96 protein-coding genes and 1 pseudogene (1 of these 97 cut by a window edge) are annotated in these 113,128 nt (G+C 66.3%); 49 read left to right on the top strand and 48 right to left on the bottom strand.

Annotated features, from left to right (window positions below; translation table 11 throughout):
- The first annotated feature begins 25 nt into the window (after positions 1-25).
- Positions 26-433, top strand: coding sequence for a hypothetical protein (locus AC5P8Y_RS01035; RefSeq protein ID WP_033832942.1), 408 nt, complete (start codon positions 26-28; stop codon positions 431-433).
- 68 nt (positions 434-501) lie between these two features.
- Here AC5P8Y_RS01035 and AC5P8Y_RS01030 read toward each other — a convergent pair.
- A pseudogene (locus AC5P8Y_RS01030) lies at positions 502-1,654 on the bottom strand (MFS transporter).
- Positions 1,655-1,744: 90 nt separating this feature from the next.
- Here AC5P8Y_RS01030 and AC5P8Y_RS01025 point away from each other — a divergent pair.
- Positions 1,745-2,533 carry an AraC family transcriptional regulator gene (locus tag AC5P8Y_RS01025; RefSeq protein ID WP_049402655.1) on the top strand — a complete coding sequence of 263 codons (789 nt, stop codon included), beginning with the start codon at positions 1,745-1,747 and terminating at the stop codon, positions 2,531-2,533.
- A 116-nt stretch (positions 2,534-2,649) separates the two neighbouring features.
- On the opposite strand, the gene AC5P8Y_RS01020 is transcribed toward AC5P8Y_RS01025, so the two are convergent.
- From AC5P8Y_RS01020 to AC5P8Y_RS01010, 3 genes are read right to left on the bottom strand one after another with little or no spacing between them, the layout of a single operon-like run.
- On the bottom strand, positions 2,650-4,278 hold the full coding sequence (locus tag AC5P8Y_RS01020; RefSeq protein ID WP_049402656.1) for a pseudouridine synthase: 1,629 nt from the start codon (positions 4,276-4,278) through the stop codon (positions 2,650-2,652).
- The gene (scpB, locus tag AC5P8Y_RS01015; RefSeq protein WP_005410331.1) at positions 4,271-5,146 is read right to left on the bottom strand and encodes an SMC-Scp complex subunit ScpB; all 876 of its coding nucleotides are present in this window, start codon (positions 5,144-5,146) and stop codon (positions 4,271-4,273) included. Before scpB ends, AC5P8Y_RS01020 begins: the two co-directional genes overlap by 8 nt.
- A gap of 13 nt (positions 5,147-5,159) precedes the next feature.
- The gene (locus tag AC5P8Y_RS01010; RefSeq protein WP_005410330.1) at positions 5,160-6,065 is read right to left on the bottom strand and encodes a segregation and condensation protein A; all 906 of its coding nucleotides are present in this window, start codon (positions 6,063-6,065) and stop codon (positions 5,160-5,162) included.
- A gap of 374 nt (positions 6,066-6,439) precedes the next feature.
- Here AC5P8Y_RS01010 and AC5P8Y_RS01005 point away from each other — a divergent pair, with 374 nt between their 5' ends.
- The 10 genes from AC5P8Y_RS01005 (at position 6,440) to AC5P8Y_RS00960 (ending at position 20,314) form a co-directional block, all read left to right on the top strand.
- Entirely contained in the window at positions 6,440-6,739 is a 300-nt protein-coding gene (locus AC5P8Y_RS01005; RefSeq protein ID WP_005410329.1) for a YciI family protein, read from the top strand.
- A 20-nt stretch (positions 6,740-6,759) separates the two neighbouring features.
- Positions 6,760-7,011: a BolA family protein gene (locus AC5P8Y_RS01000; protein WP_032963317.1), complete on the top strand. Its 252-nt coding sequence runs from the start codon at positions 6,760-6,762 to the stop codon at positions 7,009-7,011.
- A gap of 149 nt (positions 7,012-7,160) precedes the next feature.
- A complete protein-coding gene (locus AC5P8Y_RS00995; protein ID WP_012480808.1) occupies positions 7,161-8,198 on the top strand; it encodes a LacI family DNA-binding transcriptional regulator in 1,038 nt (345 codons plus the stop codon).
- 76 nt (positions 8,199-8,274) lie between these two features.
- Positions 8,275-11,355, top strand: a complete 3,081-nt coding sequence (locus tag AC5P8Y_RS00990; protein WP_024956628.1) for a TonB-dependent receptor — start codon at positions 8,275-8,277, stop codon at positions 11,353-11,355.
- Between the two features lie 292 nt (positions 11,356-11,647).
- Positions 11,648-13,207 (top strand): glucoamylase family protein, encoded by a 1,560-nt coding sequence (locus AC5P8Y_RS00985; protein WP_395760191.1) that lies wholly within the window; start codon positions 11,648-11,650, stop codon positions 13,205-13,207.
- 4 nt (positions 13,208-13,211) lie between these two features.
- Entirely contained in the window at positions 13,212-14,552 is a 1,341-nt protein-coding gene (locus AC5P8Y_RS00980) for a sugar ABC transporter substrate-binding protein (protein ID WP_111108408.1), read from the top strand.
- Positions 14,549-15,430, top strand: coding sequence for a carbohydrate ABC transporter permease (locus tag AC5P8Y_RS00975; protein ID WP_005410323.1), 882 nt, complete (start codon positions 14,549-14,551; stop codon positions 15,428-15,430). Before AC5P8Y_RS00980 ends, AC5P8Y_RS00975 begins: the two co-directional genes overlap by 4 nt.
- A complete protein-coding gene (locus AC5P8Y_RS00970; protein ID WP_005410322.1) occupies positions 15,427-16,263 on the top strand; it encodes a carbohydrate ABC transporter permease in 837 nt (278 codons plus the stop codon). The genes AC5P8Y_RS00975 and AC5P8Y_RS00970 overlap by 4 nt, the downstream gene beginning before the upstream one ends.
- Positions 16,260-19,427 carry a discoidin domain-containing protein gene (locus tag AC5P8Y_RS00965; RefSeq protein WP_111108409.1) on the top strand — a complete coding sequence of 1,056 codons (3,168 nt, stop codon included), beginning with the start codon at positions 16,260-16,262 and terminating at the stop codon, positions 19,425-19,427. Before AC5P8Y_RS00970 ends, AC5P8Y_RS00965 begins: the two co-directional genes overlap by 4 nt.
- A gap of 2 nt (positions 19,428-19,429) precedes the next feature.
- Complete coding sequence (locus AC5P8Y_RS00960; RefSeq protein ID WP_049397928.1) at positions 19,430-20,314, top strand: endonuclease/exonuclease/phosphatase family protein; 885 nt, start codon at positions 19,430-19,432, stop codon at positions 20,312-20,314.
- A gap of 224 nt (positions 20,315-20,538) precedes the next feature.
- On the opposite strand, the gene AC5P8Y_RS00955 is transcribed toward AC5P8Y_RS00960, so the two are convergent.
- Entirely contained in the window at positions 20,539-23,814 is a 3,276-nt protein-coding gene (locus AC5P8Y_RS00955) for an Rne/Rng family ribonuclease (protein ID WP_049402660.1), read from the bottom strand.
- A gap of 407 nt (positions 23,815-24,221) precedes the next feature.
- Here AC5P8Y_RS00955 and AC5P8Y_RS00950 point away from each other — a divergent pair, with 407 nt between their 5' ends.
- Positions 24,222-25,196 (top strand): RluA family pseudouridine synthase, encoded by a 975-nt coding sequence (locus AC5P8Y_RS00950; RefSeq protein ID WP_012480803.1) that lies wholly within the window; start codon positions 24,222-24,224, stop codon positions 25,194-25,196.
- Between the two features lie 87 nt (positions 25,197-25,283).
- Here AC5P8Y_RS00950 and zupT read toward each other — a convergent pair whose 3' ends face one another.
- The 3 genes from zupT to AC5P8Y_RS00935 form a co-directional block, all read right to left on the bottom strand.
- Positions 25,284-26,093 (bottom strand): zinc transporter ZupT, encoded by an 810-nt coding sequence (gene zupT / locus AC5P8Y_RS00945; protein WP_033832930.1) that lies wholly within the window; start codon positions 26,091-26,093, stop codon positions 25,284-25,286.
- Between the two features lie 98 nt (positions 26,094-26,191).
- Positions 26,192-26,608 (bottom strand): energy transducer TonB, encoded by a 417-nt coding sequence (locus tag AC5P8Y_RS00940; RefSeq protein ID WP_005410316.1) that lies wholly within the window; start codon positions 26,606-26,608, stop codon positions 26,192-26,194.
- The gene (locus AC5P8Y_RS00935) at positions 26,605-26,955 is read right to left on the bottom strand and encodes a 4a-hydroxytetrahydrobiopterin dehydratase (RefSeq protein WP_005410315.1); all 351 of its coding nucleotides are present in this window, start codon (positions 26,953-26,955) and stop codon (positions 26,605-26,607) included. Before AC5P8Y_RS00935 ends, AC5P8Y_RS00940 begins: the two co-directional genes overlap by 4 nt.
- A gap of 90 nt (positions 26,956-27,045) precedes the next feature.
- Here AC5P8Y_RS00935 and AC5P8Y_RS00930 point away from each other — a divergent pair, with 90 nt between their 5' ends.
- Positions 27,046-27,645, top strand: a complete 600-nt coding sequence (locus AC5P8Y_RS00930; protein WP_005410314.1) for an NfuA family Fe-S biogenesis protein — start codon at positions 27,046-27,048, stop codon at positions 27,643-27,645.
- Positions 27,646-27,655: 10 nt separating this feature from the next.
- Positions 27,656-29,422 (top strand): hypothetical protein, encoded by a 1,767-nt coding sequence (locus tag AC5P8Y_RS00925; RefSeq protein ID WP_111108410.1) that lies wholly within the window; start codon positions 27,656-27,658, stop codon positions 29,420-29,422.
- Between the two features lie 178 nt (positions 29,423-29,600).
- Here AC5P8Y_RS00925 and AC5P8Y_RS00920 read toward each other — a convergent pair whose 3' ends face one another.
- Positions 29,601-30,014: a barstar family protein gene (locus tag AC5P8Y_RS00920; RefSeq protein ID WP_495201828.1), complete on the bottom strand. Its 414-nt coding sequence runs from the start codon at positions 30,012-30,014 to the stop codon at positions 29,601-29,603.
- Entirely contained in the window at positions 30,014-30,466 is a 453-nt protein-coding gene (locus AC5P8Y_RS00915) for a guanyl-specific ribonuclease (RefSeq protein WP_033832926.1), read from the bottom strand. Before AC5P8Y_RS00915 ends, AC5P8Y_RS00920 begins: the two co-directional genes overlap by 1 nt.
- 221 nt (positions 30,467-30,687) lie before the next feature.
- On the opposite strand from AC5P8Y_RS00915, the gene AC5P8Y_RS00910 reads away from it, so the two are divergent.
- The gene (locus AC5P8Y_RS00910) at positions 30,688-31,299 is read left to right on the top strand and encodes a superoxide dismutase (RefSeq protein WP_005410310.1); all 612 of its coding nucleotides are present in this window, start codon (positions 30,688-30,690) and stop codon (positions 31,297-31,299) included.
- Positions 31,300-31,417: 118 nt separating this feature from the next.
- Here the strand turns inward: AC5P8Y_RS00910 and AC5P8Y_RS00905 are convergent, their stop codons facing one another.
- Entirely contained in the window at positions 31,418-32,266 is an 849-nt protein-coding gene (locus AC5P8Y_RS00905; protein WP_032965923.1) for an endonuclease/exonuclease/phosphatase family protein, read from the bottom strand.
- Between the two features lie 163 nt (positions 32,267-32,429).
- On the opposite strand from AC5P8Y_RS00905, the gene AC5P8Y_RS00900 reads away from it, so the two are divergent.
- Together AC5P8Y_RS00900 and AC5P8Y_RS00895 are read left to right on the top strand one after the other, a co-directional pair.
- The gene (locus tag AC5P8Y_RS00900; RefSeq protein ID WP_033832923.1) at positions 32,430-33,995 is read left to right on the top strand and encodes a POT-type proton-dependent oligopeptide transporter; all 1,566 of its coding nucleotides are present in this window, start codon (positions 32,430-32,432) and stop codon (positions 33,993-33,995) included.
- 7 nt (positions 33,996-34,002) lie between these two features.
- Positions 34,003-34,629 (top strand): rhomboid family intramembrane serine protease, encoded by a 627-nt coding sequence (locus AC5P8Y_RS00895; RefSeq protein WP_005410307.1) that lies wholly within the window; start codon positions 34,003-34,005, stop codon positions 34,627-34,629.
- Between the two features lie 55 nt (positions 34,630-34,684).
- On the opposite strand, the gene AC5P8Y_RS00890 is transcribed toward AC5P8Y_RS00895, so the two are convergent.
- A complete protein-coding gene (locus AC5P8Y_RS00890; RefSeq protein ID WP_005413966.1) occupies positions 34,685-34,846 on the bottom strand; it encodes a hypothetical protein in 162 nt (53 codons plus the stop codon).
- Positions 34,847-35,055: 209 nt separating this feature from the next.
- On the opposite strand from AC5P8Y_RS00890, the gene AC5P8Y_RS00885 reads away from it, so the two are divergent.
- Genes AC5P8Y_RS00885 through cfa form a run of 3 tightly spaced genes read left to right on the top strand, consistent with a single transcriptional unit; the run spans position 35,056 to position 37,412 of the window.
- On the top strand, positions 35,056-35,358 hold the full coding sequence (locus AC5P8Y_RS00885; protein ID WP_005410305.1) for a GNAT family N-acetyltransferase: 303 nt from the start codon (positions 35,056-35,058) through the stop codon (positions 35,356-35,358).
- Positions 35,359-35,395: 37 nt separating this feature from the next.
- Positions 35,396-36,277 carry a DUF3298 and DUF4163 domain-containing protein gene (locus AC5P8Y_RS00880; protein ID WP_005410304.1) on the top strand — a complete coding sequence of 294 codons (882 nt, stop codon included), beginning with the start codon at positions 35,396-35,398 and terminating at the stop codon, positions 36,275-36,277.
- A gap of 19 nt (positions 36,278-36,296) precedes the next feature.
- On the top strand, positions 36,297-37,412 hold the full coding sequence (cfa, locus tag AC5P8Y_RS00875; RefSeq protein ID WP_005413964.1) for a cyclopropane fatty acyl phospholipid synthase: 1,116 nt from the start codon (positions 36,297-36,299) through the stop codon (positions 37,410-37,412).
- A 127-nt stretch (positions 37,413-37,539) separates the two neighbouring features.
- Here the strand turns inward: cfa and AC5P8Y_RS00870 are convergent, their stop codons facing one another.
- The gene (locus tag AC5P8Y_RS00870; RefSeq protein WP_111108411.1) at positions 37,540-39,708 is read right to left on the bottom strand and encodes a M3 family metallopeptidase; all 2,169 of its coding nucleotides are present in this window, start codon (positions 39,706-39,708) and stop codon (positions 37,540-37,542) included.
- Between the two features lie 130 nt (positions 39,709-39,838).
- Here AC5P8Y_RS00870 and AC5P8Y_RS00865 point away from each other — a divergent pair, with 130 nt between their 5' ends.
- Positions 39,839-40,318, top strand: a complete 480-nt coding sequence (locus tag AC5P8Y_RS00865) for a glutathione peroxidase (RefSeq protein ID WP_111108412.1) — start codon at positions 39,839-39,841, stop codon at positions 40,316-40,318.
- Between the two features lie 76 nt (positions 40,319-40,394).
- On the opposite strand, the gene AC5P8Y_RS00860 is transcribed toward AC5P8Y_RS00865, so the two are convergent.
- From AC5P8Y_RS00860 to AC5P8Y_RS00845, 4 genes are all read right to left on the bottom strand, one after another.
- Complete coding sequence (locus AC5P8Y_RS00860) at positions 40,395-41,174, bottom strand: ferredoxin--NADP reductase (protein ID WP_005410300.1); 780 nt, start codon at positions 41,172-41,174, stop codon at positions 40,395-40,397.
- Between the two features lie 80 nt (positions 41,175-41,254).
- Positions 41,255-43,126 (bottom strand): ABC transporter ATP-binding protein, encoded by a 1,872-nt coding sequence (locus AC5P8Y_RS00855; protein WP_005410299.1) that lies wholly within the window; start codon positions 43,124-43,126, stop codon positions 41,255-41,257.
- Between the two features lie 239 nt (positions 43,127-43,365).
- Complete coding sequence (locus AC5P8Y_RS00850) at positions 43,366-43,818, bottom strand: carboxymuconolactone decarboxylase family protein (RefSeq protein ID WP_005413960.1); 453 nt, start codon at positions 43,816-43,818, stop codon at positions 43,366-43,368.
- Between the two features lie 36 nt (positions 43,819-43,854).
- Positions 43,855-44,751 (bottom strand): RNA polymerase sigma-70 factor, encoded by an 897-nt coding sequence (locus tag AC5P8Y_RS00845; protein WP_033832917.1) that lies wholly within the window; start codon positions 44,749-44,751, stop codon positions 43,855-43,857.
- Between the two features lie 146 nt (positions 44,752-44,897).
- Here AC5P8Y_RS00845 and AC5P8Y_RS00840 point away from each other — a divergent pair, with 146 nt between their 5' ends.
- From AC5P8Y_RS00840 to AC5P8Y_RS00830, 3 genes are all read left to right on the top strand, one after another.
- Entirely contained in the window at positions 44,898-46,415 is a 1,518-nt protein-coding gene (locus AC5P8Y_RS00840) for a fumarate hydratase (protein ID WP_033832916.1), read from the top strand.
- Positions 46,416-46,542: 127 nt separating this feature from the next.
- Positions 46,543-46,881, top strand: a complete 339-nt coding sequence (locus AC5P8Y_RS00835) for a hypothetical protein (protein ID WP_005410295.1) — start codon at positions 46,543-46,545, stop codon at positions 46,879-46,881.
- A gap of 58 nt (positions 46,882-46,939) precedes the next feature.
- The gene (locus tag AC5P8Y_RS00830; RefSeq protein WP_049402267.1) at positions 46,940-47,575 is read left to right on the top strand and encodes a glutathione S-transferase family protein; all 636 of its coding nucleotides are present in this window, start codon (positions 46,940-46,942) and stop codon (positions 47,573-47,575) included.
- 171 nt (positions 47,576-47,746) lie between these two features.
- On the opposite strand, the gene arsC is transcribed toward AC5P8Y_RS00830, so the two are convergent.
- From arsC to AC5P8Y_RS00815, 3 genes are all read right to left on the bottom strand, one after another.
- The gene (gene arsC / locus AC5P8Y_RS00825; protein ID WP_049402266.1) at positions 47,747-48,088 is read right to left on the bottom strand and encodes an arsenate reductase (glutaredoxin); all 342 of its coding nucleotides are present in this window, start codon (positions 48,086-48,088) and stop codon (positions 47,747-47,749) included.
- Positions 48,088-49,242 carry a phospholipase A gene (locus tag AC5P8Y_RS00820; RefSeq protein WP_005413953.1) on the bottom strand — a complete coding sequence of 385 codons (1,155 nt, stop codon included), beginning with the start codon at positions 49,240-49,242 and terminating at the stop codon, positions 48,088-48,090. The genes arsC and AC5P8Y_RS00820 overlap by 1 nt, the downstream gene beginning before the upstream one ends.
- A 119-nt stretch (positions 49,243-49,361) precedes the next feature.
- Positions 49,362-49,847 (bottom strand): DUF456 domain-containing protein, encoded by a 486-nt coding sequence (locus tag AC5P8Y_RS00815; RefSeq protein ID WP_043034719.1) that lies wholly within the window; start codon positions 49,845-49,847, stop codon positions 49,362-49,364.
- A 236-nt stretch (positions 49,848-50,083) separates the two neighbouring features.
- Between AC5P8Y_RS00815 and AC5P8Y_RS00810 the strand changes: the two genes are divergently transcribed.
- Positions 50,084-50,293: a cold-shock protein gene (locus AC5P8Y_RS00810; protein ID WP_005410290.1), complete on the top strand. Its 210-nt coding sequence runs from the start codon at positions 50,084-50,086 to the stop codon at positions 50,291-50,293.
- Between the two features lie 73 nt (positions 50,294-50,366).
- Here AC5P8Y_RS00810 and AC5P8Y_RS00805 read toward each other — a convergent pair whose 3' ends face one another.
- Together AC5P8Y_RS00805 and AC5P8Y_RS00800 are read right to left on the bottom strand one after the other, a co-directional pair.
- Positions 50,367-50,861 carry a glycine zipper 2TM domain-containing protein gene (locus AC5P8Y_RS00805; RefSeq protein WP_049402264.1) on the bottom strand — a complete coding sequence of 165 codons (495 nt, stop codon included), beginning with the start codon at positions 50,859-50,861 and terminating at the stop codon, positions 50,367-50,369.
- Between the two features lie 136 nt (positions 50,862-50,997).
- Positions 50,998-51,432: a cytochrome c gene (locus AC5P8Y_RS00800; RefSeq protein WP_005413950.1), complete on the bottom strand. Its 435-nt coding sequence runs from the start codon at positions 51,430-51,432 to the stop codon at positions 50,998-51,000.
- Between the two features lie 80 nt (positions 51,433-51,512).
- Between AC5P8Y_RS00800 and AC5P8Y_RS00795 the strand changes: the two genes are divergently transcribed.
- Positions 51,513-52,337, top strand: a complete 825-nt coding sequence (locus AC5P8Y_RS00795) for a tRNA threonylcarbamoyladenosine dehydratase (RefSeq protein WP_111108413.1) — start codon at positions 51,513-51,515, stop codon at positions 52,335-52,337.
- Positions 52,338-52,371: 34 nt separating this feature from the next.
- Here the strand turns inward: AC5P8Y_RS00795 and AC5P8Y_RS00790 are convergent, their stop codons facing one another.
- Both AC5P8Y_RS00790 and AC5P8Y_RS00785 read right to left on the bottom strand, forming a co-directional pair.
- Positions 52,372-53,145 carry a TatD family hydrolase gene (locus AC5P8Y_RS00790; RefSeq protein WP_080240788.1) on the bottom strand — a complete coding sequence of 258 codons (774 nt, stop codon included), beginning with the start codon at positions 53,143-53,145 and terminating at the stop codon, positions 52,372-52,374.
- Entirely contained in the window at positions 53,142-53,360 is a 219-nt protein-coding gene (locus AC5P8Y_RS00785) for a DUF6116 family protein (protein ID WP_005410285.1), read from the bottom strand. The genes AC5P8Y_RS00790 and AC5P8Y_RS00785 overlap by 4 nt, the downstream gene beginning before the upstream one ends.
- Positions 53,361-53,523: 163 nt before the next feature.
- Between AC5P8Y_RS00785 and AC5P8Y_RS00780 the strand changes: the two genes are divergently transcribed.
- The 11 genes from AC5P8Y_RS00780 (at position 53,524) to AC5P8Y_RS00730 (ending at position 67,178) form a co-directional block, all read left to right on the top strand.
- On the top strand, positions 53,524-54,366 hold the full coding sequence (locus tag AC5P8Y_RS00780) for a glycine zipper 2TM domain-containing protein (protein WP_005410284.1): 843 nt from the start codon (positions 53,524-53,526) through the stop codon (positions 54,364-54,366).
- Between the two features lie 123 nt (positions 54,367-54,489).
- Positions 54,490-55,032, top strand: coding sequence for a GNAT family N-acetyltransferase (locus AC5P8Y_RS00775; RefSeq protein WP_005410283.1), 543 nt, complete (start codon positions 54,490-54,492; stop codon positions 55,030-55,032).
- 176 nt (positions 55,033-55,208) lie between these two features.
- Positions 55,209-55,865: a glutathione S-transferase family protein gene (locus AC5P8Y_RS00770; RefSeq protein WP_005410282.1), complete on the top strand. Its 657-nt coding sequence runs from the start codon at positions 55,209-55,211 to the stop codon at positions 55,863-55,865.
- Between the two features lie 62 nt (positions 55,866-55,927).
- On the top strand, positions 55,928-58,207 hold the full coding sequence (locus tag AC5P8Y_RS00765) for a transketolase C-terminal domain-containing protein (protein WP_111187904.1): 2,280 nt from the start codon (positions 55,928-55,930) through the stop codon (positions 58,205-58,207).
- Between the two features lie 3 nt (positions 58,208-58,210).
- Positions 58,211-60,154 (top strand): asparagine synthase (glutamine-hydrolyzing), encoded by a 1,944-nt coding sequence (gene asnB, locus AC5P8Y_RS00760; RefSeq protein ID WP_032966919.1) that lies wholly within the window; start codon positions 58,211-58,213, stop codon positions 60,152-60,154.
- A 66-nt stretch (positions 60,155-60,220) separates the two neighbouring features.
- Positions 60,221-60,781, top strand: a complete 561-nt coding sequence (locus AC5P8Y_RS00755; protein ID WP_005410279.1) for an NADPH-dependent FMN reductase — start codon at positions 60,221-60,223, stop codon at positions 60,779-60,781.
- Positions 60,782-61,115: 334 nt separating this feature from the next.
- Complete coding sequence (locus AC5P8Y_RS00750) at positions 61,116-62,546, top strand: replicative DNA helicase (protein WP_005410278.1); 1,431 nt, start codon at positions 61,116-61,118, stop codon at positions 62,544-62,546.
- A gap of 173 nt (positions 62,547-62,719) precedes the next feature.
- Complete coding sequence (locus tag AC5P8Y_RS00745; RefSeq protein ID WP_111187903.1) at positions 62,720-64,963, top strand: TonB-dependent receptor family protein; 2,244 nt, start codon at positions 62,720-62,722, stop codon at positions 64,961-64,963.
- A complete protein-coding gene (locus AC5P8Y_RS00740; RefSeq protein WP_111187902.1) occupies positions 64,963-66,552 on the top strand; it encodes an alkaline phosphatase D family protein in 1,590 nt (529 codons plus the stop codon). The genes AC5P8Y_RS00745 and AC5P8Y_RS00740 overlap by 1 nt, the downstream gene beginning before the upstream one ends.
- A 168-nt stretch (positions 66,553-66,720) precedes the next feature.
- The gene (locus tag AC5P8Y_RS00735) at positions 66,721-66,933 is read left to right on the top strand and encodes a hypothetical protein (protein WP_111187901.1); all 213 of its coding nucleotides are present in this window, start codon (positions 66,721-66,723) and stop codon (positions 66,931-66,933) included.
- On the top strand, positions 66,930-67,178 hold the full coding sequence (locus tag AC5P8Y_RS00730) for a hypothetical protein (protein WP_111187900.1): 249 nt from the start codon (positions 66,930-66,932) through the stop codon (positions 67,176-67,178). The genes AC5P8Y_RS00735 and AC5P8Y_RS00730 overlap by 4 nt, the downstream gene beginning before the upstream one ends.
- A 113-nt stretch (positions 67,179-67,291) precedes the next feature.
- Here AC5P8Y_RS00730 and lpdA read toward each other — a convergent pair whose 3' ends face one another.
- The 7 genes from lpdA to purB all read right to left on the bottom strand — a co-directional run bounded on the left by lpdA (position 67,292) and on the right by purB (position 78,393).
- Entirely contained in the window at positions 67,292-68,728 is a 1,437-nt protein-coding gene (gene lpdA, locus AC5P8Y_RS00725) for a dihydrolipoyl dehydrogenase (RefSeq protein ID WP_111187899.1), read from the bottom strand.
- A gap of 63 nt (positions 68,729-68,791) precedes the next feature.
- On the bottom strand, positions 68,792-69,994 hold the full coding sequence (sucB, locus tag AC5P8Y_RS00720; RefSeq protein ID WP_111187898.1) for a dihydrolipoyllysine-residue succinyltransferase: 1,203 nt from the start codon (positions 69,992-69,994) through the stop codon (positions 68,792-68,794).
- Positions 69,995-70,034: 40 nt separating this feature from the next.
- Positions 70,035-72,866, bottom strand: a complete 2,832-nt coding sequence (locus tag AC5P8Y_RS00715; RefSeq protein WP_005413939.1) for a 2-oxoglutarate dehydrogenase E1 component — start codon at positions 72,864-72,866, stop codon at positions 70,035-70,037.
- A gap of 186 nt (positions 72,867-73,052) precedes the next feature.
- Complete coding sequence (locus AC5P8Y_RS00710) at positions 73,053-73,949, bottom strand: GNAT family N-acetyltransferase (protein WP_111187897.1); 897 nt, start codon at positions 73,947-73,949, stop codon at positions 73,053-73,055.
- Positions 73,950-73,958: 9 nt separating this feature from the next.
- Entirely contained in the window at positions 73,959-75,371 is a 1,413-nt protein-coding gene (locus AC5P8Y_RS00705) for a ribosomal protein uL16 3-hydroxylase (protein ID WP_072168348.1), read from the bottom strand.
- Between the two features lie 530 nt (positions 75,372-75,901).
- Positions 75,902-76,567, bottom strand: a complete 666-nt coding sequence (locus AC5P8Y_RS00700) for a T6SS immunity protein Tdi1 domain-containing protein (RefSeq protein WP_080354650.1) — start codon at positions 76,565-76,567, stop codon at positions 75,902-75,904.
- A gap of 458 nt (positions 76,568-77,025) precedes the next feature.
- Positions 77,026-78,393: an adenylosuccinate lyase gene (gene purB / locus AC5P8Y_RS00695; protein ID WP_049403132.1), complete on the bottom strand. Its 1,368-nt coding sequence runs from the start codon at positions 78,391-78,393 to the stop codon at positions 77,026-77,028.
- A gap of 293 nt (positions 78,394-78,686) precedes the next feature.
- Here purB and AC5P8Y_RS00690 point away from each other — a divergent pair, with 293 nt between their 5' ends.
- The gene (locus tag AC5P8Y_RS00690; protein WP_049403131.1) at positions 78,687-80,114 is read left to right on the top strand and encodes a class II fumarate hydratase; all 1,428 of its coding nucleotides are present in this window, start codon (positions 78,687-78,689) and stop codon (positions 80,112-80,114) included.
- Positions 80,115-80,217: 103 nt separating this feature from the next.
- Here AC5P8Y_RS00690 and AC5P8Y_RS00685 read toward each other — a convergent pair whose 3' ends face one another.
- The 6 genes from AC5P8Y_RS00685 to AC5P8Y_RS00660 all read right to left on the bottom strand — a co-directional run bounded on the left by AC5P8Y_RS00685 (position 80,218) and on the right by AC5P8Y_RS00660 (position 84,558).
- Complete coding sequence (locus tag AC5P8Y_RS00685) at positions 80,218-80,643, bottom strand: hypothetical protein (protein WP_033833950.1); 426 nt, start codon at positions 80,641-80,643, stop codon at positions 80,218-80,220.
- Positions 80,644-80,743: 100 nt separating this feature from the next.
- On the bottom strand, positions 80,744-81,355 hold the full coding sequence (locus AC5P8Y_RS00680; RefSeq protein ID WP_049431360.1) for a YggN family protein: 612 nt from the start codon (positions 81,353-81,355) through the stop codon (positions 80,744-80,746).
- Positions 81,356-81,385: 30 nt separating this feature from the next.
- Positions 81,386-82,273, bottom strand: coding sequence for a GIN domain-containing protein (locus tag AC5P8Y_RS00675; protein ID WP_005410264.1), 888 nt, complete (start codon positions 82,271-82,273; stop codon positions 81,386-81,388).
- A 25-nt stretch (positions 82,274-82,298) separates the two neighbouring features.
- A complete protein-coding gene (locus AC5P8Y_RS00670; RefSeq protein ID WP_049403129.1) occupies positions 82,299-83,327 on the bottom strand; it encodes an ABC-2 transporter permease in 1,029 nt (342 codons plus the stop codon).
- The gene (locus AC5P8Y_RS00665) at positions 83,324-84,199 is read right to left on the bottom strand and encodes an ABC transporter ATP-binding protein (RefSeq protein ID WP_005410262.1); all 876 of its coding nucleotides are present in this window, start codon (positions 84,197-84,199) and stop codon (positions 83,324-83,326) included. Before AC5P8Y_RS00665 ends, AC5P8Y_RS00670 begins: the two co-directional genes overlap by 4 nt.
- On the bottom strand, positions 84,199-84,558 hold the full coding sequence (locus AC5P8Y_RS00660) for a GntR family transcriptional regulator (protein WP_005410261.1): 360 nt from the start codon (positions 84,556-84,558) through the stop codon (positions 84,199-84,201). Before AC5P8Y_RS00660 ends, AC5P8Y_RS00665 begins: the two co-directional genes overlap by 1 nt.
- Before the next feature lie 604 nt (positions 84,559-85,162).
- Here AC5P8Y_RS00660 and AC5P8Y_RS00655 point away from each other — a divergent pair.
- The 5 genes from AC5P8Y_RS00655 to AC5P8Y_RS00635 all read left to right on the top strand — a co-directional run bounded on the left by AC5P8Y_RS00655 (position 85,163) and on the right by AC5P8Y_RS00635 (position 89,123).
- Positions 85,163-85,750, top strand: coding sequence for a glutathione peroxidase (locus AC5P8Y_RS00655; protein WP_049453780.1), 588 nt, complete (start codon positions 85,163-85,165; stop codon positions 85,748-85,750).
- A 96-nt stretch (positions 85,751-85,846) separates the two neighbouring features.
- On the top strand, positions 85,847-86,824 hold the full coding sequence (locus AC5P8Y_RS00650) for an FKBP-type peptidyl-prolyl cis-trans isomerase (protein WP_005410258.1): 978 nt from the start codon (positions 85,847-85,849) through the stop codon (positions 86,822-86,824).
- Between the two features lie 23 nt (positions 86,825-86,847).
- A complete protein-coding gene (locus tag AC5P8Y_RS00645) occupies positions 86,848-88,197 on the top strand; it encodes a UDP-glucose dehydrogenase family protein (protein ID WP_005410257.1) in 1,350 nt (449 codons plus the stop codon).
- Entirely contained in the window at positions 88,190-88,432 is a 243-nt protein-coding gene (locus AC5P8Y_RS00640; RefSeq protein WP_005410256.1) for a SlyX family protein, read from the top strand. Before AC5P8Y_RS00645 ends, AC5P8Y_RS00640 begins: the two co-directional genes overlap by 8 nt.
- A gap of 10 nt (positions 88,433-88,442) precedes the next feature.
- A complete protein-coding gene (locus tag AC5P8Y_RS00635; protein ID WP_049403128.1) occupies positions 88,443-89,123 on the top strand; it encodes a DUF2058 domain-containing protein in 681 nt (226 codons plus the stop codon).
- 48 nt (positions 89,124-89,171) lie between these two features.
- Here the strand turns inward: AC5P8Y_RS00635 and AC5P8Y_RS00630 are convergent, their stop codons facing one another.
- The 4 genes from AC5P8Y_RS00630 to AC5P8Y_RS00615 all read right to left on the bottom strand — a co-directional run bounded on the left by AC5P8Y_RS00630 (position 89,172) and on the right by AC5P8Y_RS00615 (position 95,222).
- The gene (locus tag AC5P8Y_RS00630; RefSeq protein WP_049453782.1) at positions 89,172-90,359 is read right to left on the bottom strand and encodes an MFS transporter; all 1,188 of its coding nucleotides are present in this window, start codon (positions 90,357-90,359) and stop codon (positions 89,172-89,174) included.
- 86 nt (positions 90,360-90,445) lie between these two features.
- A complete protein-coding gene (metH, locus tag AC5P8Y_RS00625; RefSeq protein ID WP_111188248.1) occupies positions 90,446-93,130 on the bottom strand; it encodes a methionine synthase in 2,685 nt (894 codons plus the stop codon).
- Positions 93,131-93,187: 57 nt separating this feature from the next.
- Complete coding sequence (locus tag AC5P8Y_RS00620) at positions 93,188-94,279, bottom strand: homocysteine S-methyltransferase family protein (RefSeq protein WP_049403125.1); 1,092 nt, start codon at positions 94,277-94,279, stop codon at positions 93,188-93,190.
- A gap of 13 nt (positions 94,280-94,292) precedes the next feature.
- Positions 94,293-95,222, bottom strand: coding sequence for an ArsR/SmtB family transcription factor (locus AC5P8Y_RS00615; protein WP_005410251.1), 930 nt, complete (start codon positions 95,220-95,222; stop codon positions 94,293-94,295).
- A 153-nt stretch (positions 95,223-95,375) separates the two neighbouring features.
- Here AC5P8Y_RS00615 and AC5P8Y_RS00610 point away from each other — a divergent pair, with 153 nt between their 5' ends.
- Positions 95,376-96,524: an acyl-CoA dehydrogenase family protein gene (locus AC5P8Y_RS00610; protein WP_049403123.1), complete on the top strand. Its 1,149-nt coding sequence runs from the start codon at positions 95,376-95,378 to the stop codon at positions 96,522-96,524.
- A gap of 45 nt (positions 96,525-96,569) precedes the next feature.
- On the opposite strand, the gene AC5P8Y_RS00605 is transcribed toward AC5P8Y_RS00610, so the two are convergent.
- The gene (locus AC5P8Y_RS00605) at positions 96,570-97,487 is read right to left on the bottom strand and encodes a hypothetical protein (protein WP_049403122.1); all 918 of its coding nucleotides are present in this window, start codon (positions 97,485-97,487) and stop codon (positions 96,570-96,572) included.
- 208 nt (positions 97,488-97,695) lie between these two features.
- Between AC5P8Y_RS00605 and AC5P8Y_RS00600 the strand changes: the two genes are divergently transcribed.
- Positions 97,696-98,058 carry a hypothetical protein gene (locus AC5P8Y_RS00600; RefSeq protein WP_495201827.1) on the top strand — a complete coding sequence of 121 codons (363 nt, stop codon included), beginning with the start codon at positions 97,696-97,698 and terminating at the stop codon, positions 98,056-98,058.
- 153 nt (positions 98,059-98,211) lie between these two features.
- Here AC5P8Y_RS00600 and AC5P8Y_RS00595 read toward each other — a convergent pair whose 3' ends face one another.
- Genes AC5P8Y_RS00595 through AC5P8Y_RS00585 form a run of 3 tightly spaced genes read right to left on the bottom strand, consistent with a single transcriptional unit; the run spans position 98,212 to position 103,325 of the window.
- Positions 98,212-101,385 (bottom strand): multidrug efflux RND transporter permease subunit, encoded by a 3,174-nt coding sequence (locus tag AC5P8Y_RS00595; RefSeq protein ID WP_049403121.1) that lies wholly within the window; start codon positions 101,383-101,385, stop codon positions 98,212-98,214.
- 15 nt (positions 101,386-101,400) lie between these two features.
- A complete protein-coding gene (locus AC5P8Y_RS00590; protein ID WP_005413920.1) occupies positions 101,401-102,669 on the bottom strand; it encodes an efflux RND transporter periplasmic adaptor subunit in 1,269 nt (422 codons plus the stop codon).
- Positions 102,669-103,325, bottom strand: a complete 657-nt coding sequence (locus AC5P8Y_RS00585; RefSeq protein WP_005410245.1) for a TetR/AcrR family transcriptional regulator — start codon at positions 103,323-103,325, stop codon at positions 102,669-102,671. The genes AC5P8Y_RS00590 and AC5P8Y_RS00585 overlap by 1 nt, the downstream gene beginning before the upstream one ends.
- A gap of 250 nt (positions 103,326-103,575) precedes the next feature.
- Here AC5P8Y_RS00585 and AC5P8Y_RS00580 point away from each other — a divergent pair, with 250 nt between their 5' ends.
- The 3 genes from AC5P8Y_RS00580 (at position 103,576) to AC5P8Y_RS00570 (ending at position 110,508) form a co-directional block, all read left to right on the top strand.
- Positions 103,576-108,552: an NAD-glutamate dehydrogenase gene (locus AC5P8Y_RS00580; RefSeq protein ID WP_049403120.1), complete on the top strand. Its 4,977-nt coding sequence runs from the start codon at positions 103,576-103,578 to the stop codon at positions 108,550-108,552.
- A 190-nt stretch (positions 108,553-108,742) separates the two neighbouring features.
- Positions 108,743-109,516, top strand: a complete 774-nt coding sequence (locus AC5P8Y_RS00575; protein ID WP_005410243.1) for an NAD kinase — start codon at positions 108,743-108,745, stop codon at positions 109,514-109,516.
- Between the two features lie 47 nt (positions 109,517-109,563).
- Positions 109,564-110,508: a 5'-nucleotidase gene (locus AC5P8Y_RS00570; RefSeq protein ID WP_005410242.1), complete on the top strand. Its 945-nt coding sequence runs from the start codon at positions 109,564-109,566 to the stop codon at positions 110,506-110,508.
- Between the two features lie 180 nt (positions 110,509-110,688).
- On the opposite strand, the gene AC5P8Y_RS00565 is transcribed toward AC5P8Y_RS00570, so the two are convergent.
- The 3 genes in view from AC5P8Y_RS00565 to sbcB are tightly spaced (at most 55 nt apart) and all read right to left on the bottom strand, a layout consistent with a single transcriptional unit that may run on beyond the window.
- Positions 110,689-111,240, bottom strand: a complete 552-nt coding sequence (locus tag AC5P8Y_RS00565) for a DUF2939 domain-containing protein (RefSeq protein ID WP_111188246.1) — start codon at positions 111,238-111,240, stop codon at positions 110,689-110,691.
- A 55-nt stretch (positions 111,241-111,295) separates the two neighbouring features.
- A complete protein-coding gene (locus AC5P8Y_RS00560; protein WP_005410240.1) occupies positions 111,296-111,982 on the bottom strand; it encodes a DUF2461 domain-containing protein in 687 nt (228 codons plus the stop codon).
- On the bottom strand, positions 111,979-113,128 hold the 3' portion of the coding sequence (gene sbcB / locus AC5P8Y_RS00555) for an exodeoxyribonuclease I (protein WP_111108336.1). It continues 290 nt past the right edge of the window; 1,150 of the gene's 1,440 nt are visible here — the last part of the coding sequence; its start codon lies beyond the right edge, outside the window; it ends in the stop codon at positions 111,979-111,981. The genes AC5P8Y_RS00560 and sbcB overlap by 4 nt, the downstream gene beginning before the upstream one ends.

Below are 113,128 nucleotides of genomic sequence, written 5' to 3'. Positions count from 1 at the left end.
CTGCTGGGATCATAGGAGACGCTGAATGGAGCTCAGAACGTCCGTGCTGCTCGTGGCCCTCATCGCCGCGCCCGCCATCGCCCACGCCGAAGTCTGCCTGTCCGACAGCGGAATCGTCGTGTCCTGTCCAAGGCTGTTGCCGCATCCCGTGACGTCCCGGTTCGAGATTGGGACCTTGCCGCGTGTGGCGGGCTCGCCCTCGGAAATCTACATCACAGGGGGCGGCCAGGTGGATGGAACGAGTAATTTCTCGGTGTATGCCAATGGCCAGTTCCTGTGCCGTACCAATGACAATCTCGACGGTGGCAACACCACGCCGATCCGACATTGCACCGCGACCATCGCAACGCCTGGAACCTACGTGATCTCGGCGTCGCGCAACAATGCCGGCAACTTCCTGGCGCCGATGGACGAAGTGATCAACGTCCAGTAGTCGGTTGCCCGCTGATCCTGGCCCCGGGGCAGGGACCCGGGGTCCCCATGGCCGCAGGAGCGGTTTCTTCACCGAGGCGCTGCACGTCCCGGGCTTTCGCCGTCAATTGACCGACCCCGCTTCAGCCAGAGCGCCAGCAGGCCACACGCGATAACGGTCGGTGCCAGCATCTGCACTGCACCGACCAGCGCCATCGCCGCACCGATCAACAGGTAGTAGAGCAGGCCGAACAGCGCGCCTGCGCTGCCGAGACAGTGTGGATAGCCGCGCAGGGCCTGGCCGAGCACATTGGGAATGGCAAGGCCGAAGCCCGTCACCACCGGCACCATCGCCGCGATCAGGGCAGGGTGATCATGCAGCAGCGCGGCCAGCAGGCCTCCCGTCAGGACCAGTCCCGCGGCGATGCGGATGCGCGTGGTTGCGGCAACGCCTGCACGCAGCAGGCGGCCATTGCCCCACGCGCCCAGTGCCGAGCCCAGTGCCAGCACCGCGCCGCTGGCGCCGAACCAGGTGGCTGGCCAGTGCAGGCGCGCAAACACGAAGGGGCCGAGCACATACCAGCTGTACATCGCCACGTTGAAGGCCATCACCAGCAACGCGTGTGACCAGATCCAGATCGCGCAGCAGTTCCCGCAGCAGCGGCAGCATGGGCGCGTGCGGGATCTGTGCAGGGCGGCTTTCGCGCAGGCCCGTCAGGCATGCGACTGCCAGCAGGGCAGCGATCAGCAGCAGGCCGGACTGTACGCCGACATAGCCATGGGCGGCGACCAGCAGCGTGCCCAGTGCAAGGCCGATGGCCGGACTCAGGGCCAGGGCCATGCCGATCCAGGAGAACGCCTGCGCCAACGCGGGTCCCTGCAGGTGGTCGCGTAGTACGGTCTGGGTTACCACCGAGGCTGCCGCCGCACCCAGTGCGGCCAGTGCCTGCGCCAGCAGGACCTGGCCGAAGGTGCTGGCCAGCAGGCCGCCGCAGGCGGCCAGTGCGAACACGGCCAGGCCGCATAGCAGGGCAGGGCGACGACCGATACGATCGGCCAGGCGCCCCCACAGCAGCACGCCTGCAGCGAAGCCGAACAGGTACAGGCTCATGGCCTGGCTGGCGGCACTCGGTGGCAGGGCGAAGCGTTCGGCCAGATCGGCCAGGGCCGGGCTGTACAGGGTCTGTGCCAACTGCGGGAACATCAGCAGTGCAATGGTGAGCAACAACAGGCGGCGCGACATGCGGGCGCTCCAGGAACAGGGCCGCGCATTGTGGTCGCGTCCGCAATGGCGCACTCTGTCTATCCTGTCATCGAATGTATGAAATCAGACATGGCCTGGTTGCAGCCGCACGCGCACTTCGACGCCGATGCCTGGAGTGCTCCGGTGCTGGGGATTGCAGCCTCACTGGCGGATCACGACTCGGGTTGGCACCAGCATGCACGCGCGCAGCTGCTGTACACCCGGCAGGGCTGCACGCGCCTGACCTACGGTGATCGCATCAGCCTGCTGCCGCCCGCGCGTGCCGCGTGGATTCCGGGCGGGCTGCTCCATCGCGCGCAGATGCGCCAGGCGGTCGACTACCGTTCGTTGTACTTCGACGCCGCGCTGTCGGCCCAGCTGCCCCGGCAGCCTGCGATCATCGGCGTGGGGCCGCTGCTGCAGGCCTTGCTGGAGCCGATCGCGCAGGCGCCGTTCGACCATGACTGGCAGTCGCCGCGCGCGCACCACCAACTGGCGTTGTGCGTGCTGGAAATCGCTGCTGCACCGGTGGCGCCGATGGACCTGCCTCTGCCTCGTGATCCGCGGATCGCACGGTGCCTCCCGGTGGCCGAACAGCTGCCGCCCGAACTGGGGGAGCTGGCCGCGCGCACGGGCCTGAGCGCGCGTACCGTCGGCCGGTTGATGCAGCGTGATACCGGCATGAGCTACCAGGCCTGGCGCCAGCAATGGCGCCTGATGCGGGCCATGGAGTTGCTGCTGCTTGGCCAACGCGTGGCGCACGTGGCGCAGGACACCGGCTTCTCCGCCGAGAGCCCGTTCATCGCCTTCTTCCGCGGCATGACCGGCACCACACCCGCCGCGTTCCAGCGCCACGCAAAAGGGGACGGAGGGGATTAAGTCGCTCTCGCCCCTTTGACACAGGCCGTGGCAAAAACGACTTAATCCCCTCCGTCCCCTTTTCAACGAAAAACCCCGGCCTGCGCCGGGGTTTTTCATTTCAGGCGTGCCGGTGATCAGCCGCCGCGCGGGCCGCTGCGGCGCGGGCCGCCCGGACCGCGGTTGCCGCCGGGGCCACCTGGGCCACGGTTGCCACCCGGACCGCCGGGGCCGCGATTGCCGCCCGGACCACGGTTGCCACCACCCGGCCCACGACCGCCCGGACGGGCGCCCTGCGCCGGCTTGGGGCTGCCATACGGGTTGAAGCCCGGCGTGGCGTGGTCGGACGGGAAGCTCGGGGCATTGCCCGGATGGCCATACGGGTGCTTGTTGCCCTGGCCCTGCGAGCGGTTGCCGGCACCGGCCGGACGACCCTGGCCGCCTGCGCCGCCACGGCCTTCACCGCCGAAACCGCCACGGCCCTGTCCGCCACCGGCGCCCGGACCCTTCGGCTTGCCGTACGGACGGCCCTGGCCGCCTGCGCCCGGACCACGGGTACCCGGGCCGCGCGCGCCCGGACCGGCATTGCGATGGCCGCTCGGGCCCGTGCTCACGCCATCCGGCACGTACCAGGTGCGGAACGCGGCCGGGTTGCCTTCCGGCAGCGAACGGTCGTTCTTCTGGGTGCGCTGCTTGAACGGCCTCTGCGACTGCTTGGCTGCTGCTTCACCGCTGACCGTCAGGCCACCCTTGAAACCGCCGCCCTTGCCGCCGCGGCCACGGCCGCGGTCTTCGCGGACGTTGTCGAAACGGCGCAGCTCGCGACCTTCGTCAGCGGTGTTGTGGCCATTGACGTAGGCATTGCCGCGGCCACCTTCGCGCACGCGCACGGTGGTCTTGGCGGCGCGGCGCTGGCCGATCACCGGCTGCAGGGTCAGAGCCGACGGTGCGCCTTCTTCCAGCTTCAGCTGCGCACGCAGCGCTTCCACCTGGGCGGTACCCAGTTCCACCGAATGGCCACGGGCCAGTTCGCGCGGCAGGCTAACCTTGCCGTAGCGGGTGCGCTTCAGGCGGCTGACCTGGCAACCCTGCGATTCCCACAGGCGGCGCACTTCGCGGTTGCGGCCTTCCTTCACCACGACGCGGAACCAGTCGTGCGAATCGGTGCCGCCGATGCGTTCGATCTCATCGAACTTGGCCGGACCGTCCTCCAGCGCGACGCCACGGCTGAGGCGGTCGACGATGGCGTCGGAGACCTTTTCCTCGCCTTCCGGCGCACGCACGCGCACCACGTACTCGCGCTCGACCTCGAACGACGGGTGCATCATGGCGTTGGCCAGTTCACCGTCGGTGGTGGCCAGCAGCAGGCCGGTGGTGTTGATGTCCAGGCGGCCGATGGCGATCCAGCGCGCGCCCTTCAGCGGCGGCAGCGATTCGAACACGGTCGGGCGGCCTTCGGGGTCTTCGCGGGTGGTCACTTCGCCTTCCGGCTTGTTGTAGACCAGCACGCGCGACGGTTCGGCCAGGGCGGTGGCGACGAAGCCGCGGCCATCCAGCTCGATCTTGTCGCCGCTCTTGACCGACATGCCGGTCTGCGCGACTTCACCGTTGACCTTGACCAGGCCTTCGGCGATGCGCTGTTCCAGCGCGCGGCGCGAACCCAGGCCGGCCTGGGCCAGCACCTTGTGCAGGCGCTCTTCCAGCTTGAACTGTTCGGAGGTGGCTTCGCGCTTGAGCGAGAGCTTGTTACGGGGGGTGTCACTCATCAGTTTTGCTCCGGCCGACGGTTTCGGGGTCGGCCTCTGGTTCGGAATCGGCTTGGTCAACAGCCACGGTCGTCATCGCGACGGCGTTGTCTTCGCGTTCGTTCAGGGGCACCGCGCGCTCGCCCGGCGCGGAATCGGGGTGCCCATCATCAAGGGGCGAAGGTGCTTGCTCATCGGAAGCCGACGCAGACGCTGCGTCGGCGGAATCGGGGGTGTCGCTGCCGGCCAGACCGGCGTCATCGTTGGCAGCAGCGCCATCGGCGCCAGCTGAAATGTCAGGACCCTCGGCACTGGCGGCGGCCGGTGCGTCGCGGTCCAGGGCCAGCTGGGGTTCCAGCTCGCCCAGGTCCTTCAGTTCCGACAGCGGCGGCAACTCGTCCAGGCGCTTCAGGCCGAAGTAGTCCAGGAAGCCCTTGGTGGTGCCGAACAGGGCAGGCTTGCCGGGCACGTCGCGGTGGCCGACCACGCGGATCCACTCGCGTTCCTCCAGCGCCTGGATGATGTTGCTGCTGACCGCCACGCCGCGCACCTGCTCGATCTCGCCACGAGTGATCGGCTGCCGGTAGGCGATCAGCGCCAGGGTTTCCAGGGTGGCACGGGTATAGCGGGTCTTGCGTTCGGTCCACAGCCGGCTGATCCAGCCATGCACTTCGCCGGTCACCTGGTAGCGGAAGCCGGAGGCGACCTCGACCAGTTCCACGCCACGGCCTTCGCAGGCTTCGCGCAGGCGCTCAAGCGCACGTTCGATGCTGCCCGGCGGTGCCGGCTCCTCTTCCGGGAACAGGTCTTTCAGCTGGGCCAGGGTGAGCGGCTGGCTGGAGGCCAGCAGGGCACCCTCGACAATGCGGTTGATCAGCGTTTGGTCCATCGGCAGTCAGCGCTCACTCGTTCTCGTTGGCGGCGTCGTTGTCGTCGAACTCGCTGCTGAACTGCAGCGGGGCATTGGTGTTGCCGGCGGCCAGGGACTTCACGTAGATCGGCGCCAGCGGCTCTTCCTGGACGATGTCCAGCAGCTGTTCCTTGGCCAGTTCCAGCACCGCCAGGAACGTGACCAGCACGCCCAGCTTGCCTTCTTCTGCGGTGAACAGCCCTTCAAAACGGTAGAACTTGCCATCTTCAAGCCGGCCCAGCACTTCGCCCATGCGTTGCCGCACGCTCAGCGCCTCGCGCTTGATGGCGTGGCCACTGAACAGCTCGGCGCGCTTGAGCACGTCGTGCAGGGCCAGCAGCATTTCCTTCAGGTCCACCGGCGGCGGCAGCTTCACCGCAGCACGTTCGGGCATGAAGGCGTGTGCCACCGTGGTGTCGCGGTCCTGGCGGGGCAGGGCGTCGATGTCCTCGGCGGCCTGCTTGAAGCGTTCGTACTCCTGCAGGCGGCGCACCAGTTCGGCGCGCGGGTCGGCCTCATCGCCTTCCTCGCTGACCGGGCGCGGCAGTAGCATGCGCGACTTCACCTCGGCCAGGATCGCGGCCATGACCAGGTACTCGGCGGCCAGCTCGAAGCGCAGCTCGCGCATCACGGTGATGTATTCCACGTACTGCCGGGTGATCTCGGCCACGGGAATGTCCAGTACGTCCAGGTTCTGGCGGCGGATCAGGTACAACAGCAGGTCCAGCGGGCCTTCGAAGGCATCCAGGATGACTTCCAGCGCGTCCGGCGGGATGTACAGGTCCTGCGGAATCTGCAGGACCGGTTGCCCATGCACCACGGCCAGCGGCATTTCCTGCTGCTGGGGGGCGGGCGGCCGGGTTGGCGGGTTCGCGTCGAGCGCGAGTTCGGAAGTCATCTAATGGACATCAGGATTGCATCGGACCAGTCGCGGCAGCGGGTTCACCGGGCCAACGCCACGGCGCCCCACGGCACCAGACACGCCGGGATCGGCGCGATTCCACACATATCAAACAGCAGGACGCGCCGCAGGAAACGGCGGCGACGGAACTACAGGGAGGTCGTCTACGTGGCCCGGCCAGGTGGTCCGGTTCGAAGCAGCGGGACCGTCGTCGGGGGCTGCATTGGCCGCAGAAACCGACGGGCTGCTGCATCCAGCCACGTGCAATGGTGTCTAGGGTAAGCCTTTGTCGCGCCAGTGTCCAGCCGGGCTGGGGCGAGGGCGGCATTGGCTAGAATCTGCGCACCCGACAACGCAAGCGAGGAAATGCCGTGTGGTATGTGATTGAAGGCTATGACGGCCAGGACGTGCTGGCACAGCGACTGCAGGCACGTCCGGAACACCTGGCGCGCCTGCACGCGCTGCGCGACGAAGGCCGCCTGCTGCTGGCCGGACCGTGCCCGGCAGTAGACAGCGAGGACCCGGGCCCGGCCGGCTTCAGTGGTTCGGTGGTGATCGCGCAGTTCGAGTCGCTCGTGCAGGCCCAGGCCTGGGCTGATGCCGACCCTTACGTAGCCGCGGGCGTCTACACCCATGTACAGGTGCGTCCGTTCCGCAAGGTCCTGCCGTGAACGCGGAGCGGATCGAGCGGATGCGTGACGCACTGCAGCAGGCGCTGGCCCCCAGCGTGCTGGAAATCGAAGACGACAGTCATCGTCATGCCGGCCACGCCGGTGCGCGCGATGGCCGCGGCCATTTCAACGTGCATGTGGTCAGTGAACGCTTCGCCGGACTGGGTCCACTGGCCCGGCATCGCGCGGTCTATGCCGCGCTGGGCGCGATGATGGAGACCGACATCCACGCGCTGTCCATTCGTGCATTGACCCCGTCAGAACAGGGCTGAGCCCTTGTCCCACACTGTCCTGGCGGGTCCGTCAGCGGGCCCGCCACAGACAGATTTCCATGTCCATTTCAGGACATTCGCCTAACGGACTGTTTACAAGCCCAGATGGAAACGCTTACATTCCGCGCCAATGCTGGTAGGTCCAAGCCGTGGAGGGCGGCTTCGTGAACAAGGCAGCTATCACAATCAAAGACGTCGCTCGCGAAGCCCGGGTCTCCGTGGCTACGGTTTCCCGCGCGCTCAACGGGCATGAGAATGTCGCCGAACCGGTCCGCCAGCTTGTGCTGGAGGTGGCCGCACGGCTGCGTTATACCCCGCACGCCGCCGCCCGCAGCCTCAGCAGCCGTCGCACCAATACGGTGGGCGTGGTACTGCCTGACCTGTACGGCGAATTCTTCTCCGAGCTGATGCGCGGCATCGACAACGTCGCCCGCAACCGCCGCCAGCACCTGCTGGTGTCCAGTTACCACGGTGACCAGGAGCAGCAGGGCGCGGCCCTGCGCGCCATGCGCGGCCGCGTCGACGGCCTGCTGGTGCTCTCGCCCTATGCGGAGAGCCCGGGATTCCTTACCGACAACCTGCCGCAGTCGTTGCCAACGGTGTTGATCAACACCTATCTGCCCGGGCAGGACCACCCGGTGCTGAGCATCGATGACCATGCCGGTGCGATGGCGATGACCCGCCATCTGCTTGACGCGGGTCACCGCCGTATCGCTTTCATTTCTGGCCCGGACCTCAACTTCGACGCGCGCGAGCGCCTGCGTGGCTTCCGTGACGCGTTGGCGGCTTTCGGCAGTGACGCCGAAGGCATCGAGCTGCCCGGTGATTTCGACGAAGCTTCCGGCCATCGCGCCGGTCAGGAGTTGTTGGCAGCCGGAGCGCTGCCTGATGCCGTGTTCGCCGCCAACGACATGATGGCGCTGGGTTGCCTGTATGCGTTCACGCAGGCAGGTGTCCACGTTCCGTCCGACGTCGCCCTGGCCGGTTTCGATGACATTCCACTGGCGCGTTTCGTCCACCCGTCGCTGACCACCATGCAGGTCAGCATCGCCGAACTCGGCGATCGGGCCATGACGCGCCTGATGCAGTTGATGGACGGCACCTCCACGGATGGGACAGGGGACAAGCAGACCCTGGTTCCCCGCTTGATAGTTCGCGATTCCACCACTCCGCCATCCGGCCGTTGAAGCCGGAGGCGTTCCTTCTTTTTTGATTGATCGCAGGGACCGCGCAAGCGGTTACCGCCACCCGGAGATTGAGTTGATGATGCACACCACCTTCCGCACGCCGGCACGCCGGCTGCTGAGCACCGCACTGGTCAGCTGCCTGATGCTGGCTGCTGCTCCGAACGTCATGGCGCAGTCGGCCAATGCCAGCCTGCGCGGCCAGGTTTCCGGCGCGCAGGCCGGCGCCGAGGTGACCGCCACCAACGTGGCCACCGGCACCGTCCGTCGCGGTACCGTCCGTGCCGATGGAAGCTACTCGCTGATGGGCCTGGACCCGGGCACCTATGACGTGGTCGCCAACGGCCAGTCGCAGAAGGTCACCGTCACCGTGGCCTCGACCGCTACCCTGAACTTTGCCGGCGCTGCCAGCAGCACCCCGGGTACGACCGCAGCCACCAACCTGGACACTGTCAACGTCGTCGCGCCGACCCTGCTGCAGGAAGTGCGCACGTCCGAAGTCGGCAAGACCGTCAGCCTGCAGCAGATCCAGACCACCCCGCAGGTCTCGCGCAACTTCCTGGAGTTCGCCGACGCAGTGCCGGGCATGATCTTCACCCGCGACGCCAAGGGCAACACCTCGCTGCGCGGCGGCGCTACCAACGCTGACGGCACCAACGTCTACATCGACGGCGTGGGCCAGAAGAGCTACGTCAAGGGCGGCGGCGTGGCCGGTCAGTCCGGCAGTGCCGGTAACCCGTTCCCGCAGCTGGCCATCGGCGAGTACAAGGTCATCACCGGCAACTACAAGGCCGAGTACGGCCAGGTGTCCAGCGCCGCGATCACCGCCGCGACCAAGTCGGGTACCAACGAGTTCAAGGGCGAGACCTTCTATCGTTACACCAACGACAATATGCGTGCGATGACCCCGGCCGAACGCCAGCCGGGAAAGAGCAAGGAAGAATCGGCGGAGAAGGAATACGGCTTCGCGCTGGGCGGCCCGATCATCAAGGACAAGGCCCACTTCTTCGTGACCTACGAAGCCAAGCGTTTCGATCTGCCAGTGACCATTGCCCCGAATGGCGCGGTCACCAGCGCTGCCTCGCAGCTGCCGGCGGCGGCCGCCGCCGGCCTGGGCCCGGCCAGCCAGCCGTTCAAGCAGGACCTGATCTTCGCCAAGATCGACGTCGAGCCGACCGACAACGACCGCATCGAGTTCACAGTCCAGGATCGTGACGAGAACCAGCAGCAGTTCAGTGACCAGACCTCCAAGGAACATGGCAAGGTCACTGACAACACAGACCGTCGTTTCGCGCTGCGCTGGAATCACAGCGGTGAGCGCTTCTACAACGAGCTGATGGTCACCCACGAGAAGTCGTTCAACAACCCGCTGCCGCTGACTCTGGGCAACGGCTACGTGTACACCGCGCCGGACGGCCGTGACATCGACGGCAACACTCCGCAGGAACGCACCATTGTGGAAATCGGTGGTGCCAGCGCCTTCGCCTCGCAGGTGAAGGGCCAGAAGGGCTGGTCGATCGAAGACAACCTGACCCTGGACGGCTTGGAGTGGGCTGGCGACCACACCATCAAGATGGGCGCCAAGTACAAGAAGATCAATCTGTACGCCTCCGACGCGCAGCAGATCAACCCGCAGTTCTACTACACCGTGGGCAACCCGGAATTCGGCATTGATACGCCGTACAAGGCGCAATTCACCAAGCCGATTACTGGGGTCAGTGGCGTGTTGCCGGAAGTGCGCTCGAAGACCACGCAGATCGGCTTGTTCATTCAGGACGACTGGCAGGTCAACGACCACCTGCAGTTGAACCTGGGCCTGCGTTGGGACTACGAGAAGAACCCGACCTACCTGGACTTCGTGACTCCGCCGGAAGTGGTCAGCGCGCTCAATGCGCAGGATCCGCATGGCCCGGCCGGGCAGAGCTACGCGCAGACGCTCGCGTTGAGCGGCCTGAACATCAACGACTACATCAGTAACGGCCACAACCGCAAGGCATTCAAGGATGCCTGGCAGCCGCGGCTGGGCTTCTCGTATGACATCAATGCCGACGAGCAGCATGTGATCCATGGTGGCGCCGGTCGTTCCTACGACCGTGATCTTTTCGATTACCTGGCGTTGGAAACCACCAAGCTGGCCCTGCCGCAGCCGACCGTGTACTTCCGCGACCCGCGCAGCGGAGCCTGCCTGTACGGGCAGAACCCGTGCTTCGACTGGAACCCGAACCTGCTTAATGGCATTGGCAACGTGCAGGCCCTGCTGGGCAGTACCAGCAACGAAGGCCTGGAAGTGGACCTGCTCAACAACAACTTGAAGGTGCCCTACGCGGACCAGTTCAGTCTGGGCATGAGCAACCAGATCGGGGAGTGGCTGACCGACGCCACCATCTCGCGCACGCTGACCTATGATGGCTTCGCCTACACTTTGGGCAATCGCTTCCGCAACGGCAACTTCTTCGACAACCAGATGCTGTGTGGTGCCGAAAAGCCAACCTACGGCCAACCGTGGGGTTGCAACATCCCGGGCTTCGGCAGCCTGATCATTGGCCAGCAGGGCATCAAGACCCGCGCTACCCAGATCCTGCTGTCGGCGCAGAAGCCGTACACCAAGGAAAGCGGCTGGGGTACCTCGATTGCCTATACCTGGACCACTGCGCGCCACAACCGCAACATTGACGAGCACTACTCGTTCGATCGCGGCACCATCGGCGAATACCCATACATCAAGTCCAACGGCGCGCCGCGCCACCGCCTGGTGGTCACGGGCTCCTACGATGGCTTCTGGGGCATCACCTTCGGTGGCAAGCTGACCTTGGCCACCCCGGTGGCGGGCAACGACTGGTCCTGCGTGGCACAGGCCGGCAACCCGAACTGCCTGCCGACCCCGGCCGCCGGCTACCCGGGGGGCAATGGCCGCTTCCTGCTCGGCGGCAAGATCTTCGGCTACCGGTCGCTTGACCTGCAGGCGACCAAGACCTTCAAGCTGGCCGGCGATACCGAGTTGTATGCGCGTATCGACATCATCAACGTGCTCAACTTTGACAACTTCTCCAACCTGAACTACGTGAAGAGCGACGGCAAGCTGCTGGTGAGCTACAACGAGACCGGCGACATCGTCGGTACGCCGCGCCAGGTCAAGGCCGAAGTGGGCTTCCGCTTCTAAGCCCGGATGGATGCATGACCCCGATGCCGCCGCTCCGCCGGCGGCATCGGTCGCGTGAAAACGGCAATGGCCGGCCCTGCGCCGGTCCATTGCCCATGCCGCTGCCGGTCAGGGGGCATCGGCATGGGCAATGATCGCGGTGTCGAACCACGTTTTTCGTGGTTTTTTAAGAACGCACCTTGTAAACGATTTCAGATCATTGGACGGTATGCTTTCCCATCGATCAGACCACCGGAGAAATCGCGCCATGCAGGCACGTCATCTGTTGTCCGCCGCAGCGTTGAGCCTGGCCATGGCCGCCTGCCAGCCGGCCCAGCAGGAGCCTGCCAAGCCGCGGCCGCCGGTGATCCTGATCGAGGCCGATGCACCGCCGCGGCCGATGAAACCTGAGCTGCCGCCGCTGTTCGATGACATCGAGCGCCGCACCTTCCAGTTCTTCTGGGATACCACCAACGAGATCAATGGCCTGACCCCGGACCGCTATCCGTCGCGGCCGTTCGCCAGCATCGCCTCGGTCGGCTTCGCACTGACCGCGTATCCGATCGGCATCGAGAACGGCTGGGTCAGCCGCAACCAGGCGATCGACCGCACCCTGACTACCCTGAAATTCTTCCGCGACGTGCCGATGGGCCCGCAGCGTACCGGCAAGGCGGGTTACAAGGGCTTCTATTACCACTTCCTGGACATGCAGGAAGGCCGTCGCTACGACAGCTGGGTCGAACTGTCCTCGGTGGATACCGCGCTGCTGATGATGGGGGTGCTGTTCGCGCAGTCGTACTACGACGGTGACGATCCGCGCGAGAAGGAAATCCGCCAGATCGCCGACACGTTGTACAAGAAGGTCGACTGGCCCTGGCTGCAGCAGCGTGCGCCGCTGATCTCGATGGGCTGGTTCCCCGAGAGCGGTTTCATCGACCACGACTGGATGGGCTACAACGAGGCGATGATGGTCTACATCCTTGCCCTGGGTTCGCCGACGCACCCGGTCAGCCCGGATGCGTGGACGGTGTGGACGCGCACCTATGACAACGACTGGGGGGTCTACCAGGGCCAGGAATACCTGTCCTTCGGCCCGCTGTTCGGCCACCAGTACAGCCACGTCTGGATCGACTTCCGCGACATCCAGGACGCCTACATGCGCGAGCGCGGCAGTACCTACTTCCTCAACAGCCGCTCGGCCGCACTTGCCCAGCGTGAGTACGCCATCGCCAACCCGATGCAGTGGAAGGATTACGGCGAGAACGTCTGGGGCCTGACCGCCAGCGATGGCCCGCAGAACACCACGCAGGAATACCGTGGCGAGCAGCGCCAGTTCCGCCATTACTCTTCGCGCGGCGCTGGCCTGCGCGAGAACTTCGATGACGGCACCATCGCTCCGACCGCCGCGATCGCGTCGGTGGTGTTCGCGCCGGAACAGGTGATCCCGGCCACGCTGGAGATGCACAAGCGCTACGGCGATTACATCTATTCCAGCTACGGCTTCCTGGATTCGTTCAATCCCAGCTTCAACTACGACATCCCGATCAAGACCGGTCGCGTGGTGCCGGATCGTGGCTGGGTCGCCAGCGACTACATTGCCATCGACCAGGGGCCGATCCTGACCATGATCGCCAACTACCGCAATGATTTCGTCTGGGAAGTGATGAAGAAGAACCCGTACATCCGCAAGGGCCTGGAGCGGGCGGGGTTCAGTGGTGGCTGGCTGGCGCCGGAAGGTTCGTTCCAGCCGCTGGAACTGCAGAAAGACGAAAAGGCCGCGGCGGCACGCGCGGTGGGTATCGCCGAATCACGCGCGGCTGCCGCGCAGGAACAGAAGAACAATGCCAACCGCAACACAGGCCAGGGCAAGTAACCCGATGCCGAACTGGATCGACCGTCTGCGCCGCTGGACACTGCCAGCCCTGGCCGCACTGGCCGTGGCCGGCTGCGCCCGCACCGAACCGGGCACCACCACTGTGCGCTTCTGGGCAATGGGCCGGGAAGCCGAGGTGGTCAGCGAACTGATCCATGAGTTCGAAGCCGAGAACCCGGGCATCAAGGTGGACGTGCAGAACATCCCGTGGACCGCTGCGCACGAAAAGCTGCTGACCGCGTTCGCCGCCGACGGCCTGCCGGACGTGTGCCAGCTCGGCAACACCTGGGTGCCGGAGTTCGCCGAGCTCGATGCGCTTACCCCGTTGCAGCCGTTCGTCGATCGCTCTGCCGTGGTCGATGAGAATGATTATTTCCAGGGCATCTGGGACACCAACGTGATCCACGGCGAGCTGGTGGGCGTGCCGTGGTATGTCGATACACGCCTGATCTACTACCGCAAGGACCTGCTGGCCAAGGCCGGCTACGACCACCCGCCGCGCACGTGGCAGGAGTGGGATGAGCAGATGGCAGCGATCAAGCGCATGCAGGGCCCGAACCGCTATGCGGTGCTGATGCCGATCAACGAGTTCGAGCAGCAGCTGTCGCTGGCACTGCAGCAGCCCGATCCGCTGCTGCGCGATGATGACACCCGCGGCAACTTCAGCAGCCCCGGCTTCCGCCGCACGCTGGCGTTCTACGCCAACATGTTCGAGCAGGGCTGGGCGCCGAAGATGTCCGAGACGCAGATCTCAAACGTCTGGGATGAGTTCTTCCGCGGCTTCAACGTCTTCTACATTTCCGGCCCATGGAACATCCGCGAGTTCAAGAAGCTGCAGCCGAAGGAACTGGAAGGGCAGTGGGGCACCGCAGCGCTGCCGGGGCCGGAGGGTCCGGGCGCGGGCATCGCCGGTGGCACCAGCCTGGTGATCTTCCGCAAGTCGCAGCAGAAGGAGGCGTCGTGGAAGCTGATCGAGTTCCTGTCGCGCCCGCAGATCCAGGCACGTTTCCATTCGATCATCGGCGACCTGCCGCCGCGCCGCAGCACGTGGAGTGCGCCGTCGCTGGCCAACGATCCGCTGGCCGCATCGTTCCGTGACCAGCTGGAGCGGGTCAAGCCGACGCCGAAGGTGCTCGAATGGGAGCGCATCGTGCAGGAAATGCGCATCGTCACCGAGAAGGTGGTGCGCGGTGGCCTGCCGCAGGACAAGGCCGTCGAAGAACTCGACCAGCGCGTGGACAAGGTGCTGGCAAAGCGCCGCTGGATGCATGAACAACAACGCCTGCAGCAGCGCGTTCCGTCGCCGCAATCGAGCAGTGCCGTGGCCGCCGGGAGCGCGCAATGAAACGTACTTCACTCGCCGGCTGGATTTTCGCCGGTCCCTCGCTGATCGTGCTGGGCGTGTTCTTCGGCCTGCCGGTGGCTTCGGCGCTGGCGCTGAGCGTGACCGACTTCGACCTGTATGCCCTGGCTGACAGCAGCAACCTGCGCTTTGTCGGCCTCGGCAACTACATCGATCTGCTGCAGACACCGATGTTCTGGAAGTCGCTGTGGAATACCACCTACTTCGTGTTGATCGGCGTGCCCTTGTCGATCGGCGTGTCGCTGGGCGCGGCAATGCTGCTGAATGCGCCGGCCGCACGCTTCAAGGCGTTGTTCCGCACCGCGCTGTTCGCGCCGGTGGTGACCACGCTGGTGGCGGTGGCGGTGATCTGGCGCTACCTGTTCCATACCAGCTACGGTCTGGTGAACTACGGCCTGGGCCATCTGGGCATCAGCCCGATCGACTGGCTGGGTGATCCCAACTGGGCGATGCCGACCATCATGCTGTTCGCGGTGTGGAAGAACTTCGGCTACAACATGGTGATCTTCCTGGCCGGCCTGCAGGCGATCCCGCATGACCTGTACGAGGCCGCGCGCATCGACGGTGCCTCGCGCTGGAAGCAGTTCCTGCACATCACCCTGCCGATGCTCGGCCCGGTGCTGCTGGTGGTCGGCGTGATTACCGTGTCCGGCTACTTCCAGCTGTTCGCCGAACCCTACGTGATGACCCGCGGCGACCCACTGCAGAGCACCGTCAGCGTGCTGTATTTCATGTTCGAGGAAGGCTTCAAGTGGTGGAACCTGGGACGCGCCTCCGCCGTGGCGTTCCTGCTGTTCCTGATCATCCTGGCGGTGACCACCGTGATGCTGCGTTTCGGCCGCAAGAGGCAGTTGGTATGAGTCGTGAAATCGGCCAGTCGCGCTGGTACCCGTGGTTGATCAATGGTGCGTTGCTGGTGCTGGCCCTGGTCAGCCTGGCACCGCTGCTGTGGATGCTCTCGGTCTCGTTCATGCCGCAGGGCGAGGCCAGCCATTTCCCGCCGCCGCTGCTGCCTTCCAGCATCACCACGCACAACTACCATGAGCTGTTCGCGCGCACTGGCATGGGCGGCAACTTCGCCAACAGCCTGCTGGTGTCGCTCGGCATCACGGTCGGTTCGCTGCTACTCAACACCATGGCCGGCTACGCCTTCGCCAAGCTCAACTTCGTCGGCCGCGAGCGCCTGTTCCAGGTACTGATGGCGGCGCTGGTGATTCCGGCGCAGGTGGCGATGCTGCCGCTGTTCCTGCTGATGAAGCAGCTGGGCCTGGTCAACAGCTTCGGTGGCGTGATCGTGCCAGCGCTGGCCAGCGTGTTCGGCATCTTCCTGGTACGCCAGTACGCGCGTTCCATCCCGGACGAACTGCTGGAAGCGGCGCGCATCGACGGGGCAGGGGAGCTGCGCATCTTCTTCCAGATTGTGCTGCCGATGCTCAAGCCGGTGCTGGTGACCCTGGCGATCTTCACCTTCATGGGCGCATGGAACGATTTCATGTGGCCATTGATCGTGCTGACCGACCAGGAGCACTACACTTTGCCGGTGGCGCTGGCCACCCTCTCGCGCGAGCACATCATGGACGTGGAAATGATGATGGCTGGCGCGGTGGTCACCGTGGTCCCGGTGCTGGCGCTGTTCCTGGTGCTGCAGCGGTACTACATCCAAGGTCTGTTGCTGGGGAGCGTCAAGGGATGAAGCGAGCGATCGCCGTTGGACTGGGCCTGTTGTGGACTTCCCTGGCGATCGCCGCACCTCCGGCGCTGCCGGCACCGAAGGTGCTGGACGACTTCGACGACATCGCAGCCTGGACGCTTGTGCTGTCCGATCAGGTCAGCGGTTCGCTGCGCCCGGTCAGTGGCGCCGGTGGTGGCCGCGCGCTGTGCCTGGACTATGACTTCCACGATGTCTCCGGCTACGTCGGCATCCGCCGCGCGCTGAACATCGAATACCCGGTCAATTACCGCTTCGGATTCCAGCTGCGTGGCGAATCGCCGGGCAACGACCTGCAGTTCAAGCTGATCGATGCCAGCGGCGACAACGTCTGGTGGGTCAACCGGCCCGGCTACAGCTTCCCCAAGGCGTGGACGCCGGTCGAGTACCGCCGCCGCCAGATCGACAAGGCGTGGGGTCCCTCGCCCGAGAAGGAGATGGCACGAAGCGCCGCCGTCGAGTTCACGATCTACAGCAAGGTCGGTGGCCGCGGCACGGTGTGCTTCGACAAGCTGACCCTGCAGGGCCTGCCGCCGCAGGATGATTCGGCGTTGGTGCCATCGGTGATTGCCGATACGGCCACCGCGCTGCAGGACCGTATGATCGACGGCAAGAGCGACACGTTCTGGATCAGCGGTGGCGTCAAGCAGCAGACCATCAGCCTGGACCTGCACAAGAGCCGCGAGATCGGCGGTGTAGTGATCGATTGGCTGCCGAACCTGGAAGCCAATCGCTACACCGTGCGGACGTCCGAGGATGGCCGGGACTGGCGCACTGTGCGCGAGGTGACCGGCGGTGCGGGGGGGCGCGATTGGCTGGCGCTGCCGGATACCGACGCGCGCTACGTGCGTTTCGATCTGCGCGATGGCCCGAACTGGCGCTATGGCATCCGTGACATCGCACTCAAGCCGCTGGCGTTCGCCGCCACGCCCAATGCCTTCCTGTCCTCGGTGGCCGCCGATCTGCCGCGTGGCTCGTTGCCGCGTGCCTATGTGGGCGAACAGCCGTACTGGACCCTGCTCGGCCTCGATGGTGGCCAGGAGCAGGCGCTGATCAGCGAAGATGGCGCGCTGGAGCCGGCCAAGGGCAGCTTCAGCATCGAGCCGTTCATCCGCCTGGACGGCAAGCTGCTGGACTGGTCGAAGGTCGCCATCACCCAGTCGCTGCAGGAACACTACCTGCCGATCGCCACCGTCGACTGGGTGCATGAGAAGGCCGGGCTTTCGGTGACCAGTTTCGTGCAGGGCACGCCCGAGCGCGCGCAGCTGATCGGCCGCTACCGGCTGAGCAATCCAGACAAGGTCGCCCACGAGTACACCCTGGCGCTGGCAATCCGTCCGTGGCAGGTCAACCCGCCCACCCAGTTCCTCAACACCGTCGGTGGTTTCAGCCGCATCGATGCACTGGATGTGGGCGAACAGCTGGTTCGGGTCAACGGTGAGCCGCGCATCTATCCGCTGCAGGTGCCGGATGCGCGCTTTGCCAGTACGTTCGATGGCAAGCTCGATGCGATGCATCTGGAAAGCGGCAAGTACCCGGCCACGACCGCAGTGAAGGACAGCACCGGCATGGCGTCGGGTGCGCTGATGTACACGATCAAGCTCGAGCCCGGCCAGAGCCGCGAAGTGGCGGTGGTGCTGCCGCAGACCGGTGGCTGGGCGCCGCAGGCGCTGGACGTGGCCAGGGCGCAGGCGCAGGTGGCCGATCAATGGCGGCAGAAGCTGGGCGTGGTCTCGCTGCAGGTGCCGGCTGCGGGCCAGGCACTGGTCGATACCCTGCGCACGGCCGTCGCGCACATGCTGATCTCGCGGGTTGGCCCACGCCTGCAGCCGGGCACGCGCTCGTACGCGCGCAGCTGGATCCGCGATGGCGCGATGATTTCCGAGGGCCTGCTGCGCATGGGGCGCAGCGATGCCGTGCGTGACTACATCAACTGGTATGCGCCGTACCAGTTCGAGAACGGCAAGGTGCCGTGCTGCGTCGACGCGCGCGGCAGCGACCCGGTACCGGAGAACGACAGCCATGGCGAACTGATCTACAGCATTGCCGAGTATGGACGCTACACCGGCGACAGCACGTTCACCGAGCTGATGTGGCCGCACGTGCAGGGCGCCTACAACTACATGGAGCAGCTGCGCGCCAGCGAGCGCACCGAGGAGAACCGCGCGCGCAATCCTGCCTTTTACGGCATGATGCCGGCCTCGATCAGCCACGAAGGCTATTCGGCCAAGCCGATGCATTCGTACTGGGATAATTTCTGGGCGTTGCGCGGCTACAAGGACGCGGCATCGCTGGCGGCCCAACTGGGCAAGGTCGAGGCGATGCAGATCGCCGGATCGCGTGACCAGTTCCGTGATGACCTGCAGGCCTCGCTGCTGTCGGCGATCCAGCAGCACGACATCGACTACCTGCCGGGCTCGGCCGAGCTGGGCGATTTCGATGCGACCTCGACCACCATCGCGCTGGCGCCGGGCGGCGAGCAGGGCCGACTGCCCCAACAGGCGCTGGAGGCGACCTTCGAGCGCTACTGGAAGGAGTTCGTGGCCCGCCGCGACGGCAAGCGTGAGTGGAAGGACTACACCCCGTACGAGTGGCGCAACGTGGCGGCGTTCGTACGCCTGGGCTGGCGTGACCGCGCCTGGCAGGCCACCGAGTTCTTCTTCAGGGACCGTGCGCCGCAGGCCTGGAACCAGTGGGCCGAGGTGGTCTCGCGCACGCCGCGCAAGCCGTTCTTCGTCGGTGACCTGCCGCACGCCTGGGTAGCCTCGGACTTCGTGCGCTCGGCCTTGGACATGTTCGCGTACAGCCGTGACATGGACGATGCGCTGGTGCTGGCCGCCGGCATTCCGAGCGCCTGGCTGCAGGGCGAGGGCATCGCCGTGCAGGGCCTGCGCACGCCGCAGGGCCAGCTCAACTACCGCCTGCAGCGCAGCGACAAGCAGCTGGTGCTGGAGGTGCAGCCCGGCCTGGTGCCACCGCTCGGTGGCGTGGTGTTGCCATGGCCGTACGCCGGTGATCCGGGTGAGGCGACCATCAACGGCGAAGCGGCCGAATGGGTCAACAAGGAACTGCACGTGCACCAGCTGCCGGCGCGGGTCGAGATCGATGTACCGAGCGCGGTGCGCCGCGCCGAGCGCAAGGGGCAGTAACGATGAAGCAGCAGGGGGCAAGAGTGCGCACGATCGTGCGCGCCCTGGGGCTGGCCATTGCATTGGCACTGCCGGGCGCCGCGATGGCGGCCGATCCAGCCGCCGGGGCAGCGGCTGATGTCGCCACCGCGCCAGGCATGAGCATGGTCACCTTCAATCTGCATCATGACCGCGAGGACTGGCCACGCCGGCGCCGCACCATCCTGGCCGAACTCAAGCGCCTGCAGCCGGATGCGGTTGCCCTGCAGGAGGTGATCCAACGCCGCAACGTGCGAAACCAGGCGCAATGGCTGGCCAGCCAACTTGGTTACAGGTACGTGTTCGTGTCCACCGATGCGGTCGGCGCGCCCAAGCGCTACGGCAATGCGCTTCTGACCCGGCGGCCGATCCTTGCCCAGGGGGATCATCTGCTGCAGCCCCTGGACGACTACCGCACCGTGGCCCACCTGCGCATCGACGTCGATGGCACGCCGGTAAACGTCTACGCCACGCATCTGAACGAGCGCAGTGATGAGAGCGGACAACGCATCCGTCGCAGCCAGGTCGAGGACCTGCTGCGCTTCATCAGCGCGACGTCGGCGGGCGCGCCGGTGGTGATCGCAGGTGACTTCAATGCACTGGTGGATGCCGGCGATCTGAGCGAGCTGCGCAGCCACTACGGCGACAGTTACGGCAGCGTGCACGTCAACACCGATCTGTCCGGGGTCAGTACGCTCAACCGCCACTATTACCAGGCGCCGTCGCGGATCGACCACATCTTCTTCCAGCAGGACGAGATGGTCGCGCGCGAGGCGAAGATCCTGTTCGACCAGCCCGACGACAGCGGTCGCTGGGCCTCGGACCACTACGGCGTGTGGACCCGCCTGCAGTTCGCGCCGAAACCCTGACGGGACACGCTTGGGTAGGTGCCAACCTTGGTTGGCACGGGCGTGTCCGCGTGCACTCGATCAACGGCGCCAACCAAGGTTGACCTCTACCAAAGCGGTGGCCGTGCGCGGGTTGTGCCCTGGTGGGTGCCAACCTTGGTTGGCACGGTTCGGCCCGAAGCACAAACAAAAACGGCGGGGATCATTGATCCCCGCCGTTTCGCTTTCACGCTATCAAGGAGCGATCAGTTCGCCGGCGGCGTGCGCTTGGCGGCCTCGTCGTCTTCTTCATCAGCCTTGGCTTCTGCAGCCTGGGCTGCAGCGTCGGCATGGCCATCGGCGACCGGATCGATCGACGGCGTCACCACCGCATCAGCGCTCGGGGAGGCGGCTTCGATCGGTGCGGCTTCGACCGCTACCGGAGCGACCGGCTGTTCCACGATCGGCGCAGTCTCGACGACCGGCGTGGCTTCAACGGCCGGGGCGGCCTCCACCACCGGGGCACTCTCACTGGCCACCGGCTTGGTTTCAACCACCGGGGTTGCTTCAACCACCTGCGGCTTCGATTCCACGACCGGCGCGGCCTCGACTGCGACCGGCTTCGCTTCGATCACCGGAGCGGCTTCAACCACCGCGGCCGTTTCAACCACAACCGGCTTTGCTTCGATGGCCGGCGCAGCAGCGTCCACCACCGGAGTGGCGTTGGCGACCGGTGCGGCAGCGGCGACCGGCTGGACCGGGGTCGCGGCGTCGATGGCATCGAGCATGCTGGTCTGCACCGGCGAGGACACCGCTTCGGTCTTCGCAGCTTCGACCGGTGCCTGCACTTCAGCCACGACCGGGGCGGCGGCTTCGACCACGGCGCTGCTCACCACCGCGACCGGCGCGGCGACAACGGCGGCGGAAGCACGGGCCGGCTTCTCGGCGTCGACAGCGGCGGGTTCGACTTCGTCATCGAAGTCGAACTCCGGCTGCGAACGCGTGGGCTGCACAGCCGCGACCGGCGCAATGCCGGCAGTGCTGTCGATGTTCGGCTCGGCGCTGTCGGCGTCATCACCGTCATCACCCTCGTCCTGGTCATCACCCAGGGCGTCGCTGCCGGCGGCGTTCTCGGCGCCACCGCGGCGACGACGACGGCCACCACGACGGCCACGGCGACGGCGGGTTGCGCCTTCGCCAGCCTGCTCGCCATTGGCGTCGGTTGCAGCCTCTTCACCGGCAACTGCAACCACGTCGGTCGCACTGGCCGCATTGGCAGCGGTGTCGACCGGTGCGGCCGCTTCCACCGGGGCGACCGGGGCGGTGGCTTCCTGCGCGTTCACCCCATTGGCGGCGACGGCCGTAGCGGCTACGGCTGCAGCTGCGGTCACGGCTTCGGCAGGTGCTTCGGCGGCATTGCGCTGCGGCTTCTCGGCCGGCTTGTCACCGTCCTGCTGCTGCGGGCGCGGCTGCTTGGGCTGCTTCAGCTTCGGCTGCTGCTGGTTCTGGCCCTGCTGCTCGTTGCGCGGCTTGTTCTGCTGCTGCGGCGGCTGCTGGCCATCCTTGTGCTGCGGCTCCTTCTGCTTGCCCTGCTGCGGCTGCTGCTGCGCATTGCCATTGTTGCCGTTGCGGCCGTCCTTGCGCTGCTCGCCGCGGTCCTTGCGGTTGCCGCCATCCTTCTGCTGCTGCGCGTTGCCATTGCCACGATTGTCGTCGCGACGGTCCTTGCGGTCCTTGTTGCGATCCTTGTTGCGGTCCTTGCGACCGCCGTCCTGCTGCTGGCGTGCAGCCGGGGCGGCCGGTGCCGGCGCGGGCGCCGGTTCGCCACCGAACACGCGCTTGAGCCAACCGATCACGCCGCCCGCCGGGGCCGGCGCAACAGGCGCTGCAGCGACCGGGGCCGGAGCGGCCGCGGCCGGCTCCACTTCCTCGCGCACCGGGGCCGGGGAAGTGTGCTTGACCTGGGTCACCGCCGGCGGCGGGATGTTCAGCTGGCCCTTGGTCAGCGCGTGCACCGGCAGCTTGCGCGGGGTGCCGCGCTGGTAGCTGGGCTTGCTGCTTTCTTCACCCAGCTCGTTCTCGCGCAGGCGGGTCACGGTGTAGTGCGGGGTGTGCAGCTGCTCGTCGGCGACGATCACGATCGGCGCCTCGTGGCGCTGTTCGATCTCGCGCAGGGCGCTGCGCTTCTCGTTCAGCAGGTAATTGGCGATCTCCACCGGGGCCTGCACCAGCACCTGCCCGGTGTTCTCCTTCATCGCATGCTCTTCAGCCACGCGGATGATCGACAGCGACAGCGACTCGACGCTGCGCATGCGGCCGTGGCCGTCACAACGCGGGCAGACGATCTGGCTGGACTCGCCCAGGCTCGGGCGCAGGCGCTGGCGGCTCATTTCCAGCAGGCCGAAGCGCGAGATGCGGCCGACCTGCACGCGCGCGCGGTCGTACTTCAGCGCGTTGGCGAGGCGGTTCTCGACTTCGCGCTGGTGCTTGTTGGAGGCCATGTCGATGAAGTCGATCACCACCAGGCCGCCCAGGTCACGCAGGCGCAGCTGGCGGGCCACTTCCTCGGCCGCTTCCAGGTTGGTCTGGAACGCGGTGTCCTCGATATCGCTGCCCTTGGTGGCACGCGAGGAGTTCACGTCGACCGCGGTCAGCGCTTCAGTCTGGTCGACCACGATCGAGCCGCCCGACGGCAGGCGCACGTTGCGCTCGTAGGCGCCTTCGATCTGCGATTCGATCTGGAAGCGGTTGAACAGCGGAATGTCGTCCTTGTAGTGCTTGAGCTTGCGCAGGGTCTGCGGCATCACCTGCTGCATGAATTCGCGGGCGTGCTCGTACATCTCCTCGGTGTCCACCAGGATCTCGCCGATGTCGGCGCGCAGGTAGTCACGCAGGGCGCGCACGATCAGGCGCGATTCCTGGTAGATCAGGAACGGGGCGGGCTTGCTCAGTGCCGCTTCGGCAATGGCGCGCCAGACATTGAGCAGGTAGTCCAGGTCCCACTGCAGCTCTTCCGCATCGCGGCCGACGCCGGCGGTACGGATGATCACGCCCATGTCGTCGGGGATGTTCAGCTTGTCCAGGGCGTCCTTCAGCGCGGCCCGGTCTTCGCCTTCGATGCGGCGCGACACGCCGCCGGCGCTGGGCGAGTTCGGCATCAGCACCATGTAGCGGCCGGCCAGCGAAATGAACGTGGTCAGGGCGGCGCCCTTGTTGCCACGCTCTTCCTTGTCGACCTGGACGACGATCTCCTGGCCTTCCTTCAGCAGCTCGCGGATGCCGGCCTTGTTGTGGTCGACACCGGCCTGGAAGTAGTCGCGGGAGATTTCCTTCAGCGGCAGGAAGCCATGGCGGCCACCGCCGTACTCGACGAAGGCCGCTTCCAGCGAGGGCTCGATGCGGAAGATCCGGCCCTTGTAGATGTTGGACTTCTTCTGTTCCTTCGACGGCTGTTCGATGTCGATGTCATACAACGACTGGCCATCCACGATGGCAACACGCAGCTCTTCAGCCTGCGTGGCGTTGATCAGCATTCGCTTCATTGTTGCGTTCCTCGCAAGCGGCTACCGCGCGGAACGCCATGGGGTTTCGCCTCTGGACACGGCTCGCCGCCCATTCGCGCAAGCGCGGGGAGGGCGGCTTGGGTTTCCAGCGCTACGACACCACGGCAGGCCGCGGGAGCGCTTCACTCTTATGGTTTTTGGGTGTTGCAGGGCCGCAGGCAGCTGTCAGCCAGGCTGGAGCGCCACGCGGGACATGTTCAGCACGGTTGCGTGTCAGGCATCCGGCGATGGCCGGGAAGGCCGGTGAGCCGCTAACATGGCCGCCCCGCGGGCGGTGGTCGCGCACTGTGCCGGATTCGTCGGAAGCTGGGCTTCTGGCCCTGAGTAACTTCCAACGAAATCAATCCCTTATCTCGCCCCCCGAGTGTAACAGAATAAACAGCCTGATGACCGCCCAAGACCCCACCAAGCCCGCTGGCGACAAGCCTTCCGTGCGCATGATCACCGTTCCCGCCGACCGCGCCGGCCAGCGCCTGGACAACTTCCTGCTCGGCCAGCTGAAGGGGGCCCCGCGCAGCCTGGTCTACAAGCTGGTGCGCAGTGGCCAGGTGCGGGTCAACGGTGGCCGCGCCAAGGCCGAGCGCAAGCTGGAGGCGGGCGACGAAGTGCGCGTGCCGCCGGTTCGTCTCACTGAAGAGGGAGACAAGGTGGGTCCCCCGGAGGCATTCATGCGCCGGCTGGAGCAGGCCATCGTCTTCGAGGACGCGCGCCTGCTGGCCCTGAACAAGCCCACCGGCGTGGCCAGCCACGGCGGCAGCGGCATCAGCTTCGGCGCCATCGAGACCCTGCGCGCGCTGCGCCCGGGGCAGACCCTGGAGCTGGTCCACCGGCTGGATCGCGACACCTCGGGCCTGCTGATCGTGGCCAAGAAGCGCTCGGCGCTGAGCGAACTGCAGGCGCTGCTGCGTGAAGACCACGGCGCCGGCATCCGCAAGCGCTACCTGACCCTGCTGGCCGGGCGCATGCCCGACGGGGTGATGACGGTCGATGCGCCGCTGCATGTCGGCCTGCGCCAGGGCGGCGAGCGCCATGTGCAGGTCAACGCGATCGGCAAGGAATCGATCAGCCACTTCCGGGTGCTGGAGCGCCGCGGCGGCCATTCCTATTGCGAGGTGCGCATCGAGACCGGCCGTACCCACCAGATCCGCGTGCATGCCCAGCACCTGGGTCATCCGGTGGCCGGCGACGACAAATACGGCGATCCGGCGGTCAACAAGCGGCTTCGTGAGCAGATCGGGCTGAAGCGTCTGTTCCTGCACGCGGCCTCGCTGGAGTTCGCGCTGGACGACGGCAAGAGCCCGTATGTGCTGAACGCGCCGCTGGCCGATGAGCTGGTCGAGGCGCTGGATCGCCTCCGCTGACAATGGCCGGGTAGCGCCGGGGCATGCCCGGCCGCTACCTTGTTCGGGTAGATCCACGCCATGCGTGGATGCGCCCTTCTGGGCCGTTCACCACTTGAACAGCACCAGGCTGATCGCCAAGGTGCCCATGCCGGCCACCAGGCCATATACCGTCTCGTGGCCCTTGGCATAGCGCTTGGCTGCCGGCAGCAGCTCGTCCAGCGCCAGGAACACCATCACGCCGGCGATCAGTCCGAACACCCAGCCAAACGTGGCGTGCGACAGCGATCCTGACAACAGCCAGTAGCCCAGCGCCGCGCCCACCGGCTCAGCCAGGCCGGACAGCAGGCTGGCACTGAACGCGTAGAGCTTGTTCTGGGTGGCGAAGTACACCGGCACCGCGATCGCGATGCCCTCGGGAATGTTGTGTATGGCGATGGCGAACGCCAGCGGCATGCCCACCGACGGGCTTTCCAGCGTAGCGAAGAAGGTCGCCAGGCCTTCCGGGAAATTGTGCGCGGTGATCGCCACCGAGGTCAGCAGCGCGACCCGCTTCAGGTACTCGCGACTGTTTTCGCGGAATGCAGGGTCCTGTTTGTCCAGGCTGTCATGCGGATTGGGAATGAAGTGATCGATCAGCACGATCACGATCACGCCGGCCAGGAAGGCCAAGGTGCCGTAGGTGAAGCCGGTCCGCTCGCCATAGGCCAGGGCGAACGATGCGATGGACTTGTTGAGGATTTCCGATAGCGACACGTAGACCATCGCGCCGCCGGCGAAGGCCAGGCCGAACGCCAGCAGGCGCGGATTGGGGCGGCGCGAGAACAGCACCAGCAGGCTGCCGATGGCAGTGGCCAGACCGGCCGCGAGGGTGACCGCCAGTGCGATCCAGACATTTTCGGGGGGAATCTGCAGCATGTACCGACGCGGTCCTGGTCAACAGACAGCCGCCCCGGATGAGCCCGGGGCGGGGAGGGCGAGGCGGGCGTCGGCTGGCCTCGTCGGGGCGCGCGCGATCAGCCGCCGCGGCGCAGGCGTTCTTCGATGGCGAAGCACTGATCGGGCTTCGGCTGCGGCGGGTTGAAGCTGACCGGTACCTGGATGGTGGCCGGCACGGCAGCGCCGTTGCGGGTGGCAGCCTTGAACTGCCAGCCCTGAACGGCCGTTTTGGCCAGTTCGTCCAGCTGCGGGTTGCCGGCGCCGGTCAACAGGGCGACCTCGCTTGGCTTGCCGTCGGTGCCGATGGTCACCTTGAAGGTGCTGGTGCCGCCTACGCCCATGCAGGCCAGTTCAAGCGGGTACTGCGGTGGCGGCGTCTTCACCGCGGCTACTTCGGTCGGCGGCGGCGGCGGTGGTGCCGGCGGTTCCGACGGGCCACAGCCGGCCAGGCCGGTCGCAGCAATCAGGGACAGGCTCAGCAAGCGTACGTTCATGGCAGTTGCTCCGTCAGGGCCGAAGTCTTCGCAGCGCAGATGAAGTCGTTCTCGCTCAGGCCGCCCACGTCGTGGGTGGAAAAGCGCACCACAGCGCGGTCGTAGTGCACGCCCAGGTCCGGATGGTGGTCCTCGCGGTGGGCAATCCAGGCCAGCGCGTTCACGAAGGCCATGGTGGCGTAGTAATCCTTGAAGCGGAAGGTGCGCGTCAGGGCCTGTCCGCCCTCGCTCAGCTCCCAGCCGGGAATCTGCGGCAGCAGTTCGGCCAGGCGGGCTTCGCCGAGCTTGTGGTCGCTGCCTTTGCGCGGCACGCAACGGGCCTGGGCCAGTGGAATCAGGTCGGCCATGGGAATCTCCACCTCGTGTTGACTGAACAATGCGCCGGACGGTGTATAAATCGAATGAGCGGCTGACGCTTACTTGGCTAGAATAGCCTGATGATCCAGATCTCCGACACTGCCCAGACCCATTTCCGCAAGCTGATCGAACGCGAGGGCGTGCCCGGCATGGGTGTGCGCTTGAGCGCGGTCGATCCCGGCACTCCGCGCGCCGACGCCCGGCTGGAGTTCGCCGAACCGACCGACCTGCTCGGCGACGAGTGGGCGGTGGACTGCGATGGTTTCACGCTCTACGTTGATGCCGGCAGCGTCGGTTGGCTCGATGGCGCCGAGATCGACATCGTCGCCGGCAGTGCCGGTACCCAGCAGCTGACCATCAAGGCACCGCGCATCAAGGGCGAAGCGCCCGGCGATGCCGCCTCGCTGGTCGAGCGCGTGCACTGGGTGGTGGAAAACGAAATCAATCCGCAGCTGGCCTCGCATGGCGGCAAGGTGGCCGTGCAGGAAGTTTCGGCCGAAGGCGTGGTGCTGCTGCGCTTCGGTGGCGGTTGCCAGGGCTGCGGCATGGCCGACGTGACCCTCAAGCAGGGCATTGAAAAGACACTGATGGGCCGCGTGCCGGGCGTGACCGCCGTGCGCGACGCGACCGACCACGACAGTGGCCACGCGCCGTATATCCCTCGCGGCAACGCCGCCTGATCGCTGACGCGTGCCTCTGACCCGGGCCGAGCAGTTCATCGACCTGCTGCTGGCCCGCCAGCAGCCCAGGGCCGTCCTGGAGAAAACCACGCGCCTGCCGTACGGCTGGGCGCTGTGGCTGCGCTCGCTCGGTCCGTTGCCGCGGCCGCTGCACGCCAGCGAGTTGATCGCGGTGCTGCTGCCGCGTCCGCTGCCGGGGCCACCCGGGCAGTTGCGCCGGTTGTCACCCTGGCAAGCGTTGCGCCGTCTGTTCTGGCAGGACTGGGATGCTGCGCCGCGCGACCAGCGCTGGATGCGCTGGGTCTCGGCCTTGGCCAGTGCGCTGCTGCATCTGCTGTTCTTCATGCTGCTGCTATGGGTGGCAGTGATCCGCACCTCGGCGCCGGAAGAACAAGGCGCCGAGGGCGAGCGCGTGCAGGTGGAGTTCGTCGGTCGCGCTACCCAGGAGGGCGGTGGCGATCAGCCAGGTGCGGAAGCGGCGGCCGCTGCACCGCCGCGCCAGGTTGCAGCTGGCCAGAACGCATGGGCCGCAACGGCGCCTGAGCCGCGTCCGGCGTCCGCGTCGGCAGCTGCGTCCGCACCCGCTCCGGCTGCAGTGGCCAGCGTGCCACCGCCGCCCGCCGAATCCGAGCCGGCGCCGGTCGCGGCACCGCCGCCGTCTCCGGTGCAGGCCACCGAAGTAGCCGAGGCCAGTGCGGATTTCGTGGTGCCACCGGTCAGCGTGCCGCGCACGGAGATCAGCATCGTGCCGCGCGACACGGTACCGACGGTGCGCGAGCGCAGCGTGCAGCCGCTGCAGGCGCCGCCGGCCCCTGCCGCACTGCGTGCGCCGGAGATCGCGGTGCGGACGCCGCAGCTGCGTGACATCCCGGTGCAGGAGCGTGAAATCAGTACGGTCGATGCACCGGCGATATCGCAGCCGCTGCGCACGGCCGATGTACAGGTCCGTGTGCCGCAGCGCGATGTGCAGGTGCGCGAGCGCGAAGTGCAGGCCGTGGTCGATCCGCAGGTACGGATGGCTGCTGTGGCCGGGCGCGAGCCGACCGTGCGTGCGCCGGCAGGCCGTGACCTGCAGGTGCGCGAGCGCGAAGTTGCGTCGGCACCCGCGGCGGCGCCTTCAACGTCCAGTGGCAGCGCGCCAGCGGCAACGCCGGCGTCTGCGGCCAGTAGCACTGCAACCCAGGCCAACAGCAGCACGCCACGGCCATCCGCCTCCAGCACGACACCGGCCCAGGCCGGCGCGCGTCCGGCTTCCAACCCGGGCAACTGGGCTACGCCTGCCAAGGGCGACGACTGGGGCGCGTCGAGCCGCAACCACGACGGCGCCAGCAGGGGCGCAAGCCAGGCCAGTGCCGCCGGCAAGGGCAATGGCCTGTTCAATGCCGACGGCAGCGTGCGCGTGCCGGGGCAGGAAGGTGGCGGTCACGCCGAACGTGGTGCCCCCGGGGGCGCCAACGATGGCTGGAGCAAGGAGCGCATCGCGCAGTCTGGCACCTGGTTGAAGCGACCGCCGTACGACTACACGCCGACCTCATTCGACAAGTACTGGGTGCCGCAGGAATCACTGCTGGCCGAATGGGTGCGCAAGGGCATCAAGTCGATGGAGATTCCGTTGCCGGGCACCGGTACGAAGATCTCCTGCGTGATCTCGATCCTGCAGGCGGGTGGCGGCTGCGGCCTCACCAATCCGAACATGCAGGACCAGCCGGCGGTGGCACGGCCGCCGCCGGACGTTCCGTTCAAGAAAGAGCTGCAGGAAGATAACGGGAGCCGGTAGGCAAGGGGCGCGCCACGCCCTGGCCGGCGCGCGCTTTGGTAGGTGCCGACGTTGATTGGCACAGAAGCGCCGACCAAGGTCGGCCTCTACCAAGGCACCAGCGCATGCCGACCAAGGTCGGCCTCTACCAAGGCACCAGCGCATGCCGACCAAGGTCGGCCTCTACCAGGGCATTGCCCTACGCGCTCTGCGACAGGAACACCCAGAACGGCACGTCGCGGCCGACCCAGTCGCGGCTGGCTTCGTCGATCACGTCCAGCAACGTGTCGAAATCCTTCTGTGTGGAGGCGCGCAACGTATCCACGTCGGCCAGGAACAGCGCGTAACCGTCGGCCGGCAGCCATTGCAGATCACGCAGGTTGTCCGACAGTGCATCCCAGTTGCCGCCGAAGCCAGCCGGGAAATCCAGCTGCGCCGCCAGCCGGGCGAGCAGGGTGCGCTTGTCGGCCACGCCTTCCAGATCGATGCGGATCACCTTCAGTCCGGCATCGCGCATCGCTGCGGCCAGTGCGTCGATGTCGTCGCTGTCGATGGCGTAGACGCCGGCATTGTCGATGTCATGCAGGCCGAGGCCGAAATCATCGTGGCTCATCACTGCGCTCCCTGGGCTGGTACGGTGAAGCTGCGGAACGATGCGTAGTGGTCGTCGGTGTAGTACCACGCCTCCGGCGGATCGCCGCCGGTGACGATGCGGCGCGTGCCACGGGTGCGCGCGCCGGGGGTGTCCACGGTGTATTCGCGGTAGTAACCGCGCGGACGCTGCGGCAGCTGCTGTTCGCGGTTGCCGAAGGTGCTGCCATCCTGGCGGTGCGGGAACGGCCCGCCGCGCTGGATCAGCGCGATCGTCTGCAGGGCTTCGGCGGGCAGGAAGGCGGGCAGACCGTTGCCCTTGCCGGGCGTGGCCGTGGCCGGTGCGCGCGCGGCAGGCGCCCCCTGCAGGTCCGGCGCGAACTGCGGCGCCGGCGGGCGCTGCATGAAATGGTTGACGACCAGGCCGAGCAGCAGCAGGGCGATGGCGGTGATCAGCAGCCGGGGGTTGCGCATGGGCAAGGAAACGGGCGAGGGTGGTGCTCGCACTGTAGCGCCTGCGCGCTGCACGGTGCATGAGGACGGCGCTGCGTCACCGCTGCGTAACAATTGCCGTCGTGCTCACCGGCAGGACGCAATTTCCTTTACATCCCCCTTGGTAATCTGGCGGTCTGTCCCCATCATTCACCGCGCAACGCCCGACACCGTCGGGTGCCCTCGCAATCAGGAGATGCATCATGGCCTATACCCTGCCCAAGCTGTCCTACGCCTACGACGCGCTGGAACCGCATATCGATGCGGCGACGATGGAAATCCATCACACCAAGCATCACCAGACCTACATCAACAACGTCAACGCGGCGCTGGAAGGCACCGAGTACGCTGACCTGCCGGTCGAAGAACTGGTGAAGAAGCTCAAGTCGCTACCGGAGAACCTGCAGGGTCCGGTGCGCAACAACGGTGGCGGCCATGCCAACCACTCGCTGTTCTGGACCGTGATGGCACCGAACGCGGGCGGTAACCCGGTGGGCGACGTGGCCAAGGCCATCGACAAGGACCTGGGCGGCTTCGACAAGTTCAAGGACGCCTTCACCAAGGCAGCGCTGACCCGTTTCGGCAGCGGCTGGGCCTGGCTGAGCGTGACTCCGGACAAGAAGGTGGTGGTCGAGAGCACCGGCAACCAGGACAGCCCGCTGATGGAAGGCAACACCCCCATCCTCGGCCTGGACGTGTGGGAACACGCGTACTACCTGAAGTACCAGAACCGCCGCCCGGAATACATCGGCGCGTTCTTCAACGTCATCGACTGGAACGAAGTCGAGCGCCGTTACCAGGAAGCGATTGCCTGATCTCGTTGGCTAGATGAAATGAAAAGGCCGGGGGAGACCCCGGCCTTTTTGTTTTCCGCATTGGTAGTGCCGGCCGCTGGCCGGCAGCCCTGGAATGCCGGCCAGTGGCCGGCACTACCTATTCGGCCGTGGCCGTATCGCCCTGCAGGCGCAGGGTGGCCATTACGCCCAGACGCAGGCCCGGCAGGTCACCGTCGGCCGGCAGCAGGATCGGCTGCTGGCGGATGCCGCCGAAGTGCTTGACCTGGAACAGCACGTCCAGGCCATGACCACTGGCGCCACCGCCGCTGGCTGCCGGCGGCTCGGGGCGGCCGCCCGGATTGCGCCGGGCCGGCTGGAACCCCGGGGTACTGCGCACGAGCTCGACGGTGGTTGCCGAGAAATCACCGGCGATCAGGCTGGGCATGCCCTCGGCGGTGGCGCCTATCCAGGTCATCAGGTCGCTGGTCTGGTGCTGGCGGGCAGTGGCCTCGTCCGGGTCCGGGCGCAGCCGTGCCACATAGATGTTGACCAGCGCCTGGCCCAGCTTCAGCCGCATCATGCCGGCGGCGCTGAAGGTTCCGGGTGGGTGCAGCAGGGTTACGCCATCCTCGCTGACCGGCAGCCGGGTCAGCATCGCGTTGCCGTGCCGCAACGGCTGGCTGGGCGGATCGGCGGTAACGAAGTCGCAGCTGTAGCGCAGCCGGCTGGCCAGCCAGCAGGCCGGATTGCGGCCCTGCTGCTGCAGCACCTGCTGTACGGAGATCACGTCCGGCTGCAGCTCGGTGAGCAGGTGCGCCACCTGTTCGCGGCGCTGCTTCCACTGCGCATCATCGCGGCTGGGCAGTTCCAGCGCGGCCACGGTCAGCTGCCGGGGCTCGGCCTCACCGCTGGCGGCGGCCGGTGCCTGCGGCCGCGCCTGTGCCTGCAACGCCAGCAGCAGCACGAGACAGCTGAGCAGGAGACGGGCGTGGGCGAGGGGGCGCATAACGATAAGTTTACGCTTTTGTCGTGCAGGTGCCGTGACTTCCGGCATGTAGTGACGTTGCCTGCCATGGATTGGCACCGTTGTCATGCAGCCCTGCAGCGTGCTTCGCAAGCCCCGCTTCCGGTAACCTTGCGCCTTTCGCTTTGCAGGATTGCCTTACAGGATGAGCCACGACGCAGTTGCCCCCATCGCCGGCCAGGGAAAGATGCCGCGCCAGATCCCGTACATCATCGGCAATGAGGCCTGCGAGCGGTTCAGTTTCTACGGGATGCGCAACATCCTGGTGCAGTTCCTGATCACCTCGCTGCTGCTGCAGGAAATCACTGCGGAAGGCCGTGCCGGTGAAGCCAAGGACATCATGCACAGCTTCATGATCGGCGTGTATTTCTTCCCGCTGCTCGGAGGCTGGCTGGCCGACAGGTTCTTCGGCAAGTACCACACCATTCTCTGGTTCAGCCTGGTCTACTGTGCCGGCCATCTGTGCCTGGCGCTGTTCGAGAACAGCCGCGAGGGCTTCTTCCTCGGTCTGGGCCTGATCGCGCTGGGTGCCGGTGGCATCAAGCCGCTGGTGGCCTCGTTCATGGGCGACCAGTTCGACCAGAGCAACAAGCACCTGGCCAAGATCGTTTTCGACGCCTTCTACTGGATCATCAACTTCGGCTCGCTGTTCGCCTCACTGCTGATCCCGCTGGTGCTGAAGAACTGGGGCCCGCAGTGGGCGTTCGGCATCCCGGGCATCCTGATGTTCATCGCCACCTTCGTGTTCTGGCTGGGCCGCAAGCGCTACGTGCTGGTGCCGCTCCCGCCGAAGGACCCGCATTCGTTCGCCAACGTGGTGCGTACCGCGCTGACCACGCGCGTGGCCGGCCAGGGCCGTCCGGGCCTGGTGATCGCCGTACTCGGCCTGGTCCTGGCAGTGGCCTCGTTCGGCCTGGTTGGCTCGCTGGGCATCGTCATCTGCCTGTGCCTGGCGCTGGTGTCGATCCTGGCCGGTATTGGCGGTGGCACCTGGATGCAGCTCGATCGCGCCCGTGGCCTGCACCCGACCGAAGCCGTGGAAGGTGTACGCTCCGTGCTGCGCGTGCTGGTGATCTTCGCGCTGACCACGCCGTTCTTCTCGCTGTTTGACCAGAAGGCCTCGACCTGGGTCCTGCAGGGCCAGCAGATGCAGATGCCGAGCTGGTTCACCGCCTCGCAGATGCAGGCGCTGAACCCGCTGCTGGTGATGATCCTGATTCCGTTCAACAACCTGGTGCTGTACCCGGCCCTGCGCCGCTTCGGCTTCGAGCCGACCGCGCTGCGCCGCATGACCGCCGGCATCGCCTTCAGCGGCCTGGCCTGGATCGTGGTCGGCGGCATCCAGGTGGTGATGGACGGTGGCAATGCCATGTCGATCTTCTGGCAGATGCTGCCGTATGCGCTGCTGACCTTCGGTGAGGTGCTGGTCTCGGCCACCGGCCTGGAGTTCGCCTACAGCCAGGCGCCGCAGGCGATGAAGGGCGTGGTGATGAGCTTCTGGAACCTGACCACCACCATCGGCAACCTGTGGGTGCTGCTGTCCAACGCTGCCGTGCGCAACGATGCGGTGACCCACAAGATCGCCAGTACGGGCCTGAGCGAGGCGGCATTCCTGATGTTCTTCTTCGCCGGTTTCGCCTTCGTTGCGGCGTTGGCCTTCGGTTGGTACGCGAAACGCTATCGTATGGTCGACAACTACCGTAGCGCCTGAGCCTGACATGACCCCCGTCAATCTGCTGTTGATCGCCATCACCGCCCTCCTGTCGTGGATGGCGTTCAACAACCGCAAGCTGGCCGACCGCCTGATCCTGTGGCCGCCGGCCATCGACCGTCACCGCCAGTACGACCGGCTGGTGACCTATGGCTTCATCCACGCCGACTGGTCGCACCTGATCTTCAACATGATCACCCTGTTCTTCTTCGGGGGATTCATCGAGAGCGTGATGGTGCAGCTGACCGGCAGCTACCTGACCTACCCGGCGTTCTACATCGGTGCGCTGCTGGTCTCGATCCTGCCCAGCTACCTGAAGAACCAGAAGAACCCGAACTACCTCAGCCTGGGCGCGTCCGGAGCGGTGTCGGCGGTGTTGTTCGCCTTCATCCTGATCAAGCCGTGGTCGATCATCCTGGTGTTCTTCATCCCGGCACCGGCCATTGTCTATGCCGCGTTCTACGTGGGCTACAGCATCTGGATGGACAAGCGCGGTGGTGATCGCATCAACCACAGCGCCCACCTGGCGGGCGCGGCGTTCGGTGTGATCTTCATGCTGGCCATGCAGCCGAGCATCTTCACCCACTTCCTGCGCGAGCTTTCCAACCCGACCTTCCGCCTCGGCGGCGGTTGAGGGGCTGGGGTCGGATTCACTGGATCCGCCCCCGGGGGCAGGGACCCGCTCCTGGTCAGGCGCGGGTCTGCTGGCCGTAGGTGTCCAGCAGGCGGGCGAATACCTCTTCGCCGATGCGCTGGAAATCCTGATCTTCGGTCTGCCCTTCCACCGCCAGCTGCAGCAGGCCCTCCAGCAGGGCGCGGTCGGTGTCGGAATGGGAATCGCTGGGGTGCATCGGAGCCTCCGCGGTGGTGCGCATGATCAACGGTCGCAAGGGCCGTGCCAGCATGGCCGTACCCCTCCACAGGCGATAGCGGCCGTCCTCGCTCCAGCTTGAGGGTCGAAAACTGACGTGAATGGATTGGACTTGCCCCTGTTCAGGCTTCACGCGATCATGGCGCCCGGCTGCGCACCATCCACGCAGTCGCCGCAGGAGACAGTTCCATGGCTTCGGTCACGCCCCCCGGTCTGGCCTATGAGGTCGAACACGACCTGGCCAACCATCGCTTCACCGCCCGTGTGCGCGGACAGCTGGCGGTGCTCGATTACCAGATCAAACGCAGGCGCATGGTCATCACCCACACCGAGGTACCCGAGCCGATTGCCGGCCGTGGCATCGCAGGTGAGCTGACCCGCGTGGCACTGCGCTTTGCCCGCGAGCAGAAGTACAAGGTGGTGCCGGCATGTTCCTACGCCGAGGCCTTCCTGCAGCGGCACGAGGAGTACCACGACCTGCTCGCTGGCTGAATGCCAGCGGGCCACGCTTCAGCCATGGCAGGCGATGATGTACAAACATGAACAGGGGATCCCGATGAAGATTGGAAACAACCGGCCATTGCACGGCAGCGTGCTGGCCGGCGTGGTGGGCGTGCTGTTGCTGGCCGGTTGCCAGCGTGAAAGCGAGCCGGCACCGGCGACCGACGCGGCCCCCGCCGCCGAGGCCACTGCCGCAGGTGAAACGCCGGCCACGGAAGCGCCGCTGGACCTGCGCGACGTGATCGAGAACAACGAGCGCGAAGTGGTGGGCATCAGCTACCCGGCCGGCATCGATCGCTACCCGGGCCTGGCGCGCGCGCTGCAGAACTACGCAACCAGCGCACGCAGCGACCTGCAGCAGGCACTGGACGGGCTCGGCAATGACAAGCCGACCATGCCCTACGAACTGTCGCTGAGCTTCGAAAAGCTGCTGGAAACGCCGCAGCTGGTGGTGGTCAGTGCCGATGGCAGCCGCTATACCGGTGGCGCCCACGGCGAGCCGCTGGTGGCGCGTTTCGTGTGGCTGCCGGCGCAGCAGCAGATGCTCAGTGCCGACAAGCTGGTGGCCGATGCCAAGGGCTGGAAGGCGATCAGTGATTTCGTCGCCGACCAGCTGCGCGAACGCGTGGCCACCCGCCTCAGTGGCGAGGACATGGACCCGGCCCAGCTGCAGGAATCGCTGCGTAACGCATCGCGCATGATTGCCGACGGTACCGGCCCCCAGGCCGACAATTTCAGCCAGTTCCAGCCGCTGACCAACGACAAGGGGCAGATCACCGCGCTGCGCTTTGTTTTCCCGCCGTACCAGGTGGGTCCATACTCGGACGGCACCCAGACCGCCGACGTACCGGCGGCGGTGCTGTTGCCGCACGTGGCCAAGGACTACGTGGAGCTGTTCGCACGCGGTTGACCGCAGTCGAGGAGGTGGCGTGGATACAGGGTTGCAGGAGCGGGTCGCCGGCCTGCTGCAGGAAGCCGGGGTCCGCATCGGCGGCACCCAGCCACAGGACATCCAGGTGCATGACCCGCGCTTTTTCGCGCGGGTCATGGCGCACGGCTCGCTTGGCCTCGGCGAGAGCTACATGGACGGTTGGTGGGATGCCAACGTCCTCGATGAATTCCTCGTCCACCTGATGCAGGCACACCTGGATGAACGGGTGCACGGTTGGCGCGAAGTGGCCGATGCGCTGAAGGCGCGCCTGTTCAACCTGCAGGTCGGGCAGGGCAGCTACGAAGTGGGCCGCCGCCACTACGATCTTGGCAACGACCTCTACCAGGCCATGCTCGGCCAACGCCTGGTGTACAGCTGCGGCTACTGGCGCAATGCCGGTGATCTCGATGCCGCGCAGGAGGCCAAGCTGGATCTGGTCTGCCGCAAGCTGGGGCTGCGCCCCGGCCAGCGTGTGCTGGACATCGGCTGTGGCTGGGGCGAAGCCCTGAAGTTCGCAGCAGAGCGCTACGGCGTCAGCGGCGTCGGCGTGACCATTTCGCAGGAACAGGCCGGGTTCGCACGCGAACTGTGCGCCGGCCTGCCGATCGAGATCCGCCTGCAGGACTATCGCGAACTGGATGAGCCGTTCGATGCGATCTTCTCGATCGGCATGTTCGAGCACGTCGGCGACAAGAACTACGCCAGTTTCTTCGAGGTGGCCAGGCGCTGCCTGTCTTCGCGCGGGTTGCTGCTGCTGCACACCATCGGCACCAACATCTCGCGGCATCGCACCGATCCGTGGATCGCGCGCTACATCTTCCCCAATTCAATGCTGCCGTCGGCGGTGCAGATCAGCAAGGCGTTCGAAGGGCGCTTCGTGCTGGAGGACTGGCACAACTTCGGCACCGACTACGACCTCACCCTGCAGGCTTGGCGACGCAACGTGGAAGCGGCGTGGCCGCAGCTGGACGCGCGCTACGACGAGCATTTCCGCCGCATGTGGCGGTTCTACCTGGCCGGATCGATGGCCACCTTCCGCTGCCGGCACGCGCAGCTGTGGCAGCTGGTGCTGTCGCCGGAAGGCGTACCGGGTGGGTACGTGGCGCCGCGCTGAAGCCAGCGCGGGGCGGAGACCCCGGGGTCAGATCCCTTTTCGCAGAAAAGGGCTCTGACCCCAACCACAACAAAAAAACCGCCCGGTTTCCCGGGCGGTTTTTCGTTTCAGGCTACTGCGCGGGCGATCAGTTGCCGGCGCCGGTCAGGCCACGCTTTTCCAGCAGCGGTTCGATCTGCGGCTCGTGGCCGGCGAAATCGCGGAACAGCTGCATCGCGTCGACGCTGCCGCCCTTGGACAGCAGGGTGGCGCGGAAGTGGTCGCCGTTCTTGCGGCTCAGGCCGCCGTTGTCCTTGAACCACTTCTGGGTGTTGGCGTCGAGCACTTCCGACCAGATGTAGGCGTAGTAACCGGCCGAGTAGCCGCCCATGATGTGGCTGAAGTACGGGGTCTTGTAGCGCGGCGGCACCGGCGCGTAGTAGATGCCGTCCTTCTCCAGCGCGGCGCGCTCGAAGGCCATCACGTCCTTGGCGGCCGGCACCTGGTCGGCACCGATCTGGTGCCAGCGCTGGTCCAGCATGGCCGCACCCAGGTACTCGGTGGTAGCGAAGCCCTGGTTGAACTTGGCCGCCGCCAGCACCTTGTCCAGCAGTGCCTGCGGCATCGCCGAACCATTCTGGTAGTGCTTGGCGTAGTTCTTCAGGATGACCGGGTTGTCGGCCCACATCTCGTTGACCTGCGAGGGGAACTCGACGAAGTCACGCGGCACCGAGGTGCCCGAGAAGTACGGGTACTTCACGTTGGAGAACATGCCGTGCAGGGCGTGGCCGAACTCGTGGAACGTGGTGTTCACCTCGTCCCAGGTCAGCAGGGTCGGCTGGCCGGCCGGCGGCTTCGGAATGTTCAGGTGATTGGCGACCACCGGCTTGAAGCCGGTCAGCTTGGACTGCGAGACGTAGGAGTTCATCCACGCGCCACCGCGCTTGGAGGCGCGTGCATACGGGTCGAAGATGAAGATCGCCAGCTGGCTGCCGTCGGCGTCGAACACGTCGTAGACGGTGACGTCATCGTGGTAGACCGGCAGGTCGGTGCGCTGCTTGAAGGTCAGGCCGAATTCCTGGCCCGCGGCGTAGAACACGCCGTTCTCCAGCACGTTCTTCATTTCGAAGTACGGCTTCAGCTGCGACTCGTCGAAGTTGTACTTGGCCTGGCGCACCTTCTCGCTGTAGAAGGCCCAGTCCCACGGTTCCAGCTTGAACGTCGGCTTGCCAGCGGCCTTCTGTTCCTGGTCGATCATCGCCTGCAGGTCGGCGGCTTCACGCTTGGCGTTGGCCACCGCGGCCGGGGCCAGCTTGCCCAGCATCGCGTTGACCGCTTCGGGGGTCTTGGCGGTCTGGTTGGTCAGGTTGTAGGCGGCGAAGTTCGGGAAGCCCATCAGCTTGGCCTTGTCGGCGCGCAGCTGCATGATGCGCGAGACCAGAGCGGTGTTGTCGAACTCACCGCCGCGGCTGCCGCGGCTCACCGATGCTTCGTAGATCTTCTGGCGCAGGGCGCGGTTGGCCAGGTTGGTCAGCGGCGGCTGGCCGGTGGTGTTGAGCAGGGTGATCACGTACTTGCCGTCCTGGCCGCGGGCCTTGGCGGCTTCGGCGGCGGCGGCGATCTGCTCCTTGGACAGGCCGTCCAGTTGCTTGACGTCGTCGACGGTGATCGCCGAAGCGTTCACCTCCGACTGCACGTTCTGGCTGAACTTGGTACCCAGGTTGGCCAGCTCGGCGTTCATCTCCTTCAGCTTGGCCTTGTCGGCGTCGGACAGCCTGGCGCCTGCGCGCACGTAGTTGTCGTAGTACTTCTCGACCAGGCGCACGCCTTCGGCGTCCAGGCCCAGCTGGCTGCGGGTGTCATACAGCGCCTGGATGCGGGCGAACAGCTTGCCGTTCAGCGCGATCGCATCGCTGTGCGCGGCGAACTTCGCCGAGTAGTCGGCCTGCAGCTTCTTGCGGGTGTCGTTGGTGTCGGCACCGACCAGGCTGAAGAACACGGTGGTCGCGCGGTCGAGGACATCACCGCTCTTTTCCAGGGCGATGATGGTGTTGTCGAAGGTCGGCTTGGCCTTGTTGTTGGCGATGGCCTCCACTTCCTTCAGCTGCTGCGCCATGCCGGCGTCGAAGGCCGGGGCGAAGTCGCTGTCCTTGATCTTGTCGAACTGCGGGAAGTGCAGCGGCAGCGGGCTTTCGGCGAAGAAGGGATTGGCCTGCTGGGCGGTGCTGCTGGCGGCCGGGGTGGCGGCGCCGGCCGAGAAGGCGGGCAGGGCAAGGCCGAGGGACATGGCCACGGCAAGGGCAAGGCGGGTGGTCAAGGCAGGAACTCCGGTAAGGCAAACAAGGGCCCGAGGGTAACCCGGCCGGCGGCGCCCGCACTTGTGTCAAAAGGCATGTTGCCGCGGCCGGGCGCGGGTACCATGCATTCACCGCCCACGGTTCAGCGCCATGACCACTGCCTACGATTTCAGCTTCCGCGACCTCGACGGCCAGCCACAGGCCCTCGCCGGGTACCGGGGTCACCCGCTGTTGCTGGTCAATGTCGCCAGCCGCTGTGGCTTCACCCCGCAGTACACCGGGCTGGAACAGCTGTGGCAGGAGTATCGCGAGCGTGGCCTGGTGGTGATCGGCTTCCCATGCAACCAGTTCGGCGCGCAGGAGCCGGGGGACGCCGCGCAGATCCGCCAGTTCTGTTCGCTGGATTATCCGGTCAGCTTCCCGCTTTCGGAGAAGATCGAGGTCAACGGCGAGGGGGCTGATCCGTTGTGGGCATGGCTTTCACACGAGAAGCGCGGCCTGCTGGGTAGCGCCCGCATCAAGTGGAATTTCAGCAAGTTCCTGGTCGATCGCCAGGGGCGGGTGGCTGCGCGCTTTGCGCCAACCACCAGGCCGGAACAGCTGCGCAGCGCGATCGAAGCGCTGCTGTGAAGGGGGTAGTGCCGGCCGCTGGCCGGCAATCCCGGAGCGCACGGAGAGCCGGCCGGCGGCCGGCTGCCGTTGCAGATCATTTCTCGACGAACGCGCGCTCGAACACGTAGTGGCCCGGCTGGCCGATGCGCGGCGAGACCTGGAAGCCGCGGGCATCGAGCACGCTGCGCAGATCAGCCAGCATCTGCGGGCTGCCGCAGATCATCGCGCGGTCGTTTTCCGGGCTCAGCTCCGGCAGGCCGAGGGTGCGCTGCATCTGGCCGCTTTCCATCAGCTGGGTCAGGCGGCCCTGGTTGGCGAACGGCTCGCGGGTGACCGCGGGGTAGTACAGCAGCTTGTCGCCGATCATCTCGCCCAGGAACTCGTGCTCACGCAGTTCCTTCTCGAAGTAATCGCGGTAGGCCAGATCCTTCTCGTAGCGCACGCCGTGGCAGAGGATCACCTTCTCGAAGCGCTCGTAGGTCTCCGGGTCCTTGATGACCGACAGCCACGGCGCCATGCCGGTGCCCGTGCCCAGCAGGTACAGGTTCCTGCCCGGGTGCAGGTCGCTGATCAGCAGGGTGCCGGTGGGCTTCTTGCCGACCAGCACCTTGTCGCCCGGCTTGATGTGCTGCAGGCGCGAGGTCAGCGGGCCGTCCTGCACCTTGATGCTGAAGAACTCCAGGTGCTCTTCCCAGTTGGCGCTGGCGATGGAATAGGCGCGCAGCAGCGGCCGTGCCTCGGTTTCCAGGCCGATCATCACGAACTGGCCATTCTCGAAGCGGAAGCCGCTGTCGCGGGTAGTGGTGAAACTGAAGTAGGCATCGGTCCAGTGACGGACCTCAAGCACCGTTTCGGCGCCGAAAGCGGAGGACATGGGCGTATCTATCGGAAGTCGTCGGGGGTGATTCTATCTCAAATGAGATGGGTTCTCATTGGGCGGAACGAGAGGCGTTCTCAGCGGTAACCCGCCGCCTGCAGCTCGAACAGCTCGGCGTACCGTCCTCCTTGGGCCATCAGCTGCGCATGGGTGCCGCTGGCCTCGATGCGGCCATCGGCCAGCACCAGGATGCGATCGGCCATGCGTACCGAAGAGAAACGGTGGGAAATCAGCACTGCCGTACGATTATCCGCCAGCTCCCTGAACCGCTGGAACACTTCGAACTCACTGCGCGCGTCCAGCGCTGCCGTTGGCTCATCCAGGATCATCACCTGCGCATTGCGCATCCACGCGCGGGCAATGGCGATCTTCTGCCACTGGCCACCGGACAGGTCCACGCCCTGCTTGAAGCGGCGCCCGATCAGCTGGTCGTAGCCGCCGGGCAGGTCGTCGATCACTTCCTCGGCCATGCCTCGTCGCGCGGCATCGGCGATGCGTGCCTGGTCGTCCATCGCCTCGACCTGGCCGACGCCGATGTTCTCGCCGGCGCTGAGGTTGTAGCGCACGAAGTCCTGGAAGATCACCCCGAGGTTGGCGCGCAGGTCGTCCAGGTCGTAGTCGCGCAGGTCGCGGCCGTCGAGCAGGATGCGGCCTTCGTCGGGCTCGTACAGCCGTGCCAGCAGTTTCACCAGCGTGGTCTTGCCCGCGCCGTTCTCGCCGACCAGGGCCAGCACTTCGCCGGCCTGCAGCTGGAAATCGAGGTGGCGCACCGCCCACTGTTCGGCATCGGGATAGCGGAAACCGACGTTCTCGAACACGAAACCCTGCTGGATCGGCTGCGGCACGCGCACCGCACCTTCGCGCGAGTGGATTTCCGGCTCGATCTGGAAGAACGAGAACAGGTCGTCCAGGTACAGTGCCTGGCTGGCCACCTGCGAGAAGCCGATCAGCAGGCCTTCCAGCAGCTGGCGCAGGCGCAGGAAGCTGCCGGCGAGGAAGGTCAGGTCGCCGATCGAAAAGTCGCCGCGTACCGTACGCCAGGCAATGTAGGCGTAGGCGGTGTAATACCCCAGCGTGCCCAGCGCGGCCAGCAGCGTGCCCCAGAACGCGCGGCGCCGGGCCAGTGCACGGTTGGCCTGGAACAGCGCCACCGACAGCCGCCGGTAGCGTTCCACCAGGAAGCGGTGCAGGTTGTAGATCTTCACTTCCTTGGCCGTTTCCACGCTGGCACCGAGCTGGCGCAGGTAGTCGAGCTGGCGGCGCTCGGGCGTCCACTGGAAGTTGAGGCTGTAGCCGGCCGCGTTGAAGTGCGATTCGCCGATGAAGGCCGGCACCAGTGCCAGCGCCAGCAGCAGGATCAGCCACGGCGCGTAGACCAGCAGGCCGACAGCGAGGCTGGCCACGGTGATCGCGTCCTGGACCTGGCCGAACAGCTGGCTCATCAGGTTCATCCGGCCCATGGTCTGGCGCCGCGCACGGTCCAGCTTGTCCTGCAGGTCCGGGTCCTCGAAGTCCTCCAGATCCAGCGTCGCCGCGTGTTCCATCAGCCGGATGCTGGTGACGTTGGCGAACAGCTCGGAGAGCAGGGCATCGGCGTAGCTGACCAGCCGGCCGAGCAGGTCCGAGGCGATGGCCAAGCCGAATTCCAGCGCCAGCAGGCCCAGCAGCGGGTTCAGCACGCCGCTGGACAGCGCTTCGCCCAGCGGCGGGAAGCCCGCGTCGTGCTGGCTCAGGTGCAGGGCGCTGTCGATGATCAGCTTGCCGACGTACAGCATCGCCACCGGCAGCAGCGCGCGGATCAGGCGCAGCCCCAGGCTGGCCAGGGTGAGCGCGGGACTGGTCTTCCAGACCATGCGCAGGAACGGCGGCAGGTTGCGCATCGCCCTGAAGCGCTGGCGCAGGCTGGGTTTCTTTGCGGCGTCAGCGCCAGCGGTGGGGGTGGCAGGCATGCGCGTATTGTGCGCGCCTGATACGTGCAGAGGGGGTCAGTGCAGGCGTGTGGCTGGCGCCGGGGTCAGATCCCTTTGCGCGGCAAAGGGCTCTCACCCCAGCGACCCACAGCGGGTCAGATCCCTTCGCGAAGCGAAGGGATCTGACTCTCCCGCATCCACGCGTAGCGTGGATCTACCGTGTCGACCAAGGTCGACACCTACCAGCAGCTCCAGTGAATTGTCGAAGGCGGGGTGGGTCAGGCCGGCAGCGGCGGCAGCAGGCCCGCACCCAGCCGGTTCCAGGCGTTGATCACCGCAATTCCCATGCTCAGGTCACTGATGCCCTTCTCATCGAAGTGCGGCGCCAATGCATCGAACGCCGCCTGCGACGGCGCGCCGTCGGTCAGCCGGGTCAGTGCCTCGGCCCAACCCAGCGCCGCGCGCTCGCGTTCGTCGAAGAAGCGGCTCTCGTGCCATGCCGGCAGCGTGTCCAGCTTGCGCGGCTCGATGCCACCCTTGCGCAGCGCCGTGCCGTGCATGTCCATGCAGTAGCCGCAGCCGTTGAGCTGTGACACGCGCAGGAACACCAGTTCCATCAGGGTCGGATCGATCGAGCTGTCATGCACCGCCTGGCTGGTGGCCAGCAGGCCCTTGAAGGCCTCGGCGGCCAGGCGGGTGTAGGGGACGCGGGGAGAAGTGTGATTGGACATCGGGGGCTCCACGGCGGCCACGATGGCCGCCTTTCACTACCAGGACGCCGCAGCGTCGCCGCGCGTGACAACCTTCGGCAACTTTTCCGGATTCAACACGCTGTAGACATTGGCGATGCGGCCGTCGACCACTTCGATGGTGGTGACCGAGTGCAGGCGCTCGCCGTGGAAGCGCAGGATCGCCGGTTCGCCGTTGACATAGCCCAGCTGCGCCGGATGCGCCGCGCTGCGGCGGGCGATGGCCCAGAACAGGCGGCCGATGCGCTCGGCGCCCCGCAGCGGGCGGATCGCGGCGGTAACCACGCCGCCACCGTCGGAGACCAGCAGCGCGTTGGCGTGCAGCAGGGCCTGGATCGCCTCGCTGTCGCCGCGCTGCGAGGCGTCCATGAAGCGCGCCAGCAGCTGCCGGTGCTGGCTGGCATCGGCGTTGAAGCGCGGCCGTCCGGCGTGCAGGCGCTGCCGGGCACGGTGTACCAGTTGCCGGCAGTTGGCTTCGCTGTGGCCGATCAGCTCGGCGATTTCGCGGTAGTCGTGGTCAAAGGCCTCCTTCAGCAGGAACGCGGCGCGTTCCTCGGGGCCGAGCTGTTCGAGCAGGGTCAGGAAGGCGACCGAGACGTCGTCGGCCAGCGCATGCAGCTGCGCCGGGCCGGGCGCCGGGTCGGGCTCCAGGGTGACCGCCAGCGGCTCGGCCAGCCATGGGCCGACGTAGTGCACGCGCTCGCGCTTGGCCGCGCGCAGCCGGTCCAGGCCGAGCCGGGTGGTGGTGGTGACCAGCCAGGCTTCGGGGTCGCGGACGGCCGCCGGGTCGGCGCCGGACCAGCGCAGCCAGGCATCCTGGAGCACGTCTTCGGCGTCGGCGCGGCTGCCAAGCAGGCGGTAGGCCAGGGCCATCAGGCGCGGGCGGTGGGTCTGGAAAGCGGTTTCGGCGTTCATGTGGGCAAGGACGCCGCAGTGGCGCGTGGCGTGACAGAGCGTCGGGGGAATCTTGCCGGCCAGCGGCCGGCACTACCACCCCGGGGCCGGGGGAGGGGGTAAAATGGGCGGATTACCCCCGCCAGCCTCGAGCAAGCGAGCAAGACGTGACATCGATCAAGCAGGAAGACCTCATCCAGTCCATCGCCGACGCGCTGCAGTACATCTCGTACTACCACCCGGTCGACTACATCAAGAACCTCGCCGCCGCTTACGAGCGCGAGGAGTCGCCGGCCGCGAAGGAAGCGATGGCCCAGATCCTGATCAATTCGCGGATGTGCGCCGAAGGCCACCGTCCGATCTGCCAGGACACCGGCATCGTCACCGTGTTCCTGGAAATCGGCATGGACGTGCGCTGGGACGACGCCACCATGGGCGTGGAAGACATGGCCAATGAAGGCGTGCGCCGTGCCTACATGCACCCGGACAACAAGCTGCGCGCTTCGGTGCTGGCTGATCCGGCCGGCAAGCGCATCAACACCAAGGACAACACCCCGGGCGTGGTCAACGTCAAGGTGGTGCCGGGCAACAAGGTCGACGTGATCGTCGCCGCCAAGGGCGGTGGTTCGGAAGCGAAGACCAAGTTCGCCATGCTCAACCCGTCCGACTCGATCGTCGACTGGGTGCTGAAGACCGTGCCGACCATGGGCGCCGGCTGGTGCCCGCCGGGCATGCTCGGCATCGGCATCGGTGGCACCGCCGAGAAGGCGATGCTGCTGGCCAAGGAAGCGCTGATGGAGCCGATCGACATCACCGAGCTGCAGGCCCGTGGTGCGTCCAACCGCATCGAAGAGCTGCGCCTGGAGCTGTACGAGAAGGTCAACGCGCTGGGCATCGGTGCGCAGGGCCTGGGTGGCCTGACCACCGTGCTCGACATCAAGATCAACGACTACCCGACCCACGCGGCCAACCTGCCGGTGGCGATGATCCCGAACTGCGCGGCCACCCGCCATGCGCACTTCACCCTCGATGGCAGCGGCCCGGTGATGCTGGACCCGCCGTCGCTGGAAGACTGGCCGAAGCTGACCTACGACGCATCCAAGGGCACCCGCGTGGACCTGGACACGATCACGCCGGAAGACGTGGCCAGCTGGAAGCCGGGCCAGACCCTGCTGCTCAACGGCAAGCTGCTGACCGGCCGCGATGCCGCGCACAAGCGCATGGTCGACATGCTCAACAAGGGCGAGGAACTGCCGGTTGATCTGAAGGGCCGCTTCATCTACTACGTTGGCCCGGTCGATCCGGTGCGCGACGAAGTGGTGGGCCCGGCCGGCCCGACCACCGCCACCCGCATGGACAAATTCACCGAGCAGGTGCTGGCACAGACCGGCCTGCTGGGCATGGTCGGCAAAGCCGAGCGCGGCCCGGCCGCGATCGAGGCGATCAAGAAGCACAAGTCGGCCTACCTGATGGCCGTCGGTGGCTCGGCCTACCTGGTGTCCAAGGCGATCAAGGCCGCCAAGGTGGTTGGTTTCGCTGACCTGGGCATGGAGGCGATCTACGAGTTCACCGTGCAGGACATGCCGGTGACCGTGGCAGTCGACTCCACCGGTGAATCGGTGCACAAGACCGGCCCGCGCGAATGGCAGGCCCGCATCGGCAAGATTCCGGTGGTGGTGGAGTAACTCCCCGCACGCTTCGGTCCAGACAACGGCGCCCGTGTGGCGCCGTTGTTGTATCCGGGGGGGAGGATTAACGCGCCTGTAGCCCTTGCTCTGCTACGGTCGGCACACCCTCGCACAGGACGTGTCCATGGCCCTGCATCGATTCATCGTGGTAGGCATGCTGCTGGCGCTGGCCGGCTGCAACACCCCAGCGTCGTACGAAGGCGCGGATTTCCCTGCATCGGCGCAGTGCCGCGTGCAGTGCCAGGCCGGCTATCGCAGCTGCATGGCGCAGAATGACTCTCTCGGCAGCCGCCAGAGCAATTGCGAGCAGCGGATGGTGCCGGCGCCGGACAAGCGCTGCAAGGACGTGGACAACCCCGACCTGCGCCATGCCTGCGAACTGAAGACGCATGACTGTACGATGCGCGCGCCGATGATGTCCTGTGGCGAACGCCGGGATTCCTGCATGAGCAGCTGCGGCTGAGCAACGATCGTGCGCGCGGGCGCATAATCGGCTGATCCACCTGTACAGGATCTTCTGCATGAGCACCACGCTGTATGGTTCGACCAGTACCGCCGCGCTGGTGGTGCACTGGCTGCTGATCGAGCTGGGCATCGAGCATGAACTGGTGCTGCTGGATTTCGACGCGCGCGAGCACAAGTCGGCGGGGTACCTGGCGCTGAATCCGGCCGGTGTGGTGCCGACACTGCTGATCGATGGCTTGGTACTGACCGAAGCGGCGGCCATTGCGTTGTACCTGGCTGATCGCCATCCGGACGCCAACCTGCTGCCCGCGCTGGGCACGCCGCAGCGCGCCGATGCCTACCGCTGGATGTTCTGGTGTGCCAATACGCTGCAGCCGGCCTATCGAGCCTGGTTCTATCCACACGAAATGGCGGGCGAGGCGAACATCGAGGCCAGCCGCGGGATGGCACGGCAGCGCCTGGAAGCGGCCTGGCAGCATGTGGCCGCGCACCTGCATGCACATGGCCCCTACCTGCTGGGCGCCACGCCCTGCGTGGTCGACTACATGCTGGTGATGCTGATGCGCTGGTCGCGCAACATGCCCAGGCCCACCGACACCTGGCCGGTACTGAAGGCGCACGCCACGTTGATGAAGGCGCGCCCGGCGTTCGCCGAGGTGTACCGCCGCGAAGGCATCACCGACTGGCTGTAAGCCAGCCGGGGAGGAGGGCGTCCGGGTAGAAGAGGCGCTGGGGTAGAGTCGACTGTCAGTCGACTATCGCACGCAGTGCGGGCTTTTCCGCGGATGCATATGAAGGGTGAGGAGGGAGTCGACTAACAGTCGACTCTACCAACACGCTCCGCTACGCGGCGGCGAGGCGGGTTACAGGATCTCCAGCACTGTTTCCGGTGGACGGCACAGGCGTGTGCCCTTGTCCGTGCGCACCACGGGGCGGTTGATCAGTCGCGGGTGTTCGGCCATCGCGGCCAGCAGCGTGGCCTCGTCCGCACCTTCCAGGCGCAGTTCGGCGAACTGCGCCTCCTTGCTGCGCACCAGATCACGTGCGCTCAATCCTGATTCGGCCAGCACCTGGCGCAGCGTGGGCACGTCCGGCGGGCTGCCCAGGTAGTCGACCACCACCGGCTCGAAGCCGGCATCACGTATCAGCTTCAATGCGCCGCGCGAGTTGCTGCAGGCCGGGTTGTGCCAGATCGTCACGGGCATCAGAACCACTCCAGCAGCGACACGCCCACGCCCACGTAGGTGGCCTTGTGGTTGTAGTCGATCAGGCTTTCGCCGTAACCGTCGAACACCTGCACATGCCCGCGCAGCAGGTTGCTGATCGGGAAGCCGTAATCCAGCTGCAGGGCACCGTGCGAGCGGCTGCCGGTGCGCAGCGAATGGCGCGCCATCAGCGAGACTTCGTGGCCGTTGCGGTTCCAGGTCAGGGTCGCATCACCGCGGCCCATGTAATCCTCGATGTCCGGGTTGTTGTCGTCGCTGCGGGTCTCGGGAATGCGGTACCAGGGGCGCAGCACCAGCGCCCAGTTCTCGCGGTCCAGGCCGATGTTGAGCATCACCCGGTTCCAGCTGCGCGAAAGCGGGTCGGCGCGGCCGTTGGATTGGTGGTTCAGCGCGATGCCGGTCATGCGCCCGCGCCAGCCACCGATCGAGTAGCCGTTGCGGAACACCATCATCACTTCCGGCTCGTAATTGGTTTCGCGGAACGGGCGCGAATCCTCGCCGTTGTAGGCCTGCCAGCGCGAGCTCTGGGTGTAGCCGGCCCAGATGTCGCCGTTGTCGCCGAACAGGTTCTCGGCGATCTTGGTCTTGAAACTGATCTGGAACTTCAGCTCGGCACTGTCCAGCACCTGCGGCGTGGTGACCGTGTTGGCCGGGTTCGGCGAATGCGGCGTGGTGTTGCGATCGCTGGTCCAGAACGCCGGCAGCAGGTACACCGGCTTGTAGGCGCGCAGCTGGAAGGGGCCCAGCTTGGAGTCCTCGGCCAGTTCCCAGCGGCTGTCCAGCAGCGAACCGCGGCCAGCATTGGCCAGTGCGCTGTCAGGGGCTGCTGGACGGAACAGATCGCTGACCCGCTCGCGCAGCTTCTCTTCGCCCTGGCTCACGCGTGCAGTCTGGCGTTCTTCGCGACGGGCCTGCGCGGCCGCCTCGGCCGCAGCGTCGGCCTCGGCAGTGGCCTGCGGGGTACGGCCGAACTGGCGGTCATAGCAGGCCAGGCGGGCAGCATCGGTGGTAATCGCCGCGCACGCGGCCGGCGAGGCTTCGGCGCTGGGCGCGAACTCCTGCGCGGCCAGCGGCGCACTGGCCAGGGCCAGCGCCAGCGGCGCGAGACGGGGAAGCAGCGGAGACAGGGTCATTGCAGCAGGCCCTTAGGTGAATACGGGAATCGCACAGTGTGGCGGCTGCACCGGTTCACGGCCAGCCCCCACGGTTTATGCACGGGCACCGCGTGCGCGCGGCGTGAAGGCAGTGCGGGTTACAGGAACCAGGCGAAGGCGAACAGGCCGAGCATCGCGATCACCACGGCCAGTTTCAGCGCCAGGCCGAGCAGGATACCGAGCCAGGTGGCCAGGCCTACCCTGGTCGAGCGCCCCAGTTCGCGGGTGTGCCAGTACTCGCCGGCCAGGGCGCCGATCAGGGGGCCTGCAAAGAGGCCGATCGGCATGAAGAACAGGCCGACGATGCTGCCGACGAACGTACCCCACAGTGCCTTGCGGCTGGCACCGACCCGCTGCGCACCCACCACCGTGGCCAGCACGTCCACCAGCAGCGAGAGGACGGTCAGTACGCCCAGCGCGACCAGGGTCGGCCAGCCGACGTGGGTGAAGCCGTCCGCCCAGGCCGCCAGCAGCAGTCCAATGAACACCAGCGGGATGCCGGGCAGGGCCGGCAGGATGATTCCGGCGATGCCGACAAGGACAAAAATGACCGCTAGCAGATATAAGATGAATGAGAGTCCCATGCTGTCCCGTATGGTCGCCGTTTTGGGGTTGACAGTGAAAGATTTTGCCAGTTGCTTTTTCGTTTTGGGCGGGTTAAGTTGCAGTCGCTGAGCTTGGCAAGGTCACCGTGGATCGTGGCCTGATGAAGCAAGATCTTCCCGATCCGCTGCATCGATGCACCTCGCTTCCCCCTTGCTTGTCAGCCGCCCACCAGGCGTTTCCAACAACAAGAGAGAGTCCCCAGGGAGTTAGTGAGATGTCTGATCGCGAGACCGGTACCGTCAAGTGGTTCAACGATGCAAAGGGCTTCGGCTTCATCAGCCGTGAAAACGGCGAAGACGTGTTCGTGCACTTCCGTGCCATCCAGACCCAGGGCTTCAAGAGCCTGAAGGAAGGCCAGAAGGTCACCTTCACCGTCGTGCAGGGCCAGAAGGGCCTGCAGGCGGACGCCGTGCAGCCGACCTGATCGCGCTGCAAGCCGTCACATGAAAAAGGCCCGCGCAAGCGGGCCTTTTTCTTTGCCGCCGGCCCGGCGCAGGTCAGCGCAGGATGACCTTGCCGTTGACCACGCGCACGTAGGTGTTTTCGCGGATGCCGCCGAGGTCGCGCTGGTTGACCACGATGGTGCGGCCATCGTCCATGCGTACGCTGATGTCGTAGGTATCACTGGTCACGTTCTTCTGGATCTGGTTGCCGGCCAGCGCGCCACCGACCGCGCCTGCGGCCGCAGCGATGTTCTTGTTGCCACGGCTGCCACCGGTGTGATCGGAGATCTCATGGCCGGCCACGGCACCGACGATGCCGCCGAGGATGGCGCCGGTCGCGCTGGGCGCGGTGCGGCCCGACGGCACGGTGTTGATGCGGGTGACGATGCCACAGTCAGCGCAACGGCTCTGGTTGTAACCGCCGTTGTTGCCGTAGCCACCATTGTTGTAGCCGTTGTTGTAACCACCGCCACCGTAGCCGGGCGAGGTGGCACAGCCAGCCAGGGCGAGGGTAGCGATGGCGCTGGCGGCAATGAGCTGGATCTTCATGGAGCGTCTCCTGGCCGTGAAGGCGGGTGTGTTGGGTGGTACTGCGTCATGCAGCAGGGTGGACGAATCCTCTCCTTTCGAACGTGAACAAGGTGCCAACCAGGCGTGCCTTGCCCGGCTACAGGATGAATGCGCGTCAGCGGAAGTCCTGGTGGCAGGCGCGGCAGTCGGCCTGCACGGTTTCCACGACCTTGGCCAGGGCGGTGCAGTCACTGGGCGGAGCCGCCAATGCGGCGTTGAGGTTGCCGCGCAGCTGGCTGGCGTGCTGCTGGAACCGGCCGTTGTCCTTCAGCCCGGGAAAGGCCAGGTCGAGGTCGTTGGACAGAAGGCGCAGGGCCTGCAGCCGCGGCACGCTGTCGGCCAGGCTGCAGCGGTTCTGCTGCTGGGCCTGCTGCAGCAGCTGCGATTGCCGCTGCATCACCTGCATCAGGCTGTCCGGGAACGGGTCGCGGCGGGCCTGCAGGGCGCGGCCGACCATGACCGTGGCGACCAGGCCGATCAGCAGGCCCAGGCACAGCACGAACAGGTACCGCTGGGCAGTGGACGGGCGGCGGGGCGGGCTGGCGTTCATGGCGGGCTCTCCGGGCGTGCAACGGTGGGTTCGATGCCGGCGCGCTGTAGGCACTGGCGCCTGCACGTTAAAATAGCCGCATGAACGAACAGGTCAAACAACGCTTCGCCGGCATCGAACGGCTGTATGGCGTAGGTGCGCTCGAGCGCCTGCAGGGCAGCCGCGTGGCGGTGGTGGGCATGGGCGGGGTCGGCTCGTGGGTGGTGGAAGCGCTGGCGCGTTCGGCGGTCGGCCACCTGACCCTGATCGACGCCGATGACATCTGCGTGTCCAACACCAACCGGCAGCTGCCGGCGATGGAAGGCAACTACGGACGCAACAAGGCCGAGGCGATGGCCGAGCGTTGCCGTGCGATCAATCCGGACATCGAGGTCGATGCCGTGCAGGCATTCCTGACCGTGTCGAACATGGCCGAGTTGCTGGACCGTGGCTTCGACCTGGTGATCGATGCCTGCGACAGCTTCCGGGTGAAGGTCGAGACGATCGCCTGGTGCCGCCGCCGCAAGCTGCCGCTGCTGACCGTGGGGGCTGCCGGTGGTCGCACCGATCCGACCCTGGTGCGCATCCGCGATGTCTCGCGCACCGAGCACGACGCCATGCTGGCGCTGATCCGCAAGAAGCTGCGCAGCGAGTTCAATTTCCCGAAGAATGCCAAGCGCTATTTTGGCGTACCGGCGGTGTACTCGCTGGAAAACGTGAAGTATCCGCAGGCCGATGGCAGCGTCTGCGGCATCCGCCCGAACCTCGGTGCGGATGCTGCATTGAAACTGGACTGTGGCGCAGGCCTCGGTGCGGCAACCCACATCACCGGTGCCTTCGCCTTCGCGGCGGTCGGCAAGGCGCTTGAAATGCTGCTGGAGCCGAAGAAGGTGAAGGCCGAAGTGGTCGAGTCCAGCGAGGGGTGATGGATCGTGCCGGCCAGCGGCCGGCACCTACCCGTTACATTGCCGGCAGCGCGAACAGGCGCCGCGCATTCTCCGTCGTGGCCTGGGCCACCGCGTCCAGCTCCATCCCGCGCAGTGCGGCCACGTGGCGGGCGATGACTGCCAGTCGCGCTGGTTCGTTGCGCTGGCCGCGGATGCCGGCGTCAGGCTGGTCGGGCGCGTCGGTCTCCAGCAGCAGCTGTTCCAGCGGCATCCCGCGCACCAGGCGCTGCAGCCGTTGCGCGCGTTCGTAGGTCAGCGGACCACCGAGACCGAGCAGGAAGCCTTGCCGATGCAGTTGCGCGGCCTGTTCCGGGCTGCCGGAAAAGCTGTGCACCACGCCGCGCAGGCCGCCGACGCGACGGATCGCGGCAATGACCGCATCCACCGCGCGTCGCGCATGCACGATCACCGGCAGCTCGAACTCGCGGGCCAGTTGCAGCTGGCCGATGAAGTACGCCTGTTGCGCCTCTGCATCAAGTCCCTCGACGAAGAAGTCCAGCCCGCATTCGCCGATCGCGCACGGGCGTTCGCGAACGATCCATTCGCGCAGCAGCGGCAGATGGTCGGGCCGGTGCTCGGCCAGGAACAACGGATGCAGGCCGTAGGCCGGGTACAGCCCCGGTGCCTGCCGGCAGACCTCGCGCAGCTTCGGCCAGCTGGCGGCCGTGACGGCCGGTACCACCTGCTCGCGCACGCCCGCGGCGCCCGCGCGCTCGATCACCGCCATGCGGTCAGCATCGAATTCACTGGCATCCAGATGGCAGTGGCTGTCGACCAGCGGGATCAACGCTGTTCCAGCGGCGGCGGGGCCGGGACTGTATTGCGGCTCTTCCAGTTGGCCAGCAGCAGGGTGCCGAAGCCCAGTACCAGCTCGTCGACGAACGGAATCGGGTCGGGAATGAACAGGGTCAGCACGAACAGGCCGGCGGTCAGCTTGAACAGGGTGGGGTAGCGCAGCCGGCGGGCCCATTGCAGTACCGGCAGCAGCATCGGGTTGGCCATGGCGTGGATCCTCGTGGGGAATATGCAAACGCTACCACGGGCCCAGCATTTCCCGATGCTGAATGGGTTACAGGAATGAGCAGGAAATGTGGAGATTCCGTTCAGGCAGTGCATGCTGCAATCTGGGCCGAGAACGTTGCGGATGGTCCGCAAGGAGCAGGTCATGAAAAGCACAACTACAACTGTCCTGGTCGCAGCGGGCGCGCTGCTGGTCGGTGGCATCGCCACCGCCGCCTTCATGAAGAGCGGTGACAAGTCGCCTGATTCCATCAGCGCCGGAACCCCCAACGGTGAATCGCGGCTGGTTGACGGCAATGCCGTTGACGATGGCGCGCGTGGTGACAAGCTCGACCCGTCTGCACCGCGCGGGCTGGAATACGCCGACGTGCTGAAGGTCGACCCGATCACCGAGAAGCAGAAGGCCTACGCCACCGTGATCGGCACCGATCCCGTGCGCGAGACCTCCACCACCCAGACCCCGCACGAGGTCTGCCAGGACGTGACCGTGCAGGAGCGCTTGCCGGAGCGTGACGGCAACGTCGGCGGCACCGTGGTCGGCGCGGTGGTCGGCGGCCTGCTCGGCAACCAGGTCGGCGGTGGCAACGGCAAGAAGGCCGCGACCGCAGCCGGTGCCGTGGCCGGTGGCTTCATCGGCAACCAGATCGACAAGCGCCACGTGGGTGGCCGCGTGGTCAACCGTACCGAGCGCCAGTGCCACACCGAGACCGCCACCTCCGAGTCGAGCCGTGTTACCGGCTACAACGTGACCTACCGCAACGAGGACGGCACCACCGGCACCATGCGCATGGCCAGCAAGCCGGGCAACCGCATCGCCATGGGCACCAATGACGTGGTGAAGGGCTACAACGTGACCTACCGCTACGACGGCGCCGAGAAGACCGTGCGCATGGACAACAAGCCGGCCAGCGATCGCCTGCCGGTGGTCGATGGCCAGCTGGTCACGCAGACCGCTGCTGCCGGCGCCACTGCGGCCACGCGCCAGTAATCCAGAATACGTGCTGTACCCGACGGGCCGGCGCATGCCGGCCCGTTTCGTTGCGAGCGCGGGCATTCATCCGTGTGGAGGCGGAATCCACCATCATGGTGGCCCCTTCGACATGGAGTCGGCATGAGCATCTTCGACCTGCGCCTGGAAACCGAGCGCCTGATCCTGCGTCCGCTGCTGCGCGAGGACTACGAACCCTATCTGGCGTTCTGCGCCGACGAGGAAACGATGCGCACCCTCGGTGGCGTGCAGCCGCCTTCGGTAGCCTGGCGCGGCTTCTGCAGCCTGGCTGGCGCCTGGCAGCTGTTCGGCTTTTCGATGTTCAGCGTGATCGAAAAATCCAGCGGGGACTGGATCGGGCGGATGGGCCCCTGGCAACCGCAGGACTGGCCGGGTACCGAGGTCGGCTGGGGCATCCGCCGCGCCAGCTGGGGCCGGGGCTATGCGCCGGAAGCGGCGGTCGCGGCGATCGACTGGGCCTTCGACACGCTGGGTTGGCACGAGGTGATCCATACCATCGCCGAGAACAATGACAACTCGCGGGCGGTCGCGCGCAAGCTGGGCAGCACGTTGCTGCGGATGGGCGAACTGCCGCCGCCGTACAACGACAAACCGATGCAGATCTGGGGCCAGTCGCGCGAACAGTGGCGGCAGCGTGCGCGCTGAACGTGACCCGGTAGTGCCGGCCGCTGGCCGGCAACCTCGCTGCAGCAGGATTCGTGCGATTGCCGGCCAGCGGCCGGCACTACCGGGGTGCCATGCTGCATCCGCGCTTGGCATTCCCTGGCGCACTTGCCAGACTGCACGCAGCCGGCCGCCGGCCGGATCCGATGGAGCAGGCAATGGTGGAAGAGCGCGTCCCGCTGACGGTGCATGGCATGTCGGTCTCGGGCAATTGCCACAAGGTCCGGCTGCTGCTTGAGCAGCTCGGCAGCCGTTACCGCTGGGTGGAAGTGGACAGTGCCCATGGCCAGACCCACACGCCCGAATTCCTGGCGCTCAACCCGAATGCCAAGGTGCCGCTGATCGTCCGCGACGACGGCCGCGTGCTGACCGAATCCAACGCGATCCTGTTCTGGCTGGCCGAAGGCACGCCCTACCTGCCCAGCGATGGCTGGGAGCGTGCGCAGGCGTTGAGCTGGATGTTCTTCGAGCAGTACACGCACGAGCCGTGCGTGGCGGTAGCGCGCTTCATCCGGGGCTGGACGGCGCCCGACTCGCCACGCCGTGCCGAACTGCCACGCCTGCACGAGCGTGCCGCCACCGCGTTGGCGGTGATGGAGCAGCACCTGCGCGAAGCGCAGTGGTTCACCGGCAGCGGATACGGCATTGCCGATATCGCCCTGTTTGCCTATACCGATGTGGCGGGCGAGGGCGGCATCAGCCTGGAGCCGTTCCCGGAAGTTCGCGCCTGGCTGCAGCGGGTGCGTGCGCAGCCGCGCTTCCTGCCGATGCCGGCGGTGACCGCCGAGGTGCGCTCGCGCTTCGAGGCGGCTTGATGCCCACAGGGTAGCGCCCGGTATTGCCGGGCGGAACGCAACAACGACACGGAGGGTGTTCGATGTTCGCTGTGGTTCCGGATCCGATTCCCGCGCGCATGCGGGGGCTCAACCGCGCCGAGGTGTGCGACGTCAATTTCCTTGAGGCGGTGCGCGGGTGGCGCGGGACGCCGCGTCCGCGACCCGCGGCAGATGCTCCGATCCTGCCGGGCAGTACGCTCACCGCTGCCGCCTTCGATGAACTGTTCGACTCGCAGCTGGCCAGCCGCCAGCTGGACCTGATGGCGCGCGTGCTGCGCGTGCAGAACAAGGTCTTCTACACCATTGGTTCGTCCGGCCATGAAGGCAACGCGCTGCTGGCGCGGGCCTGCCGGTACACCGATCCTGCCTTCCTGCACTATCGTTCCGGCGCCTTCATGGCCGAGCGTTCGCGGCAGGTGCCGGGCATCGACCCGCTGCGCGATGCGGCACTGTCCTTCGCCGCCAGCGCGGATGATCCGGCCAGCGGTGGCCGCCACAAGGTGTGGGGCAGCAAGCCATTGTGGGTGCTGCCGCAGACCTCGACGATTGCGTCGCACCTGCCCAAGGCGCTGGGTACCGCGCTGGCCATCGAGAGTGGCAAGCGGCTGGGGCAGGCGCTGCCCATTCCCACCGACAGCATCGTGCTGTGCTCGTTCGGCGATGCGTCGGCCAACCACGCCACCGCGCAGACCGCCTTCAATACCGCGATGTGGTCGGCCTACCAGAAACTACCGGCGCCGATCCTGTTCGTCTGCGAGGACAACGGTCTGGGCATCTCGGTCAAGACCCCCGATGGCTGGATCGCCGAGCGCTTCAGCCACCAGCCGGGGCTGGACTATTTCTTTGCCGATGGCCTCGACCTGGCCACCGGGCACGCCCAGGTGCAGGCGGCGGTGGAACACTGCCGGCGTACGCGGCGGCCGACCTTCCTGCATCTGCGCACCACGCGCCTGATGGGCCATGCCGGCACCGACTTTGAAGTGGAATGGCGCGCGCTGCCGGAACTGTGCGCGGCCGAGGCGCAGGATCCGCTGCTGCGCTCGGCGCAGATCGCGCTGGAATCAGGCTGGATGGATGCGGACGCCATCGAAGTGGCCTACGAAACGATGCGCGCGCGCTGCATGGCCGCTGCCGCCGATGCCGAAGGCAGTGCGAAGCTGCAGTCGCTGCGGGAGGTGATGGCGCCGCTGGCACCGTACACCCCTGCAGCGGTGCAGGCCGAAGCGCAGCGCGAGGTCGCTGCCGAAGCACGCGAGGCACTCTATGGCGGTGCCGAGGCATTGCCGGAACGACAGGCGCCGCGGCATCTCGCAATCCAGATCAATCATGGTCTGCAGGAGCTGCTGGCCAAGTATCCACAGAGCCTGCTGTTCGGCGAGGACGTGGCGCAGAAGGGTGGTGTCTACACCGTCACCAAGGATCTGCTGCGCCGCTTCGGGCCGCGCCGGGTGTTCAACACCCTGCTGGACGAAACCATGATCCTGGGCATGGCGCAGGGCCTGGCCAACATGGGCATGCTGCCGATCCCGGAGATCCAGTACCTGGCCTACCTGCACAACGCCATCGACCAGCTGCGTGGCGAAGCCTGTTCGCTGCAGTTCTTCTCCAACGACCAGTACCGCAATCCGATGCTGGTGCGGGTGGCCGGGCTGGGCTACCAGAAGGGTTTCGGCGGCCATTTCCACAACGACAACTCGATCACCGCCCTGCGCGACATCCCCGGGCTGGTGGTCGGCTGCCCATCGCGCGGCGACGATGCGGTGATGATGCTGCGCACGCTGGCGGCGCTGGCCCTGGTGGATGGGCGCGTGGCCGTGTTCCTGGAGCCGATCGCGCTGTACATGAGCAAGGACCTGCATGAGCCGGGCGATGGCCAGTGGCTGTTCGACTACCCGGCCCAGGGCCGGGCACTGGTGCCGGGCGAAGGCCGTGTTTACGGGCCGGAGGCTGGCGAGCTGGTGGTCTACACCTACGGCAATGGCGTGCCGATGGCGCTGCGCGCAGCGCGAGCCATCGAACAGCAGCTGGGCTGGCAGGTACGGGTGGTCGACCTGCGCTGGCTGGTGCCGCTGGATGCCGGCTTCATCGCCAGCCAGGCCGCCAGCGCACGGCGCGTGCTGGTGCTGGACGAGGGCCGCCACAGTGGAGGGGTGGGCGAGGGCGTGGTCACCGCACTGGTCGAGGCCGGTTTCGGCCACCTGCCGCTGCGCCGGGTCTGCGGCGCCGATACCTATACCCCGCTGGCAGGGGCAGCAATGTTCGGGCTTCCAAGCGACAATGCGGTGATTGGCGCCGCCCTTGAACTGGCGCAGGAACCTTGATGCATGTGTGGATTGGCGGGAATGTTGTTGCCGGCGCCGGTGGCGTCGGCCGAGGTGCTGCAGGCGCAGGTCCTGGCCATGGGCGAGGCGCTGCACCACCGCGGGCCGGATGATGGCGGCAGCTGGGTCGATGCCGGGGCAGGCATCGCGCTGGCGCACCGTCGGCTGAGCATTCTCGATCTGTCGCCGCTGGGCCACCAGCCGATGGCCTCGTCCGATGGCCGCTACGTGATGGCCTACAACGGCGAGGTCTACAACTTCGCCGCCCTGCGTGCCGAACTGGAGCCGCTGGGGCATGCTTTCCGTGGCCATTCCGACACCGAAGTGCTGCTCGCGGCGATCCTGCAGTGGGGCATGGAAGAAACCCTGCAGCGTTGCAACGGCATGTTCGCCATCGCGCTGTGGGACCGCCAGGCGCAGTGCCTGTGGCTGGCACGCGACCGCGTTGGCAAGAAGCCGCTGTACTACGGCTGGGCCGGTGACACCCTGGTGTTCGGTTCCGAACTGAAAGCGCTGTGGCAGCACCCGGCGTTCGACAACGACATCGACCGCGACGCGCTGACCCTGTTGCTGCGGTTGGATTACATTCCGGCCCCGCACAGCATCCACCAGCGCTGCTACAAGCTGATGCCCGGCCGCGTGCTGCGCCTGGACGCCGAAGCCGTAGCGGCGGGTGCATCGGCGCATCGCCCGGAGCAGGCGCAGCGCCCGTACTGGGATGCGCGTGCACGCATGCAGGCGGCACTGGCTGCGCCGTTCCAGGGCCGCATCGAGGAAGCAGAGGAGCAGCTGGACGGGCTGCTGCGCGACGCGGTGGCGCTGCGCATGGTGGCCGACGTGCCGGTGGGCGTGTTCCTGTCCGGCGGTACCGATTCGTCGCTGGTGGCGGCGCTGATGCAGGCGCAGAGCGGGCAGCCGGTGCACAGCTTCAGCATCGGCTTCACCGATTCGGGCCACGACGAGGCACCGCTGGCCAGGGAACTGGCCACGCATCTGGGCTGCGACCACACCGAGCTCTACGTCAGCGGCGCGGATGCACTGGCAGTCGTGCCGCAGCTGCCGGCAATGTTCGACGAACCCTTTGCCGATGCCTCGCAGGTGCCGACCGCGCTGGTCGCCCGGCTGGCGCGGCAGGGCGTGACCGTGGCGTTGTCTGGCGACGGCGGTGATGAGCTGTTCTTCGGCTATACCCGCTACGTGCGCGCGCTGCGCAACTGGCAGATGCTGGGCCGCGTGCCGGGCCCGCTGCGACGCTGGATGGGCGCGCGCGCGCAGCACCAGGGCGAGGCCTCGCGGACCGGCGGACTGGCCGCGCTGTTGGCCGAGTCCGGCGCGCGTGGCATTGGCGACGTGTACCGCAACCGCATCTCGCGCTGGCGCGACCCCGCCGCGGCAGTGCCCGGCGCACAGGCCGCCGGCAGCTTCTACGACCTGGCCGATCCGCTGCACGGTGCCGGCACGCCGGCCGACGCGATGATGCTGGCCGATTACGTGACCTACCTGCCGGATGACCTGCTCTGCAAGGTCGACCGCACCTCGATGGCGGTCAGCCTGGAGGCACGCGCGCCGCTGCTGGACTGGCGCGTGGCCGAGTTCGCCTGGTCGCTGCCGCTGGGCTTCAAGCGCAGCGAAACCACCAGCAAGGTGCTGCTCAAGCGCGTGCTTGGCCGCTACGTGCCGCAATCGATGGTGCACCGGCCCAAGCGCGGGTTCGGCGCGCCGGTCAGCGACTGGCTGAAGGGCGACCTGCGGCCGTGGGCCGAGGATCTGTTGCAGCCGGCGCGCCTGGAGCGCGAAGGCGTGCTGTCGGCGGCGGCGGTGCAGCCGCTGTGGCAGCAGTTCCTGGGCGGCCAGCGCAAGTGGCATACCCACCTGTGGAACGTGCTGATGTTCCAGGCCTGGCAGGCGCATTGGCGGCAGGTGCGGACCCGCGTGACCGGGGGCTGATCTTCACCGGACGGCACGGGCCCGGCGTCTAGGCTGGGCCTCCCGCACCGTGAGGAGTATGTCCCTATGTCCGTCCCCACCATCGCCGTGTTCGTCGGCAGCCTGCGCAAGGATTCCTGCAACCGCAAGCTGGCCCATGCGCTGGAGAAGATCGCTGGCGACCGCGCGCGCTTCCAGTACGTGCAGATTGGTGATCTACCGCTGTACGACCAGGATTTCGATGGCCAGTACCCGCCTCAGGGCACCCGGCTGAAGGATCAGGTGCGCGCCGCCGACGCGGTGCTGTTCGTGACCCCCGAATACAACCGGTCGGTGCCGGGCGTGCTGAAGAACGCCATCGACATCGGCTCGCGCCCCTACGGTGACAGTGCGTTTGCCGGCAAGCCGGCGGCGGTGATCGGCGCCTCCATCGGCCAGATCGGCACCGCCGTGGCCCAGCAGCACCTGCGCAACAGCCTGGCCTTCCTGGACATGCACGTGCTCGGCCAGCCCGAGGCGTTCATCCATTTCAAGGACGGCCTGATCGACGCCGACGGCACGATCCACAACGAGGGCACGCAGAAATTCCTGCAGGGCTACGTGGACCGGTTCCTGGCGTTGATCGCAGTGCACGTGAAGGGCGATTGAGGCCTATGGGGGCAGAGCACTCTGCGTTGCAGAGGGATCCGCCCCCAGCCACGTCCGGGGTCGGATCCCGGTGCGCAGCGACGGGCTCTGGGCCCGCGTCCCGCTGGGCGCCCTTGCACGAGCTCCGACCCTGGCCGCCTGATCTGCGATAATGACCCACCCGGGCGCCGCAACGGCGCCCGTCGCAGGCACTGCGACGCCCCCGCGCCAGAGTGGCCAGGCACTGGCGGATATCCCCCGTTTCTCCACGGCTTATCCACAGGCTTGTCCATGGCTGCCGGGGTCAGCGCATGCCTACACTCGTCCGGCCCACTTTTGCAGGAAACACCGCAGCATGTCCGCTCGTTCCGGCTTCCGTTCCAACCGCAGAGAGCGCGGTGATGGCTTTGATCGTGATCGCGACGAATCGCGTATCGACCAGTTGCGCGTTCCGCCGCATTCGGTGGAAGCCGAGCAGGCGGTGCTGGGTGGCCTGATGCTGGCGCCGGAGGCCTACGACCGGGTCAACGACCAGCTGACCGAGGGCGATTTCTACCGCCGCGATCACCAGATGATCTACCGCGCGATCCGTGAGCTGTCCGAGCGCGAGCGGCCGTTCGACGCGGTGACCCTGGGCGAGTGGTTCGAATCACAGGGCAAGCTGGAGCTGGTGGGCGATGGTGCCTACCTGATCGAGCTGGCGAGCACCACGCCGTCGGCGGCCAACATCGTGGCCTATGCCGAGATCGTGCGTGACAAGGCCGTGCTGCGGCAGCTGATCCAGGTCGGCACCGACATCGTCAACGATGGCTTCCAGCCTGAGGGCCGTGACAGCAGTGAGCTGCTGGCCTCTGCGGAGAAGAGCGTGTTCGCCATCGCTGAACAGGGTGCACGCGGCCGTACCGACTTCGTGGCGATGCCTGGCGCGCTGAAGGATGCCTTCGAGGAACTGCGCAACCGCTTCGAGAACGGCGGCAACATCACCGGCCTGCCGACCGGCTACAACGACTTCGATGCGATGACCGCCGGCCTGCAGCCGACCGACCTGATCATCCTCGCCGCGCGCCCGGCCATGGGCAAGACGACTTTTGCACTGAACATCGCCGAGTACGCGGCGATCAAGTCGAAGAAGGGCGTGGCGGTGTTCTCGATGGAAATGTCGGCCTCGCAGCTGGCGATGCGCCTGATCTCCTCCAACGGCCGCATCAACGCGCAGCGCCTGCGTACCGGCCAGCTGGAAGATGAAGACTGGAGCCGCGTCACCAGCGCGATCAAGATGCTGAAGGAAACCAAGATCTTCATCGACGATACGCCGGGCGTGTCGCCGGAAGTGCTGCGTTCCAAGTGCCGCCGGCTCAAGCGCGAGCACGACCTGGGCCTGGTGGTGATCGACTACCTGCAGCTGATGAGCGTGCCGGGCAACAGTGAAAACCGCGCCACCGAAATCTCGGAGATCTCGCGTTCGCTGAAGGGCCTGGCCAAGGAACTGCACGTGCCGGTGATCGCGCTGTCGCAGCTCAACCGCTCGCTGGAAACACGTACCGACAAGCGCCCGGTGATGGCCGACCTTCGCGAATCGGGCGCAATCGAGCAGGACGCGGACATGATCGTGTTCATCTACCGCGACGATTACTACAACAAGGAAAATTCGCCAGACAAGGGCCTGGCCGAGATCATCATCGGCAAACACCGTGGTGGCCCGACCGGATCGTGCAAGCTGAAGTTCTTCGGTGAGTACACCCGCTTCGACAACCTGGCCCACGACTCGGTCGGCTCATTCGAATAACCGTAGTGCCGGCCGCTGGCCGGCAACCACCCCACGGCTTGCAAACCATTCAGAACGCCAATCTTCCGTACGTGGCGTGTAAATGACATGTAACGCGAGGCTTCTACGATTCCGCCGCTGCTGCTCTTCGACGCCGCCCTTCGGCGTCCAGCGTGCCCAAGGAATCCGCCTCCATGCCGTCCCACGCTCCGCTTCGCCGCAATCTGCTGGCCCTGCTGGTCTGTGCTTCGCTGCCGTCGCTGGCTGTCGCTGAAACCGCCCCCGCGACCGACGCGCAGTCGGCCACGACCCTCGATTCGATCTCGGTGATCGGCCGCGGCGAAGCCCGCCAGGTGCAGCGCGTGACCGCCGAGGACATGAAGGTCCTGCCGCCCGGTGCCAACCCGCTGAAGCTGCTGGCGGCCAAGCCGGGCGTGCATTTCGAATCGGCCGATGCCACCGGCGCCTACGAATGGTCCACCAGCATCAGCCTGCGTGGCTTCAACCAGAATCGCCTGGGCTACACCCTCGATGGCATCCCGCTGGGCAACATGGCCTACGGCAACAGCAACGGCCTGCACATCAGCCGCGCGGTGATCAGCGAGAACCTGGGCGGTGCGGAGGTCTCCACCGGCATTGGTGCGCTGGGTACGCCGTCCACCAGCAACCTCGGCGGCGTGTTCCAGTTCTACTCGATCGATCCGTCCACCGAATATGGGGTCGTGCTGGCACAGAGCTTCGGCAGCGACAATGCGCGCCGCAGCTATGCGCGCCTCGATACCGGCGACCACCAGGGCTTTGCCGCTTACCTGTCCGGCGTGTATTCCGAAGGCGACAAGTGGAAGGGCAAGGGCTCGCAGGAACTGAAGCAGTTCAACGGCAAGGCCACCTACAACTTCGGCACGGACAGCAGGATCACCGCGCTGTTCAACGCTTCGCGCCGCGTCGAGGCCGACTACCAGGACCTGTCGCTGGAGATGATCGATCGCCTCGGCTGGGACTGGGACAACTACGCGCCGGACTGGGATCGCGCGGTGGCTGCTGCACGCGGAAAGTACAGTGGTGGCGTCAACAGCCCGTGGGACGCCTATTACTCCGGTCACGGCCTGCGCAATGACGATGTGTCCAGCATTGCCGGTGATTTCGGCCTGAATGAATCGATGCGCCTGAAGGTCAACGTCTACAACCACAGCAACCGTGGCCAGGGCCACTGGTTCAGCCCGTCCAATCCGTCCAACCCGGGCACCAGCCGCGAGATCCCGATCTCGATTCGCACCACCGAGTATGCGATCGACCGCACCGGCGTGACCTCGGCGTTCACCTGGGACGTGGCGGGCCACGAACTGGAGGCGGGCCTGTGGTACGAAGACAACGGCCACAGCGTGCAGCGCAACTTCTACTACATCGACGGCCCGATCACCGACGACTTCTTCCTGCGCAATCCGGACCAGCGCGTGTGGCACCAGCGCTACACCACCATCACCCGCCAGTTCTACGTGCAGGACCGCTTCCGCCTGTTCGGTGACCGCCTGACCATCGATATCGGCGCGAAGTCGCCGCACACCCGCACCCGCGTGCGCACGCCGCTGGGCAGCTATGCCAACAACAGCAGCCTGACCTCGAAGAAGGGCCTGCTCCCGCAGGCGGGCTTCAACTTCAAGCTCAACGAGGGCAACGAGATCTTCGGCTCGTTCGCCAAGAACGTGGCCGCCTACGCGCTGGGCGTGGGCAGCCCGTTCAACGTGCCGCAGGCCGCCTTCGATGCCAGCGCGAAGAACCTGAAGCCGGAACAGTCGCGCACCATCGAGCTGGGCTGGCGCGGCTACGGCCAGGGCTATGAAGCCTCGGTAGCGGTGTACGACGTCAAGTTCGACAACCGTCTGCTGGCCATCGCGCAGTGCGTGGGCATCCTCGGTTGCCCGGCGTTGTTCTCCAACGTCGGTTCGGTAACCAGCCGCGGCGCCGAGGCGACCCTGCAGCTGAAGCCGATGCAGGACCTGACCTGGTCCAACGCGCTGTCGTGGAATGACAGCACCTACGACAACGACTACGTCAACAACGGCGTGGTGCCGACCCGCGGCAAGAAGACCGTTGACACCCCCGAATGGATGTTCGCCAGCACCCTGGCCTGGACCCCGGGCCCGTGGGACCTGCGCCTGGCCGCCAACCATGTCGGCAAGCGTTACGTGACCTATACCAACGACGTGTCGGTGCCCAGCTACTGGCTGGTCAACGCTTCGGTGGCCTACGACTTCGGCAAGCTCGGCCCGGCGCAGAACCTGACCGTGGCGCTGAACCTGACCAACCTGACCGACAAGCGCTACCTGTCCTCGATCAACACCAACGGCACCTACGCCGCCGACCCGACCCGCAGCCTGGCGACCATGCAGGTTGGCGCGCCGCGGCAGGTGATGGCCACCGCCACCGTGCACTTCTGATGCGCGGCCCCGTCGATCCGGAAAGCCGTCGTCGCCTGTTGCGCATGGCGTGGCAGGGCACGGGGGCGGCGATCGCACTGGCGGCGATGCCGGGGCTGGCCACGGCCGGCCCGCGCCCGCGGTTGGGGCGTGATCCGTTCACCCTGGGCGTCGCCGCCGGCGATCCGGATCCGCAGGGAGCCGTACTGTGGACGCGTCTGGCGCCGGACCCGCTCAACGGCGGCGGCATGCCATCGCGGGCGGTGCCGGTGCGCTGGTTCGTGGCCGAAGACCCGGGCATGTGCCGGCTGGTGCAGCGTGGCGTCGCCGCGGCAGTGCCCGAGCTGGCGCATTCGGTGCACGTGGAGGTCAATGGCCTGCGCCCAGGCCGCGACTACTACTACCGTTTTGCCTGCGACGGTGACGAGGAAAGCGCGGTCGGCCACTTCCGCACCGCGCCGCTGCCCGACGCGCAGCTGCAGCAGCTGCGGCTGGCCCTGTGCACCTGCCAGGCCTGGAACAGTGGCTACTACCCGGTGCTGCGCGATATCGCGAAGAGTGATGTCGACCTGGTGCTGCATGCCGGTGACTACCTGTACGAGTACAGCCCACTGCAGAACGCGCGCGGATGCACGCTGGATGCGGAACGCTTCAGTGGCGAGACCGTCAGCCTGGAGCGCTACCGCGACCAGTACGCGCTGTACAAGCTCGATCCCGATCTGCAGGCCGCGCACGCCGCCCACGCGTTCGCGGTGATCTGGGACGACCACGAAGTGCAGAACGATTACTCCGGCATCCATCCGGAGAAGCCCGGCGCCTCGACGGAGGACTTCATCGTTCGCCGGGCGGCGGCCTACCGCGCGTTCTACGAACACCTGCCGATGCGTAGTACGCCTGCGGGCAACGGTGGCCTGCGCGTGCATCGGCGCCTGCGTTACGGCGATCTGGCACAGCTTGTGCTGCTCGACTGCCGCCAGTTCCGTCCGGCCAATCCCTGCGGGGTGGGCGAGTCGCCGCGCTGCGACGCTGCGCTGGATCCACGCATTAGCATGCTGGGCGTGGGCCAGGAAGCCTGGTTCGCGCAGTCGATGGCGGCCGCACGCGGCACGCGCTGGAACGTGGTGGTGCAGCAGCTGCTGATGGCGCAGCTGCGGCTGGACGGCGGCACGGCGCGCGAGCGCTTCTGGAACGATGCCTGGGACGGCTATCCCGCCGCACGCAAGCGATTGCTGCAGGCGATGCGGGCAGGCGGGCAGGGCAATGCCATCGTGCTCGGTGGTGACTGGCATTCCACTTTCGTCAACGACCTGAAGCTGGATTTCGACGCGGCCAGCGCGCCGGTCGTCGCCACCGAATTCATCGCTCCGGCGATCAGCAGCGGCGGCGACGACACACCGTACGGGCCGTACTATGGGCCGTCGATAGCGCAGAACCCGCACATCCGCTATTTCGACGGTGACCGCCGCGGCTGGTGGAAGCTGCAGCTGAACCGGCAGACCGTGGATGCGGAGCTGCGCTTCGCCGACAGCGTGCTGCGCGCGGATGCGCCGGTGCGCACTGCGGCGCGCTTCCAGGTCATCCACGGCCGCCCGGGCGCAGTGCCGGTGTGAATCCGTTCGGTCGTGCCGGCCGCTGGCCGGCAACCTGATCAATCTTCGGTTTCCCCACCACCGGATTCATCGCCCCGAGCCGGGTTTCGTCGCAAACCGTTTGCGGGCGGCCAGAGCGGGGCGCCAAGGTGTCCGCAGGCGGCAAGGTGCCGCCACAAGGAGACCGTGATGAAGACCCTGTTCGCACTCGGCGTGTGGTGCCTGGTGTTCGTGCTGTGCTGGCCGCTGGCGATCCTCGCCCTGATCGCCTGGCCGTTCGTGTGGCTGCTGAGCCTGCCGTTCCGCCTGGTCGGCATCACCTTCTCGGCGCTGTTTGCGTTCCTGCGCGCGCTGTTCATGCTGCCCGCGCGGTTGCTGGGTGGCCGGGCGGTGGCCGCATGAGGATGGTGCTGCTGGTGGGTCTGGTCCTGCTTGCGGGCCCGGTACTGGCCACACCTCCAGCACCGCCCTCGGTGTGGCTGGAACGGCAGCAGACCGCTGCGGCTGACGAGGCCAATGCTGCGGCGGTCTCTGCGCCGAAAGCCAAGGAGCGCTGCAGGGTCGCGAAGGAATGGAGGGTCGGCGATACGGTTGTGCAGCACAGGGTCTGCGAGGATCCACCGAAGAAGCCGGCTGGAAAGGTGTAGCGCCGAGCCCATGCTCTGCGCTACAGGGAAACGGGCAACAAAAAAACCCCGCCGAAGCGAGGTTTTTCGTATCCGGGTGATGCCGGCCAGCGGCCGGCACTACCAGCGAACGATCAGTTCGCCTTGTGGATGGCGCGCTTGCTGACCGCCATCGCCGCGTCGTGGATCACTTCCGACAGCGACGGGTGGGCGTGGCAGATGCGGGCCAGGTCATCGGCCGAGCCACTGAACTCCATGGTCAGCACGCCTTCGTGCACCAGCTCGGAGACGTTGGCGCCGACCAGGTGCATGCCGAGGATGCGATCGGTTTCGGCATGGGCCAGGATCTTCACGAAGCCCGCCGGCTCGATCATCGCCACGGCACGGCCGTTGGCGGCGAACGGGAAGCTGCCGGCCTTGTACGGGATGCCTTCGGCCTTCAGCTGGGCTTCGGTCTTGCCGACCCACGCCAGTTCCGGCTCGGTGTAGATGACCCACGGGATGGTGTCGAAGTTGACGTGGCCCGGCAGGCCGGCGATCAGCTCAGCCACCGCGATGCCTTCCTCGAAGCCCTTGTGCGCCAGCATCGGGCCGCGCACGCAGTCGCCGACCGCCCACACGCCGTTGACGCCGGTGTGGCAGTGCGCGTCGACTTCGATCTGGCCGCGCTCGTTGATCTTGACGCCGGTGCCTTCGGCCAGCAGGCCCTTGGTGGCGGCGCGACGGCCAACGGCCACCAGCAGCTTGTCCACGGTCAGGGTCTTTTCGCCTTCAGCGTCGGTGTAGGTGACGATGACTTCCTTCTTCTTGCCCTTGCCGGTGATCTCGGTCTTGGAAACCTTGGCATTGAGCTTGATGTCCAGGCCCTGCTTCTTGAATTCCTTGGCAGCGGTCTTGGCCACTTCGGCGTCGGCAGCCGCCAGGAACTCCGGCATGGCTTCGAGGATGGTGACTTCCGCGCCCAGGCGCTTCCACACGCTGCCCAGTTCCAGGCCGATGACGCCGGCGCCGATCACCGCCAGGCGGTTCGGCACTTCGGTGAAGTCCAGGCCGCCGACGTTGTCGACGATGGTCTCGCCGTCGAACTTGGCGAACGGCAGTTCGATCGAATCCGAACCGGCCGCGATGATGACGTTGGTGCCCTTCAGCTCGACTTCCGAACCGTCGTGCTGCTTCACCTTGACCACGTTGCCCGGCTGCAGCTGGCCGAAGCCGTAGTAGGCGGCGACCTTGTTGGCCTTGAACAGCATGCCGATGCCGCCGGTGAACTGCTTGACGATCTTGTCCTTGCGGCCAATCATCGCCTCGACGTCGATCTTGGCATCCTTGAAGCTGATGCCGTGGTCGCCAAAGATGTGGCCCATGTTCCAGAACTGGCGCGAGGAATCGAGCAGCGCCTTGGACGGGATGCAGCCCACGCGCAGGCAGGTGCCGCCGAGGGCCGGCTTGCCGTCCTTGCCCAGCGCTGCGTCGATGCAGGCGGTCTTCAGGCCCAGCTGGGCCGCGCGGATGGCAGCGTGGTAACCGGCCGGGCCGGCACCGATGACGACGACGTCGAATTGTTCAGCCATTGAATTATTCCTTGATGCATTACCAGAACCCCTCCGCGCAGGCGCGGAGGGGCGGGAGGTTTCTTACAGGCCGAACAGCATGCGGCCCGGGTTTTCCAGCTGGTTCTTGATGTCCACCAGGAACTGCACCGAGTCCTTGCCGTCGATGATGCGGTGGTCGTAGGACAGCGCCAGGTACATCATCGGCGCGATCACGACCTGGCCGTTCTGGGCGATCGGACGCTCCTTGATGGCGTGCATGCCCAGGATGGCGCTCTGCGGCGGGTTGATGATCGGGGTCGACAGCAGCGAACCGAAGGTGCCGCCGTTGGTCACGGTGAAGGTGCCGCCCTGCAGTTCTTCCAGGCCCAGCTTGCCGTCACGGGCCTTCTTGGCGTAGTCGGCGATGGTCTTCTCGATGTCGGCGAACGACATGCGCTCGACGTTGCGCAGGACCGGCGTGACCAGGCCCTTCTCGGTCGACACGGCGATCGAGATGTCCGAGTAGCCGTGGTAGATGATGTCGTCGCCGTCGATCGAGGCGTTGACCAGCGGGAAGCGCTGCAGCGCGTTGGCAGCGGCCTTCACGAAGAAGCTCATGAAGCCCAGCTTGATGCCGTGGGCCTTGACGAATTCGTCCTGCAGCTCCTTGCGCGCCGCCGACACCTTGGACAGGTCGACTTCGTTGAAGGTGGTCAGCATGGCGGTGGAGTTCTTCGACTCCATCAGGCGCTCGGCGATGCGCTTGCGGATGCGGGTCATCGGCACGCGCTCTTCTGGACGTGCACCACCGGCCTTGCCGGCGCCGCCGTTGCGGGCGAAGTTGACGATGTCTTCCTTGGTCACTGCACCACGACGGCCGGTGCCGTCGACGTCGGCCGGGTTCACGCCTTCGGTGATGGCGGTGAAGCGGGCGCCCGGCGGCAGGGTGTCGGCGGCCGACTTGGCAGCCGGAGCCGGAGCGGCGGCAGCGGCCGGAGCAGCAGCGGCCGGGGCAGCGGCTGCAGCCGGAGCGGCTTCGGCAGCCGGAGCCGGGGCAGCAGCCACGGCGCCTTCTTCGATGATCGCCACGACCTGGCTGGAGGTCACGGTCGAGCCTTCGGCGAACTTGATTTCCTTCAGCACGCCGTCGACCGGCGACGGCACTTCCAGGACGACCTTGTCGGTTTCCAGGTCAAGCAGGTTTTCGTCGCGCTTGACGGCGTCGCCCACCTTCTTGTGCCAGGTGGCGATGGTGCCGTCGGCGACGGATTCGGGCAGTACCGGGGCTTTGACTTCGGTGGCCATTGCGGGAGCTTCCTGGTTTGTCTTCTAAATAGGGGGAGGATTATTCAGCGAACGTGTCGTTGAACGGGTTGACCAGCGCGTCGGCGATCAGCTGCTGCTGTTCGCGGACGTGGTCAGCCATGTGACCGGCAGCCGGCGACGCCGAACGTGCGCGACCGGCGTAGTGCAGGTTCTGGCCGTCGGCCAGGCAGAACTGCAGGTGGTGGCGGATCTGGTACCACGCACCCTGGTTCTGCGGTTCTTCCTGCGTCCACACCACGTCGGTGGCCTTGCCGTACTTCTTCAGCTCGGCAGCCAGCAGTGCACGCGGGAACGGATACAGCTGCTCCACGCGGATGATCGCCACGTCGTCCTGGCCACGCTTGGTCTGGTCTTCCAGCAGGTCGTAGTAGACCTTGCCCGAGCACAGCACCACGCGCTTGACCTTCTTGGCGTCCGCACTGGCGTCGCCGATCAGGTGCTGGAACTCGCCGTTGGCCAGCTCGTCCAGGGTCGACACGGCCAGCTTGTGGCGCAGCAGCGACTTCGGCGACATCACCACCAGCGGCTTGCGGGTGGTCAGGTGCAGCTGGCGGCGCAGCATGTGGAAGGCCTGTGCCGGGGTGGACGGAACCACCACCAGCATGTTCTCCAGTGCACACAGCTGCAGGAAGCGCTCCAGGCGCGCCGAGCTGTGCTCCGGGCCTTGCCCTTCATAGCCATGCGGCAGCAGCAGGGTCAGGCCGGAAATGCGGCCCCACTTGGCTTCACCGGCGGCGATGAACTGGTCGATCACCACCTGGGCGCCGTTGGCGAAGTCACCGAACTGGCCCTCCCAGATGCACAGCGTGTTCGGATCGGTGGTGGAGAAGCCGTACTCGTAGGCCATCACCGCTTCTTCGCTCAGCAGCGAATCGATGACGGTGGCCTTCTCCGGCGAATCCACCAGCTGCCGCAGCGGCATGTAGTAGTTGTCGGTCTTCTGGTCGTGCAGGATCGCGTGGCGGTGGGTGAACGTACCGCGACCGACGTCCTGGCCGACCAGGCGCAGTGCATGGCCTTCGTCGAGCAGGGTGGCGTAGGCCAGGTTCTCGGCAAAGCCCCAGTCGCCCGGGATCTCGCCGGCGGCCATCTTGCGGCGGTCGTCATAGACCTTGGCCACGCGCGAGTGCAGCTGCACGTCTTCGGGAATGGTGTTGATCAGCTTGGCCAGTTCGACCAGCTTGTTCTTCTCGACCTTGGTCGAGACCGGGTCGGACAGCTTGCCTTCCAGCAGCTTCGGCCAATCGACAAACAGCGGGCTGGTCGGCGGGGTCTTCTCGACCTTGGCCAGCTCGGTGGTCACCTCACCGGCATCGAGCTTCTCGCGGTAGGCATCGACCATCGCCTTGCCGGCACCGGCAGCGATCACGCCTGCCTTTTCCAGCTGCTCGGCGTACATCTCGCGGGTGGTCGGGTGCTTGCGGATCACCTGGTACATCAGCGGCTGGGTGATCGCCGGCTCGTCGGCCTCGTTGTGGCCCCAACGGCGGTAGCACATCAGGTCGATGACCACGTCCTTGGCGAACTTCTGGCGGAACTCGAAGGCCAGCTGCGCGGCGAACACCACCGCTTCCGGATCATCGCCGTTCACGTGCAGCACCGGGGCGGCGATCATCTTCGCCACGTCGGTGGCGTAGCGCGTGGAGCGCGTGTCCAGCGGGTTGGAGGTGGTGAAGCCGACCTGGTTGTTGACCACGATGTGCACGGTGCCGCCGACGGCGAAGCCGCGGGCCTGCGACATCTGGAACAGCTCCATGACCACGCCCTGGCCCGAGAAGGCCGCATCGCCGTGGATCAGGATCGGCATGACCTGCTTGCGTGCGGTGTCCTTGCGGCGCTCCTGGCGCGAACGCACGGAACCGGCCACGACCGGGTCGGCGATTTCCAGGTGCGACGGGTTGAACGCCAGCGCCAGGTGCACCGGGCCGCCGTCGGTAGCCACGTCGGCCGAGAAGCCCATGTGGTACTTCACGTCGCCGGCAGAAGCGTGCTCGTCGTGCTCGAACTTGCCTTCGAACTCGTCGAACAGCTTGCGCGGGTTCTTGCCGAGGGTGTTGACCAGCACGTTCAGGCGGCCGCGGTGGGCCATGCCGATCACCACGTCCTTGACGCCATCCTTGCCGGCGTTGCGGATGATGGTGTCCATCATCGGGATCAGCGAGTCGCCGCCTTCCAGCGAGAAGCGCTTCTGGCCGACGTACTTGGTGTGCAGGTAGCGCTCCAGGCCTTCGGCCGCGGTCAGGCGCTCCAGGGTGCGGCGCTGGGTGTCAGCGTCCAGCTGGTAGTTGCCACCGGCTGCTTCCAGCTTCTTGTAGATCCACTGGCGCTGCTCGACCTCGGAGATGTGCATGAACTCCGCACCAATCGAGCCGGTGTAGGTCGCCTTCAGGCGTGCCAGCAGGTCGCGCAGCTTCATGCGCGGCTGGCCACCGACGCCGCCGGTGCTGAACTCGCTGTTGAGGTCGGCATCGGACAGGCTGTGGAACGGCAGGCCCAGGTCCGGGGTGTTGACCGGCGCGGCCAGGCCCAGCGGATCGAGGCGGGCGTCCAGGTGGCCGCGCGAGCGGTAGGCGGTGATCAGACGACCGACATTGCGTTCACGCTCGTCGCCCGCACCGTTGCCGGTGCCGGCCTTCAGCGCTTCCTTGGCCGCGTCCGCAATGTGGGAGATGACGGCCGAGTGCGGAATGTCGCCTGCTTCGCGGCCCTTGAAGCCGTCGAAGTAGGTCTTCCATTTGGGATCGACACTGTCCGGGGAGACCAGGTACTGCTCGTACAGGTCCTCGACATAGGAGGCGTTGCCGCCGGCGAGCTGCGAAGATTGCGCAAACTGCTTCAGTTGATTGTCCACGATGGAGGGTGTTGATTCGCTTTGTGGGGTATGGCTTCAGAAGGACCCGGCAGGAAGATGAATAGCCCTGCGCGGGCGCGTTCAAACAGCCAAATTGTACCCCCATCCGGACAGGAAGGGGCACCAAAACGGGCATCCCGGGTCCCACGGTGCCGCTTCCAGACAGGTTGAGTGGGCGGTACCCGCTCAGATGCCGAGCGCACGCAGTTCGCTGCAATCGCGCGAACGGTCCCAGACCCGCTGCAATTGCTGCTCGAACGGCTGCGAACGTGCAGGCAGTGCGATGCCTGCCTCGCCGTCGAGGCGATGACCGATCAGACGAAAGTAGAAGTCGCCGGCTTCGTTGAGCAGGCAGGCCGAGGCCAGCGCACGGTCGACCGGATCGGTGGCCTCGCGGAACTGGATCACACTGGGCAGGCGTTGAGCCAAGGCCAGCAGCGGCGCCCCGGCAGACGCGATGGCGGCGGCGTCGTGCACGATCACCCGCAGCTGCTTGTCGTGGCGGGCGGTGACGAAGCGGCGCAGGGCGGCCTGTACCGACGGCGCGTCGAGCAGTCCCGGGTCCAGCTGACGGCTGTGCAGCCACACTTGGCGGCGGGCGCGGTGGACGATGGCCGTGGTGATGGCCACCGCCTGCTCGCGGCTGTCGATGGCACTGGCCGCGCCCAACCGGCGTCGCATCTGCTGGTGGCCGATGCCGGCCTCCTCGAATACCTTGCCTTCCGGCAGGAAGCCCTGGCGGGCATAGAAATCGCGGGCGGGCAGCTGGGCGTGCAGGTGCAGCTCGGCCAGGCCGAGCCTGCGCCCGGCCTCGATCAGTGCCTCCAGCAGGGCCTCACCGACCCCGTGGCTGCGATGGCTGGCCAGCACTGCCATGCGGCCGATGCGGCCGTCCGGGGCCAGCCGGCCGGTGCCGACCGGCTGGTTGTCACTGTCCAGGGCCAGCACATGGACGCTGACCGGGTCCAGCGCATCGCGTTCCAGTTCCGCGGCGATGCCCTGTTCCTGCACGAACACGCGTTGGCGCACGTCGTGAATGGCAACGTGGGCGTCGGCGTGGCTGACCTGCTGGACCCGGATCATGGTGAGGGCTCAGGCCCGGCCCGTGCTGTCGTCTTCGTCGTCGTCCTCGAAGTTGACGATGACCTCGATACCGTCGTCGTGCACGGTCACGGAGTGGACATCGTCGGACACCGCGTCGGCGTCGATCGCGTCGACGCGGTCACGGCCTTCGACCACTTCGCCGAGGACCACGGCGTCTTCGCCGTCGTCCTCGTCTTCAGCGTCATACATTTCGCTGGGATCGATCAGCTGGAACACGCCGCCGACCAGCAGCTGCTGGAGCACGGCCCGGCCCTTGTCGGACAGGCCGCGATAGGCGGCGGCGTCGAGCTGCTCGGCGCCGGCCAGGCGCTGGGCGTCCTTCACCGGCAGCGCGAAGTCCTGGCCGCTGACGTACAGGCTGGCGCCGCGCTTGGCCCGGCGCCAGGCCAGGCGTGCCCACGGGTGGCGCTGCAGCAGCAGGCCGGAGGCCAGTGCCTGGACCACTTCCTCCGGAGCCGGCGCGGCCTGGTGGGCCATCACTTCGCCGGCGGCGCGGTAGGTGGTGATGAAGCGACCGAACCAGTCACCCAGCTTGTCCGGGTCGTTCATGCGGATGGCGTTGAGCGCGGTGATCACCCGCGCCATCGCCACCGTGTCGATTTCGTTCGGGTCGGCTGGCACCTTGAGGTCGGCATCCTGGTAACGGATGTTCTCGTCGGCATCGGCGATCAGGGTGTCGAGGTAGTCGCTGATCAGTTCGGCCGAGGACGGTGCGCGCATGCCGAAGGAGAACGTCAGGCAGGGATCCTCGGCGACGCCGTGGTGCGGCACGTTCGGCGGCAGGTACAGCATGTCGCCCGGCGCCAGCACCCAGTCGTGGGTCGGCTTGAATACCTTCAGCAGCTTCAGTTCCACGTCCGGGCGGAAGCCCAGCGGTGGCTGCTTGCCCTTGATCGATTCGCTGGCGTCGATCTGCCAGCGGCGGTGGCCGTGGGCCTGCAGCAGGAACACGTCGTACTGGTCGACATGGGCGCCGACCGAGCCGCCGGTGGCGGCGAAGCTGATCATCACGTCATCCATGCGCCAACGCGGCAGGAAGCTGAAGTGCTCGATCAGGGCGCGCACGTCCGGATCCCACTTGTCCACGTCCTGCACCAGCAGGGTCCAGTCGTGGTCGGGCAGGGCGGGGAACACGTCTTCCTGGAACGGGCCGGTGCGCACGCGCCAGCCGTCCCGGGTCTTGTCGTGCTCGATCAGGCGCGCCAGCACGCCTTCCTCGCAGGCCAGCCCGGCCAGGTCTTCCGGCTGCACCGGGGTCTGGAAGTTGGGGAAGGCGTTGCGGATCAGCAGCGGGCGTTTCTGCCAGAAGTCGCGCAGGAAGGTGGCCGGCGCCATGCCCAGCGGCTGGCCGGGGCGGGCGGTGACTTCGATGAGGGGGGCGGAGGACTTGCGGGCGGCCATGGGGGGGAATCCTTGCAGCGGAAAGCGGGAGGGGCGGCGTGGCGGGCCGCCAAGGAGTCCATTGTCCGCCGTTCGTGGGGATTGCGCACGTGCGGTGGTTTGTCGCGGGGTTCCGGCCAACGGCGGAGCCCCTCGTGGCGACATCTTGGTAGGGTCGACTGTTAGTCGACCGGCTTCATGGGCTTGGCCGGGCGGGTGGGCTGCGCGGGGGACGCTGCAAGTACGTCCATGTAAGCTCGATCGCCGCATCCATGCGGCTCACGCCCCCGCGCAGCCCACCCGCCCGGCCCCTGACAGTTTCCTGCGCGGCCCGCCACGGAATTGAAGAAGAAAATCAAAGGCAACAGCGGGTCGCGCGCTGCGCTTGCTCGTGTAGAGCCGAGCCCACGCTCGGCTGCTTTTGCCATTGCGAAAAGCAGCCCGGCGTAGGCTTAGGGCTACAGGATCAGACACAGGTCGCAGAAACTACCAGGAAGTATCAAGACCGGGAGGAGATCTGTAGTTGTCGATCTGAAGATCGCCGTGTGATTTCAACTGAATGATCTGACAAGCGCCCGGGTTCCATACGATGAATACTCGTATAAGGAGAAGTCCTGTGTCTGGCACAGGATCCCTAAATGCTCAATGGCCTCGACCTTCTTCAGATTCTCGATGGTGTTCTCCCCACCCAGTGAAAGCAGTGGCTGGAATCCATAGCATTCACCGATCTCTAAGGGCCCAAGCTTCTTCCGTGCTCTGGAGAATAGCCGTCTGTCATCTTTGTCGTAAGCATCGATATCCTCTGCGTCGAGCATAAATGGGATCTCGATGGCATGTTCAAGATGCATTCCGGCATCTGTATCTCGTGCAGATGTCTCACACATCACTGAGCTATGCATAAGTTCTATCTCTCCGATGCCGAAGACTTCGTGATAGAAGAAAATATTGCCGAACGCACTATGGCAAAACGCATGGCAATTCGTACTGTTGAATTGCTCGTCGCGGTCGAACACTGCATCCAGAATGCCTTCGAAACTCCTGGGGTGGCATGTCTGGAGCTGGCCTTGCAGTGTGAAGAAAAAGCCCAGCTTAGCGAAGAGTTCGCGGAGTTGATCAGGAAGGGATGTTGGAAGTGAATTCCACTCGTCGCGGGTGAGCGAGCGACACAGCTTTGGGTGTCCATGCTCGTTGACGATGTAGTCAATTAGTTTACTCATTTCTGATCTGCAGTTTGGCCTTCGAATCTGCGGCGCGAATACGTCATCTGCCGGACTTGTTGATGGTCGAACGTATCAGGCAATACCGACGTTGGCCGGTTTTCAGAAACGGTCCCTCCGGCCTGCCTTGTCACGGTGTGCGGCATGAAATGAGGATGGGAGCCAGAAACGACAAAAGGGACGCGGCGAAGCCGCGTCCCTCTTTCAAATTCCGTCCCGACAACCCAACGCTCTTCGATCCGTCACCGGGAATCTGTCAGAGGTGGGGCGGGTTGGGTTCGCGGGGGTGTCAGCCGCATGGATGCGGCTGCCAAGCCTCCACGGACGGATTCACGGCGTCCCCCGCGAATCCAACCCGCCCCGCCAAACACGGCAGAAATCCAGAGCCGCCTTTGACGTTGCCGTTGCCGCTGCCTGCCGCAGGCAGCGCCCGCGGCCGCCGCCGCAAAGGAAACCCCTTAGATCTTCTTCGCCAGCGATTCCGCCAGACCGGTGTAGCTGCCCGGGGTCATCTCCAGCAGGCGCTGCTTGGCATCCGCCGGCAGCTCCAGCCCCTGCACGAACGCACGCATCGACTCGGCCGTGATGCCCTGGCCGCGGGTCAGCGCCTTCAGCTGCTCATACGGGTTCGGCAGGCCGTGGCGGCGCATCACCGTCTGCACGGCCTCGGCCAGCACTTCCCAGGCCGCGTCCAGATCGGCATCCAGGCGCTGCGGGTTCACTTCCAGCTTGCCCAGGCCCTTGGCCAGCGAATCCAGCGCCACCTGGCTGTGGCCGAACGCGGTGCCCAGTGCGCGCAGCACGGTGGAATCGGTCAGGTCACGCTGCCAGCGGCTGATCGGCAGCTTCGCGCTGAAGTGCTCGAACAGCGCGTTGGCGATGCCGAAATTGCCTTCCGCATTCTCGAAGTCGATCGGATTGACCTTGTGCGGCATCGTCGACGAGCCGACTTCGCCTTCCTTCAGGCGCTGCTTGAAGTAGCCCAGCGAGATGTAGCCCCAGATGTCGCGGGCCAGGTCGATCAGGATGATGTTGGCGCGGCGTGCGGCATCGCCGATCTCGGCAACATTGTCGTGCGGCTCGATCTGCGTGGTGTACGGGTTGAACACCAGGCCCAGGCCGGTCACGAAGCGCTCGGCGAAGGCCGGCCAGTCCACGTCCGGGTAGCTGGCCACGTGGGCGTTGTAGTTGCCGACCGCGCCGTTGATCTTGCCGGTCAGCTCGACCGCAGCGATCTGCCGGCGCTGGCGCTCCAGGCGGGCGACCACATTGGCCAGTTCCTTGCCCAGGGTGGTCGGTGAGGCGGTCTGGCCATGGGTGCGCGACAGCATCGGCTGGCCGGCCTGGGCGTGGGCGAGGTTGCGCAGCGTGGTGGCGATGCCGTCCAGGGTCGGCAGCAGCACCTCGCGGCGGGCCTGTTCCAGCATCAGGCCGTAGCTGAGGTTGTTGATGTCTTCGCTGGTGCAGGCGAAATGCACGAATTCCAGCGCCGGAGCCAGCTCGGCGTCGTCCTTCAACTGTTCCTTGATGAAGTACTCCACCGCCTTGACGTCATGGTTGGTGGTGCGCTCGATCTCCTTCACGCGCGCGGCCTGGGCCGGGCTGAAGCGGGCGGCCAACCCGCGCAGGCGGGCGACGGCGGCGTCGGAGAACGGCGCCAGTTCGACGATGCCCGGTTCGGCGGCCAGCGCCAGCAGCCATTCCACCTCGACCACGATGCGGGCCTTGATCAGGCCGTATTCGGAGAAGATCGGGCGCAGGGCGTCGACCTTGCCGGCGTAGCGGCCATCGAGCGGGGACAGGGCGAGCAGGGCGGAATCGGACATGTCGGCAGGGATGGGACGAGCGGCGGGGGCCATATTCTACGACGTGCCGGTCAGGTAGTGCCGGCCGCTGGCCGGCAAGCCATGGCGGCGTAGGCCGGGCGTGGTTGCCGGCCAGCGGCCGGCACTACCCTTGCGCGCGCAGAACGGCCGTGCAGGTGGAACGATCTGGCCCGCCCTCGTCATCCCATGCTGCGGGCAAGGGAGTATTGTGGCCGCAGCCGCCAGCCCGGGAAGCGACACCCTGCCAGCCGCCGCTTCCCTTTCCCCAACTGAAGTAGTGCGGAGTTGATGCAATGAGCAAAGCTGCAAGCAAGGGTTTCAGAATCGAACACGACAGCATGGGCGAGCTGCAGGTGCCTGCCGATGCCCTGTGGGGCGCGCAGACCCAGCGTGCCGTGCAGAACTTCCCGGTGTCGGGCCAGCGCATGCCGCGCGGTTTCATCCGCGCGCTGGGCCTGGTCAAGGGCGCGGCCGCCGGCGTCAACGCGGAGCTGGGCCACCTGCCGAAGACCGTGGCCAAGGCCATCCAGACCGCTGCCGCCGAAGTGGCCGCCGGCAACTGGGACGCGCAGTTCCCGATCGATGTCTACCAGACGGGTTCGGGCACGTCGTCGAACATGAATGCCAACGAGGTCATCGCCACCCTGGCCAACCGTGCCGGCAAGGCGGGCAAGACCACCGTGCATCCCAATGACCACGTCAACCAGGGGCAGAGCTCCAACGACGTGATTCCGACTGCGCTGCGGGTGTCGGCGGTGCTGGCGACGCACGAGCAGCTGCTGCCGGCGCTGGTGCACCTGCGCAAGACCCTGGACAAGAAGGGCCGCAGCCTGCGCAAGGTGGTCAAGACCGGCCGTACCCACCTGATGGACGCGATGCCGCTCACCTTCGAGCAGGAATTCGGTGCGTGGTCGGCGCAGCTGGCCTCGGCGCAGGAGCGCATCGAAGACAGCCTCAAGCGCGTGCGCCGGTTGCCGCTGGGCGGCACCGCCATCGGTACCGGCATCAACGCCGACCCGCGCTTCGGCGCGCAGGTGGCCAAGGCGCTGAAGCAGCAGACCGGCTTCAAGTTCGACAGCGCCGAGAACAAGTTCGAAGGCCTGGCCGCGCAGGACGATGCGGTGGAACTGTCCGGCCAGCTCAATGCGCTGGCCGTGGCACTGATCAAGATCGCCAATGACCTGCGCTGGATGAATGCCGGTCCGCTGGCCGGGCTGGGCGAGATCGAACTGCCGGCACTGCAGCCGGGCAGCTCGATCATGCCGGGCAAGGTCAACCCGGTCATTCCGGAAGCCACGGTGATGGCCTGCGCGCAGGTGATCGGCCACCACACCGCGATCACCGTGGCCGGGCAGACCGGCAACTTCCAGCTCAACGTCACCCTGCCGTTGATCGCGGTGAACCTGCTCGATGGCATCGGCCTGCTGGCCAATGTGTCCAGGCTGCTGGCCGACAGCGCGATCGCCGGGCTGAAGGTGCGCGAGGACCGCGTGGCCGAGGCGCTGGCGCGCAACCCGATCCTGGTCACCGCGCTGAACCCGATCATCGGCTACGAGAAGGCAGCGGCGATTGCCAAGCGTGCCTACAAGGAACAGCGCCCGGTGCTGGACGTGGCGCTGGAAGACAGCGGGCTTGACGAGGCCGAGCTGCGTCGCCTGCTGGACCCGACTGCGCTGACTGCTGGTGGCATCCAGGCTGGCGGTGGTGGCGCCGGGGGGTGATCTGCCGGTTGCAGAGTCGAGCCACGCTCGACGGTTGTTCCGGAGTCGGGCATGGTTCGACTCTACGGAAACGAAAAACGCCGCCCTCGGGCGGCGTTTTTCGTCAGCGACGGTCGGCGACGATGTTGCCGAAGGTGTCGGTGTAATCCTTGAACTCGGGGATGCGCTGGATCAGGTCGGCCGGGATCACCTCCATGCCCTCCGGCGGCTGGATCTTCACCGGCTGCATGTTCGGATCGGCCGGTGCGGCCACCAGCGTGTTCTGGCGCAGCACCTGCAGCTTGCCGAACATCGTCTGCAGCATCTGCTTCTGCCCGTCGTCCAGTGGAATCTGGATCTCGTCCACCTTCATCGTGCCGTCGCCGAGGATGATGATGTTCGGTGCCGGCGGGCGGCGCACGGTCACCATGCCTTCGCTGACGGAAATCTTGGGCTTGCCGCGCTCGGCGCGGTGATTGCGGTAATCCTTGTCGCAGCCGACCAGGCCTAGGCAGAGCAGGGCGGCCAGCAGCAGGAACAACTTCTTCATGGCGTTCGGTTCGGGGGCATCCGGGGGCCCCATTGTAAGCCCGCCGACAGTGCCCGACCGGCAACGGAAGGCCGCAGCCGGTCGGGTGCATCGATTTGTCTCAGTTGGAGAACGTGACCGAGTTGTCCTTGCCGCAGTCGTCCACGTCGCTCTGGTCCATCGTCGCGTACGGCTTGAATGCCGGCAGCTCGCGCGCCAGTGCCTGCTGGCTGGCCAGCATCGCCGGCAGGCGATCGCAGATGCGCTTGGCCTGGGCCTCGATCTTGGCGGCTTCGGCGTTGATGCGCTTCTCCACCCCTTCGCTGTCGCCGCTGAAGATGCCCTTCAGCGCTTCACCGGCGGCGTTGGCGCCGAGTTTGGCGCCGGCCAGCCCGACATCCATGCCCGCCATCGCAACGGCGACCACGTGACCGCGGTACTCCTGCAGGTGGCGGCGCTGGACGTCGTTGGCGGCGACCTCCTTGCCGGCTATCAGCAGGCGGCCATCCGGCGTGATCTCCGCACGCGGCTGCTTGTCGGCCGAGATCTTGATGTTGCCCTGGGCGATGTCCTTGCGGGCATCGTCCATGGCTTCCTTGACGGTCTGGCCGACGCCGCTGGTGGCTTCGGCGACGCTCTTGCCGACGCTCCTGTCGGGGGCGGAGGACGTGCCACCACAGGCGATCAGCGGCAGGCACAGCAGGGTGGCGGGCAGCAGGCGCAACAGGTTCATGATGTTCCCCTGGACGTGTGTGGAAGAGGATTACTTGCTGCGCGGCAGGGTGACCCGGCCGCTGACGTTGCGGTGTTCGATATCGCCGCTGCCGCTGTGATCGACGGTCAGGCTGCCGCGTACGCCGTCCACCTGGATGTCGCCCGAGCCGTGGCTGCGCACATGCACGTTGCCGCCGATATCGGCCAGATCGATGCCACCGGAGCCGACCACGCCGACTTCGACGCTGCCCTGCACGCGCTTGAACTCGATGTCGCCGGAGCCGACCGTATCCAGGCGTGCGTTGCCACGCACATCGGTGATCTTCAGGTCACCCGAACCAACAGTGCCGGTGATGGCATCGCCGCCGATGTTGCGGGCATTGACGTCGCCGGAACCCAGCGACAGCAGATTCAGCGAACTGCCGCCATCGATGTTGAGGTCGCCGGAACCCACTGCAGCGTGGATGCTGCCACGGGTACCGCGGGCCACCGCGTCACCGGAGCCGACGTCCACGCTGAGCGACTGTGCGTTTTCCACGCTGGCGTCACCCGAGCCGACCTTGAACTGCAGCGGCAGGTTGTCCGGCACGCTGCCACGGATATCCAGCCAGGCGTAGCTGTTGCCCAGGCTGATGCCGCTTTGGCGGCCGTCGCGGCGCAGGCTCACCACCAGCTTGTCGCCCACCTTGCGCTGGTCCAGTACCAGCTGGTCCAGCCATTCCTGGCTGGACGCGCAGGCGCGGCCGTCCAGCTGGCCGCCGCCAGCGCTGGCGACCACCTTCAGGTCGTGCTGGTTGACCTCGAACACCACCGTCTTGGCACCGGCCACGTCCAGCTTCAGCGCGCGGGCGGCAGTGAACTTGCAGTTCGGAGCATCGGCGGCCAGCGCCGACAGCGGCAACAGCAACAACGCAGAACAGGCGAGCAAAGAACGCATGGGTGGTGCCTCCGGGAGGATGGAATCAGATCTCGCCGGCGCGCTTGCGCAGGCGGATGGCGAGGAAGATGAACAGTGCCCCGACGGCCGCACCGATCCACAGCTCCGGCATCGCCAGCGACTTCAGCTGCGAGGCGGGGGACATCAGGCTGACCACCGAATCCAGGTCGCGGCGCGAACCTTCACCTGCGCCGAGGCGGTACAGCAGGTCCATGCCGGGCACGCCGCCCAGCAGCAGGCGGCCGACGATGTTCTGCCAGAACCAGCCGGTGGTCAGGCCGATCAGCGGCATGATCTTGGTGGTGCTGACGATGACGCCGGCAAACAGTGGCAGCATCACCGCCCACAGGAACGGCTTGCTCTTGGCCCAGGCCGAGCACAGCAGCAGCCACCCTGCAGTGGGCAGGGCCCAAAGCGCGTAGACCGGAATCCAGCTCAGGTGGCCAGCGGCCAGGGTCAACGGGCTGGCGGGCCCCCAGATCAGCGCCATCGGGCTGCCACCGTGCATCAGCGCGACGATGCTGATGATCAGCATGAAGCCGAACATGGTGATGATGCCGGCAATCACCGCGATCAGCGGTGCCACGACCAGTGCGCTGATGACCTTGGACAGCACGGTCTGGGTATCCGACAGCGGCAACGACTTCCAGAACAGGATGCTGCGGTCGCGGCGGTCGTCGTACAGGGCGCCGAGGCAATAGAAGAACACCACGAAGGCCAGCACCAGGAACGGCCATGCCGAGCTGAGCACCAGGGTCAGGTCAAGGCCGTTACCGAGGTCGGCAAGGTCCTTGCCGTCGATGTTGCGGGTGAGCAGCGCCAGGTCCAGGCCATTGACGTTCACGCTCTCGCCATCGACATGCAGCGCACCGTTGCGCGCCGCGCGGTTCAGCGCGAACAGGCCGAAGGCGATGCCGACGGTGCTCATCACCAGCGAGATCAGGCCGGCGATCAGCGGGGCATACAGGAAACCGCCGCGGTTTTCCCAGTACTCGCGCTTGAGCAGCCAGCGCAGCGTGCCGAGGGGGCTGACGGGATGGTTGACGGCATTCATGCGTAGGTCCCCTTCATGACGGCGACGAACAGGTCGGCCAGGCCCGGGCTGCGGGTCTCGCCAAGGGTGGAAAGCTGGGCGCGCGGTACGCCGTCGAACAGCATTACGGTCTTGCCGAACGCCAGGCTGCGTTCGTCGATCGGCTTCAGGGCGCGTGCGGTCTCCAGCTGGTCGGCGTTGACCAGCAGTTCGGTGTAACGCTGGCCGACCTCGTCCATTTCCGCATCGAGCACGATGCGGCCATCACGGATGAACATGACGTCGCTGAGGATGTGCTCGATCTCTTCCACCTGGTGGGTGGTGACGATGATGGTCTTCTGCTCGTCGAAGTAGTCTTCCAGCAAGCGCTGGTAGAACTCCTTGCGGTACAGGATGTCCAGGCCCAGGGTGGGCTCGTCCAGCACCAGGATGCGGGCATCGATGGCCATCACCAGTGCCAGGTGCAGCTGCACGATCATGCCCTTGGACAGCTCGCGCACGCGCTGCTTCGGCTGCAGCTTGGTGTTGGCCAGGAAGCGCTCGCAGCGTGCGCGGTCGAAGCGCGGATGCACGCCGGCGACGAAATCGATGGCTTCGCGCACCTTCAGCCAGCGCGGCAGCACGGCGACGTCGGCGATGAAGCAGATGTCGTTCATCAGTTCGTCGCGGTGCAGCCGCGGGTCGCGCCCGAGCACGCTCAACTCACCTTCCACCGAGGTGAGGCCAAGAATGGCCTTCAGCGCGGTGGTCTTGCCGGCGCCATTGGGACCGATCAGGCCGACGATGCGCCCGCTCGGAATGCTGAAGCTGGCACTGTCGAGGGCAACGGTGGACTTGTAGGCCTTGCGCAGGCCGCGGGCGGTGATGACCGGTTCGCTTGCGGTGCTATTCATCAGACTTTCCCCTGGGGCAGCAATTCGTCGAGGCTCAGGCCCAGGCGCTGGATGCGCTCCAGCACGGCCGGCCATTCTTCATTGAGGAAGCGCTCGCGCTCGCTGCTGCGCAGCTGCGTGGCGGCCTGCTCGGTCATGAACATGCCCAGCCCGCGGCGCTTTTCGACCAGGCCTTCGTCGGCCAGTTCCTGGTAAGCGCGCGAAACGGTGATGGGGTTCAGTTGGTAATCGGCGGCCACCTGGCGCACCGAAGGCAGGGCATCGCCCGGCTTGAGGATTCCGTCGAGCATCATGGCGATCACGCGCTCCTTCAACTGACGGTAGATGGGAGCGCCGTCGCTCCACTGGATGTCGCTCATATTCAGCTCCGTGGGGTCAGCGGCTGGGCGAACGAGAAATACGGCATGGACAGGGAGCTGTGCAGCCGACGCGGGGGAGGGGGGGAGGAATCGGCGTTCCCGGCCGGTGTAGCGATTGCATCCTGCGCACTGTCAGGCGAGGCGGGGGCGGTGGGCGTGGCCAGCCAGGCCAGCACGATCAGGGTCGAAACAGCAGCGGCCGCGGGTGGGGTGAGGTTGCGACGGATCCGGGCGTTCATGGCTTCCCCCTGTCTCAGGTGACTGGTGTTGTATGCAACTATAACACCGGCACGCCTACGTGCAACCCCTTGCCGTGCCCAACTGATGGCAGGGGTGGTCAAATCGCTGAAATATCCGCTTATCCGATTGATTCGGAAGGGAAATCAGGTTCTGGCGCGGGCCGACCCAGGCCCGCCTTCCATTCAGTATTGTCCATGCTATGTCATTACTGCGCCGTTGCTGGCGGGTCGTGCAGGAAAGCGCCATGCAGCGCAAAGCCACAGGCGCCCCTTGCAACAAGGGGGAAGGGGGGCCGGTGCTATAGTTCGGCCGACTCCGGCCGCTACCGGCCGGCCCTGTGAATGGCCACCGCGGACTGCTCTCGATGCCCTTGCCGACCGTTATGCCGCGCCGCCTGCGCGGCCTGTCCCTGCTGACCCTGCTGGTAACCGGCCTGGCCGGTTCCACCCAGGTGCTGGCGGCCGATCTTCTCGACCTCGACTACCGCCCGCTGGCCAGCAAGCAGCAGGTCAACCTGCAGCAGCGCTACCACGGACAGGTGCTGCTGGTGGTCAATACCGCAAGCAAGTGCGGCTATACCCCTCAGTACGAAGGCCTGGAGGCGCTGCAGAAGCGCTATGCCGGCCGAGGTTTTGCCGTGCTCGGCTTCCCGTCCAACGATTTCAAGGGCCAGGAGCCCGGTGACGAGAAGCAGATCCAGGATTTCTGCACGCTCACCTACGGGGTCAAGTTCCCGATGTTCGAGAAGGTGCACGTGGTCGGTGCGGAGGCGACGCCGCTCTATCAACGGTTGACCGCGGCCACCGGCGTGGCACCGGGCTGGAATTTCCACAAGTACCTGGTCGGCCGCGATGGCAAGGTCATCGCCCAGTTCGCCAGCAAGGTGACGCCGGATGATCCGCAGCTGACTGCGGCCATCGACAAGGCGCTGGCCGCAGCGGCCGCACATTGATATCCGGCACGGATGCCTCGACATCGACGGCATGCGTGCGACAATGCTTCTTTTCGCGCCGACGTCGGCGCCCAGACACTTCCAGGAATGCAGCGAATGAAGATGGGAATGCGCGGCGCCGCGGCGTCGGTTCTGATTCTGGCGATGGGCACTTCAGGTGTCGCTCTGTCGCAACAATCGGCTGCCCCCGCAGCCGCCAAGGAGACCGCAACCTTGAATTCCCCCAAGCAGAAGCTCGGCTACGCCATCGGCCTGGACGTGGCCAAGTCGTTCACCCCGATCGCCGATGAGATCGACGTGGCCGCGCTGCGCACCGCCGTGGAGCGTTCGTTCGAAGGCCTGCAGCCGCAGATCACCCAGGAACAGGCCAAGGCCACCGACGCGGCCCTGCGCCAGGTCGTGATGGCCCGCAGCGGCCAGCAGGTGCCGGGCATGGCGCCGGGTTCGCAGCCGCCGAAGGTCGACCGCGTCAAGGTGTCGCAGATGATCGGTTCCTACTCTGTGGGCCCGTCGCTGGCGCAGCTGAAGGACGACATCGATGTTGCCTCGCTGTTTGACGCGATCAGCACCGGCCTGACCAAGGGCCAGCCGAAGATGACGGAAGCTGACGCGACCGCCACCATCCAGGCCTTCATGGGCAGCAAGCAGGCTGAAATGCAGGCCAAGGCTGCCGCTGCTGCGCAGACCAACCGCGAAGAAGGCAATGCCTTCCTGGCCAGGAACAAGACCCAGCCGGGCGTCGTGACGACGGCCTCGGGCCTGCAGTACCAGGTCATCCGCCCGGGTAGCGGCGAGCGCCCGCTGCCGAGCAGCAAGGTGCGCGTGAACTATGAAGGCAAGCTGCTCAACGGCACCGTGTTCGACAGCTCCTATGGTCGTCAGCCGGCCGAGTTCGGCCTGGACCAGGTGATCAAGGGCTGGACCGAGGGCGTTGCGCTGATGCCGGTCGGTTCGAAGTACCGCTTCTGGATCCCGGGCAATCTGGCTTATGGCGAGAACGGCACGCCGGGTGGCCCGATCGGCCCGAACGCGACTCTGACGTTCGACGTCGAGCTGCTGGGCGTCCTGCCGTAAGCCACCACGGAGCCTGCACGGACATGCGCGTTGCGATTTTCGGTACCGGTTATGTAGGTCTGGTGACCGGTACCTGCCTGGCCGATGTCGGTCATCAGGTGGTCTGCGTCGATATCGACCAGGCCAAGGTGGATGGCCTCAACCAAGGCATCATCCCGATCTATGAGCCCGGCCTGGAGCCGATGGTGAAGGCCAACCACGCCGCGTCGCGGCTGGCATTCACCACCGATGCCGCGTCCGCGATCGCGCATGGCCAGGTGGTGTTCATTGCCGTCGGTACCCCGCCGGACGAGGACGGCAGCGCTGACCTGCAGTACGTACTGGCCGTGGCCCGTACCATTGGCCGGCACATGAGCGTGCCGACCGTGGTGGTCAACAAGTCGACGGTGCCGGTGGGCACCGCCGACAAGGTGCGTGCGGCCATTGCTGAAGAACTTGCCGCGCGTGGCGCGGACATCACCTTTGACGTGGTGTCCAACCCGGAATTCCTGAAGGAAGGCGACGCGGTTGCCGACTGCATGCGCCCGGACCGCATCATCATCGGTGCGACCAGCGAGGAGTCGGTGGCGGTGATGCGTCGTCTGTATGCGCCGTTCAACCGCAACCACGACCGCGTGGTGGAAATGGACGTGCGCTCGGCCGAGCTGACCAAGTACGCGGCGAACGCGATGCTGGCGACCAAGATTTCGTTCATGAACGAAATCGCAAACATCGCCGAGCGCGTCGGTGCCGACGTCGAGCAGGTCCGCCAGGGCATCGGCTCGGACCCGCGCATCGGCTGGCACTTCATCTACCCGGGCGCCGGCTACGGTGGCTCCTGCTTCCCCAAGGACGTGCAGGCGCTGGCCCGCACCGCCCAGCAGCATGGTCTTGAGCCGAAGCTGCTGAACGCGGTGGAAGCGGTCAACGATGCGCAGAAGGGCCACCTGTTCGCCCTCATCCAGCGTCATTACGACAAGGGCGAGGACGAAGGCGTGCGTGGCAGGACCTTTGCCGTGTGGGGCCTGGCCTTCAAGCCGAATACCGACGACATGCGTGAAGCCTCCAGCCGTCGCCTGCTGGCGCAGCTGTGGGAAGGCGGTGCCACGGTGCGTGCCTATGATCCGGAAGCGATGCATGAATCGCAGCGCATCTTCGGCGAGCGCGATGACCTGGTGTTCTGCAGCAGTGCTGATGAGGCCCTCGAAGGGGCCGACGCGCTGGTGGTGGTCACCGAGTGGAAGCAGTTCCGCAGCCCCGACTTCCAGAAGCTGCGCGAGCAGCTGAAGGACGCGGCGGTGTTCGATGGGCGCAATCTGTACGATCCGGCCGAAGTGGAAGCTGCCGGCCTGGCGTACTACGGCATTGGCCGGGGGCGTTCGCTGCATGTCTGACCTGCTGCCGACCGAACGCGAGCAGGCGCTGGAAGCGCGCCTGGTCGAACTGGAAATGCGCGTGTCCTTCCAGGAACAGGCGCTTGCCGAATTGAGCGATGCGCTGGCCGATGCCCGCATGCAGGGCATGCGCAACGCCGACGTGCTGCGTGTGCTGCTGGAGGACCTGGGCAAGGTCCGCAACGCACTGAATTCTTCCGATCCGGCGAGCGAACCGCCGCCGCCGCACTACTGATCCGAATCCTATGAGCGATACCCTCCGCGACCAGCTGATGGGCCTGGGCTTCAAGCCCGCGCCCAAGCCCGAGCGCAAGAATGATGGCCCCCGCCGTGATGGCCGCCCGCAGGGCAAGGGTGGCAACGGCAATGGAAAGCCGCAGGGCGCTGGCAAGGGCGAGCACAAGCCCGGTGAGCGTCGCGGGCATGGCCACGGTGGCCCGGGCAGGCCCGCCCAGTCGCGTGGCCCGGGCCAGCAGGGTCCGCGCAAGCCGCGCAGCGCCGAAGAGATGGATCTGGCCAAGGCCTATGCCATCCGTGCGCAGCGCGAGAAGGAAGAGCGCATCGAGACCGAGCGCCTGAAGCAGGAAGAGGCACGCGTGCGTCGCGAGGCGAAGGCCAAGCTGGAAGAACTGCTGAAGGACAAGGGCCTGAACTCCGAGGCGGCTGATATCGCTCGCCACTTCCCGTATGGCGGCAAGATCAAGCGCATCTACGTGACCGCCGAACAGCTGACCGCGCTCAATGCCGGTGAGCTGGGCGTGGTCCAGCTCAATGGCCGTTACCTGCTGGTGACCGCCGAAGTGCTGGCACAGTCCGAAGCGGTGTTTGCCGCATCGGTGGCACTGAAGGTCGACCCGAACGCGCCGGCCGAGGAAGATCCCTACTCAGACCCGCAGTACCAGGTACCGGACGACCTGGTCTGGTAACTGCACCTGCTGCACGATGAAAACGCCGGGCATTGCCCGGCGTTTTCGTTACCGGACGCGCGCAGTGCTGTGGCGTGCACGGATCAACGGCAGGCTCAGCGCGAAGAAGCACAGCAGTGCGCCGACCAGAGCGAATCCGCTACCTGCGAGGAAGGCCGTGCGTCCCTCGTCGATCTTCCACAGTTGGCCGGCGATGAGCGCGCCCAGCACGCCGCCGACACCGGACGAGAAACCGTACAGCAGGCCCTGGCCATGGCCATTGAGGCGACCAGGGAAATAGGTCGCCAGCATCTGCATCGCCGCGGCGAAGAACGCGGCAAAGCCCAGCGCGTGCGCGGTCTGCGCCAGCAGCATCACCGGCAGGTTTTCCGGGAACAGCGCGGTCACGGCCCAGCGCAGGCAGGAGCTGACCAGGGCGATCAGCAGCATCCAGCTGGCGTCATAGCGGCGGAAGAAGCGGCCGATGGTGAAGAACACGCCCACTTCGAACACCACGCCGATGGTCCAGAGCAGGCCGAGCGTGGATGTGCGATAGCCGTGGTGGTCCATGTAGACCGAGAAGAAGGTGTAGTACGGGCCGAACGAGAGCTGCTCCATGAAAGCGGCCAGGAAGAACGCCAGCACCGGCGGGCGGCGCACGATCTGCCAGAAGCCGCTGGCATCGCCGCCGGTCCTGCCGATGTCGCGTGCGTAGTGGTTGCTGAAGGCCGAGGCGACCAGCAGGACGAACAGCGGCAGCATCATCCAGGGCAGCAGCCCGGCGCGGCCGGCGGTGCCGTCACCTTCGATCAGCCAGCCGAACAGGGTGACGATGGCGATGAAGCCAAGCGAACCCCAGACCCGGATCAGGCCGTAGCGATGGCTGTCGCTGCCGAGATGGGTGAGGGTGATCGACTCGAACTGCGGCATCACCGCGTTGTAGAAGAAGCAGAACACGATCATCGCCGGATACATCCATGGCTGCGGCAGAGGCAGCAGGAATGCGGCGAAGCTGATCAGGGTCAGCACGCAGCCGATGCGCAACAGTCGGATCGGCCGCGGTGAGGTGGCTGCCAGCGAGGTCCAGGCACTGGGTGCAACCACGCGTGTGGCATACCACAGCCCCATCATCACGCTGATGGCGGTCACGCTCATCCCGCGTGCAGTGAGGAACAGGCTCCAGTACGGAGTGAACGCACCGAGTGCCGCGTAGTAGAAGAGATAGAAGCTGGAGAGGCGGGCAGCAGGAACATTCATCGCGGCATGATGAAGCAAAAAAGGGACGGAGGGGATCAAGTCATTTGTGCCACAAGCGACTTGATCCCCTCCGTCCCCATTCTGTGTCATTCGGGATCGTAGTCGAGGTTGGAGGCCAGCCAGCGCTCGGCCTGGGCGAGCTCCACGCCCTTGCGCCGGGCGTAGTCGGTGACCTGCTCGCGGCTGAGGCGCCCGACCACGAAATACTGGCTTTGCGGATGACTGAAGTAGTAGCCCGACACTGCGGCGGTCGGAAGCATCGCAAAGCTCTCGGTCAGTTCCATGCCGGCGTTGGCCTCGGCCCGCAGCAGATCGAACAGGCGCCGCTTCTCGCTGTGATCGGGGCACGCCGGATAGCCGGGGGCGGGGCGGATGCCACGGTACTGCTCATCGATCAGGGCGTCGTTGTCCAGCGTCTCGGCCTGGTCATAACCCCAGAATTCCGTGCGTACACGCTGATGCAGGCGCTCGGCCAAGGCTTCGGCGAAGCGGTCGGCCAGGGCCTTCAGCAGGATCGCGTTGTAGTCGTCATGCTCGGCTTCGAAGCGCGCAACGTGGGCATCGATGCCGATGCCGGCGGTGACCGCGAACGCGCCGATCCAGTCCTGCCTGCCGCTGTCGGTCGGGGCGATGAAATCGGCCAGGCAGAAATCCGGGCGCTCGGCCGGCTTGTCCACCTGCTGGCGCAGGAAGTGCAGGGTGGTCTCGCCCTGTGGGTGCTGCACGCGCACGTCGTCGCCGACGCTGTTGGCCGGCCACAGGCCGAACACGGCCTTGGCGCTCAGCCACTTCCCGCCGACGATGCGGTCGAGCATCGCGCGGGCATCGCGGTACAGCTCGCTGGCCTGGCTGCCGACGATCTCGTCGGTGAGGATCGCCGGGAACTTGCCGGCAAGCTCCCAGGCCTGGAAGAACGGCGTCCAGTCGATGTACTCGACCAGCTCGGCCAGCGGATAGTCATCGAAGACGTGCAGGCCCGGCTGCTTCGGTGCGGGCGGCGTGTAGTTCCCCCAGTCGCCCTGGAACTTCTGCCCGCGTGCATGTTCCAGCGACACCAGGCGCTTGGCATCGCCACGATTGCGGTGCCGTGCCCGGATCTCGGCATAGTCGGCCTCGTTGGCGGCAACGAAGGCTTCGCGCAGGTCGCGCGAGATCAGCGACTGGGCCACGCCGACTGCGCGCGAGGCGTCCTTCACCCACACCGTAGGCGCTTTGTAGTGCGGGTCGATCTTCAACGCGGTGTGCGCGCGCGAGGTGGTGGCGCCGCCGATCAGCAGCGGCAGATTGAAACCCTGGCGCTCCATCTCGCGGGCGACGTGGCTCATCTCCTCCAGCGAGGGGGTGATCAGACCGGACAGGCCGATCAGGTCGGCGTTGTGCTCGCGCGCGGCATCGAGGATCTTCTGCGCCGGCACCATCACGCCAAGGTCGACCACCTCGAAGTTGTTGCAGGCCAGGACCACGCCGACGATGTTCTTGCCGATGTCATGCACATCACCCTTCACCGTGGCCATGATGATCTTGCCGTTGCTCTTGGCAGTGTCGCCGCTGCGCGCCTTCTCCGCCTCGATGTACGGCAGCAGGTAGGCCACGGCCTTCTTCATCACACGCGCGGATTTCACCACCTGCGGCAGGAACATCTTGCCGGCGCCGAACAGGTCACCGACGATGTTCATGCCGTCCATCAGCGGGCCTTCGATCACGTCGAGCGGGCGGCTGGAGGCCTGTCGGGCCAGTTCGGTGTCTTCCTCGACGAAGGCATCCAGGCCGTGCACCAGCGCATGCGCCAGGCGCTGCGCCACCGGCTTGTCGCGCCAGGCCAGGTCTTCGGTCTTCGCCGCACCCTTCCGGCCCTTGTAGCGCTCGGCGATCTCCAGCAGGCGCTCGGTGGCATCGCTGCGGCGGTTGAGGATCACATCCTCCACGCGCTCACGCAGCTCCGGCTCCAGCTCATCGTAGATCGGCATGGCACCGGCATTGACGATGCCCATGTCCATGCCGGCGGCGATGGCGTGGTACAGGAACACCGAATGGATGGCCTGGCGCACCGTTTCGTTGCCGCGGAACGAGAACGAGACATTGGAGACGCCGCCGGACACATGGCAGTGCGGCAGCGTCTGCTTGATGATGCGGGTGGCTTCGATGAAGTCCACCGCATAGTTGTCATGTTCTTCGATGCCAGTGGCGACGGCGAAGATGTTCGGGTCGAAGATGATGTCCTGCGGCGGGAAGCCGATCTCTTCGACCAGGATGCGGTAGGCGCGGGTGCAGATCTCGACCTTGCGCGCGCACGTATCGGCCTGCCCGCTTTCATCGAAGGCCATCACCACCGCGGCGGCGCCATAGCGCAGGACCTTGCGTGCGTGCTCGCGGAAAAGCGCCTCGCCTTCCTTCAGCGAGATCGAGTTGACCACGCTCTTGCCCTGCAGGCACTTCAGGCCGGCCTCGATCACGCTCCACTTGGAGGAGTCGACCATCACCGGGATGCGGGCGATGTCCGGCTCGGACATGATCAGGTTGAGGTAGCGGGTCATCGCCGCTTCCGAGTCGATCAGGCCCTCGTCCATGTTGACGTCGAGGATCTGCGCGCCGCTTGCCACCTGCTGGCGGGCCACGTCCACCGCTTCTTCGTAGCGGCCTTCCTTGATCAGCTTGCGGAACTGCGCGCTGCCGGTCACGTTGGTGCGTTCGCCGACGTTGATGAACAGCAGGTCCGGAGTGATGACCAGGGGTTCCAGGCCGGACAGGCGGGTAGGGCGGACAGGCGTCATGGCAGGCGTCGGCTCAGCAGCAATAGGGCGGGAAGTGCGGAACGGTGGCGGCGACATTCATGCGGCCTGCTCCCGGGTGCCGGGCAGTGCGCGCGGCGACAGCCCGGCCACAGCCGCGGCAATGGCGCGGATATGGTCGGGCGTGGAGCCGCAGCAGCCGCCGACCAGGTTCAGCAGGCCATCTTCGGCGAAGCCTCGCAGGGTGCTGGCCATGTCCTCCGGCGTCTCGTCGTACTCGCCGAAGGCATTGGGCAGACCGGCATTGGGGTGTGCGCTGACGTAGCAGTCGGCGACCTGTGCAAGGGTTTCCACGTGCGGTCGCATCGCATCGGCGCCCAGCGCGCAGTTCAGCCCGATCGACAGCGGCCGAGCATGCGCCAGCGAGGCATGGAAGGCTTCCGCAGTCTGCCCGGACAGGGTGCGACCGGAAGCGTCGGTGATGGTGCCGGAGATCATCACCGGCAACCGCGCGCCGCGCGCATCGAACGCTTCCTCCAGCGCATACAGCGCGGCCTTGGCGTTGAGCGTGTCGAAGATGGTCTCGACCATGATGGTGTCGGAGCCGCCGTCGATCAGGCCCTCGATGGCTTCGCGGTAGGTGTCGCGCAGTTCGTCGAAGCTGGTGTTGCGGAAGCCCGGATCGTTCACGTCCGGGCTGATCGAGGCGGTGCGGCTGGTCGGGCCGATCACCCCGATCACGAAGCGCGGCTTCCCCGGGGTGGTTGCGGCCGCGGCGTCACAACAGGTGCGCGCGACCGCAGCGCCGGCCTTGTTCAACTCGTACACCAGGTGTTCGAGGTGGTAGTCGGCCTGGCTGACCGAGGTTGCATTGAAGGTGTTGGTCTCGACCAGGTCCGCGCCCGCTTCCAGGTAGGCGGTGTGGATGTCTGCGACGATCTGCGGCCGGGTCAGCAGCAGCAGATCGTTGTTTCCCTTCAGGTCATGGCCCTCCGGCGTGCCGTGGTCGCAGCCGGGGCCATGGCTGTGATCGTAACCGCCGGCGAAGCGTTCGCCACGGTAATCGTCTTCCTGCAGGCCGTGGCGCTGGATCATCGTGCCCATCGCACCGTCGATGATCAGGATCCGCTCGCGCAGGGCGTCGAGCAGGGCGTTGGCACGCTCAGGATGCAACCAGGGCAGGGCAGGCATGGCGTTCTCGGGCTCAGGGTTTGTGGGCGATCAGCGAAATCACTTCGAAGTGCGGCGGACGCTTCTCGCGGGTGACCGTCTCCAGGCTGGATACCTGCAGGCCGGCCTTGTCGACGAACCTGCGCAGCTCCTTGTCGCTGAAGCCGAGGTTGACGTGGCCGTAGGCTTCCACCGCGGCCTTGTGTTCGTGGCGGGCCAGGCTGCACAGCAGCAGGCGCCCGCCCGGGCGCAGCACGCGCGCGCCTTCGGTCACCGCCTGCGCCGGCTTGCTGGCGTAGGTCAGCGCGTGCATCAGCACTACCAGATCGAAACTGTTGTCCTTGAAGGGCAGCGCATGCATGTCGCCCTCGCGCACTTCCACGTTGGGCAGACGGCGCAGGCGCTCGCTGGCGGCGGCGACCACGCGCGCGCTGGTGTCGATGCAGATGTAGCGCTTGGCATGCGGGGCCACCAGTTCGGCCAGCACGCCGTCACCAGAGGCGATGTCCAGCACGTCGCCGGTCTCCAGCAGCGGCAGCGCGGTACGGGCGAGGGCTTCCCAGGTGCGCCCCGGGGAGTAGTGGCGTTCCATGTCGCCGGCCACGCTGTCGGCCCAGTTCTGGTCGGAGGCGCGGTGGGCCAGCACGGCAGCGACGCGTTCAGCGTCCTGGCGCAGCAGCGGGTCATCGCTTCCGTTGCTCAATGCATGCCACAATGCACGCTGCGCCGGGTCCAGCTGGGCCTCGTCGAAGCGGTAATAGGCCGATACGCCCGCACGGCGGTCGCGGACCAGGCCGGCTTCCTTCAGGCGCGCCAGGTGGGTGGACACGCGTGGCTGTGCCAGCCGGGTGATCGCCGACAGTTCGGCCACGGTCAGTTCCTCCTGCTCCAGCAGCGCCAGCAGGCGCACGCGGGTCGCATCGGCGAACACCTTCAGGCGGGTCGACCAGTCTTCAAGATCCATAAATATCTACCTATCGCGATATAGAGATATATTCACTGAAAGGGCCCGTCGCGGTCAAGTCGCCAGCGTACGGAAACAGCCGGGCCCCGGTACAATCGGGGCACCTGGGCGCGCCGTATGTAGCCCATAACTTCATGTACCCGGGAGGGTGTTGTGGATTTCAGCTTTACCGAAGAGCAGTTGATGCTGCAGGACGTTGCGCGGCGCATCGCGCAGGAGAAGATCGCCCCGAGCGCGGAGCACCATGACCGTACCGGCGAGTTCCCGCTCGACAACATCCGCCTGCTGGGCGAGAACGGCCTGATGGGCATCGAAGTGCCGACCGAATACGGTGGCGCGGGCATGGACCCGGTTGCGTACGTGCTGGCGATGGTGGAGGTCGCCGCCGCCGACGCAGCCCATTCGACCATCATGTCGGTCAACAACTCGCTGTTCTGCAACGGCATCCTCACCCACGGTACCGAGCAGCAGAAGCAGACCTACGTGCGTGCCATCGCCGAGGGCGAGGCCATCGGCGCGTTTGCGCTGACCGAGCCGCAGTCCGGCTCCGATGCCACCGCCATGCGCTGCCGCGCGGTGAAGCAGGCCGACGGCACCTTCGTCATCAACGGCAAGAAGAGCTGGATCACCTCCGGCCCGGTGGCCAGGTACATCGTGCTGTTCGCGATGAGCGAGCCGGACAAGGGCGCGCGCGGCATCACCGCCTTCCTCATCGATACCGACAAGGCGGGCTTCGGTCGCGGCAAGACCGAGCCGAAGCTGGGCATCCGCGCTTCGGCCACCTGCGAGATCGAGTTCAGCGATTACGTGGCGCGGGCCGAAGACGTGCTGGGCCAGGAAGGCGAGGGCTTCAAGATCGCCATGAGCGTGCTCGATGCTGGCCGCATCGGCATCGCCTCGCAGGCCATCGGCATCGCCCGCGCCGCCTATGAGGCGACCCTGGAATACGTGAAGGAGCGCAAGGCCTTCGGCGCGGCCATCGGCACCTTCCAGATGACCCAGGCCAAGATCGCCGACATGAAGTGCAAGCTGGACGCAGCGCTGCTGCTGACCCTGCGTGCCGCGTGGGTGAAGGGTCAGGGCAAGCGTTTCAGCACCGAAGCAGCGGTGGCCAAACTGACCGCTTCGGAAGCAGCGATGTGGATCACCCACCAGGCGGTGCAGATCCACGGCGGCATGGGGTACTCGAAGGAGATGCCGCTGGAGCGTTACTTCCGTGATGCCAAGATCACCGAGATCTACGAGGGCACCTCGGAGATCCAGCGCCTGGTGATCGCGCGCAACGAGACCGGGTTGCGCTGATGGACACGACGGGGCGGCGATTGCCGCCCCGTTTCCCTTGTGCGATCAACGTGGCAATCGGCAAACGATATCCGTTCCGTTCCATTCACAGACGATCTGCAGCGACTCAGGTGGAGCACCGGGGAACATGTTCACCCCATAGAGGCGACCGGAGTCGATCCATCGATCCAGATCGTCCCGGCTGTTGAAGTTGTAGGTGCCGGCGAAGTGTTGGGCCAGGCCGGGGCTGGTTGCCGCGCCGTCGGGAATCATGTTGCCATTGGCGTCCTTGCTCTGGCCTTGCACGTATCTGGCGGTGTCCACTGACGAAGAGACGATGGCCAGCGTAGTCTTCGAGCCATCGCGCCAGGTGATCCTGTAGATTGCACCGTCGATTCCGAGGGCCTTGCTGACGAAGCTCAGGCCGATCGAGGACAGGAATGTCGCCATGCTGTTCCAGGCCCTCGACGATGTCGTGGCGCCTGTGAATGCCTTGCCCATGGCGCTCTCCAGCCTGAATCGCTCGGTTGCCATCTGCACGACATCGTAGGCGTTGAGGTTCTTGTGCTCTTCCGGGAAGCCTATGCCGCTGGCGTACTGCGGGTCATCAGGATGAACCTCGTACTGGACTCCTCTTCCGGCCCATTGCCGCGGCGCGAACTGTACGGTTGGCACGTTGTTGTCGAGCATCCCCATGACCCGATTGAAGGATGCGTTGATTGGCCCGGGAATCTGCGCCCTGGTGGCGCGATAGCGACACAGCTCGCGATCGTATTCCACATCGAAACCATGGAGCCGGCGCTGCTGGAAGTCGGCGACGATGGTGGGCCCCGTGCCCGAGGACAGCGCCAGCGCGCGTGGATCGCGACAGCTGTCACAGACGAGGACGCCTGCCGCATGTGCGTCCTGGACGCTGCTGGCCGCGAAGAGCGCGCCAAGCAGAAGGGCGGGGCGGCTGAAGCGTCGTAGTGGTGCTCTTTCCATGAACTGTCTCCTGGGCGGCATCGGATCGATTGCCGTGGAGGCATCTGGATAGCAACGATCCGGGCGTGCCGCACTTCTGCGCGCCCAGGAATCCAAAGCGCGGGCCTTATGCGAAACCGGTAGACGCCTTGAGCGCCTCGTTGTCGGCGCAGCAGTGGAAGGGACTTTTCAGTACAGGCCGTATGCGACCGGTCCCCGGGCAGGCGACATGCCAACGATTCATTGGCATTCCCGCTCCTTGGTCGCAGAATGCTCCACCGTTCATGGACACCACCAGATGCTCATCTATCGAGGCGCAGGGCTGCTGACCCTGCTCACACCGATCGCTGCCGTGCTGCTCATCCTCATCCTGTTCCCGGATCCAGCGGTGGGTCGCGGCAATACTTCACTCAGCCAGGTCCTGCTGGCGTTCGGCCTTGGCTCAGCAATCAACACGGTGCTGGGTTTCGTGCTCAATCGAAAGCCGCGTGCACCTGGGCAGCATGCTCCGCATCACTTCTTCTTCCTGCCGATGCAATGGCCTGCACTGGCGATTGTGGCGGCATGCGTGGTGATCGCAGTGTTGCGCTGAGACGCTGCCCGGACAGCGCCCACCAAGGTTGGCGACTACCGGGTATGCCGTTGCCCCGGTAGATGCCAACCTGGGGCGGCATGGATCCAGAAGCGGCAACAAAAAAGGCCCCGGATCGCTCCGGGGCCTTTCTCGTTTCAGTTCACCGCTGGATCAACGATCCGGACGGTGTGCTGCATCCGCGTCGCGCTGGCGTTCCATGAACTCCTTGGACGGTTCATCCAGCTTGTCGCCAAGCATGCGGCGCACGACCACGAAGAACACCGGGATCATCAACAGGCCGAGCAGGGTGGCGAACAGCATGCCGCCGATCACGCCGGTACCGATGGCGTGGCGGGAGTTGGCGCCCGCGCCGGTGGAGATCGCCATCGGGATCACGCCCATGATGAACGCGAACGAGGTCATCAGGATCGGGCGGAAACGCAGGCGGGCCGCTTCGATGGTGGCATCGCGCAGGTTCTTGCCGGCGGCGCGCTGCTCCACCGCGAACTCCACGATCAGGATCGCGTTCTTCGCCGCCAGGCCGATCACGGTGATCAGGCCGATCTTGAAGAACAGATCGTTGGGCAGGCCGCGCAGCATCGACAGGCCGAGGGCGCCGAGCACACCCAGCGGCACCACCAGCAGCACCGCCACCGGGATCGACCAGCTCTCATACAGCGCGGCCAGGCACAGGAACACCACTACGATCGACAGCACCAGCAGCAGCGTCGCCGCGTTGCCAGCCAGGATTTCCTGGTAGGACATGCCCGACCAGTCGTAGCCGAAGCCGGCCGGCAGATCGTCGTTGACGATGCTCTCCATGGTCTGCATCGCCTCGCCCGAGCTGGTACCCGGGGCCTGCGAGCCGACGATGTTGATCGCCGAGTAGCCGTTGTAGCGGCTCAGCGACGGCGGTGCCGACACCCATTCGGACTTGACCACCGTGTTCAGCGGGATCATCGAATTGGTGCCATCGGCGTTCCTGGTCAGGCTGGAGGGGCTGTAGAAGCTCTTCAGCGATTCCTGGCCGGTGCGGTACGGACCATCGGCCTGCATGGTCACGCGCTTGATGCGGCCTTCGTAGAAGAAGTCGTTGACGTACACCGGGGCCAGCATCAGCTGGATGGTGCTGTACACGTCCGACACCGACATGCCCATCGACTGCGCCTGCACGCGGTCCACATGCAGCTGCAGCTGCGGCGCGTTTTCCAGGCCGTTCGGGCGCACGCCGACCAGGTGGTCCGGCTTCTGCGCGGCCTGGCCGAGCAGGATGTTGCGGGCCTGCGTCAGCTGCTCGTAACCGGCACCGCTGCGGTCCTGCAGCCACATGTCGAAGCCGCCGAACTGGCCAAGGCCCTGCACGGTGGGCAGGTTGACCACGAAGATCTGCGCTTCCTTGATGCCGTAGAACGCGCCGTTCATGTTCTGGATGAACTCGGGCGCGGTGAACTTGCGTTCCTCCCACGGCTTCAGGCGGATGAAGCCCATGCCGACGTTCTCGCCGGAACCGACGAAGCTGAAGCCGGCCACCTGCAGCATGCCTTCATAGCCATCCTGCTTTTCCAGGATGCCACGCATCTGCGCGAACACTTCGTTGGTCTGGCCCTTGGTCGAGCCCGGCGGCAGCTGCACGATCGCCAGCGCATAGCCCTGGTCTTCTTCAGGCAGGAAGCTGCCCGGCATGCGGGTGAACAGGAAGCCGCACAGTGCGGTGAGCACCACGAACAGGATCATCCAGCGCGGCGCATGGCGCACCGCCGAGGTGATGTGGCCGACATAGGTGTGGCTGATCTTGTCGTAGTACTTGTTGAAGGTGCGGTAGACGATGTTCGGATTGTCGTTGTGCGTCGGCTTCAGGAAGGTCGCGCACAGCGCCGGGGTGAAGCCCAGCGCCAGGAACGCCGAGAACGCCATCGAAATGGCGATGGTCAGGGCGAACTGCTTGTAGATCTCACCGGCGGCGCCGCCCTGCAGGGCGGACGGGATGAACACCGCAGCCAGCACGACGGTGATCGCCACCACCGCGCCGGTGATCTGGGTCATCGCCTTCTGCGTGGCCGGCTTCGGCGCCAGGCCCTCCTCGGTCATGATGCGTTCGACGTTCTCGATCACCACGATCGCGTCATCGACCACGATGCCGATCGCCAGCACCATCGCGAACAGGGTCAGCTGGTTGATCGTGAAGCCGATCATCCACATGCCCAGGAAGGTACCGAGCAGCGCCACCGGGATGACCAGGGTCGGGATCAGCGTGGCGCGGAAGTTCTGCAGGAAGATCAGCATCACCAGGAACACCAGGAACACTGCTTCAAACAGCGTCTTGACCACTTCCTGGATCGAGATCTTGACGAAGGTGGTGCTGTCGTACGGCGAGAACCAGGTCACCCCGGCCGGGAAGCTGGGCTGCAGCTCGTCCATCTTGGCGCGCACCGCCTCGGCCACGTTCAGGGCGTTGGCGCCCGGCAGCAGCTGGATGGCGAAGGCACCGGTCGGCTTGCCGTTGTACTGGGTGTCGAAACCGTAGTTGTTGGCACCGAAGGCAACGCGGGCGATGTCCTTCAACAGCACCCGCGAGCCGTCAGCGTTGGCGCGCAGGATGATGTTCTCGAACTCCTGCGGCGAACTGAAGCGGCCTTCGGCCGAGACCGTGGCGGTGAAGTGCTGGCCTTCCGGCGACGGATCCGAGCCAAGCGCACCGGCGGCGAACTGCACGTTCTGCGCGCGCACCGCAGCCAGCACCTGGCTGGCCGACAGGCCATAACCCTGCATCTTTTCCGGGTTCAGCCAGATGTTCATGGCGTACTCGGAACCGAACTGCTGGGTGCTGCCGACGCCGGGGATACGCGAGACCTGGTCGAGCACGCGCGAACCAACGATGTCGTTCAGCGCATCACGGTTGATGGTCGGGGTATCGGACTGCAGCGCCACCACCATCAGGAAGCCGGCGTTGGCCTTGGCCACCACCACGCCCTGCTGGGTCACCTCCGAAGGCAGTCGGGGCGTGGCCAGCGAGACCTTGTTCTGCACCTGCACCTGGGCGATGTCCGGATCGGTACCCGTCTCGAAGGTCAGGGTGATCTGCGCACGGCCGTTGGACGACGAGGAAGAGCTGAAGTACAGCAGGTGATCGATACCGGTCAGCTGCTGCTCGATCACCTGGGTGACCGATTTTTCCGTGGTGTCGGCACTGGCGCCCGGATAGGTGGCCGAGACGGTGACCTGCGGCGGGGCGATGTTGGGATAGGACTCCACGCCCAGGTTGAGGATCGCGATCACGCCGCTGAGCGAGATCAGGATCGCCACCACCCAGGCGAAGACTGGATGTTCGATGAAAAATTTAGGCATGACGGAAGGTTCCCGTTACTGCTTGTTCGAATCGGTGGCGGCCGGCTTGGCCGCATCGGCCTGCTCGGGCTTGGCCGCGTCGGCCGGTGCCTTGCCAGCAGCCGGTGCGGTACCCGCCGCAGCGGCGCCGCCTGCGGCCGGCTTGCCGTTGGCGTCCTGCCCCGGGGTCCACGGCTTGGCGACCGCCGGTGCACCTTCCTTGACCTTCTGCACGCCGGCCACGATCACCTTGTCGCCGGCGGCCAGGCCGTCGCTGACCAGCCAGTTGCCGTTCTGCGCGCCATCGGTCTTCACGTTCTTGCGCGCGACCTTGCCGTCGGCGCCGACCACCATCACGTAGCCGCCGGTGGTGTCGCGCAGCAGGGCCTGCTGCGGTACCAGGAAGGCATTGTTGCGTTCGCCCAGGTTGGCCTGGAAGCTGACGAAGGCGCCCGGCAGCAGGATCTGCTGCGGGTTCGGCAGCAACGCGCGCAACGAGACCGCACCGGTGGCCGGGTCGACCGTGGTCGAGGAGAAGTCCAGGGTGCCCGGCTCACTGTAGGTGCTGCCGTCGGCCAGCTTGACGTTCACCGTGGCCTTGCCGTCGCCCGACAGCGCCAGCGCGCCCTTGGCCTGTTGCGCGCGCAGCTGGGTCAGCTCGTCCACGCTCAGCGAGAAGTTCACGTACAGCGGGTCGAGCTGGTCGACGGTGGTCAACAGGGTCACATCGCCCTGGCCGACCAGCGCGCCTTCGGTGACCTGCTGCTTGTTGGCCACGCCGCTGATCGGTGCGGTTACTTCGGTGTAGCCCAGGCTGATGCGCGAGGAAGTCACCGCTGCTTCGGCCTGCTTGACCGCCGCCAGCGCGGTACGCTCGGCCGATTCAGCGTTGTCCAGGTCGGACTTGGAGACGAACTGCTGCGGCGCCAGCGAACGTGCACGGTCGGCGGCCACCTTGGCGTTGGCGTAGGTCGCGCGGGCCGAGGCCAGCTGTGCTTCGGAGGCGTTGAGCGAGGCACGCAGCGGCGCTGGGTCGATCAGGAACAGGGTCTGGCCCTGCTTGACCTGCGAGCCTTCCTGGTAGACGCGCTTGAGCAGCACGCCCGGCACGCGCGCACGCACGTCGGCGCTGCGGAACGGCGACAGGCGACCGACCAGCTCGCGCTGCAGCGGCAGGGTCTGCGGCTTGGCGTCGATCACGCCCACCTCCGGCGGCGGGGGCGTCTGCTGTTCCGGCTTCTTGCAGGCAGCCAGCGCGACAGCAACGGCGCACGTCAAGGCAAGGGTGCGGAGTGGGGCGGTCATCAGGAGGAACTCCGGGGTTGGTTTGAAGACGGGGCCGGCGACGGCTGAGGCGCGAAGGCGCGCAGGAAGCTGTCGACGGAGAACTCTGCCCAGCGCCGACGCAACCGCGCGTCATCACGATGGGGGGTATGGAAACGCTGTTTGTCGAAATCCTGACCGGCAATCATGCTCAGCAGCAGTTCGGCCATGAAGTGCGGGTCGTCATGCCGGAGCTGGCCACGCATGCAAACGGTTTCAATCCATTCAGCAAGATGAAGCGTCAGTGCGCCGGCTCCGTGCCGGTACAGCGTACGCGCCTCTTCGGGAAACTGGGCCGCGTCGGCGGCGATCAGCCGGCAGGCCTGGCCCACGTGCGGTTGGTTGAAGTGCTCCAGGAAGTCGGTGGCGAACTGGAGCAGGCTGGCACGCAGGTCGTCAGTGCGGAGTGCACGAACCATGGCGCCGGTAGCGTGGCCGACGTGGCGCTGCATCACCCGGCGCAGCAGTTCCTGCTTGCTGCCATAGCGCGAGTACAGGGTCTGCTTGGAGCAGCCGGCGTGCTGGGCAACCGCCTCCATGCTCATCTGCATGCCCTGCTGGGCCAGCAGTTCGCGTACGGCGTCGAACACACGCTCATCGCGTGCATCGAGGGCAACGGGGAGGTAGGCCGGGTTCACGCGGTGGACTATACCGTCCAGTTCAGGATTGTGGAATCGCATCGGCGTCGCCGCGTGTGTCTTCCGGTAACACGTTTTGCCGATCCTGTCGGCAGTGCTGAAACAGGCGCCAGCACCATACCGGTGCGAACTGAATAGGCGTTTGAACCGCAGCAAACCCGAATCTGCTTATTCCGTCCTGCAGCAAGGCCTTTTCGCGCGGTAGGGCTACAATTTCATTTTCCCAACTGAGCAAGCGCATCGCTCTGCCATGAAACCGCAAAAAACCGCAGCCAAGACCGTGAAGAACAAGACGAAACCAGCAGAGTCGGAGGTCGCAGTGACCGCTGGTTTCTCCCTGGAGCCGGTGTACACGGCCTTGCGCAAGCGCTACCCCGCGGCCGCACAGGCCGAAGCAGTGGCCTTTGCCACTGACTTCTACAAGCGCATGGAGTCGGACGAGTTCCCGCACCACAGCGCTGAAGAGTGGGCCGCTCTCGCGGCTGAGACGCTGGAATTCGCGCGTGCCCGCAAGGCCGGCAAGGCCAACGTCCGCGTGTTCAATCCGACCGCGAAGGCCAACGGTTGGGAATCGCCGCACACCGTGCTGCAGATCGTCAACGATGACATGCCCTTCCTCGTCGATACGGTCACCATGTCGCTGGCCGAGCAGGGCGTGGGCGTCCACGTGCTGGGCCACCCGGTGCTGCGCTTCACCCGCGACAAGGCCGGCAAGCTGGTCAAGGTCGGCGAGGGTGATGCCGAATCGGTGATGCTGCTGGAGATCGACCGCCAGCCGGCCGAAGCCATGGCCGCCATCGAACAGGCCATCAACAAGGCGCTGGACGAAGTGCGCGCGATCGTGCGCGACTGGCAGCCGATGAAGGACAAGGCGTTGGCGCTGGCCGACGACCTGGGCAAGCGCCAGCTGCCGGTCGACGATGCATCGCGCAAGGAAGCACAGGAGTTCCTGCGCTGGGCCGCCGACAACCACTTCACCTTCTTCGGCTACCGCGAGTACCGCGTCGAGAAGCAGGGCAAGGAAGACGTACTGGCGCCGCTGAACGACACCGGCCTGGGCCTGATGCGCGGCAAGGACAAGTCCGCCGCCCGTCCGGTCAAGACTCTGGCCGCGCAGGGCCTGAACGCCACGGCCGGCCTGAAGGATGCGCTGATCCTGACCAAGACCAATGCCCGTTCGCGCGTGCACCGCGCCGGCTACATGGACTACATCGGCGTGCTGGAATTCGACGCCAAGGGCAAGATCATCGGCGAGCAGCGCTTCCTTGGCCTGTTCACCTCCAGCGCCTACAACCGTCGCCCGTGGGAGATCCCGCTGGTGCGCCAGCGCCACGAGCACGTGATGAAGCAGTCGGGCCTGGCTCCGGCCAGCCACAGCGGCAAGGCCCTGCGCCACATCCTGGAAACCCTGCCGCGCGAAGAGCTGTTCCAGTCCAGCGAGGACGAACTGTTCCGCACCGCGATGGGCGTGCTGGGCCTGCAGGAGCGCGTGCGCAGCCGCCTGTTCCTGCGCCGCGACAAGTACAGCCGTTTCATCTCCGCGCTGGTCTACCTGCCGCGCGAGCGCTTCAACACCGACGTGCGCCTGCGCATCGAAGCGATGCTGAAGGACGCGCTGCACGGCGAGTACGTGGACAGCTCGGTGGTGCTGGGCGAATCGCCGCTGGCCCAGGTGCACCTGATCGTGCGCCCGAAGCCGGGTGAAATGCTCGACGTTGATACCGCCGAACTGGAGCAGAAGCTGGCCCAGGTGCTGCGCAACTGGCAGGACGACCTGCGCGAAGCGCTGGTGGCCCGCCACGGCGAGACCGAAGGCCTGCGCATCGCCGCCCGTATCGGCAAGGCCCTGCCGGCCGGCTACATCGAAGACAACAGCACGGCTGTTGCGGCCAACGATGTCAGCCAGCTTGATGCCCTGACCGGCCCGGACGACCTGCGCCTGAGCCTGCAGGCCGTGCCGCGCGAAAGCGGCGATGGCCTGCGCCTGAAGCTGTATCGCCAGCTCGACGACATCCCGCTGTCGGACGCGCTGCCGATGATGGAAAACATGGGCCTGCGCGTGATCGCCGAGCGTCCGTACCGCCTGTCGGTCGACAACGCCCCGGTGTACGTGCAGGACTTCGAGGTCGAATCGACCGCCGGCGCGATCGATGCCGCCAGCGTCGATGAAGCCTTCGGCGAGACCTTTGCCCGCGTCTGGCACGGCGATGCCGAGAACGACGGCTTCAACCGCCTGGTGCTGGCTGCCGGCCTGCACTGGCGCCAGGTCGCCATGCTGCGTGGCTACTGCAAGTACCTGCTGCAGACCGGCGTGCCGTTCTCGCAGGCCTACGTGGAAGGCACCTTCGCGCGCTACCCGCTGCTGGCCCGACTGCTGGTCGAGCTGTTCGAAGCGCGCTTCGATCCGGCTACCGGCCACGAGAGCAAGGACGACATCGCCGCCGGCCAGGCCCAGCTGAAGGCTCACTTCGATGTGCTGGCTGCTGGCGACGACGCCACCCTGAAGGTGCTCAAGACCGTGGTCGACGCCCGCAAGGGTGACCGCGACGCGCAGATGCAGGCCGCGCGCGATGCGCTGCTGAAGCTGATGGACCGTGTGTCCAGCCTGGACGAGGACCGCATCCTGCGCTCGTTCATGGGCGTGATCGACGCGACCCTGCGCACCAGCTACTACCAGACCGATGCCAACGGCCAGCACGGCCATGTCATCAGCTTCAAGTTTGATTCGGCGCTGGTGCCGGACCTGCCGAAGCCGCGCCCGTACCGCGAGATCTTCGTCTACGGCCCGCGCGTGGAAGGTACCCACCTGCGCTTCGGCGCGGTCGCCCGTGGTGGCCTGCGCTGGTCGGACCGTCGCGAAGACTTCCGTACCGAAGTGCTGGGCCTGGTCAAGGCACAGATGGTCAAGAACACCGTGATCGTGCCTGTCGGCGCGAAGGGCGGCTTCTTCGCCAAGACCCCGCCGGTGAACGGCGACCGCGACGCGATCTTCGCCAACGGCGTGGCCTGCTACAAGCTGTTCATCCAGGGCCTGCTGGACATCACCGACAACATCGTCAACAACAAGATCGTGCCGCCGGTGGATGTCGTGCGCCACGACATGGACGATCCGTACCTGGTGGTGGCCGCCGACAAGGGCACCGCGACCTTCTCCGACATCGCCAACGGCCTGGCCATCGCGCACGGCTTCTGGATGGGCGATGCGTTCGCCTCCGGTGGTTCGGTTGGCTATGACCACAAGGGCATGGGCATCACCGCACGCGGTGCGTGGGAATCGGTCAAGCGCCACTTCCGCGCGCTGGGCCGTGACAGCCAGACCCAGGACTTCACTGCGGTCGGCGTCGGCGACATGTCCGGCGACGTGTTCGGCAACGGCATGCTGCTGTCGCGCCACATCCGCCTGGTCGCTGCCTTCGACCACCGCCACATCTTCCTGGACCCGAACCCGGATGCGGCCACCACGTTCGTCGAACGTGAGCGCCTGTTCACCGTGCCGCGTTCGAGCTGGGCGGACTACGACGCCAAGCTGATCAGCAAGGGCGGCGGCGTGTACCCGCGCAGCCTGAAGTCGATCGAGATCACCCCGCAGGTGCGTGAAGCGCTGGGCCTGGATGACAACGTCAAGGCGCTGTCGCCGAACGATCTGATGAGCGCGATCCTGAAGGCACCGGTCGACCTGCTGTGGAACGGCGGCATCGGTACCTACGTGAAGGCTGCCAGCGAGCAGCACAGCGATGTCGGCGACCGCGCCAACAACGCCCTGCGCGTGAACGGTGGCGAGCTGCGCTGCAAGGTGGTGGGCGAGGGCGGCAACCTGGGCATGACCCAGCTGGGCCGCATCGAAGCCGCCCAGGCCGGCGTGCTGCTCAACACCGACTTCATCGACAACTCGGCCGGTGTCGACACCTCCGACCACGAAGTCAACATCAAGATCCTGCTCAACGATGTGGTGCGGGCCAAGAAGCTGACCGTCGAGCAGCGCAACAAGCTGCTGGCCTCGATGACCGATGAAGTCGCCGAGCTGGTGCTCAACGACAACTACCGCCAGAACCAGGCGCTGAGCCTGATGGAGCGGATGGCGGTCAAGCGCCTGGGTTCCAAGCAGCACTTCATCCGTACCCTGGAACAGCAGGGCCTGCTGGATCGCCAGATCGAGTTCCTGCCGTCCGACGCCGAGCTGTCCCAGCGCAAGGCACGCGGCCAGGGCCTGACCCGCCCGGAACTGTCGGTGCTGCTGTCCTACTCGAAGCTGGTGGCGTTCGCCCAGCTGCTGGAATCGGACATCCCGGAAGATCCGTACCTGTCCAAGGAACTGCAGCGTTACTTCCCGACCCCGCTGCAGAAGAAGTACGCCGACGCGATGGAGCGTCACCGCCTGAAGCGCGAAATCATCGCCACGGCCGTGACCAACCAGACCATCAACCGCATGGGCGCCACCTTCCTGATGCGCATGCAGGAAGACACCGGCCGTTCCATCGCCGAGGTCGCCAAGGCCTACACCATCAGCCGCGAAACACTGGATGCGCGCGCGCTGTGGGCGCAGATCGATGCCCTCGACGGCAAGGTGCCGGAGTCGGTGCAGATCGACGCACTGGAAGTGATCTGGAAGCTGCAGCGTTCGTTCGTGCGTTGGCTGCTGTCGCGCCCGGGCGCGATGCCGGGCATCACCGAAGCGGTCAACCGCTACCAGGGTCCGTTCAACGACATCCGCGTTGCCTCGGGTGTGCTGCCGGATTCGCAGCGTCCGACCTACGAAGCCCTGGTGGCCGAGTGGAAGGAAAAGGGCCTGCCGTCCGCGCTGGCGCAGCAGCTGGCCGAACTGCACTTCCTGGAGCCGGCGTTCGACATCATCGAACTGGCCCGCACCCGCAAGCTGAAGCCGGTGGACGTGTCCAAGGTCCACTTCCGTCTGGGCGATGCCCTGCAGCTGCCGTGGCTGTTCGAGCAGGTCGATGCGCTGGAGGTCAACGGTCGTTGGCACGCCGTGGCACGTGGCGTGCTGCGTGACGAGCTGGCCGCCAACCACCGCAACCTGGCCGGCCAGGTGCTGGGCACCAAGGGCAGCAGCGCGGAGGCCAAGGTCGCAGCCTGGATGGGCCGTGACGACAACAGCCTGCGCTTCACCCTGGCGATGCTGGCCGAACTGGCCGAGCAGAAGACCCTGGACTACCCGACCGTTTCGGTCGCGGTGCAGCGCCTGGGCCAGCTGGCGGCACACGGCGCGTAAGTGAAGTAGTGCCAGGCCATGCCTGGCATGCGTGAACCGGAACGGCCCCGCGAAAGCGGGGCCGTTCTGCATTGCACGGTAGTGCCGGCCGCTGGCCGGCAGCCGCATGAACCGCAACCGGGTGCAGCTGCCGGCCAGCGGCCGGCACTACCGGGTATGCTCTTGCAGGCACACCCACCCGGATCCACCGATGAGCGACACCCCCCGCATCGCTTTCCTGGCCAGCACCGCCGAGCCCGCGCAGATGGCCCGCGCGGCGATGATCTCGCGTTATGGCGATCACGCGCCGGAGCAGGCCGACGTGCTGTGCCCGCTGGGGGGCGACGGCTTCATGCTGCAGACCCTGCATCGGCATGGGCACCTGGGCAAGCCGGTGTTCGGCATGAAGCTGGGCACGGTCGGCTTCCTGATGAACCAGTACCGTGGAGACGACGACGTGCAGGCCCGCATCGCACGCGCAGAACCGGCCAACCTGCGCCCGCTGGAAATGGTGGCGCTGACCGAGTCCGGCACCAGTACCGGTTCGCTGGCCTACAACGATGTTTCGCTGCTGCGCCAGACCCGGCAGGCCGCGCATATCGGTATCGATCTGAACGGCCAGGAGCGCGTGGCCGAACTTATCGGCGACGGCGTGCTGGTGGCCACCCCGGCCGGCAGCACCGCCTACAACTATTCCGCGCATGGTCCGGTGCTGCCGCTGGGCTCGCACACCATCGCGCTGACGCCGTTGGCCCCGTACCGGCCGCGGCGCTGGCGCGGCGCGATCCTGAAGGCCGATACCGAAGTGCGCTTCCGCGTGCTCGATCCGTACAAGCGCCCGGTCAGCGTGACTGCCGATTCGCACGAGACCCGCGACGTGGTCGAGGTGACCATCCGTGAGTCGAAGGACCGCCGCGTGACCCTGCTGTTCGACCCGGAGCACAACCTGGAAGACCGGATCCTGAGCGAACAGTTCGTTTTTTGAGGACAATGGGCAGCCGGCCGTGCCGACCGCTTGAAGGACCCCCACCGATGGGCGACAACTCCCCCCGTTTGCTGACCGTCGCGGTGACCTCGCGCGCGCTGTTCGACCTCGAGGAAAGCCACGCGCTGTTCGAGAGCGATGGCGTGGCGGCCTATGCCGAATTCCAGCGCCAGCACGAGGACGATATCCTCGGCCCCGGCGTGGCCTTCCCGGTGGTGCGCAAGCTGCTGGCTTTGAACCAGGGGGCCAGCCCGGAGAATCCTCGCGTCGAGGTGATCCTGCTGTCGCGCAACTCGGCCGATACCGGCCTGCGCATCTTCAATTCGATCCAGCACTACGGCCTGGGCATCATCCGCGCAACGTTCACCGCCGGCGAGCCGACCTGGCCGTACGTGAAGCCGTTCGGCACCGACCTGTTCCTGTCGGCCAACCCGGAATCGGTGCGCAGCGCGCTGCGCCACGGCATCGCCGCAGCGACCATCCTGCCCAAGCCGCCTGGCGAAACCGCCGCCGCGGCGGCCGACCAGATCGATACCGGTCGCCCGGCCGGCCAGTTGCGCATCGCCTTCGACGGTGACGCAGTGATCTTCGGTGACGAGAGCGAGCGCATCTCACGCGAGCAGGGCGTGGAGGCGTTTGGCCGGCACGAGCGTGAACGGGCCCGCGAACCCCTCAGCGGCGGCCCGTTCCGCGGTTTCCTGTCGGCCCTGCATACGCTGCAGGAAGTGTTCCCGGCCGGCGAGAGCGCACCGATCCGCACTGCGCTTGTGACCGCACGCTCGGCACCGGCGCATGAGCGGGTAATCCGCACCCTGCGCGAGTGGGGAGTGCGCCTGGACGAAGCGCTGTTCCTCGGCGGCCGCCACAAGGGGCCGTTCCTGCAGGCGTTCGGTGCCGACATCTTCTTCGATGATTCGCAGCACAACATCGACAGTGCGCGCGAACACGTGGCCGCCGGCCACGTACCGCACGGTGTCGCCAACGAGGGGTGAGACCACGCCGGGTGGGTGCCAACCGTTGGTTGGCACTGCCATGCATCGACGCCCACCAAGGTGGGCATCTACCAGAGCGCTGTACCGCGGTAGTCGCCAACCTTGGTTGGCGCCGTCCTGGATCCATGCCCACCAAGGTGGGCATCTACCGAAAGCAGCACCGTCGAAGGGCATGACCCGTCACGGGGTGGCCGACATCCCCAACTGCAGATCCACCACCTTCCAGCGCAGGCCCTGCGGTTCCAGCACCACTTTCATCGGCGGCTGGTCGGGGCCGCGATCGACGTCGATCACGAAGCGGTCCAGCGCTTCGAAGTGATGCTCGGCGTTCTTCAATGGCCGTGCCGGCTCGGTCGCGCCGAAGGCATCACCGCCCTGCAGTTCATTGCGGCCGCGCTTCCACAGCACGTGGCCCTGCAGCATTGCGCCGATCGCGGTCGGGGTCACCATGGTTTCCACCGCTGCACCGCCGAGCTGGTCGCCGAGGCCGTAGAGCAAGGCGCCGAATGGGCTGGCCGCTACATCCGGGCCGGCCTGGCGTACCAGATAGTCGTTGAGCTGGGCGCGCAGGCTGCTGCGCACGCGAGGGAAATCGACATAGCGTTCCAGTCGCGCCGTGTCGCGTTCTTCGATGGCCTTGGACAGGCCGTGCACGGCCATGTACGGGCCGCCGAACCACCACGCAGCCAAGGCCAGGACCAGCAGCACAGCCAGTGCAGTGAGCTTCTTCATGCTGTCCAGACTGCCGCAAGTGAGGCAGCCAGTGGTGAACGGCAGGTGATGCGGCTCAGAACTCCAGGTCCAGCGCCGCGCACAGGTAGTCAACGAACGGGCCGAGCCCAGCCAGGTCCTTGCCCAGCGTGGACAGCAGGCGCGGGCCGGTCATGGTGGCATCGTCCAGCGAGCGCCACATCACCCAGTTGCGGTGCTTGAGGTCGTCGATGAACTCAAAGTCGGCCGGGAAGCCACGCGGGGGCCGCACCAGCTTTTCGCTCTCCTCGAAATCGAAGCGTTTGCGCAGGGCCGGTGCATGCGCGGCGGCCTTCCAGCTGCCCGGATTGTCGAGGATGAAGTGGCGTACGCGGCGCTGGGTTTCCGGTTCCGGATGCCACAGGCCGGCGCCGACGAAACTCTCGCCCGGCTGCAGGTGCACGTAGAACGAGGGCGCGGCCACTTCGCGGCGGCGCTCATGGAACAGGCGTGCACCCTGCCAGGTCTTGTACGGCGACTTGTCGTTGGAAAAACGCGCGTCACGATGGATGCGGAACAGCGAGCCACCGACGCCACGGGTATCGGCGCGGAAGTGCTCGCTGACCTCGGCCAGCGCCGGCTGCAGGTCGCCCAGCAGGCGCAGGAACGGCTGACGCACGTGGTCTTCGTACTGCTGGCGGTGATCGTTGAACCAGGCCTTGTCGTTGTGCCGCGCAAGGCTGCGCAGGAACTTGAAGCTGGCGTCCGAGAAATAAGTGCTCACAGCGTCTCCTGCAGGTGCTGGCCCCAGTCGCGCAGCGATTGCAGCAGGGCCTGGCGCCGGGTGTCATCGGGCGCTTCGGCGGCCAGTGCATCCAGCTGCTGCTGGTACTGGGGCAGGTTGAGTTCGCCCAGACCGCCGTCTCCGAGCAGGCGCTGGCGGCGGTAATCCTGCCAGCGCTGGCGTTCAGGCGGCGCGAGGCTGTCGGGATGATTGCGCGCGCGGTAGCGGAACAGCAGCTCCGGCAGGCGCGGGTCGCGGAAGCGACCTTCCAGCGCGGCCAGCTGCTCGGGCGCGGTGGTGCGTGCAAGCGCAAGCAGCGGTTTGTCACCGTTGCCGAGGAAGCCGTCGTACAGCGAGGCATCGACGTCGGCCACGGTGGCGGCGCGGGGCTGGTTGTAGACCTGCCGGGCTTTTTCGGCCAGCTGCGGGGCGAACGCGCGCAAGCGCTCCACCTTGGCTTCGATCGCAGCCACATCCAGGCCGAGGCGCGCGTGATCATCGGCGCGCAGGTGGTTCCAGGCGATCAGCGCCGGCACCTTGTTCAGATGCACTTCCTTCAGCGGTACCCGTGCCGCGCCTTCGGGCAGCTCGCTGGCGCGCATGTACAGGCGCTGTGCGATCACCTCGGCCGGCAGTTCCATCAGGTCGTCGATCTCGCCTTCCAGGTCGAACACGATCACCCGGTTGTTGATGGTCGGGTGCACGGCCAACGGCAGCACCGGTGCCGCGCACAGGCGGCTGGCCGGGTAGCGCATGGAAATGTGCAGCACCGGCTTCATCGCGGCCACGTCCAGCAGGCCGCCGACGAAACGCTTGTCGCGCAGCTTCAGGGCGTAGTCCCACAGGCGTGGTTGCGACTGCTTGAACAGCCGCGCCATGCCGATGGTGGCGCGCACGTCGGACAGTGCTTCGTGTGCATCGCCTTCGCGCACGTGGTTGGCCTCGGCCAGGTGCTCAAGCTTGAACGAGGTGGCGCCATCCTCGCGCAGCGGCCACTGGATGCCGTCCGGGCGCATCGCGCGCATCAGCCGCAGCATGTCCAGCAGGTCCCAGCGCGAATTGCCGTTGCGCCACTCGCGTTCGTACGGGTCGTGGAAGTTGCGGAACAGCCCGTAGCGGACGAACTCATCGTCGAAGCGCAGCGTG

It is taken from the genome of Stenotrophomonas sp. YJH_SMC_12-1 (genome assembly GCF_059370935.1).
The sequence above is the reverse complement of the archived record's forward strand: the minus strand, read 5'-3'. Positions and strand labels throughout refer to the sequence as shown.

What these genes read in the sequence shown, in the direction of transcription:
- AC5P8Y_RS00745 (WP_111187903.1), top strand. Translation starts at nt 62,720, where the DNA reads ATGCCGTCCCACGCTCCGCTTCGCCGCAATCTGCTGGCCCTGCTGGTC.
- AC5P8Y_RS00940 (WP_005410316.1), bottom strand. Translation starts at nt 26,608, where the DNA reads ATGAACGTACGCTTGCTGAGCCTGTCCCTGATTGCTGCGACCGGCCTG.
- AC5P8Y_RS00970 (WP_005410322.1), top strand. Translation starts at nt 15,427, where the DNA reads ATGAGTCGTGAAATCGGCCAGTCGCGCTGGTACCCGTGGTTGATCAAT.
- scpB (WP_005410331.1), bottom strand. Translation starts at nt 5,146, where the DNA reads ATGGACCAAACGCTGATCAACCGCATTGTCGAGGGTGCCCTGCTGGCC.
- AC5P8Y_RS00880 (WP_005410304.1), top strand. Translation starts at nt 35,396, where the DNA reads ATGTACAAACATGAACAGGGGATCCCGATGAAGATTGGAAACAACCGG.
- AC5P8Y_RS00730 (WP_111187900.1), top strand. Translation starts at nt 66,930, where the DNA reads ATGAGGATGGTGCTGCTGGTGGGTCTGGTCCTGCTTGCGGGCCCGGTA.
- AC5P8Y_RS00660 (WP_005410261.1), bottom strand. Translation starts at nt 84,558, where the DNA reads ATGAGCGACATCCAGTGGAGCGACGGCGCTCCCATCTACCGTCAGTTG.
- AC5P8Y_RS00620 (WP_049403125.1), bottom strand. Translation starts at nt 94,279, where the DNA reads ATGCCTGCCCTGCCCTGGTTGCATCCTGAGCGTGCCAACGCCCTGCTC.
- AC5P8Y_RS00690 (WP_049403131.1), top strand. Translation starts at nt 78,687, where the DNA reads ATGAGCAAAGCTGCAAGCAAGGGTTTCAGAATCGAACACGACAGCATG.
- AC5P8Y_RS00810 (WP_005410290.1), top strand. Translation starts at nt 50,084, where the DNA reads ATGTCTGATCGCGAGACCGGTACCGTCAAGTGGTTCAACGATGCAAAG.
- AC5P8Y_RS00965 (WP_111108409.1), top strand. Translation starts at nt 16,260, where the DNA reads ATGAAGCGAGCGATCGCCGTTGGACTGGGCCTGTTGTGGACTTCCCTG.
- AC5P8Y_RS00665 (WP_005410262.1), bottom strand. Translation starts at nt 84,199, where the DNA reads ATGAATAGCACCGCAAGCGAACCGGTCATCACCGCCCGCGGCCTGCGC.
- AC5P8Y_RS00575 (WP_005410243.1), top strand. Translation starts at nt 108,743, where the DNA reads ATGAGCGACACCCCCCGCATCGCTTTCCTGGCCAGCACCGCCGAGCCC.
- AC5P8Y_RS00570 (WP_005410242.1), top strand. Translation starts at nt 109,564, where the DNA reads ATGGGCGACAACTCCCCCCGTTTGCTGACCGTCGCGGTGACCTCGCGC.
- AC5P8Y_RS00895 (WP_005410307.1), top strand. Translation starts at nt 34,003, where the DNA reads ATGACCCCCGTCAATCTGCTGTTGATCGCCATCACCGCCCTCCTGTCG.
- AC5P8Y_RS00905 (WP_032965923.1), bottom strand. Translation starts at nt 32,266, where the DNA reads ATGCGCCCCCTCGCCCACGCCCGTCTCCTGCTCAGCTGTCTCGTGCTG.
- AC5P8Y_RS00765 (WP_111187904.1), top strand. Translation starts at nt 55,928, where the DNA reads ATGTTCGCTGTGGTTCCGGATCCGATTCCCGCGCGCATGCGGGGGCTC.
- AC5P8Y_RS00985 (WP_395760191.1), top strand. Translation starts at nt 11,648, where the DNA reads ATGGCCGCCTGCCAGCCGGCCCAGCAGGAGCCTGCCAAGCCGCGGCCG.
- AC5P8Y_RS00845 (WP_033832917.1), bottom strand. Translation starts at nt 44,751, where the DNA reads ATGAACGCCGAAACCGCTTTCCAGACCCACCGCCCGCGCCTGATGGCC.
- AC5P8Y_RS00615 (WP_005410251.1), bottom strand. Translation starts at nt 95,222, where the DNA reads ATGGATCTTGAAGACTGGTCGACCCGCCTGAAGGTGTTCGCCGATGCG.
- AC5P8Y_RS00930 (WP_005410314.1), top strand. Translation starts at nt 27,046, where the DNA reads ATGATCCAGATCTCCGACACTGCCCAGACCCATTTCCGCAAGCTGATC.
- AC5P8Y_RS00710 (WP_111187897.1), bottom strand. Translation starts at nt 73,949, where the DNA reads ATGATCCGGGTCCAGCAGGTCAGCCACGCCGACGCCCACGTTGCCATT.
- AC5P8Y_RS00750 (WP_005410278.1), top strand. Translation starts at nt 61,116, where the DNA reads ATGTCCGCTCGTTCCGGCTTCCGTTCCAACCGCAGAGAGCGCGGTGAT.
- AC5P8Y_RS00640 (WP_005410256.1), top strand. Translation starts at nt 88,190, where the DNA reads ATGTCTGACCTGCTGCCGACCGAACGCGAGCAGGCGCTGGAAGCGCGC.
- AC5P8Y_RS00920 (WP_495201828.1), bottom strand. Translation starts at nt 30,014, where the DNA reads ATGAGCCACGATGATTTCGGCCTCGGCCTGCATGACATCGACAATGCC.
- AC5P8Y_RS00805 (WP_049402264.1), bottom strand. Translation starts at nt 50,861, where the DNA reads ATGAAGATCCAGCTCATTGCCGCCAGCGCCATCGCTACCCTCGCCCTG.
- AC5P8Y_RS01000 (WP_032963317.1), top strand. Translation starts at nt 6,760, where the DNA reads ATGCGTGACGCACTGCAGCAGGCGCTGGCCCCCAGCGTGCTGGAAATC.
- AC5P8Y_RS01025 (WP_049402655.1), top strand. Translation starts at nt 1,745, where the DNA reads ATGGCCTGGTTGCAGCCGCACGCGCACTTCGACGCCGATGCCTGGAGT.
- AC5P8Y_RS00735 (WP_111187901.1), top strand. Translation starts at nt 66,721, where the DNA reads ATGAAGACCCTGTTCGCACTCGGCGTGTGGTGCCTGGTGTTCGTGCTG.
- AC5P8Y_RS00800 (WP_005413950.1), bottom strand. Translation starts at nt 51,432, where the DNA reads ATGAACGCCAGCCCGCCCCGCCGCCCGTCCACTGCCCAGCGGTACCTG.
- AC5P8Y_RS00950 (WP_012480803.1), top strand. Translation starts at nt 24,222, where the DNA reads ATGACCGCCCAAGACCCCACCAAGCCCGCTGGCGACAAGCCTTCCGTG.
- AC5P8Y_RS00980 (WP_111108408.1), top strand. Translation starts at nt 13,212, where the DNA reads ATGCCGAACTGGATCGACCGTCTGCGCCGCTGGACACTGCCAGCCCTG.
- AC5P8Y_RS00850 (WP_005413960.1), bottom strand. Translation starts at nt 43,818, where the DNA reads ATGTCCAATCACACTTCTCCCCGCGTCCCCTACACCCGCCTGGCCGCC.
- AC5P8Y_RS00860 (WP_005410300.1), bottom strand. Translation starts at nt 41,174, where the DNA reads ATGTCCTCCGCTTTCGGCGCCGAAACGGTGCTTGAGGTCCGTCACTGG.
- AC5P8Y_RS00900 (WP_033832923.1), top strand. Translation starts at nt 32,430, where the DNA reads ATGAGCCACGACGCAGTTGCCCCCATCGCCGGCCAGGGAAAGATGCCG.
- AC5P8Y_RS00565 (WP_111188246.1), bottom strand. Translation starts at nt 111,240, where the DNA reads ATGAAGAAGCTCACTGCACTGGCTGTGCTGCTGGTCCTGGCCTTGGCT.
- AC5P8Y_RS00755 (WP_005410279.1), top strand. Translation starts at nt 60,221, where the DNA reads ATGTCCGTCCCCACCATCGCCGTGTTCGTCGGCAGCCTGCGCAAGGAT.
- AC5P8Y_RS00680 (WP_049431360.1), bottom strand. Translation starts at nt 81,355, where the DNA reads ATGAACCTGTTGCGCCTGCTGCCCGCCACCCTGCTGTGCCTGCCGCTG.
- AC5P8Y_RS00675 (WP_005410264.1), bottom strand. Translation starts at nt 82,273, where the DNA reads ATGCGTTCTTTGCTCGCCTGTTCTGCGTTGTTGCTGTTGCCGCTGTCG.
- AC5P8Y_RS00605 (WP_049403122.1), bottom strand. Translation starts at nt 97,487, where the DNA reads ATGGAAAGAGCACCACTACGACGCTTCAGCCGCCCCGCCCTTCTGCTT.
- AC5P8Y_RS00910 (WP_005410310.1), top strand. Translation starts at nt 30,688, where the DNA reads ATGGCCTATACCCTGCCCAAGCTGTCCTACGCCTACGACGCGCTGGAA.
- AC5P8Y_RS00885 (WP_005410305.1), top strand. Translation starts at nt 35,056, where the DNA reads ATGGCTTCGGTCACGCCCCCCGGTCTGGCCTATGAGGTCGAACACGAC.
- asnB (WP_032966919.1), top strand. Translation starts at nt 58,211, where the DNA reads ATGTGTGGATTGGCGGGAATGTTGTTGCCGGCGCCGGTGGCGTCGGCC.
- AC5P8Y_RS00780 (WP_005410284.1), top strand. Translation starts at nt 53,524, where the DNA reads ATGAAAAGCACAACTACAACTGTCCTGGTCGCAGCGGGCGCGCTGCTG.
- AC5P8Y_RS00655 (WP_049453780.1), top strand. Translation starts at nt 85,163, where the DNA reads ATGCCCTTGCCGACCGTTATGCCGCGCCGCCTGCGCGGCCTGTCCCTG.
- AC5P8Y_RS00770 (WP_005410282.1), top strand. Translation starts at nt 55,209, where the DNA reads ATGGTGGAAGAGCGCGTCCCGCTGACGGTGCATGGCATGTCGGTCTCG.
- AC5P8Y_RS00635 (WP_049403128.1), top strand. Translation starts at nt 88,443, where the DNA reads ATGAGCGATACCCTCCGCGACCAGCTGATGGGCCTGGGCTTCAAGCCC.
- AC5P8Y_RS00580 (WP_049403120.1), top strand. Translation starts at nt 103,576, where the DNA reads ATGAAACCGCAAAAAACCGCAGCCAAGACCGTGAAGAACAAGACGAAA.
- AC5P8Y_RS00795 (WP_111108413.1), top strand. Translation starts at nt 51,513, where the DNA reads ATGAACGAACAGGTCAAACAACGCTTCGCCGGCATCGAACGGCTGTAT.
- AC5P8Y_RS00775 (WP_005410283.1), top strand. Translation starts at nt 54,490, where the DNA reads ATGAGCATCTTCGACCTGCGCCTGGAAACCGAGCGCCTGATCCTGCGT.
- AC5P8Y_RS00590 (WP_005413920.1), bottom strand. Translation starts at nt 102,669, where the DNA reads ATGACCGCCCCACTCCGCACCCTTGCCTTGACGTGCGCCGTTGCTGTC.
- AC5P8Y_RS00670 (WP_049403129.1), bottom strand. Translation starts at nt 83,327, where the DNA reads ATGAATGCCGTCAACCATCCCGTCAGCCCCCTCGGCACGCTGCGCTGG.
- AC5P8Y_RS01010 (WP_005410330.1), bottom strand. Translation starts at nt 6,065, where the DNA reads ATGACTTCCGAACTCGCGCTCGACGCGAACCCGCCAACCCGGCCGCCC.
- AC5P8Y_RS00815 (WP_043034719.1), bottom strand. Translation starts at nt 49,847, where the DNA reads ATGGGACTCTCATTCATCTTATATCTGCTAGCGGTCATTTTTGTCCTT.
- AC5P8Y_RS00935 (WP_005410315.1), bottom strand. Translation starts at nt 26,955, where the DNA reads ATGGCCGACCTGATTCCACTGGCCCAGGCCCGTTGCGTGCCGCGCAAA.
- AC5P8Y_RS00630 (WP_049453782.1), bottom strand. Translation starts at nt 90,359, where the DNA reads ATGAATGTTCCTGCTGCCCGCCTCTCCAGCTTCTATCTCTTCTACTAC.
- AC5P8Y_RS00595 (WP_049403121.1), bottom strand. Translation starts at nt 101,385, where the DNA reads ATGCCTAAATTTTTCATCGAACATCCAGTCTTCGCCTGGGTGGTGGCG.
- AC5P8Y_RS01020 (WP_049402656.1), bottom strand. Translation starts at nt 4,278, where the DNA reads ATGAGTGACACCCCCCGTAACAAGCTCTCGCTCAAGCGCGAAGCCACC.
- AC5P8Y_RS00600 (WP_495201827.1), top strand. Translation starts at nt 97,696, where the DNA reads ATGCCAACGATTCATTGGCATTCCCGCTCCTTGGTCGCAGAATGCTCC.
- metH (WP_111188248.1), bottom strand. Translation starts at nt 93,130, where the DNA reads ATGACGCCTGTCCGCCCTACCCGCCTGTCCGGCCTGGAACCCCTGGTC.
- AC5P8Y_RS00650 (WP_005410258.1), top strand. Translation starts at nt 85,847, where the DNA reads ATGAAGATGGGAATGCGCGGCGCCGCGGCGTCGGTTCTGATTCTGGCG.
- AC5P8Y_RS00705 (WP_072168348.1), bottom strand. Translation starts at nt 75,371, where the DNA reads ATGGCCGCCCGCAAGTCCTCCGCCCCCCTCATCGAAGTCACCGCCCGC.
- AC5P8Y_RS00820 (WP_005413953.1), bottom strand. Translation starts at nt 49,242, where the DNA reads ATGACCCTGTCTCCGCTGCTTCCCCGTCTCGCGCCGCTGGCGCTGGCC.
- AC5P8Y_RS00830 (WP_049402267.1), top strand. Translation starts at nt 46,940, where the DNA reads ATGAGCACCACGCTGTATGGTTCGACCAGTACCGCCGCGCTGGTGGTG.
- sucB (WP_111187898.1), bottom strand. Translation starts at nt 69,994, where the DNA reads ATGGCCACCGAAGTCAAAGCCCCGGTACTGCCCGAATCCGTCGCCGAC.
- zupT (WP_033832930.1), bottom strand. Translation starts at nt 26,093, where the DNA reads ATGCTGCAGATTCCCCCCGAAAATGTCTGGATCGCACTGGCGGTCACC.
- AC5P8Y_RS01035 (WP_033832942.1), top strand. Translation starts at nt 26, where the DNA reads ATGGAGCTCAGAACGTCCGTGCTGCTCGTGGCCCTCATCGCCGCGCCC.
- purB (WP_049403132.1), bottom strand. Translation starts at nt 78,393, where the DNA reads ATGTCCGATTCCGCCCTGCTCGCCCTGTCCCCGCTCGATGGCCGCTAC.
- AC5P8Y_RS00700 (WP_080354650.1), bottom strand. Translation starts at nt 76,567, where the DNA reads ATGAGTAAACTAATTGACTACATCGTCAACGAGCATGGACACCCAAAG.
- lpdA (WP_111187899.1), bottom strand. Translation starts at nt 68,728, where the DNA reads ATGGCTGAACAATTCGACGTCGTCGTCATCGGTGCCGGCCCGGCCGGT.
- AC5P8Y_RS00685 (WP_033833950.1), bottom strand. Translation starts at nt 80,643, where the DNA reads ATGAAGAAGTTGTTCCTGCTGCTGGCCGCCCTGCTCTGCCTAGGCCTG.
- AC5P8Y_RS00975 (WP_005410323.1), top strand. Translation starts at nt 14,549, where the DNA reads ATGAAACGTACTTCACTCGCCGGCTGGATTTTCGCCGGTCCCTCGCTG.
- AC5P8Y_RS00955 (WP_049402660.1), bottom strand. Translation starts at nt 23,814, where the DNA reads ATGAAGCGAATGCTGATCAACGCCACGCAGGCTGAAGAGCTGCGTGTT.
- AC5P8Y_RS00785 (WP_005410285.1), bottom strand. Translation starts at nt 53,360, where the DNA reads ATGGCCAACCCGATGCTGCTGCCGGTACTGCAATGGGCCCGCCGGCTG.
- AC5P8Y_RS00915 (WP_033832926.1), bottom strand. Translation starts at nt 30,466, where the DNA reads ATGCGCAACCCCCGGCTGCTGATCACCGCCATCGCCCTGCTGCTGCTC.
- AC5P8Y_RS00890 (WP_005413966.1), bottom strand. Translation starts at nt 34,846, where the DNA reads ATGCACCCCAGCGATTCCCATTCCGACACCGACCGCGCCCTGCTGGAG.
- AC5P8Y_RS00960 (WP_049397928.1), top strand. Translation starts at nt 19,430, where the DNA reads ATGAAGCAGCAGGGGGCAAGAGTGCGCACGATCGTGCGCGCCCTGGGG.
- AC5P8Y_RS00990 (WP_024956628.1), top strand. Translation starts at nt 8,275, where the DNA reads ATGATGCACACCACCTTCCGCACGCCGGCACGCCGGCTGCTGAGCACC.
- AC5P8Y_RS00645 (WP_005410257.1), top strand. Translation starts at nt 86,848, where the DNA reads ATGCGCGTTGCGATTTTCGGTACCGGTTATGTAGGTCTGGTGACCGGT.
- arsC (WP_049402266.1), bottom strand. Translation starts at nt 48,088, where the DNA reads ATGCCCGTGACGATCTGGCACAACCCGGCCTGCAGCAACTCGCGCGGC.
- AC5P8Y_RS00855 (WP_005410299.1), bottom strand. Translation starts at nt 43,126, where the DNA reads ATGCCTGCCACCCCCACCGCTGGCGCTGACGCCGCAAAGAAACCCAGC.
- AC5P8Y_RS00865 (WP_111108412.1), top strand. Translation starts at nt 39,839, where the DNA reads ATGACCACTGCCTACGATTTCAGCTTCCGCGACCTCGACGGCCAGCCA.
- AC5P8Y_RS00835 (WP_005410295.1), top strand. Translation starts at nt 46,543, where the DNA reads ATGGCCCTGCATCGATTCATCGTGGTAGGCATGCTGCTGGCGCTGGCC.
- AC5P8Y_RS00740 (WP_111187902.1), top strand. Translation starts at nt 64,963, where the DNA reads ATGCGCGGCCCCGTCGATCCGGAAAGCCGTCGTCGCCTGTTGCGCATG.